The sequence below is a fragment of the Colwellia sp. SU-HH01217 genome (assembly GCF_057543495.1).
The window spans coordinates 576,715-692,057 of the sequence record NZ_BAAJLX010000001.1 but is presented as its reverse complement, the minus strand read 5'-3'; the positions used below and the strand labels follow the sequence as shown (position 1 = coordinate 692,057).

Sequence of the window (115,343 nt, the reverse complement as noted above, 5' to 3'; positions counted from 1 at the left end):
TATCACTAAACATTTCTTTGCCAATAAATATGATTACCGTGTGGAATGGTTAAAATCTATAGAGCAGTTAGAAAGTAGCAGTAGTGATTATTATAAAACGGCGGTTGATATTATTGCATCCTCTTTGAATGTCACTAAAAGTGCGCTAGTTAAAAAGGAACCATCGGGTGCATTTAGTTGTGTGTATAGTCAAGGTATGAAACTTGATAAAATACATTTAAATAAATTACTCCTTGCTGATGAATTTTGTCAAGAAAATCGCTGGATTATCGATATACGAGAATACGAGAGTATTGAAAATAGTTATCCTAGTTTGACCTTAGATATCTCCTATTGTCGTGAAGTAAATATCGATGTTTTAGTGCCTGTTTTTAGTGATAAAAATTTATATGGCTTCTTTTTACTTGCTCTACCAACAACTGGCAACGTATTGAATTGGGAAGACCGAGATTTACTGTTTGCACTATCAAAGCAACTTGGCAATTATTTGTCATTAAATGAAGCGAATGCTCAACTGGCTGAATCCAAGCAATTTGATGCATTTAATCGCATGTCGGCTTTCTTAGTACATGACTTAAAAAATATTCAAGCGCAGCTCACGTTAATTAATAGCAATGCCAAACGACATCGCAATAACCCTGATTTTATTGATGATGTTTTTGATACTATAGACTCAGCTACGACTCGATTAGAAAAAGTTTTATCTCAATTACGAAATAAGCAAGTGGTTGAAGCCGTTAAGAAACAAACTAATATTAAACCGTTAATCGAACAGGTTGTTGCACAAAGAAATGTAAATTTACCAAAAGTTACCGCGATAATCGAAGATGATATTTCTTTATCTATCGAAGAAGAGACTCTGGTATCTGTTTTAAATCATTTGGTACAAAATGCGCAAGAGGCCACCAAAAACGAAGGTTGGGTTAAGGTTAAAGCATCATTGCTCGACAATGCTTTGCACCTCGCGGTCCTAGACAATGGTAGCGGTATGAGTGAGGAATTTATTCAGAATCGATTATTTAAACCCTTTGATACGACTAAAGGTAATGCAGGTATGGGGATTGGTGTTTATGAAGCCAAACAATTTGTCGAAAGTTTAGGGGGCAGCTTGCAGGTCACCAGCTTTGAAAACGAAGGCAGTATTTTTCAGCTTGTTATACCCTTAACTTAGATTTTTAGGGTATGATTTGATCAACGAAAAATAATTTTCAATTATTTCAAAATTAAGGATTTAAACGTTAAATGGAAAAGTTACTCATAGTTGATGACGATCTTGGCATTCAGAAGCAACTTAAATGGAGCTTAGCTGATTATGAAGTGATTTTGGTTGACTCTCGAGAGAGTGCAATCGCTGCTGTTCGCAGGCATGAGCCTAAAGTAGTTACCTTAGATTTAGGTTTGCCTCCCGATGAAGCCAATGCTACTGAAGGGCTTGCCGCTTTAAAAGAAATTCTCGAAATTTCTCCTCATACTAAGGTTATTGTTATTACCGGTAATGATGATCGTACTAATGCCTTAACAGCCATTGAAATGGGCGCTTATGATTTTTATCAAAAGCCCGTCGACTCAGATGTTATTAATGTTATCGTATCACGAGCATTTAGCCTTGCTAACATAGAGCTGGATAACCGAAATATGAAATCGGTTGCTGGATCTGATACTGGCATTATCGGTAACAGTGGTAGTATTGAGCGAATGAAAATGATGCTTCAACGTATCGCGCCTACTGACATTACTGCGTTATTATTAGGCGAAAGTGGTACAGGTAAAGAAGTTACCGCTAAGGCTATTCACAAGGTCAGTAATCGTAAAGAAAGCCCTTTTATTGCCATCAATTGTGCATCTATTCCTGAAACGCTGTTAGAAAGTGAATTATTCGGTTTTGAAAAAGGTGCCTTCACCGGAGCCCATAAAACAACTATGGGTAAAATTGAGTGTGCGCAAGGGGGAACTTTATTCCTTGATGAAATTGGTGATATGCCATTTAATTTACAGGCAAAGTTATTACGTTTTTTACAAGAGAAGGTTATCGAACGACTCGGCGGTAGACAAGATATTCCTGTCGACGTGAGAGTAGTGTGCGCGACTAATCAAAACCTCGAAGAAATGGTTGCTAACAAAGAGTTTCGAGAAGATTTATTTTACCGAATTAGTGAAATCACGTTAAATATTCCACCATTGAGAGAGCGAGAAGAAGATGTATTAATCCTCGGACAATTTTTTCTTCAGCAATATGCTTCTGAATATAAAAGAAATGTTAAATCCTTTTCTGAAGATGGGTTACATGCGCTGAAAACACATAATTGGCCGGGTAATATTCGTGAACTTCAAAATAAAGTAAAATCGGCTGTGATCATGAGTATGACAATGCAAGTCACTGCTTTTGATTTAGGTTTTTTTGATTTAGAAAATTCGGAATTTCAATTATCTTTAAACCTGCGCACTGTTAGAGAGCAAGCAGAAACTGTGGCTATTCAAAAGGCCTATGCATTAACCGAAGGGAATATGTCAAAAACGTCTGAACTCTTAGGCATAACTCGCCCAACGCTTTATAGTTTGATTGAAAAATACGGTATTAATATTAATACCTAAAAAGTAGTAACCATGTAGGATAGAAATTATTCTACATGGTTCATTTCTAGGCTTAGCCCTTGATTTGAGATTGTGCAAATTTACGGTTTTTTTGTCTTAACAGTTTATCGACATATTTAGCCATTTTAATTTTTTGCTTAATAGAGGTTTCTAAAATATCTTCTACTTCGCGTAACACATCCTTAATATTTTCAACATTTTCCGTTGAATTAACGACCTGCTGAGTATTTTCGGTATTCGCTAAATGCTGCTTATGTAAAGAGCCTGTAAGCTCAACCTCCATTTCTTGGGCAACTTCTGAAATTGCCTCGAGGGTAATTTCTGTTAGCTCTTCTAAAAAGCCAAATAGCAGAATACGATCGACAAAAATATTAATCTTTCTGGGCACGCCTAGGGTTTTTTGATGAATTAAGTCAAAAGCCCCTTCAACAAATAAGTGTTCTTGCTGACAACCTGCTTGTTGCAAACGGTGAAGGATATAATGTTCTACTTCATCTACACAAAGAGGTTTAAGGTGGGCAGAAGCGATAATTCGCTGTCTAAATTGTTCCATATTGGGCGCTTGAATTATGTCTTTTAATTCTTCCTGCCCTAATAAAAAACTTTGAATTAATGGTTTGTTATCAAGTTGAAAATTTGACAACATCCTTAACTCTTCTACCGTTTCAATGGGTAAGTTTTGAGCTTCATCAACCAATAAAAGCGCACGTTTACCTTGCTGGTTAAGTCCAATTAAAAAGCTTTCAATACCTTGTAATAATTCAGCCTTGCTATTACCGGTAACGGTTATTTTAAATTCAGAGGCGACAAGCTCTAATAGCTCTTGAGGAGACAACTTGGTTGTTACAAGCTGTGCGGCAACTATATTATTATCGGCAAGGCTATTAAGTAAGTTGCGCGCAATTGTTGTTTTACCTGTTCCTATTGGACCCGTTATTACGATAAAACCTTCACCTTGGTCTAGGCCATATTGTAGGTAAGATAAAGCACGCTGGTGATGTTTAGTTGCGAAGAAAAATCGTGGATCAGGGCTTAATTGAAAGGGTCTTTCAGTAAAGCCGTAGTAACTTTCATACATATTAAAATTCTTTGGTTATATTTAAGGCTGCTCTTACTTCATCGTAAGTGTAACGGGCAACTGTTGAAGAGCGGTTAATATACCTAAGGGTAAAATTAGATAGCAACGAAGAAGCTAAACTAATTGAGTAAGTGCTCGATACAGTACGGTAATAATCTTCTTGTCGACTGCCACTAGGGTTGTTTTTATCAAAAATTGTATGACGAAAAGAGCCTGATAAAGCTAGATTACTTCGTGAACTCATCTTTCTTTCTATTGTCAAACTAGCATCGTAATAGTCATCAAGTATGCTTGTCTCTAAACTTTCTCTATTATTCGTGGCAATATTTAACGAAAAAGATGTTCTTGAGAGCTGTAAAATTGAACTCCAAGAAAGGCGTTTATTTAGCGTAAATTCATTATTTTCAACTAAAATTAGCCCTGAAACGGGAATGAGTTGATAATCGTCTTGGTTATTTGGAGGTTGATTGACAGGAAAGCAATCAGCGGCATTCCCATTAAAACCGCTATTAGGACACCAAAATTCACTTGACACTTCTTGGTAATTACTTCGATCAAATACCTCGAGTGATTCTTGATAGGTAATTTTATTGGTAAGGCGCTTGGTTCTGTGAGAAAAGTTTAAATTATAAGAGTTACCAAAAAAACGTTTATTATACCCTGCCTCCAATGAGGTACGCGCAGAAGGTTCCCAATTTATAGTAGCTGCAACATAATCATCACTTACCGTTTCATCGGCGACAAAATTATAAGAAAGATCGATAATAACATGGGGTGTGGCTAACCATCTTACACCAGGTCCCCATGATGATGTGGTCGTTAAGCTATTTCCTGCAGCAGTACCTGAAACATCCTCGTCATAAAAGCGCACAAACGGGTTAAATGCAAAAGAGGTGATGGCACCTACTTTTGCATCAACGATATAATGCTCGCCGTCATTATTTGTTGATGTAAAGAAAGTGTTCTGTTCTCGTTTACTATAACTACTGTTTAACTGCCAAAAAGCATTGCGAGCGGCATTACCGTTCTCGCCACCAAGTTGAAACGCATAACCGCTACTTTCACCTATATGATCTTCAGTGTTCACTTGGTTGTACATTAAAGAGCTTTGTAATGCATAAAGCGTATTGCCGATGCTATATTGTAAACCTACACCAAAGTTTTCTGATTCAACTGTATCACCTGAAATAATATCACTGTAACTATTGTCGGCATCACTTCTGCTTACGTTGGCAATACTTGCATTAGCAACGAGTACAGGCCCTTCCGACCAAAGTGAAAGGGAACCATTAGCATTTAATGTGCGGTAGTTATCATTTAGTTCGCTGTCATGGCTGTAATTTAGAAAACTCTTCGTTCCTGAAAGTGTACCATTAGCATGTTTAGACTTAAAATTAGCGTTAAGGCCTGCAATGATTTGGCTAACAAAACTGCTTTTTAGATTATTAGGATTAAGCTCCACGTTATCACTATAAGTTTCAGTGACCCCTAAATTAGGTTTAAATTCCCACTCACCGGCTTGAAGGTAAGTCGATAATAGTAACGGTAATAACAGGTACTTTTTATTAATTTTGTTTGCCATATCCATAGCCATAATAGCCATAGCCATCCCTTTTAGTATTTATGGTTTTATTCATAACAAAACCAATTGCCATATCTTCATTTAGCTGATTAGTTGCTCTTTTTACGTCGTCTAGTTTTGTTTTTGACTCTTCTACAACAATAATTGCTTGGCCGACTAAATTCGATAAAACGGGTGTTTCAGTAACACCTAAAATGGGCGGACAATCAAAGATAACAATACGATCAGGATAGCGTTCAGCGAGCTCTTTCGCTAATTTTTCCATTCTATTACTGGCAAGTAACTCGTTTGTTAAGTGATGCGGCTTCCCTGCAGGGATAATTTTTAAGTTATCTAGATTGGTGCTATAGATAATATCTGATAAATCGTCGACTTCTGATAATAAAAACTCTAAAAGACCTTCTGAACTCTCAAACTCTAACTCTCGGTGTAAACTAGGTCTTAATACATCGGAGTCAATCAGTAATACCGTTTTATCCTGCTCTAACGCAATGCTTAATGCCAAGTTTATCGACACGTATGTCTTACCTTCATTAGGGTTAGTACTGCTGACCATAATCAAGTTACTGTGATTTAAGGTTTTTGATGCTGCGCCAAAAGCATTATTTAGTAGCTTACGTTTAATATGGCGAAATTCTTCCTGGATATGGTGCGTACTGTTAACACCATAAATAAAGCCACGCTCAGTAAGTCGTTCGCCGTTTAGGGTGATTTTCTTATCTGAGGGTAAAGTGCGGGCGTCATTTTTAACAACATTTTCTGTTGACTTGGGTGTAGTCTGCTTTACTTGAGCTGATTCAAGTTCGGGCGCCCCAGAAATCGCAGATAAGTTGCTTGAATCAACATGATTGAGTTCATTTTGTTTTTTAAGTTTAGCTTCTTTTTGTTTGGCTAATGCTTTTTCAATAGTGCTCACGGTTTAGAAAATCCTTTTAAGTGGTGCTTGGATGGCATCAGGGAATAAGAAGTAGCTAATAAACATCATTAGTACGCATAATAAGAGTAAATTAGATAACATAAAAATAAGCGTTTTCTTTCTGTGCCAGCGCTGAAGCCCTAAGTTCTTATTTGCTGAAACCACACCAAAAATTGGGATTCCGGTAGCTCTTGATAATTGATTTGTGGAAGTCACAATAGGATTTACTTGGCTCATTAGTAATGAAAGACCTAAACCTACACCAATACCAACGACGGTAACCATACCAAAGAATACAAACCTAGCTGGTCCAGAAGGTTTAGTTGCTGCTCTCGGAGGGTCAATGACTTTAAACTGTATTCTATCTGTTGTCTCGTCAGCTTGTTGGGCTAACATTGCAGTCTCTTTGCGACCTAAAAGGTCTTCGTATTTACTCTTTGTTATCATATAACCACGATTCAAAGCGACAAGCTCAGCTTCTACTTCAGGCAAAGTATGTACTTTGTTTTCCAAATCGCTGACACGTTGTTGGTAGTTGTTAACTCGAACTTTTAGAGAGGCTGCTTCATTTTCAAGACTATTAACTTGAATTTTCATTTCTTGATAGACAGGGTTTTTATCAATTGATGATATTCCAGACTGAGCATTTGAGCCAGAGGCTTTCATTGATTCATAATATTGCTCAATTTCAGAAGTTCTTTGATCATTTAACTCTTCTAAACGTCTTGCTAAAGCTATTACATCTGGATGTTTATCGGTATATCGTAATTCAAGTGCATCGAGTTGTTCTTCTAGTTGAATAATTCGAGAGTCGTACGAGGTGGTTACCGAATTATTGCTTTGCACCTTATTTGAGAACAAACCAAAAACAGGTTCTTCACCAAGTAGTTGAGCTTGAGCGGATGCTAAACGAGTTTCCACTTCCTTTAATTGTAATTGCGCTTGCTCTAATTGACTTTTTTCTGACTTTAACGCGCTATAAAAGCCTCCAGATTCATTTAATAAAACATCACCATACTTTTGTTTGAAATTAGTTAAGCGGGTTTCATCTGCAGTTAATCTGCTTTCATACTCTTTTATTTGTGCATTTAAAAATTTTTGTGCATTGTCAGAGTCACTACGACTTTCACCTAAGGTATTCTCAGTAAATACTGTTAATGTTGCTTGGACAATATTCTTTGCCAATTCAGGATCTTTATCCTCAATTGATAAGGTGAATATATTCTCTCTACCGGCACTGATTATTTTAATTTTATCTTTAAGATTTTGAATAATAGCTTCGTATTCTTTGCTATTACTAGCTTGTACGTCTAAATCTGTCATGCGAGAAATACGTTCAAGATTGTCACGACCCAATAAAGTTCTTACCATTAAACGGATTTGTGTGTTCGGATTAGTTTCAACTATGGCTCCTCTTAATAGAGGACGTAAAAGCGATTGAGTATCTACGAATACTCGAGCTTCTGATTCATAAACATCTGGCATAGTTGACACCATGTACCAACCGATGGGGCAAATTAACCAAGTAGCGATAATTATATATCGTCGTTTTATCCAAATCCCCTTTAGATAACCGATTATTTCTTGAAGTACGTCTTGCATTCCTAGCCTCTAATTCAGCTTGTTTCTGTTCAATTAATTGTCAAAATAGAGTGAAGCAATATATCAATTGCTTCTGCCTTTTTTGATATTTGTTACATTTTCCGTTTAATTATTAGTTGTTTTTAGAACCAAGCTTCAGGAATAATAATTATGTCACCAGGTAACATATCAACATTAGCTCCAATGTTTCCTTCTTTTAATAATTCATCAATTTCTATGGTGTATTGTTTTTGTATGCCGTTTTCAATTCTAACCAACACAGCATCGTTGCCATCGGCGAACTCAGTTAAACCACCTACTTGAATCATTACGTCTAATAGTGTCATGTGTTGTGTGTAGCTAATAGCTTGTGGAGAAGCAGCTTCACCAATGACTCTTATTTGCTCGCTAAATGGACCGATAAACGAATTCACCGTTACAGTAACAACAGGATCCCGTAAATAAGTAGAAAGAATTTCTTCAACTGATCGAGCGAGTTCTGTAGGTGTTTTCCCTGAAACTGCAATATCTTCAACGAGCGATGTGGTAATCATACCATCAGGGCGAACAATAAATGTGCCTGACACTTCAGGGTTTCGCCAAACAAAGATATTTAAAACATCACCAGGGCCGATCAAATATTTATATGAATTTATATCTGCGGTATTTGAAGGATGAATAGTGGCTGTAGCTAAAGGAGGAACCGAGCTACAAGCAGAAAAAAAGTGAAGTAATACCAGCGTAGCTACTACTTTGAAAGAGTGTGTTAAACGATTTTCCATGGTGAGTACCTTTATATTAACTTTAGCATCTCGCTAAACTTTCATTTTAAAATTTTTTATAATAATTATTGTATTGTATTTTATCTAATGATGCCAATAATTAACGACTGTAAAATTTAGGTTAAATTAATGTTTATAAAACACAATGAAAATGAGGGTAAGTCTAATGTTCCTCTTTACTTTAGCCAGATTTTCTATTCTAATAGTTACGAATTTATAATGATAAATAACTAATTTAAGGAAGATGGGAATTCATGTCTAGCCCAAAGTTTCAAGATTTATCTGCGGGAAGTAAATCCTTGGTTATTGTTGAATTTATTATATTTTCAAGTGCCTTACTTTTAGCAATTAGCGCTAATAATTACCTTTATTTTGTACCAATGCCCGAGATTAAAAGTAACATTTTAGTTATTTTTATTTTAGTTTTTTCGGTGGTAGTTCAACTCTCCTCTTTGTCATTGGGTCTTTACAATTCCAAACTACGTGAGAGTTTTCGCGGTATTATTCGTCGATTATTGTTATCGATTACCATTGGGTTTTTTATAGTTTCTCTAGTGAACTCTTTATATAGTGAACAACCATTGCCCCTTGAAGTTCTTGTTGTTTCATCTGTTTTTAGTTTTACTTTCGCTGGTATCTTTCGCTATTTTACTTTTCAAATAGATTTTTTTGGCTTTAATAAAAGAAAAATATTGGTACTTGGTGCAGGAGCGAGAGCCTCAGTTATTGAACAACGAATGCGACGTGACGTTGATCGTCAAAATTTTTATGTTGATGGTTTTGTTGTTATGGCTGGGGATGCTGAACAAGGAATTATTAATGAAAACCGAATTTCTTTAAACTCATCATTAGTCAGTTATGCAATCGAGCACAAAATTGATGAAATTGTTGTCGCTAATGATGAAAGACGTAAGCATTTACCTGTAGATGAACTGTTTGCTTGTAAAATTCGCGGTATTGAAATCACCGAAATTTTAGATTTTGTTGAAAGAGAAACGGGTCAAATTGCTGTCGATTTAATTTATCCAAGCTGGGTCATTTACTCGAATGGCTTTGCCTCAGCGAATTATTTAAGAAACACACTCGATTGGCTGTTTAATGCAGCATTAACGTTGGTTTTATTTATATTAACTTGGCCGGTCATGCTCATAACCGCAATTTTGATTAAGCTTGATGAAGGTTTTAAGGCTCCTGTATTTTATAGTCAAGAGCGTGTTGGCTTAGATGGAGAACCATTTAAAATTCTTAAATTTCGTAGTATGCGTTTAGATGCTGAAAAAAATGGCGCACAAATGGCGAGTGAAAATGATGACCGCATTACTAAAATTGGTAATATATTACGTAAATATAGAATTGATGAACTGCCGCAAATGTACAATGTTATAAAAGGTGAGATGGGTTTTGTTGGCCCTAGACCTGAGCGGCCAGAGTTTGTACAGCAGTTAATTAAAACTATCCCTTATTTTAATGAGCGACATAATGTTAAACCGGGTTTAACAGGTTGGGCACAATTAAAGTACCCTTATGGTGCGACACAAACTGACTCCCTTGAAAAGCTTAAGTACGACTTGTATTACATTAAGCACAGAAGTTTTTTACTTGATCTACTTATTCTTATTAGAACAGTCGAAGTTGTACTGTTTGGTAAAGGCCGTTAATGAATAATCTTACTACTATTACAAATGTTATGACGGTGGATGTTGAAGATTACTTTCACGTCTCGGCATTTGAAAATGCGATTTCTCCTAAAGATTGGGATACATTATCGCTACGTGTTGAAGAAAACACATACCGTTTATTAGCCTTGTTTGCTAAGCACCAAGTAAAAAGTACATTTTTTACTTTGGGCTGGGTTGCACAGCGCTGTCCTGAGCTAATTAAAGCCATTGTTGAACAAGGACATGAATTAGCAAGTCATGGCTATTCCCATCAACGCGCAACGGGAATGACCATTGACGAATTTCGTGAGGATGTAGCAAAAAGTAAGCAAATTCTTGAAGACATATCAGGTCAAAAAATTAAAGGCTATCGAGCTCCAAGTTTTTCAATTAACGAGGGCAACACCTGGGTTTATCAAGTGTTAGTGGAATTAGGGTTTGAATATAGCTCAAGTACTTATCCTATTGAGCATGATTTGTACGGCGTACCATCATGGCCACGTTTTATGTATGAGCGTCCAGAAGGTATTATTGAAATTCCAGTACCAACAATTAGAAAAGATAATGTAAATACCGGGATTGGCGGCGGAGGTTACTTTCGTTTATATCCTTACTGGTTATCCAAAAAGCGCATCGATAATTACTTACAAACCGAACAAAAACCTTATAGCTTTTATTTTCATCCTTGGGAGATTGATCCTAAACAACCTAAGGTTGCTGGCGCATCGTTTAAATCAAAACTACGCCATTATTTAAATTTGTCTCGTATGGAAGGTAAGGTTGTCCGTTTATTAGAAGATTATCAATGGGACACCATGGAAAACGTATACTTAAAATCGCCAATGTAGTATCGCAGGCAACTTTAGGTTAACTCTCGTACCAATAACTTATATAGCAATAATAGAGAACGGACACTTGAATAATAATTGTTTAATAAAATCACTTCAAAAAGCTGACTTTAACCTTTGGGACGACTATGTAAAATCTCATGAGCAAGGCAGCTTCTTTCATTTAAGTGGCTGGCAAACGGTGATTAAAAATAGCTTTAATCATGCCTGTTATTATTTACTTGCAGAGCTAAACGGTAAAATTTGTGGTGTACTACCACTGGTTGAAGTTAAAAGCACATTATTTGGTCACGCATTAATTTCTACTCCTTTTTGTGTATACGGCGGCGCGATATCAGACTCAGAAGCGATAACTCGCCAATTAGAACAGCATGCTTGTCAATTAGCAGAGCAACTGAATGTTGATTATCTTGAACTACGTTATAAAACCCAACAAAACTCTTCTTTACTTTTAAAACAAGCAAGTAGCACTTTTGGTTGTGAACTCGGTGACGATGCAGAGAAAATTTTAGCCAATGTTAAGAAAAAGCAGCGTGCTGTTATTCGCCATTCGTTAAAGAATGAATTGTCTTACACTTCAACAGAACAAAATAACGATCGCACGTTTGAACAGTTTTACCAGTTGCTATCGACCAGTTATCGAAATTTAGGTACCCCAATATTTAGTAAAAAATATTTTCAACAGTTAGTCGAAGTCTTTGGCGGTAATATTGATATAGCTGTTATTGCAGATAACGCAGAGCAGCCTTCTAATGCGGTAATGAACTTTTATTTTAATGAACAAGTACTGCCTTATTATGGTGGTGGTAACAGTGGAGCAAGGTATTTAAAAAGCGCCGACTTTATGTATTATCAAGTGATGTGTTTAGCCAAAGAGAAAGGTTATTCATGGTTTGATTTTGGTCGTAGTAAAAATGATGGCGGCCCTTATAAATATAAGAAAAATTGGGGAATGGAGCCACAGCCACTTTATTATTATTATCATTTAGTTAAAGCTGAAAGTTTACCTAATTTAAGTCCAAACAACCCTAAGTACAAACTCTTTATTGGCTTATGGCAAAAACTGCCATTGAAAGTTAGCCAATGGTTGGGTCCATTTTTATCTAAGTATTTAGGGTAAATGACATGACTACCCGTAAAGAGCCATTATTATATCTTTGTCATCGTATTCCTTTTCCGCCAAATAAAGGTGATAAAATACGCTCCTTTAATATTTTAAAAAAACTTAGTGAGCGTTACGATATTCATCTTGGTTGCTTTATTGACGATCCGTTTGATAAACAATATGTTGATGGACTCAGTAAGTATTGCCGTTCAGTTTTTCATCTCGATCAAAATAAAACCCTTGCTAAAATAAAAGGTCTTAAAGCGTTTATTACTAATAAGCCTATTACCTTGCCTTACTATTTTGATAAGCGCATGCAACAATGGGTTAATCGCACTGTTGTTGAACATAGCATTGAGAAAATCTTTGTTTATTCCTCGTCAATGGCGCAATACTGTCAAAATGAATATAACAATTCGATAGATTTTTCCCTATTACAACGAGTGATTGATTTTGTTGATGTAGACTCTGATAAGTGGCGTCAATATGCCGATAAGAAAACAGGATTAGCCAAATGGATTTTTAATCGTGAATATCGTTTACTGGCGAGTATAGAAGATAATATCTGTCAGCAATTTACCCACAGTTTATTTGTATCTCCCGATGAAGCGCAGTTATTTCGACAGCGTCAAGCCAAAGAGCAACAGGAAAAAGTTCATGGCGTGCTCAATGGTGTCGATATTAAATTTTTTGATCCTAAGGCAACATTTTCAACGGAACCACTTGTACCTAATACTCCTTATCTTTGTTTTACTGGAGCGATGGATTATTGGGCGAATATAGATTCTGTCGTTTGGTTTGTTGAACAAGTGTGGCCTAAAGTGCTGAAAGCACAGCCAGAGGCAAAATTTGTCATCGTCGGTGGCAATCCTTCCGTTGAAGTTAAAGCGTTAGCTAAACAAACTGGCATTATTGTGACCGGTAGAGTGCATGATGTAAGGCCTTTTATTGCTAACGCTCAGTGTGTGGTGGCGCCATTAAGAATTGCTCGCGGCATTCAAAATAAAGTGCTTGAGGCGATGTCTTTAGATAAATCAGTTGTTGTCACGAGTATGGCAATGGAAGGAATTAATGCGCCAACATCAGCCAATGTACATATTATTGATGAGCCAAGTCTGTTTGCACAATGTTGTATTGATTATTTAGCTGAGCATAGCAAAGAAGAAAAAAATAATAGAGAATGGATTCTAACGCAATTTACTTGGCAACAAACTTTAGCGCCATTGACTCAGTATTTTAATTAAAAATAAGCTGCTTACAGGGATATTATGAAAATCACAAATAACCGTTTTATCGCATTGTTTGCCTTATTAGTTACTGGTTGGGTACTTGTTTATCAACAAGCGCTTTTAGGCATGGAAGATATTTGGAGTCGTTCAGATACCTTCGCCCATGGTTATTTTATTTTACCGATTAGCCTCTGGTTAATTTGGCGTGATAAAGCTCATTTACTTGCAAGCACTACCCAAACTACTTGGCTGCCATTACCGATACTATTGGGCTCGTTATTCGTTTGGTTATTTGCTTTCGCTGCTGATATTAATGTTTTAGGGCAGCTATCTGCAGTTGTTTCGTTAATTTCAATTATTTGGATGTTAATTGGCAATCAATTGGCTTGGCGATATAAATTCCCCCTTGTTTATCTATTGTTTGCTGTGCCCATGGGGGAAAACCTAATCCCGATGTTACAAGACATCACTGCTTGGTTTACCGTTAATTTGCTCAAGCTCAATGGTATTCCCGTGTTTATTGATGGCTTATATATTCAAACCCCGACAGGGTTATTTGAAGTTGCGGTAGCTTGTTCTGGCATTCGTTATTTAATTGCTTCTGTTGCGGTAGGCACTTTGTATGCTTACCTCACTTACACCAGCACAAAAAAACAGCTCATTTTTATTTTAATTTCGATTTTAATGCCCATAGTTGCAAACGGTGTAAGAGCTTATGGAATTGTTGCCATTGCCCATTATTCTGATATGAAATACGCAACAGGTGCTGATCACCTTGTTTATGGTTGGTTGTTTTTTGGCGTTGTGATTATGTTGATGTTTTGGGTGGGTGGCTTCTTTGCTGATGATATGAAATCAGTGATAGATAAAGATAAAGCGCGACAACAGGAACAAGCTCTAAATTATAAAATGGCTGTACCGATATCAGTGCTTTTAATGTTGAGTTTAACCGCTTATATTTATAGTAATGTTAATAGTATTAATGCGCCAGAGATACCTGAATCCGCATTACAATTGAGTGATAACTTACGAGAGACAAAAACTTCCAATTGGGGCATTTTTTATGAAGATTCATTACAAAGTTCACATTTGATTGATGCTAAAAATATTGAAATTTTTAGAGCGGTTTACGCAAATAGACAAAATAAAGGTGAATTAATTAGTTGGAAAAATAGAGCTTATAACACTAAGAAATGGACACTTATCAACGAGTCAATTGTTGAGTTGGGTGATGTAACTGCCAAATTGTTATTAGTGCGTAGTATAACTGGTAAAGAGCGTAGCATCATTTATTGGTATAAGATTGCAGGTACTTATTTTATTCATCCAACGAAAGCTAAATTGCAACAAGCGATTGAAGTTTATCTAACACCAAATTCAGAAAGTGAAATAATGGCCTTTTCAATAGAGAGTAGTGACCAATCGTTGTTCATTAATAACGTTAAAAAGTACTTGTCTAGCTTAAGTGAAATTAGACTCAAGAATTCAATAAATTAGCTATGTCTAAAGAAACTATGTCAAGCGTAACAATACCAAGTTTAACAACTACCCCATTGCATATCGTTCATTTTGTACATTCTTTTTCGACAGGTGGTTTAGAAAATGGTGTTGTTAATATCATTAATAACTTAGCTGAAGATGAATATAAACATACAATTGTCTGTATAACTGATCACGATGAATCGTTTTATAAAAGAATTAACACTAAAAATACATCTATCATTAATTTACATAAGCCAGCTGGAAAAGGACTTATGTGGCTTTTCAATAGCTGGAAGTTATTAAGGAAACTAAAACCTGATATTTGTCATACTAGAAATTTAAGTGCTATAGAAGCTCAATTACCAGCAATGCTCGCGAGAGTTCCTTACAGGATTCATGGTGAACACGGTTGGGATGTAACTGACCTAGGTGGCACAAATAAAAAGTATCAACTATTACGGAAATTATTTAAGCCATTAATTCATCAATATATCGCCCTGTCTAAAGAGGCTGAACATTATTTATCTGACGTTATTGGTGTTAAAAATACCCGAATAGCGCGAGTATGTAACGGCGTTGATATAACAAAATTTATCGTGAATAAAAATAGGGCGCTGCTCCCTGATAACTTTACGGATGAAAAAAGTGTAGTGTTCGGCACTGTAGGTCGGTTAGCCGAAGTTAAAAACCAAACCTTGCTTGTTTCCGCTTTTCTTAACTTATGGCAAAGTTCTGCGGAATTACAAAATGTTTTAAGATTAGTTATTGTTGGTGATGGCGTACTATTACCTCAACTTAAAAAGATGGTAGAGGATGCCAGCGCAGATAAAGCGGTTTGGTTTGCAGGGCAACGCGATAATGTTAAGGAATTAATGAATCAAATGGATGTATTTGTTTTACCTTCGCTTGCTGAGGGGATTTCGAATACATTATTAGAAGCTATGGCATGTGGTTTACCATTTATCGCAACCAATGTTGGTGGTAACGCAGATCTAGCTTTACCAGAGCACAAGCAGTCACACATTGTTGATGTTAATCATAGTGACTCCTTAGTGGCTGCTATGAAATTTTATATAAACGCACCTGAATTGCTATCAAAAGACAGTAAATTGGTGCGAAAATATTGTGAAGAAAATTTTAGTATTGAATTGATGGTTAACAAATATCATCAACTGTATCAAAAAAATAATTATGAAAGGGATAACTAAATGTGCGGCATAGCGGGTATATTTCACTTAACTTCAGAAGATCAAATAGATCCTGAAGTAATAGCTAAAATGAATGATCGACAAATACATCGTGGTCCAGATGCTGGCGACTATTTTTTTGATCCCGGAGTGGCATTAGCTCATCGCAGGTTATCCATTATCGATTTAGAAGGCAGTCCGCAACCAATGATGAGCGCTTGTCAGCGAGCGAATATCGTTTTCAATGGTGAAATATATAACTATAAAGAGCTACATCAAGAATTAACAGAAAAAGGTTATACCTTCAATACGCACGGTGATACAGAAACTATTTTAAATGCTTATTTAGAATGGGGTGTTGATTGCGTGCATCACTTACGGGGTATGTTTGCCTTCGCCATTTGGGATCGAAAAGAGCAATGTATGTTTATCGCTCGTGACAGACTAGGCATTAAGCCATTTTTTTACACGCTATTAAGTGATGGGCATTTTGCTTTTGGTTCAGAATTAAAAGTATTAACAGAGCATACGCTGTTTGATAAATCGTTAAGAGATAATTCCGTTGAAGATTATTTTACTTTTGGCTACATCCCAGAACCTCATACTATTTATCAGCATGCTTATAAATTAACACCAGGGCATCGTTTGTTATTGAAAAAAGGTGTCGAGAGTATTCCCGCCTCAGAAGAATATTGGGATATACCAACAGAAACTGATAACAGTTTAACGAAAGAAAAAGTCAACGATGAATTAACTGATCGCCTCACTGAAGCAGTTAACATTCGAATGGTAGCAGATGTTCCTCTAGGCGCTTTTTTGTCAGGAGGCGTAGATTCAAGTGCCATAGTGGCATTAATGTCTGGTTTACAAAAAGATCCTGTTAATGCCTGTTCAATAGGTTTTGACGTTAAAGAGTTTAATGAGACTGACTTCGCCATAGAAGTTGCTAAACGCTATAAAGCCAACCATAGAATAGATATTGTTGATCAAAATGATTTTGACTTAGTTGACCAACTAGCCGCGTTATACGACGAACCTTATGCTGACAGCTCTGCCATGCCAACCTTTCGAGTATGCGAACTGGCGCGAAAACATGTAACTGTAGCATTGTCAGGCGATGGCGCAGATGAGTTATTTGCAGGCTACGGCCGATATCGTTGGCATATGAACGAAGAAAAAATTCGTCAAATGCTGCCGTTAAACTTAAGAAAAGCTATTTTTAAACCGTTAGGAAAAATATACCCTAAATTAGATTGGGCACCTAAATTTTTAAGAGCTAAAACGACCTTTCAATCAATGGCCATGGACACTATTGAAGGCTATCACAACTCAATTTCTATATTGAGAGCAGACGAACGAAGTAAATTGTTTTCAACGTCTTATAAAGAATCATTAAAAGGCTACAGCTCACTGGCGGTTTTTAAGCAGTATAAAGATAAAGTTAAATCCCTAGATCCCATGAAAATTGCCCAATATCTTGATATGAAAACCTACCTTGTTGGCGATATATTAACAAAGGTTGACAGAGCTAGTATGGCGCACAGCCTAGAAGTTCGGGTGCCTTTTTTAGATCATAAGTTTGTTGAGTGGGGCTTTAGTGTGCCTTCTGAAATTAACTTAGAACAAGGCGTGGGTAAAAAATCATTAAAAAGAGCTATGGAGCCGCATTTGCCTCACGATGTGTTATACCGTAGAAAAATGGGATTTTCAGTGCCGTTAGCTGATTGGTTCAGAGGACCATTAAAAGAAAGATTATATAAAGGGCTTTTGTCCGATCAAATAGCAAATAGTGGCTACTTTAATCAAAAGCAACTACGTACATTAATCGACCAACACGTTAAAGGCGTAAGAGACAATAGCGCGCCATTGTGGACACTGTTAATGTTTGAATCGTTTTTACGCCAAAATAATATTGGGGTGTAAAGGTGAAAATTTTACACGTACTCGACCATTCTATTCCATTACACAGTGGTTATACGTTTCGCACACGTTCTATTTTAAAAGAACAGCACAAGTTAGGGATTGAAACTTGTCATGTTACTAGCCCTAAACACGGTAATAGCACGGCAGAAGTAGAAGAGGTGGATGGTTTAACTTTTTATCGTAGTGCGCCAACTTCTGGCTTACTCTCTAAATTACCCGTATTAAATCAAATGGCAAATATTGCCCCTATGGTTAAGCGGATATTAGAAGTGATTGAAATTGAAAAACCGGATGTTATTCATGCTCATTCTCCCGCACTAAATGGTTTAGCTGCTCTAAAAGCTGGACGAAAGTCTGGCTTGCCTGTTGTTTATGAAATTAGAGCTTTTTGGGAAGATGCCGCAGTCGACCATGGCACCTGCAAAGAAAATGATTTACGTTATACGTTAACCCGAAAAATGGAAACGCATGTCGTAAAGTATGCAGATGCTGTGACGACTATTTGTCAGGGCTTAAAAAAAGATCTGATAGCGCGAGGCTTTGATAAAGAAAAGTTTACCGTGATTGCGAACGCCGTTAATATTGAACAGTTTGATGTTATTAAAGAAAAAAATAGCCAGTTAGAAACTTCATTACAACTAGAAAATTGCCAAGTGTTAGGGTTTTTAGGTTCATTTTACGGTTACGAAGGCATTGATTTAACGATTGCTGCTATGCCCAAAGTGCTTGAAAAAAATCCGAATACTCGATTATTACTGGTTGGTGGCGGTCCTCAAGAAGCCAACCTTAAAATGCAAGTTAAACAACTTGGTTTGGAAGATAAGGTAATTTTCACCGGGCGCGTACCACACAGCGAAGTGAGTAAATATTATAGTTTAGTCGATTTATTAGTTTATCCGCGCAAAGCGATGAGACTTACCGAACTAGTAACACCGCTAAAACCACTCGAAGCAATGGCGCAAGGTAAAGCCGTTTTAGCCTCAGATGTTGGTGGGCATAAAGAGTTAATTTCTGATAATGAAAATGGTTTTTTGTTTGCTGCCGACAATGTTGAACAGCTTGCAAAACGCATTAATGAATTAATTCAAACTCCTGACTTAATAAGCAAAGTGTTGCTGAACGGTCGAGAATTTGTTGAGGATGTCCGTAACTGGACAAACAGTGTAAGTAATTACTTACCTGTATATAAAAGCTTGATAGATGGCAACAAAAATCAGTCGACGGTAGATCAATAATCATGAGCAGCTTAAAAAAAGTGGTGATTGTTGGCCCTTTACCGCCACCAGCAGGCGGCATGGCGAATCAAACGCGCCAGTTAGCTGCATTTTTAAAAAGTGAGCAACTTGAGGTAGACATAGTTCAGGTGAACGCTGCCTATCGACCGTCTTGGGTAGAAAAAATTCCCGTTCTGAGAGCTTTTTTCCGTTTGTTTTTTTATTTTATTGCATTGAAAAAGCAATGCCAATCAGCTGATGTTATTCACATTATGGCTAATTCAGGTTGGTCCTGGCATTTGTTTGCTGCACCTGCGGTATTTGTAGCGCGACAATTAAATAAGCCCATTATTATCAATTATCGAGGTGGTTATGCTCGTGATTTTTTTAATCAGTCTTGGTCACGAGTTGAAAAAACACTAAACAAAGCGCAAGCGGTCGTCGTTCCTTCTATCTTCTTACAGGAAGTCTTTAATGATTTTGGGCAAGAAGCTCAAGTTGTACCTAATGTACTAGATCAAAGCTTGTTTTTTGCTACCGATAAACCGTTCAACTCAGATGCCCCACATTTAATCGTTACTCGTAATTTAGAGGCGATTTATGACGTTGCTACTGCGGTTAAAGCTTTTTCATTGGTTAAGAAAAAGTATTCCAATGCGCAGTTATCTATTGCTGGCACAGGCCCTGAATTAGCCAACTTACAAATATTAGTAACGCAATTAAATATAGATAACAATGTTAATTTTACTGGTCGATTATCACCGAAGGAAATGGCAACACTTTATCAAAATGCCGATGTTATGCTAAACACTAGTACGGTAGACAATACGCCTAACTCCATTATTGAAGCATTAGCCTGCGGAACACCTGTGGTATCGACCAATGTTGGTGGCATTCCCAAATTAGTCACTCATGATCACGATGCACTATTAATTAATGCCGGCGATGATCAACAAATGGCGCTTTTGGTAAATGCATTATTAGAGAAAGAGTCATTAAGAATAAAACTAATTCAAAACGGTTTAACAACCATTGAAAAGTTTTACTGGTCAAATGTTTGGCAAAGTTTAAAAGCTTGTTATGATGAGGCGATTGTTAAAAACAATAAAAATATCACGCTAGCCAATAGTCGAGCACCAAAATGATAAAAGGAATTTATACTAAGCTTATCTCTGCGGTTTTATTTCCGTTGCATGAAAAGCTGAAAAAGCACGATACCGTAGCCATTAAACAAGGCTTAGAAAAAAGTCAGTGGCTAACAACTGCTGAGATCCTTGATCAGCAAGAAATAAGACTGGCTCAATTTATTGAACATTCAGTTAAGCACGTTCGATACTATCAACAATTATTTAACACCCTAAAGTTACAACCTACAGATATTAACAGCCGAGCATCGCTTCAAAAACTGCCATTTCTTGATAAAAACACTATTAGAGAGAACTTTACTCATTTTAAAGCCGATAATGCCGGTCCAACTAGCTCATTTACTACAGGTGGCTCAAGTGGTACACCATTAACCTTTTTGTTAGGCAATGAGCGTGTCAGCCATGACGTGGCTGAAAAGTGGCGAGCTACTCGGTGGTGGGGAGTGGATATTGGTGATAAAGAGATTGTTGCTTGGGGATCGCCTATCGAATTAGGAGCGCAAGATAAAGTACGAATTTTAAGGGATAAACTTTTTCGCTCAACACTTATACCTGCTTTTGATATGAACGAAACCAAATTGCTTAATTTTATTGAGCAAATACAGTCGATCAATCCTGAAATGTTATTTGGTTATCCTTCAGTATTCAGTTTAATTGCTAAAACAGCGAATAGTCATAACATCGATCTATCTTCATTGAATATTAAGGTTATTTTTGTCACCTCAGAGCGTTTATATCCTTATCAGCGAGAGCTTATAGAATCGACTTTTAAAGCACCAGTAGCTAATGGTTATGGTGGTCGAGATGCCGGCTTTATTGCCCATGAATGTCCACAAGGCAATATGCATATCTCAGCAGAAGATATTATCGTTGAAATTATTAATAGCAAAGGCGAAGTCGTACCTGATGGCGAGCAGGGCGAAATTGTTATTACCCATTTAGCGACATCAGACTTTCCTTTTATACGTTATCGTACAGGAGATATTGGTGCACTAGATACCATTAAGTGCAGTTGTGGTCGAGGCTTACCAATTCTTAAAGATATTGAAGGGCGCTCAACTGATTTTGTAGTCGCTGAAGATGGCACTATGATGCATGGTTTAGCGCTTATTTATATTTTACGAGAGCTTGACGGTATAGAAGAGTTTAAAGTGATTCAAGAGACTAAGTTACACACTAAAGTGCAACTGGTCTTATCAAAAATAGATAAACGTGCCGAATCTCCATCACCATCAAATGAAGAATCCTCACTATGCTCAAGTGTCGCGACTTCGTCATCCTCAAAGTCACTAGTTGAGGATCCACAGCTCAGCAATAAAATAATCAATGGCTTCAAAGCACGCTTAGGAGAAAACGTAATTATTGACATCGAAATAGTTGAAAAAATTGCAGCTGATCAATCGGGAAAGTTTCGTTATATCGTAAGCAAGGTAACGAGTTAACTATGATAGACAGTTTATTTTTATTAATAGATATTGCCGCTATGGTATACCTTATGTACTGGGCAGCAAGTGATAATAATGAAAAGGGGGGTGATGAATAATGCGTGATTTACTCCTAGTTATTTTTCTATTTATCACAATTTATTACAGCTTTAAAAAGCCTTATATTGGAGTCGCCGCATGGATATGGATTGCTTTAATGGCTCCTGCATCTTGGGCTTTTGGGTTTTCAAATAGTTTACGACTTAATCTAACGATAGTTATTGTTGTCGTAATGTCCTACATATTTTCAAAAGAAAAGAAAAAAATAGGTTTAACAAATATACACTTTTGGGTGTTTTTATTTTTATTTTGGATGTTTATATCTACCATATTTAATATTTTAATAGATGGTAATTACGCATGGTTAAAACTTATTGAGTTTACAAAAGTTATTGCCTTATTCTTTTTTATCACGTTAGCCGTAAGAACAGAAAAAGCGATTAATACTCTAGTATGGGCCATTATACTCTCTATATCTGCTTATTCAGCAATGGAGGCAACTAAATTTATATTATCAGGTGGAAGTTATCGCGTAGTTGGTAAAGCAGGGATTATTGCAGATCGAAATGATTTAGCTGTAGCTATCAATATGTGTTTACCACTTATTTTTTACTTGTGGTCGGTCACTAAGCATCAAAAATTGAAACTAGGGTTATTGATTTTAGGAGGCTTGAATATTGTAGCCATTGTCGGTACGTATTCTCGTGGGGGGTTTATAGGGTTATCAGTTTTAGCTTTTGCAATGTGGTTGAAATCTAACCGTAAATTTATTCTCTTTATAGCTGCCATTATATTGCTTCCTAGTATTTATGCGGGTGCACCAACAGAGTGGAAGGAACGACAAGCTACTGTAGAGACCGCTTCAACAACCGATGGTTCCTTTATTGGACGCTTGTGGGCATGGAAAATTTCTACACTAATTGCAATTGACAACCCAATGACTGGTGGGGGATTTAAAGCAACAACGGATCCCTTGTTATGGCAAATATATGCCCCTGAAACACCTAACTTTGGCTTAATTGAAACTCCGCCTATTCCTGAAACATTAAGACCTAAAGCTGCGCACAATATTTATTTTCAAGTATTAGCTAGTGCTGGCTTTGTCGGATTATTTCTCTTTGTATATGTATTGTTCGTGTCATATCGAACGTGTACTAAAAATATTAAACTTGCTAAGAAGCACAATCAAAAATGGCAAGAAAACTTATCGAGAAGCATTGCATTATCTCTTATTGCTTATGGTATTACAGGGCTGAATGTTAGTTTGGCGTATTTTGAGCTTGTTTACGCATTAATAGCGATTATTGTAGTGATTAAATTGAATTTAACTGAACAGACAAACACGTTACTTAAAAAGGGGGATTATTCTTGATAATAATTGAGCAAAGAATATTTTGTAATTTTGCTTTTTATTCTCAGTATAAGTACTAAGTAATAAAATAATTAAAGGGGTTAAAATACAATAGCTGATTACCATAAGAGGTATAGAATCTTTTATAGGAGCGACAGCATAAATAAAATACATTATTGGCATATGGTAGAGATATAAAGAAAAAGTATGGGCAGATAAATAGCGAATAATTTTACCAGCAGCATCATTAAATAGTTTTCGTTGAGAGAGTATTTTGGCACTTGCAAATATATGTATAGAAACAAAGAAAGCTAAAAAATAATCGCTTGTAAATTTTTCAGCTGGCTCAAGTAGGTAATTATATGCCTCCGCGGTAAAAATATACTGAAAATAACAATTGATTTCGTCTTGAATTTGAATAATGCCAATTATACATACGGTAGAAGATAAATAGAGATACCAGCATATATAATTAGACCAATTAATCCGTTTTACTGCAAGAAAGCTTACAACACCCAATAGCCAAATAGGTAAGTATAAGACAATACTTGGCCCCATTAGTAAAAGTATCAATAGTAGTAATAGATATTTATAAGTACTTTTACTATAAAATAAGATTCCAAAGAAAACATAATAAAGAACTTCATATCCTAGTGACCAATAAGGAGCGTTTGAGAACAACTTTATACTAATCCAGCTTTGATTTGTAAAAGTAAGCGCAGAAATAATAGTAATAAATGGACTAATTAATACACTCTCAATATCCTTGAAAGCATCAGGATTTATAAAATGACCTAAATAGTAGAGGCAGACAGTTAATATGATACTAGGTATTGCAACAGAGTAAATTCTTGCCATTCTATTAACAGTATAATTGAAAGCACTTTCTTGCTTATCAAAGCAAACATAAGCGATTACAAAGCCAGATAACACAAAAAAGAAAACAACGGCTTCATGACCTAAGCCTGCTAATTGCCACAAATACCCTCCTGTAAATCCTGGTATATGTGATATAAATACCATTACAGCGGCTAAAAATCTAAATAAATCTAAATATAAGGAAAAGGTTTTATTCATCGGGTAAATTCTATTACTTTGTTATATAAGATAGTACTTTTTGAATAATCAATGCTTCAGCACTTTGGGGCTTTTTAGCAATAAACCAGAGAAGGGGTACTAATGTTAAGTAAATGAGGGCGCCTATAAAAATAATACTGATAAAATTGAAAAAAGTAACCGTACCTTCATTCACTACAACGTGAATATTAAAATCAAAAAATATCCAGTACGTTATTAGAAACATAAATATACTGGATAATAACGGCCTCCATAATACTGATAAATATTCAGTTAAAGATAAATTGATCTCTCTATTCAGTAAAAAAATATACAATGGAAACATGATTAATGCGGTAATTAATAACGCGATAGGCATGCCAATAACGCCATATACACTAATCAAAAATATCATCAATGAAATTAATATTATCGCTCTAAAAAGGCTAATTAGCGCATTAACCTTAGGCTTGCCTTTTGCTAAAAAAATGTAACCTGCATTTGTATTAATGCATATAAATGCGTAGGCAATACCCAATATCTGAATTAAAGGAATAACGGCTAGCCATTGATCACCTAACACAATTGGAACTAAATAAGGGGCTGTTAACGAAATACCAACACTTGCGGGTATGCCTAAAATAGCGATAAATGACAAAGCGTTTAAAAAAAGCCCTTTTAATGCTTCATTATCGTGAGAAACTTTAGCGTAACCGGGATAGGTTGCTCTATTGATGGCTGCTACCATTTCGGTTGTAGGTAAACTGGCTATTTCATCAGCAACAGATAATAGTCCTGTATATTTTGCGCCTAATGACTTACCAACTAACAAATCTTTTAATCTTACGTTTGCATAATTGAGTAAACTGCCGAAAAGTAGCCAAGAACTAAAACTGAATAACTCTTTGAGTTCAGACAAGCATAGTTTTGGTCTAAAATTAGAAAATGCATAGCTTAGTATTGATTGAGATGCACTAGTAACAAACATACCAAAAATTAATGCCCAATAGCTTTGGGTAATAACAGCTGCGAAAATAGTGGTAATAACGGCTAAAACCTTAGGAATAGACATATAAATAAACTCGCGTTTAAAGTCGAGGTCTTTTCTAAAATTCACTATGCCTATATTAACAGTGCCGTTAATTACAAAGAGCCCTGAAATAATTTGCCCAAGCAGTGCTAATCTTGTGTCTGAAAAAGCGGTTGCCAGGTAAGGTGACGAGAAATACATGATGATGGCAGCAAAAATGCCAAACATAAGCTGTATGGTCCAAGTGGTATGATACATTGCTTCACTTGGGTTTTGCTTTTGAATTAATACCACGTCAAAGCCAAAGGCTTTTAACATTTCAATTAGCGCATATATCGACATTACGATAGCCACTAAACCAAAATCTTCTGGGGTTATTAAACGGGCTAGAACTAAAGTACTAATTAAACCTAGCGATTTAATAAAAAACCTAAGTAGGACCATGGTAATGGCACCACTAAATATTTTTTTATTTAGCTCGTTCATTGTGCTAATGAACGTTTTAATTCATTAATTTTATTCTTTAAGCCGGGTAAAGGATGATTTGCATTATAAGCAATGTTAGCGTGCTTCTCTGCTTTTTCTAAGTCGCTTAATTCTACATATAATAAGCCCAAATTATAATTAACTTCAGGATCTTTGGGTTTAAGTGCTAAAGCTAAATGGTACTGCTTCAATGCCGATGGATAATCGGGCAGTTTTTGTAAGTGTATTGCATATAGCATATGACTAATATGATCTTTAGGTTGAAAAAATATAGCGCGCTTAAAATAACAATCTGCACTGTAATATTGAGGAATATACCTAAAACCAGGCGCTAGATTTTTTATGTCTCGACTTTCTAATTTTGATACTGCAAATAACGCAGGATGATAATTGGGAATTGCACGTAATGTGTAATCAATATCGGCATGAGGGGTAGTGTTAGTTTGACCACTCGTTAAATTAGCGACATTTTTTGTGAAGTGGGCTCGAATAACAATAGGAAGCTTCTCTTGATGTTCAGCTTTCGTATAATCCCAAGGTCCATAGCTATTGGCCAATGTACTACCAGGGTATATTCCACAAGTATTGTTATCTCTATCCGCCGCAGAAGTGTTTAAAAAGGGAAGTAATAAACACATGATTAAACATCTTTTTAACATGTAAATCTCTATCGTTTTGCATTGTAAACGGATAGTATACGGTAAAGTAAAAAATTGTGAACTAATGAAGGACTATTGTTTGTGTCAGAGTCAAAATCTGTACTTTATATTGCTTATCACTTTCCCCCCATTCTTGGCAGTAGCGGCGTACATCGTACATTAGCTTTTACTCGGTTTTTACAGCAACAAGGTTGGCAAACCACTGTGCTCACTGCGTCAGTTAAAGCTTATGACCACTGGGAAGCAGAGCAACTAAAATTTATTCCCAAAGAACTTAACGTTATTCGTGCATTTGCGCGAAATACTGCCAAAGATTTAAGTTTTAAGGGAAAATACTTCTCATGGATGGCACTGCCTGACAATTGGCAGAGTTGGATTGTTGGCGGAGTATTTAGCGGTTTAAAAGCAATTAAATATCAACGGCCTAATATTATCGTGTCGACATACCCCATTGCCAGTGCACATGTTATTGCTTATCTTGTGCATAAAATTACCGGGATTCCATGGGTGGCAGATTTCAGAGATCCTATGGCACAAGACGACTACCCGACGAACAAAACCAAAAGAAAGCTTTTTAATTGGATTGAAAAAAAGGCAATTAAGCACTGTAAAGCTATTGTGTTAACTGCACCCGGTGCTGTTACCTTTTATCAAAATAAATATCCACAAGTAGCAAAAGGGTTATGGCAATTAGTTCCTAACGGTTTTGATCAAGAAATTTTTAATGGCATAACACCAGATAATATAATGCAAGGTAATCAAAACAATCAATTGGTTCTACTGCATAGTGGTGTTATTTATCCTTCAGAGCGCGATCCTAGCTCGTTATTTAAAGGCATTGCCGCTTTAAAGCAGACAGGGCTGTTAACAAAAGAAAATTTTCAGTTAAGACTAAGAGCTACAGGTCATGATCAATTATTTCAACCTAAATTACAGGCTTTAGGTATTGACGATATCGTACGCCTTGCCCCTGCAATTAGTTATAAAGCCGCACTAAAAGAAATATTAACAGTAGATGGTTTATTGCTTTTACAAGCTGATAACTGTAATTCTCAAATACCCGCTAAAGCTTATGAATACATTAAAGCTAAAAAGCCCATTTTAGCGTTAACTTCAGAACAGGGAGACACGGGAAAACTGTTAGCGGCTATCGATGCGTGTTGTCTTTGCCCTTTAAATGATGAAAATAAAATTAAGGAAACGTTGACTGAATATTTACAAAAAATTAAGCAGAATCAATTTAACTACCTAGACGATGACGGAATTTTTCGTTATTCAAGGCAGTACCATGCTCAAGCATTTGAAAAAATACTCAACCAGTCTTTAGCTCAGCAGGGTGATCATAAAACAATCTAGTTGCAAGTTATTGTCTATTTACTGACAATAGCCCATATAGCGATAGTTAAAAATAAAGGATAAGCAGTGCAACAACAAAATAATACGGAATTTAGCAGTGTAATTAACACAACAAGTAATCAACTGCATTGTAATATTGTTACAGCTAAACCCCATGAAATATTTCAAAACAAACAAGTGTCGGTTGTTATTTGTGGTGATGTTTTTTTAACTGAAAAAAATACCAAGGCTGAAAAAGTTGCCAATTTTTTTGTGCAAAATAACAACAAAATTGATGTTTTGTATCAACAGCTTTCTGGGCAATTTTGGTTAGTTCTTATTGATAACAGTAGCGGTAAAAGCTTTGTTTTTAACGATCACTTTGGTATACAACCTTGTTTTTATACGCTGCAAGCTAACACGTTATACGTGAGTGATTCTCTTAAAAAATTAAAAAATGTTGAAGGATTAACGCTTAGTATTTCTGATCAAGCTTTGTTTAATTACATGTACTTTCATAACATTCCTTCGCCTAATACCATATTTGAACAAACGTCAAAGTTAGAACCAGGTAAAGCAATAATCTTTGATCAACAAGGCGCGTCAAGTGAGCAGTTACTCTATCAGCCAGTGTTTAAGCAAAAAAGTGGTGAAAGCGCTAAAGTTGATAGAGCATCTCAGTATGAACAATGCTTGAGTGTAATTGACCATGCAGTAAACAAGCACAGTTCTGACAGTTGTGGTGCTTTTTTAAGTGGCGGTTTAGACAGCTCAACAGTAGCAGGTATGCTGGCGCGTCATCAAACGCCGGCCAAAACTTTTTCTATCGGTTTTAATATTGATGGTTATGACGAAACACCTTATGCCAAATTAACTGCTAAACATTTTGGTAATCAGCATGAAGTCCTCTATTTACAACCAGAACAAGCGGCTGCGGAGTTTGTTAAAGTCGCCCAATATTTTGACGAACCTTTTGGTAATTCATCGGCAATGGCGGCTTATTTTTGTGCGAAATTTGCCAAATCATTTGGCATAGAACGCTTATTAGCGGGTGATGGTGGTGATGAGTTATTTGCAGGAAATGAACGGTATGCGAAACAAAAGCAGTTTGAATTTTATCAACAAATTCCTCGCGCTATTCAAGGGGGAACTAAAGGCTTATTGTGTAATACACCAGTAGGAAAATTGCCTTTGTTCAGTAAAGGGGCGAGTTACATTAATCAAGCTGAAGTGCCTTTGCCTGATCGACTTGAAACTTATAACTTTTTAAATCGTTTTAAACTTAAATCTATGTTTAATGATGACTTTTTAACTGGTGTAGATACTCAGCAACCCATTGAACAACAAAGAAAAAGGTTTAATGAGTGTTCCAGTGAACATGTGGTTGACCAACTTTTATACCTTGATTGGAAGTATACGCTCGCCGATAACGATTTAGTTAAGGTGGGTAGAATGTGTGATTTAGCAGGAGTGGATGTACGCTTCCCGTTACTGGATAAGTCGTTAGTCGATTTTAGCTGTACAATTCCTGCAGATATTAAACTGCCTGGTGGTAAGCTTAGGCATTTTTATAAAGAAAGTTGTCGTGGTTTTCTTCATGATAAAACGCTCACTAAAAGCAAACATGGTTTTGGTTTACCTTTTGGGGCATGGATGAAAGAAAATGATGTACTTAAAGAAATTGTAATGGATAATTTATTGGCATTTAAAAACCGAGGTATGGTTAAAGATAGTTTAATAGACAATGTGTTAGATGCACACCAAAGTGTTCATGCCAGTTATTATGGTGAGCTAATTTGGATTATGGTGGTATTAGAACTTTGGTTGCAACAATAAGATATTGGCTATGATACATAAACTATTATCTTTAATGGGCGCTTTGCTCGGTAAAAATAAGCTCAATATATTAATTTACCATCAAGTTTTTCAGCATAAAGATGTAATGCGTCCATCGGAGCCCGATGCTGAAACATTTCGTTGGCAAATGTCGTTGATTAAAAAACATTTTAACCCCATTTCGATCACTGCTGCTTTAGCGCATCTTAAAGAAGGCACATTACCCAACAATTCGGTTTGTATTACCTTTGATGATGGTTATATTAATAACCTTGAAGTCGCCGCGCCTATACTAAAAGAGTTGAATATTCCTGCAACAGTCTATATTGCAACAGGTTTCTCGAAAGGAGAAAACATGTTCAATGATAGGGTGATCGACCTTGTCGCGGATAATAATATTACTACTTTGAATTTAAAGGCATTAGGTGAAAATAACATTCAGCTAGGTAAGGTAGAACAAAGAATAAAAGTAGCCCATCAAATAATTGCTCAATTGAAATACTTGCCAATCGATGAACGAAAATCACTAATTAATGATATCTATCGCGATAATGCTGGCGTAGAGAGTCAGGCAAAAATGATGACAATGGCGCAAATTAAACAGCTGTCAACGCTTGGCATTGAAATAGGCGCACATACAGTTGATCATCCAATTTTGAAAGTATTAACGGCTGAACAACAAAAAGCTCAAATAATGCAATGCAAAAATGATTTACAGCAATTGCTTGGTCAGCCTATTAAGGGCTTTGCTTATCCAAATGGTAAAATTGCTGTAGATTATGATGAAGTCACAAGGGACATTGTTAGTGAACAGGGTTTTGATTATGCGGTTTCAACTAATTGGGGATACTCTACCCAAGACACTGATAAATTTCAATTGAACCGTTTCACGCCTTGGGATACCACACCGGTGAAATTTCATATAAGACTTATACGTAATCTTTTAGGCGCTTAGTCGATGAAGTTTTTGCCTCCTTTAGCCGACGCTAGCAATTACCCACCGCAAAAAATTAGTGCGCTGCCAACAAATAAAACAATTCCTAATGTTGAAGATAAAGATTTAACTCGAAAACTACCCGAAAATGTGACTTGTATAGGGGTACTTGATCATGCAAGGACAGGGTTGTATGTTATTGCAAAAGCTATAACCTCTCAAAAAGTATGGCTGCCAAGTTATCATTGTCCCGCGTTAGTGGAGCCTTTTCTCTATGCGAATAAAACCGTTAGTTTTTATCCGATAAATGCCAACTTAACCCCTGATTTTTCTTTTTTGGCAGAAAAAATGCAAACAGGTGACACTTTGGTAGGCATTAGGTATTTTGGCTTTGATTGTAAAATAGAAACACTTGCCAAGCTTTGTAAGCAGCATGAAGTGTTGTTGATTGAAGATTTAGCGCATGCTGCATTTTTTAATCGCTTGTGGGCTGATGTTGCCGTTACGAGTTTAATTAAGTTTTATCCGGCGCAGACCGGCGGCGAATTGTTAGTTGCTAAGAACAGTAAATTATTACCGCAGTTATCTACAACGTTGAAAGAATTACCCAATTATAATCTGGTTCAGTTTAAAACGTTAATGGCTAAAATAGTGCGTAAGTTTATCCCCAAGCAAGAAGATATTTATCGGTATTTTCGCAAAAGTCAGTGCAGTGGAAATATTAAAATAGACGACTTAAGGCGTATTCATTTACAAAATCAAGATGAAATAATCTTAACAAGACAAAAAAATTATCGTTATTTAGCGACTAAGTTAACGACTAGCCCTTGGGGGCAAGTATTAATACCAGAGTTACCTGACAATGTTGTTCCTTATGTATTACCTTTTTTACTTACTGATAATAAAGGCTTTGATCATATTCGTAATAAAGGGATTCAAATTTATCGTTGGGAAGAAATGGTGAAAACGGAGTGTAAGATAAGCACTGATTATCGAGAAAATTTGGTTCAGTTACCTTGCCATCAAGACTTATCAAAGCAAGCGCTTGATTATATCGTTGCTGTTTTAATGGAAAACTTAAATGAAAGTACATAATTGGCAAGTAACACGGCTAAATGAAGATGATGAACATTTTTGGCTTGAATGGCAAAAATTATTTATTCAATGTCATGCACACAATCCGATGTTAGACACTCAGTTTGTTCGTGCTTTAGTAGAATACTTTCCTGCGAGTATTTATGTAGCAAAGGGAATCAATTCAGGCAATGTTGTTGCATTATTATTATTAGAAAAACAAGCGTTTGGTCAATGGAAAAATTACATGCCAAGCCAAAGCCAGTTAGCGTTAAATTTAATTACAGCTAAGACCGATTGTAATTTAAAAGAATTAATAAAAGCCATCAGTGGGTTTGTAATAAAGCTAGATCTTTATGGTTTAGATCCTCAAGAACACATGAGTTTAATTAATAGCGTTGAGCATTCACAAAAATATGCAGAGAATATTAAGTTACAGATTAAGGGTGATTTTAATGACTATTGGCAAGGGCGAGCAAAACGATTACGTAAGGATATTACTAAAAGCATTAATCGATTAGCAAAAGATAAAGTGATAGTCGAAAATAAGATCATTGTTAATGAAGTTGAAGCAGCTGTTGATCGTTATGGCATGCTTGAAAGTCAAGGTTGGAAAGGGAAAAATGGTACGGCTATTCATCCGTCAAATACTCAAGGCCAATTTTACTTAAGTTTAATGAAGGAATTTGTAAAAAATGCACAGGGCTTGGTTTTTGAAAGTTATATTGAAGATCAGCTAGTTGCTGCTCGACTTTGTATTTTTAATAAAGATACATTAATTATTTTGAAAACGACCTTTGATGAAAATTTTAGCCAGTATGGATTAGGTAACTTTAACCGATATAAATTAATTGAACATTTGTTTAATCATCGTATTAGTCAGTGTGTAGATTTTTATACCAATGCAAGTAAAGATCAGCTTTATTGGTCAACTGAACAGCGAACTATGTACAATGCATCAACTTATAGGCCCTCAATGTTAAGTGCAGGAATTTTAAGACTTAAACGTATGAAAAACTATTTATTGTCGTTTAACAGGACAAACAAATGAAGTTTAGTGTTTTAACAAGTAACGATAACTTAGTTAATGTTAGAGTAAACAATGCTCCTTTGTTTAATAGAGCTGCTTGGTTTTCACTATTCGAACAATTTATTTGTACTAATACCTCACTAGTAAAAACCTTTTCATTTACTAGCCCAGGAAATAACTTCTACCTCCCTTTGATTGCTCAAAAGCAACAATTAAAAAGCTTAACTAACTATTATAGCCCGTTTTATAAAATGTTCGGTAACGCAGAGATTTCACCTATTGAGCATAAAGAGGCTATTTTATCATGCCAAGCAGAATTAAAAGCTTATAGCGTAATTGATTTGGTGCCTTTGTATCAGTCAGACGCTAATGTTTGGCAAGAAGCTTTTGATAATATAGGGTTCAAAAGCTTTCGCTATCAACACTCTATAAATTGGTATCATGACAATATTACTGACGTTGATCAGTTTTGGTCGTTAAGGCCAAGTAAATTAAGAAACACAGTAAAGCGTAAAAAAGCTAAATTAGAAAAAACAGGTGAGTATTATACTGTTATGTGTGCTGTACAAAGCATCACTGAACTTAACCTATTTCTAGCGCATTATCATCATGTTTATTATGACAGTTGGAAACAAGTCGAACCTTATCCTGCTTTTATCGATGCTATTGTAAAGTACGCTTGGCAGCAGGGAGAGTTACGATTAGGCTTGGTGTACCACAAAGAACAGCCAGTCGCCGCGCAAATTTGGTTTGTTAATGGGGCTACGGCATATATTTTTAAATTAGCATATCGTCGACATTATACTAAAACTAGCGTAGGAACCGTGTTAACGGCATTTATGATGGAGCATGTTATTGAACAGGATAGCGTTAGTAGTATAGATTTTTTAACAGGTGATGATGATTATAAAAAGGATTGGATGCAATCCAAAAGAGATTTAGTGGGCATTCAGGCATGTAACTTACACACCTTTTCAGGTCAAAGTCATTATGTAAAAAATATGTTTTCAAAATTTAGAAAATCATTAACAAGATAACGTAAAAACCATACAATAGGGGTTAGTTACTCTTTAAAAAAAACAAATAGGGAAAATATGTCACTACAACAAGAAATTAAAACACTATTACAAGATGCATTACAACTTGATGATGTAGCAGAGTGGGATAATGATACGGAAATTTTAGGTGCTGTTGCCGAATTTGACTCTATGGCAATAGTTACTGTGTTAACTATGGTTGAAGAGAATTACGGTATTATGATCGAAGATGATGAAGTAAGTGCTGAAGTGTTTGAAACTTTGGGCTCATTAGTCGAGTTTATTAAAGAAAAGTTAGCTTAACTTATGCTTAAAGGTCACTTTATTTCGACTGAGCAAGGTCAGTTGTTTATTACTCAGTTTGGTGATCTAACCTCAGATACGGCTGTTTTATGCCTGCCTTCCATTACTGAAGAACTTAACCTCTCACGAGCAGTTGTTGCCAAACAAGCACAACAGTTTGCTACTCAAAACACCCCTTGTATTATACTTGATTATTTTGGTACAGGTGACAGTGAAGGGGAGTTTGAACAGGCTAATTGTGATATTTGGTTAGACAATATTCTAGCAACTGCAGATTGGTTGAAACAACAAGGTGTGCGTAAAATTATCTTGTGGGGAGTTCGATTTGGTGCATTATTTATACTATCTCACCAGAAAAAACTCCATGAGGCTATGCCAATTATTAAACAAATATTATGGAAGCCGGTTACTAACGGAAAACTTTTTGCTGGTCAATTTCTTCGTATTAAGCAAGCCAATTCGGTGATCAGTGGTAGCGAAAAGGTGAATTGGCGAAACCATATTTTGGCAGGCAATAATACCGAAGTGGCGGGTTATTTAGTGACTGAAAACATGTTGCAATCAATGGAGTTATTGCAAATATCGCCTGACTTTCAACCACTTTCAAAATTGCACTGGTTTGAATTAGCCGTTAAAGAAGTAACCCCATTAACCAAGAGGTTGTCCGCCAACTGGCCTGAAACAAGCGCCCAAATATACTGTGTTGAATGTCCTTCTTTTTGGCAAGTGCCAGAGGTTTTTTCATTACCTCAACTAATGCAAATTACTGGCGAATCTATCAATAGTGACCAAGTACGATGAAACAATCAATAAACGAGCAAGCAGTTACTTTTACAGTAGAGAGTAATCAATTACTTGGCATTAGCCACTTAGGCGATTCCAGTAATACTACTGGCGTATTAATTGTTGTAGGAGGTCCGCAATATAGAGTAGGTAGCCACCGCCAATTTGTACAGCTGTCTCGTTCACTCGCCAATAATGGGTTTAGCTCAATGCGATTCGATTGCACTGGTATGGGGGATAGTTCAGGCACTAAAAAAAACTTTGATAATCTCTGTACTGATATTGCAGGCGCTATAGATGCTTTTATTCAAATACAACCTCATCTTAAACATATCGTTATTTGGGGGCTGTGTGATGCTGCTTCAGCTGCGCTAATTTATGCTTATAAAGATACTAGAGTAACAGGTTTAGTTCTGCTTAATCCTTGGCTGAGAAGTGAACAAGCGATGGGGAAAACGATGATGAAGTATTATTATTTACAACGTTTATTGTCTAAAAGCTTTTGGACTAAGTTGCTAAGCGGAAAAGTTAATATTGCATCGAGCGCTCGTGACGCAAAGGGGTTTGTGAAAGATAGCGTTGTTTCAAGTAGCGAAGTAGAGGGCAGCTATCAATCACTTATGCTTTCAGGGTTACAGGCTTTTAAAGGCAGGGTATGCTTAATTTTAAGCAGTGAAGATTTAACTGCGCGAGAGTTTGAACAACAAACTAATCAAAATAAAGCATGGGAAAAGTTAAGAGTTCCTGAAAATGAAATTAATCGTATAGCTGGCGCTGATCATACGTTTTCTTCACTTGAATTTAAGAGGCAAGTGGAAGCTATTACGTTAAGTTTTGTTAAATCAGAGATTCCGACTTAACTCACAATCAGAATGACGTAGTATTGGCATTACCTTAATACCGAAAGGGATTAGTTACGCGATATCAATGCGCTGGTTGGGGTGTTATTAAAAGTGTCAATGCTTGCGCCGTGTTGTGCTTTTATTCTTCCATCGAGATAATTGTCATAAATTTTGGCGGAGCTTTCAGGATACCTCACATCTATACCTAAACTGTTGGCGATATAGTTTGATTGTATTCGGGTGTCTAATCCTTTGTTGATATAAATAGCAACATCATTTTTGCAGTTAAGAATGGTATTGTTCTGGATTAGCCCACCTTTGTGTTCATATTCACACGCTTGATCCATGCAGTATTTTTCTCCAGTACCGCCATTACCAAGCGATATGCCAATGCGGACATCGTTTGGTGAGGTATGAGGTATCCGCCACTCGCAAGCCACTAAATTGTTTTTAATAATACCGTTTGTACTGGCACCTTTTAAAAATAAACCGTAGGTAATACCTTCGCCTTTTCTGCCATATTTACCAAAGTCTGCAATAAAATTGTTTTTAATGACCCAGTTTTTTCCGCCAACCACGTCTATCGGTGAAGCTGGTGATGTGGTATTTCTTTTCCATTCGTTATAAAAATTATTATGTTGAATTGAAACATTGTCAGGAAAATGGCCGGAGCCTCCTTTAGTAAATATTCCGTTTGATTTTATGTGGGCATTAAAGTTAATAAACTCATTATGGCGAATATCAATATGATCAGCATTTTTAGCTAAATGTATGGCGTGTTCTTGGGAATCAATATTATTTTTTTTACCACGAAAAATAATATTTTCAATAATTACATAAGGAGATGAGATCAAAAAACCTTCATGAGTATTCATTTCAAAAATAACCTCGCCTACTTTATCTGCTTTTAAAATAACGGGGGCATATTTCGCTCCTTTTGCTTTGAACTCGATATAATTTCCTGAAAATTTATAAGTTCCCGGCAACACATGAATACTAGTATCAGCCTTGCTTGTACTTATTGCTTTAATGATCTCTTCAGATGATTGTACGAAAAGGTGAGTGCTGACTAAGGTATCATCATATTGATGATATTCACCTGTGCCGACTTCTCTTTTTTTTCTATTTAGCGGTGTGTGTTGATAGCTTGGGAGTATTAGTGTCGCTTTTTTCATGGCGATTAATATTAATTTATGAAGACCACTATTTTGACTAATATTACGTTGAGTATATTTGTTAATGTTGATGTTAAGCTCGTACAACAAAGGGGAGAAGTAGCTATAAGTTAATGCGGCTAAAGTGACGATTATTAGAGGGTACTTGAAATACTTCACGTTTATTTGCTTTTAAAGTAACTATGAGAGCAATAATTATATACTCAAATTGACTAATTAAAAATAAGGCGATGTAAACTTGTTAGTGTCTATCGCCATGTTATTTATCTTTTATTCGTTTACTAATACATTATTTAATAAAGGCATTGTGTTTAATAAATTTACGGTGCGCTATTAGTTTAGACCTTAATATTAGGCTAAGCAAAATAATGAAGAAAATAGAAATTGCACCACCTCTTGAGGAAGGGGAGTCTTCATTTCTTTCTTTATCTTTTTCATCCTCTTTAACTTCAATTACCGTTACATTAACAGTACCACTGACACTTAAACCGCCACTGTCAGTAGCAGTAATGATAAAGTTGTCATTACCAAAAAAGTTTTCAATTGGTTGGTAACTTAATAAAAGCCCATTAATTTTTACCGTACCGCTATTTGGCTCTTCTTCTATGGTAATAGTATGGCTGTCGTTTAAGTCGGAATCACTAACAATAACTGCTGTTTCAATGCTTTGCGTGTTCATTAATGTTTCGATATTGGCACTAACTGATAATGGAGCATCGTTAATTTGTTCTACTTCAACTGTAAAAGTAATGCTATCAGTGTCATTTAGGTTGTTATTGTCGGTTACGCTAACTAAAACAAAAATTTCGCCTTGATAGTTTTCAGGTGGAATTAAAGTGAAATTATTGTCGTCTATTTTTGTAATAGTTCCAGCGCCAGATAAAGCGGAAATAGTGTTGGCGGTTGTATTGTTATCAGTAACATCAACACTAAAGTTTAATGTTTCTTCGTCTATAAGTTTGGCATTATCAATGGGAGTTATAGATATGTTGCTACTTTTACCACTGGTTAAATAACCAATAGTGCGGCGAACTTCAGTTTTATTTCCTGATATATCTTTTACACTGAACAACAGTTCAATAGTTGGGTCGCTGAACGTTTCATTAAGTTCTATTGTAGTTACTCCTGACTTTTGAGCTTCACCGGCAAGGTTGCTACATTGGTCTGTGCTACCTAATACACAAACAATTAAACTATCTGGCTCAATTCCGCTACCAATATCAACGGTGCCAATTTTTAATGCGGCTAAGTTTTCATCGTTTATTAATGGAAATATATGTAGCGTCGGTTTTTGTGTATCAAGTAACTCTTTAGGGCCGCCTGGGGAGCCTAAGTCAATCCACCGAGATAACAAACCTAGTTCTTCAGCGGTAATTGTGGTCGGATGGTCTGCACCGAAATCTAAATCATCCGTATAGCTGTTGTCTGTATTTCTGTCTGTTCTTTGATTCGCTGCTTTCCAATAAAGTAAACTTCCTAAGGCATTAAACGCTCGAATATAGCGTGTTACTTGTGGTCTTCGGAATGAATAATTATCTCTACCTTCTTCGGTGTTAAACCGGTTGTTAGCTGAAATGCATTCTTGATTAACATCGCCTACTAAGCACCACCAACTAGAGGGAATTTGGTCTCGGTTATTATGATCTCCAGGACGGTCTAAAGCCAATTCTGCTGCAGGAGAGTCTCCTCCGTGACACGAATTACATCGCTCCTCAAAAATAGGCATGATATCTCTGCTAAAGTCGATATTAATAGAATAGCCGATCATATTTTTTACATTAACAGTATTGTCTACTCTACCTGTTAATAGTGGTACAATACCTTCGCCCAATCTAGGAATAGTGTAGTTTGATGTGGAAGCATAGCTTTGCCCAAAAGTAATACGACTAGGTTTTGAGTGGACATGACAACCGCCACAAACTTTTTTCTCACCAGGTTGAAGGTGTTGCCAGGTCATATCAGTATTTAATGTTCTACCTTGGCAATCAATGCCTTGCATTAAATAAGGCGCATTTGCTGGAAAACGTACTAAAAAGCTTGTGTCAGGATTTCCACTGGCATCAATAATACTTTCACCTACATTGTTTTGATTTTTTACTGAAAATTCTCCCAAGATTCCGACTCGTTCACCAAAGAGGTTTGAAATATCATAAACAGTATTTCTACTCCTATTGGGCATAACAGATAATATTCTGATGCCGCATAAATCCTCATCGTCATAATTAATCGTATCAGTGCCTTGTAAATTGAATTGACTTTCTCCCGCAAAACTAATTCCATGTTTTGGGTGGGTTTCTCGGTCGGTTATGGATGCTGCCCCTAATAAGCCAAAAGGTGTTCCTTTTTCAAGCATAGGGTGGCTCGTTTGCTTACTTGCGTTGGAAATATTGTTTGGCATTTCGACACCGTGAATTTTTTGATATGGCACAACGGCTTTTGCCATGATTTCATGCCAATTAGGGCTATCAACAACTAACTCTAAGTCACTTGGGTGTTGTGAAGGAATTTGAGTTGCTTGATATAATCCTGCATCACAACCGGGTGTATCTAAGTTTAAATGAGTCATCATGTTCATCGCAACACCAGTGCCTGAGCCACTAACATGTGTGGGTACTGCTAAGCCTAAGTCCCTAAAAATTTGGCTAGTAGCTAATGTACTACAAGGACCCTTACCCCAAGTTAATAATAAATTGTTGTCGGTTAACGCTGCGGGATGACCAATTTTTCCTGAAAATACTAGTTTATCGGAGTAACTTGGATGAGAGATAGCAGGGTTACTTAAGGTTGTAGATGCTCCGTCATGATTAGTTGCCCATGCTGCAAAATTTATTACGTCTTTGGGCACATAAATATCCGCTTTTTCTTTTGCGTCTGTAGGAGAAATACCTTCTTGGCCATCAGGTTCTGCCATTACGCCAATCAAAACTCCTAAGCCACTATTATTTCGACGGTAATAATCGGAAAACCACACTCTTTCGTCACTGGTTTGAGCAATAAAGTGCGCGGCATTATGATCTTCACCAAAGTAACTTGGTTTATGATCACCACTGTGTTGACCATATAAAGGAAAATTATTTGCACCGTCTGGGTTTTGCATATAAATATGAAACATGTTGCCTAAAGTACTAAATCCTCCGACGGACCCGTTAGTATGACTAAAAGGTTGAGAGCCTAATATTTGCCAGCTAGAATAAGCTAAACGCCCATTTTTTAGTAAGTAAGGATGTTGTTCTTGTGACAGTGAATGATGGCTAGCGAGTATTAAGTTTTTCCAAGTTGGGTCAATACTCCAAATACGAGTACCAACTTGTGAACTGGTTGTTCGCCAAACTACTGTTGTGGTGTTACTATCACGGTTTGAGGTGAAAGCTATCCTACCATTTGCTAAATATGTGGGGCCTGAGTCGTAGATACCTGGTTCAAAAGGCATAACAGAAAGCTTGCCGGTTGCTACGTCAATACTATGAAGGTGAGCGCCCGTCGTTTTAAGTTTTTTATTGGGCAAATTCACACGTTCGGTATAGTTTTGAGCTGCATTTTCAGAGATGATGCGATGATCTACTTTTAAGCTATGATGATAAAGGGAGCCTCTAAACACACTAAACGCAATGGTTCTGCCATCAAAAGATACTGCAGCATCAAGTGCGGCACATGAAGATTCATCGGTAGAGGTGGCCGAGCAGTTGTAGAGAACTCGCTCTTCTCCCAAAGCATCTCGATACATTAAATCACAAGGTGCTGAAAAGTCACCAAAAAAGTTTATAACATCTGGCAGTACATCGTAAATATCTAAACCTTTCATCAGACGTGTAGCTTGCTGAGATGTGTCGCCTATATTTACTTGTGCTGTTATTTCGAAATTGTCGGTGGTTCTAGCACATCTAGAGTAAACAATAGGATCTTGTGCAGAAGCGTATTGGATATCTGCGATAAAGAATAAAAGAACGGAGATTAAAAAAATGGATTTATTGCTTATCATTAAAGCTCCTAGTTTACTTGTTTTTAAACAGTGGTAATTGAATATACATTTACCTTGGTACGTCCATCGATTATCATTTAGTCATTATAAACTCATTTATGGAATAAACATGGGTAAGCTTGGATTTTTTTCAATTATTATGTGTGGAGGAAGCGGTACACGTTTATGGCCTCTTTCTCGTTCACAGTTTCCTAAACAATTTCTTCCTTTAGTTAATGATAGTTCAATGCTACAAGATACAATATCACGAGTGCCTGATATTAATGCATCATCTATTTTTATTTGCAATGAAGATCACCGATTTTTGGTGGCAGAACAAGTCAAACACTCACATTGTATACAACCAACTATTTTACTTGAGCCAGAAGGGCGAAATACTGCCCCAGCTGTTGCCCTTGCAGCATTAACTATCTTACAAAATCAGGATGATGGTTTGATGTTAGTGTTAGCGGCAGATCATGCTATTCAAAATGTAGATAAATTTCATAAAGCTATTGATGTCGCAACGGTTGCTGCAGAGCAGGGGAAATTAGTGACATTCGGGATCGTTCCTACTCACCCTGAAACAGGCTATGGTTATATTAAGCAAGGAGATACGAAAGGAAATGGTTATTATGCCGTCGATAAATTTGTTGAAAAACCTAGCTTAGATGTTGCGCAGTCTTATTTAGACTCTGGTAGCTATCTTTGGAACAGTGGCATGTTTTTATTTAAAGCCTCTCGTTATATTGAAGAGCTTCAAAAATATCGACCAGACATTCTTATAGCTTGCCAGAAAGCTATGGTAGCGGCTAAACAAGATTTGGACTTTTTACGTCCTAACAGTGGTGAATTTTTACAATGTCAAAGTGAGTCGATTGACTATGCGGTAATGGAAAAAACAGCAGACGCAGTGGTTGTTCCTTTAGATGCGGGTTGGAGTGATGTGGGTTCGTACTCCGCATTATGGGATGTATGTCAGCAAGATAATGAAAATAATGTGTTAAAAGGCGATGTTATTGCTCAGCAAACAACAAATAGCTACATCCATAGCGATAATAAATTGATTACCACTTTAGGTGTCGATAATTTAGTGGTTATTGATACACCTGATGCCGTTTTGGTGGCAGATAAAGGGCGTGTACAAGATGTTAAAAATATTGTTGAGCAACTGAAAAAAGAAAAACGCACTGAAGTTCAACTTCACCGAGAGGTATATCGCCCTTGGGGTAAGTATGACAGTGTTGATACGGGAGAGCGTTTCCAAGTTAAACGAATTACAGTAAATGCAGGAGCTAAATTATCGGTACAAATGCATCATCATCGTGCTGAGCATTGGATAATTGTCTCAGGTACCGCCAAGGTGACTTTGGATGATGACACGTTTTTATTGAGTGAGAATCAATCAACATATATTCCAATAGGTGTGGTACACGCATTAGAAAACCCAGGTAAATTACCTTTAGAAATGATTGAAGTGCAATCAGGCAGTTATTTAGGTGAAGATGATATTGTGCGTTTTGAAGATAAGTACGGCCGAGCTTAAGCTTATTTATAATTCAGATCATAGTATTCAATAATAAAGTGCTTAGTATTCAGTGATAAAGGATTAGATGTGAATAGTTCAAAATATGTGTTGTTATTTGGTATACCAAGATCAGGAACGACTTGGGTAGGAAAATTATTCGATAGTCACAAAGACATTAATTACTTACATGAGCCTGATAGTGTAGAGCCCAGTACGGACTTCCCATTATTAGTTGAGCAAAACTCACCGATGAGTGAACAACTTAAGGGTATGGTAAGCAAATGGCTACAGCCAACAGCTGAAAAAGTTATTGCTTCTAGGCCGTTTTTTAAAAAATCGTATATGAGTTTACCACAATGGTGGTTGTTTTTATTGACTGCATATGCGAGCAAAATATCAGCAAAACTTAAGCTTCCATTTTCTTTTAAACCAATACGTACCTTTTCAAATGCACCAGTAACTGTATGGAAGTCTATAGAGTCATTAGGGCGAGTGACAGTTGTCCAAGAGTTATTAGGTGCTCAAGTTGTGCAAATTATTAGACACCCATGTGGGCAAATAGCCTCAACATTTAGAGGTGAAAAAATGCATGTTTTTGAAGGAAGTATTGAAACAAGCGAAGATTGGGATTTTTTCGATAGATTAATCAAACACAGCGATGAACATCGTTTTTCTTTAGAAGATATTAAGAAAATGTATCCAGAAGAAAGGTTAGCATTTCGTTGGGGGGTGATTAATGACTACGCTTTAAAACGCTTAAATAAGACTAACTCAACGGTACTTATTTATGAAGACCTCTGCCGTCAGCCAAAAGCAAAAATAGCAGAATTGTTTACGACTTTAGGATTAATATTAAAAGAAGAGACGCTAGCCTATATCAATGAGTCTACCGGTGGTGATGATACTGCTTATTACGCAACCCAAAAAGTCCCGCTTGTTGCCGCTTATAAATGGAAAGATGAATTATCAACAGAGCAAATTAACCGCATAGCTAACATGGTCAGTCATTTTGAATCGGGTAAGTTCTACGTAGACGATTTTTGACTAATTCTCTGAGTTTATAAAAACTTGCTAAACTTTGGTTAACACCTCTGTATATTATCAGTTGTCAGTTTTATTACCATATGCTGTTCGGGTATTGTATCCACCATTTTATCCCCGAGTTCTTTACGATAATGAGCAGGTTCCCAATACCATTTCATTGCTACTTTAGGTGTGGCAATTGGTGTTTTTTCCAAGGTATAAATGTTGAAACCGTTAAATATTTAGCGGGGTTGTCTGAAGTTAGTAATAAGTATTCTCTTTTCAGTCGCTGATCTAACCAGTTAAGTTTCTGTTTAAAAAAGTAGAATTCTGCATCTGTTAAATACTGGCCAACCGTTCCTAATTTACTCAGTATTGCATTAGGGATTTCAATGCCATATAAGCTGATTAGTAATACCTTTGTGGGAGTCAACAAGGCAAGCAATTTGTTGAAAAGTAAAAAAAAGAAATCACCAATAGGAGAATAGTAGTAGAAAACGACCAACTTTCGCCGGAGAGCATTTATATTTTGTAAAATAAAGCCTGCACACTTAAAGTAGGCAATGGTTAATATGTTAGCCGCGATGCAAAAATAAGCAGTGGTTTATTGAGGATTTTCCCAAGCGACAGCCGACTTTATAACTGAACAGCATTGAGCAGATCAGCAACATTAAGCACTTATGATTTCACCATCCATAAAAGAATAGTGAATAAATCATTAATCCCGCAATAGCTATTTCATTACCCCAGTGCTTAACTAAAGTGAAAAATATCCGCAGATTCAATGGGATAAATAAAAATTCGGCTGAATTAAATAAAACTATTATCTTCCGTGAAGATTCTTTACAATTTTACAACATATTAGTGTTTTATTTTCAATTGTCCCGAGATTTAATTAATGAAATCAACAAAACTCACCTGTTTTAAAGCTTACGACATTCGCGGCAAGTTAGGCGAAGAGCTTAATACTGATATTGCTTACCGTATTGGTCGAGCATTTGCGCAACATACTCTAGCTAAAAAAGTGGTAGTAGGTGGCGATGTTCGCTTAACAAGTGAAGAGTTGAAGTTAGCACTTGCTAATGGTTTGATGGATGGCGGAACTAATGTTATCGATATAGGACTGTCTGGCACTGAGCATATTTACTTTGCGACGAGTCATTTAAATTGCGATGGCGGCATTGTGGTTACGGCAAGCCATAATCCAATAGATTATAACGGTATGAAGTTAGTGAGAGAAAATTCAAAACCAATTAGCGGCGATACGGGCTTACATGATATTCAGGCACTAGCAGAGCAAAATGAATTTATCGAAGTGCAAAATCGTGGTTCATTAACAACTCATAACATCAGCGAAGCTTATACCGAGCACATGCTAAGTTATGTTGATCCCCAAAGTTTTGAGTGTAGAAAAAGTAAGCCATTGAAGTTAGTGGTTAATGCAGGTAATGGCACTGCAGGCCCTGCATTAGATACTATTGAATTGGCATTCAAACAATTAAAAATGCCAGTTGAGTTTATTAAAGTTCACCACGAGGCTGATGGTAATTTCCCTAACGGTATTCCTAATCCGTTATTAGTTGAAAATCGTTCAGCGACTCGTGATGCGGTAATTGCTCACGGGGCTGATATGGGTATTGCTTGGGATGGCGATTTTGATCGTTGTTTTTTGTTTGATGAACAAGGCCAGTTTATTGAAGGGTATTACATCGTAGGTTTACTGGCTGAAAACTTTTTAAATAAATATGCAGGCGCTAAAATTATTCATGATCCTCGTTTAACATGGAACACGATTGATATCGTTGAACAAGCAGGTGGTCAAGCGATTCAAAGTAAAACAGGGCATGCTTTTATTAAAGAGCGTATGCGATTAGAGGATGCAGTGTATGGAGGTGAAATGAGCGCCCATCATTATTTTCGTGATTTCTTTTATTGTGATAGTGGCATGATCCCTTGGTTATTGATTGCTGAGTTAGTATGTTTGCGACAACAACCTTTATCAAATTTGGTTAAAGCGCGTATTGAGGCCTACCCATCGTCAGGAGAGATTAATAATAAAATAGCTAATCCTAAAGAAGCGATAACTCGAGTTTTTGAATATTATCAACCAATAGCATTAATTATTGATGAAACAGATGGCATCAGTATGGAATTTGAAAATTGGCGATTTAGTTTACGCAGTAGTAATACTGAGCCGGTTGTTAGATTAAATGTTGAGTCGAGAAATGATCAAACATTAATGACAGAAAAAACGAAAGAAATTTTAGAGCTACTCTGTAGAACTTGAGTAAAGAGGTTTATGAATTTCTAGGTTGACAGTTGAAATGCGAACGTAATTCCGGTGATTGTTTAGGCCGGAATCTTATGTTTATAAATAGAGATTTTCGACCGATAGACTTCTAAGATGACGGAATTGTATACCTCGAACACAATAAATTGGTGTCATTGGGGCTTAGCGTATTATTTTTTATAAAACTCTTATAAGAAAAGTCATAAAAAGACTGTTAAAAAAACACTGACACGTTAGAATATTTCTATAGAAATTTTGTATTAAACATCTTATAGGAAATAGCAATGAAAATAGGGATCGTCGTCGGCACTCGCCCTGAAATAATCAAAATGGCTCCAGTGATACGTGAGTGTCATGATCGTGGAATTCCTTATTTTATTATTCACTCTAACCAGCATTACTCTGAAGAGATGGACAGCATCTTTTTTAAAGAGTTAGATTTACCCACTCCTCATTATAATTTAGGTGTTGGTTCTGGCTTACATAGTAATCAAACAGGTAACATTTTAATTAAAATGGAGCCTATTCTTATTGACGAAAAGCCAGATGTAGTACTCGTTCAAGGTGATACAAATACCGTATTAGCTGGTGCGCTATCCGCTTCTAAGCTTGATATTAAAGTTGGTCATATTGAAGCTGGCTTACGTAGCTATGATCGCACTATGCCAGAAGAAACCAACCGTATTATGACGGATCACATCAGTGAGTACTTATTTGCTGTTGGCCCTAATCAAAAAGCAATTCTGACTAAAGAAGGTATTAGCGATAGTAAAATATTTACGGTAGGTAATACTGTATCGGACTCATTATTTCAGCACCTAAAATTATCAGAAGATAAAAGCACAATATTGCAAGACTTGGGTGTGGAAGCTGGAAAATATTTTTTGGTGACCGCACACCGTGCATCAAATGTTGATATCCCTTCAAATCTTATGGAATTGTTAGATTTATTTGATCAACTGCATGCTAAATATAGTCAAACTATCGTTTGGCCAATTCACCCACGTACTCAAGCAAAACTGAAAGAATTTAACATTAAAGTACCGGAATATTTAAAACTACTACCTCCTATTGGCTATTTAGATTTCATTCAACTTCAGAAAAAAGCTCAGTTAATTTTAACGGACTCTGGCGGTATTCAAGAAGAAGCTTGTTTATTAGGTGTTCCTTGCATTACTTTGCGTGAAAACACTGAGCGACCAGAATCTATTGAAGTAGGCGCTAATGTGTTAGTTGGTAGAGATGCTAAAAAAGCTTTAACCGCTGCTGATAAATGGTTATCGGCAAGTGCTAGTGGAGATGCTTTTAATTGGGATAATCCTTTTGGGGATGGGCATGTAGCTCAAACCATTATTGATATTATTATCGCAGATAACAGCGAACTTATTGACCAACCCATTGTTGCTAAAAATGAAACAATAGCCGTTGTGGGAATGGGCTACATGGGCTTACCTATTGCTAGTTTATTAGCTCAAGCAGGTTATTCTGTAACGGGTGTCGATTTAAATAAAGAAAAAGTTGAAGCGATAAACCGTGCAGAATGCCCTTTCGATGAAGTGGGGTTACCTGAGTTAATTACCAAAGTTGTTTCGCAAAAATATTTAACCGCTAACACAGAAATTCCATCATCTGATACCTATTTGGTCGCAGTACCTACACCACATAAAGATAACAGTTGTGATCGTAGTTTTGTTTTTAGTGCGGTTGACGCTATCGCAAAAGTAGCAAAAGATGGACAAACTATTATTGTAGAATCGACTATTTCACCGCAAACAAGTATTGCTGTTGCAGAGCGTTTAGCAAAAACTGGTTTGAAAATTGATGTTGTACATTGTCCGGAACGTGCTATACCGGGTGCTACTTTGCACGAGTTAGTGAACAATGACCGTATTATTGGTGCTGCTAGTGCTGTTGCCCAGCAAAAAGTAAAAGCAATTTATCAAAGCTTTGTCAAAGGAGAAGTCTTTTTAACAGACCTAACCACGGCTGAATGTATTAAATTAGTTGAGAATACCTCTCGTGATGTAGGTATTGCATTTGCTAACGAGCTGTCACAAGTGTGTGAAGAATTATCGGTCGACGTTTATGAAGTAATTCGCCTTGCCAATCGTCACCCAAGAGTGAATGTGTTAACACCGGGTCCTGGGGTGGGTGGTCATTGTATCCCTATTGACCCTTGGTTTTTAGTGGAAAATACTAAAGCCGGCGAGTTTGTTCGTTTAGCGAGGGCAATTAACGATGAGCGTCCACATATTGTTGCACAACAAGCTATCGACTTATTAAATACTGTGAAAGGTAAAAAAATCGGTATTTTAGGTGTCGCCTACAAAGCGAATGTTGATGATTGCAGAGAAACTCCTGCAGAAGCGATATTAACGTATTTTGAAAAAGCTGGCATTGAGGTTAGTTATCATGATCAATATGTTCCGCAGTGGGATTGTCCACGGATTGAGTCATTAGATGACATGCAAGAATGGGCTGATGTCTTGGTTCTAGTAACAGACCATGATTGTTATAAAAGTGTAGATTTTAAAACCACGTTGCTTAATACGCGCGGTTAACATAAAAAAGCTCACTTCTTTAGGTGAGCTTTTTTATTAAGAGCCATTGGCAATTGTTGGCTCTGTATATGGCAAGCAGTGAAATATACTGCTGACAATAAAAATAAGACGGTTGAAGGAAAGTACCATGAAATTAATTAAACTTGCTATCGCTACCAGTGTTGCATTGGCCTTATCTGCTTGTAGTGATAATGAAAATGCAGGCACATATCTAATTAAAGCAAAAACTCATTTGAGTGCTAATCAAGTTAACGAAGGCATGATTGAGTTAAAAAATGCATTAAAACTAGAACCGAAAAATGCAGAAGTTCGATTTTTACTTGGTCAACTTTATTTATCGCAAGGTCGCGGACTTGAAGCTGTTAAAGAGTTAGAGCGTGCGAAACAACTTAAATACTCTCCAGAAAAAGTAATCCCTTTACTTGCCCGAGCTTACATTATTACAGAGTCAGACGGCGATGTAATTGCCTTGAGTTCAGAGGCTGAAAAATTATCTGCGGATATTAAAAGTCATTACCTAGCTTATAAAACGCTTGCAGCGTTAAGAAGTGAAGATGTTGAACTGGCAGACGAGACCTTGATTTTAATTAACTCGTTAGCGTCAACAACGGCTTATAATGATTTAGCTCAAGGCTATGTGGCATTTTCTCAAAAAGACTTAGCGCAAGCACAATCACACGTCGATCTTGTTTTAGCGAGTATGCCTGCACAGTTAGATGCACTTATGCTTCAAGGGCAAATACAGGTTGCAGCTGAAAAATATAAAGAGGCCAGTGAAAGTTTTGAGCAATACTTAAAAGCCCAGCCTTATTCTGGATTAGTACAACTATTACTTGCAGATGCGCTATTAAAAGCAGGTGAACTAGAAAAGGCAGAAGCGCATGCTGATGCTATATTAGCTAAAGTAAATAATCAGCCTTTTGCCAATTATATTAAAGCTTCTGTTAGATTCGCCAGCAAAGATTATCAGCAAGCAAGTGAGTTTGCAGAAAAAGCACTACAGGCTAATTTTAAGCAGTTACAACTAAAACTCATTGCGGGTTCAAGTTCGTTCCAGTTAAAAAATTATGAGCAAGCTAATTATCATTTAAGTGCTGTGGCTCAATATTTACCCAAAGATCATGTTGCTAGGCGGATGTTGGCAGTTAGTCAACTCCAGCTTGGTTTAGTTGATGATATTTCAGAAACCTTAAGTGGTTTTGAATCATCGACCGATAAAGACTCTGAATTTATTTCATCATTAAGCTTAAAAATGTTCGAGTTAGGTGCAGTTAACCAAGCAAGAGACTTGGTCGATCAAGCTTCGTCAACTGATTCTCAAGATGCCAAACAAAGTGCTAGAGAAGGTATTTTGAAATTGATGATGAACGATCCATCAGGCATGGAAGATTTAAAAGATGCGATTGAATTAGATCCCGAATTAATTGAGGCTGAATTGGCGCTTGCATTTGCTGCTGTGCAAATGGCCGATATTGAGCAGGCAACGATCATCTCTAAAAAATGGCAGGAAAACTACCCCAAAAAATCGGGTGGTTTTAATTTGTTAGCGGCTATCAATATAAAGGAAAAAAGATTCGAAGAGGCGAAAGAAGCGTTGCAGAAAAGCCTTAAACTTGAGTCAAATAATTTCTATGCATTAACTGAAATGGTAAAAGTTGAAGCGCTATTAAATAACACTGATAAGGCGAAGAAGCTTTCCTCAACATTAATAAAAAATTACCCTAATAGTGTTAAAGTTTTAGGGCAATACTTTCAATTAAACCCTAATGAAACCGGTTTAATACCATTAAAATCTTCAGTAGAAGCTAACAATGCTCAAATTAGAGTGGGTATATTATATGCTGAAGCATTATTTAGTTTATCGCGTATTGAAGAGTCTATTGAAGTATTAAAATCTTATAAAACGGATATAAAAACACCGAAAAAATATTGGCAATTACTCTACCGAGTAACGCGTGAGTTAAATAAACCTGCACAGCTAAAAGCAGTGTTAGATGATTGGCGAAAAGTGAACCCTTATCATATTGAGCCTGTGGTTTTGTTGGCGGACTTTTATGGCAAGAAAAGGGAATATAGCCGTGCGATTAGTTTAATTAATTCAGCAATATCACAACATGACAATAATTTACTCTTAAGAATTGTTAAACTGAACTTATTACTTAATAGCCAGCAAACACAAGAAGCAAAGACACTATTTGCTACCTTTGATCGTAAAGAGCTCAGTGAGAGTTTTATTGCAGGCATTGAAGGAAGACTCTTCTTATTAGAAAAAAATTATGCTGAAGCGGTACCTAAACTAGCGCTTTTTTATCAAGCTAAACCCAACCATCAAAATGTGATCAATTTGGCGGTAGCTCTACAAGGAAATAACGAAGTTCCTCGTGCCACAACGTTATTAGAAGATCATCTTAATCAATTTAAGGGGAATGAAAGGGTAAGAACGCTACTCGCCTCGCTTTATCTTAACGGCCAACAACAAAAAGCATTAGCAAGCTATCAAGAAATTATAAAAACACAGCCTAATAATGTGCTAGTTAATAACAATTTAGCTTGGTTGTATATGGAAGGGGGTAGTATCGATAAAGCATTAGTTCATGCGGAAACGGCTTATAACCTCGCTCCAAAACATGCGAATGTTGTTGATACCTATAGCCAAGTTTTACTCAAGTCAGGTAATAAAAGGTTATCGTTAGAAAAAGCTGAGAAAGCTTATGAATTATCAGAAGGCAAAGATATTGATATTACTTTGAATTACATTGAAGTATTGATAGCTAATAGTAGGAAAAACGAAGCAAAAAGATTGCTGGAGAGCATTAAAACGAATAATGAAACACAACAAGCTAAAAAAAATCAAATAGAAAACCAGCTTTAACGAAAAAATACGACAGTTATCTATCTGTCGTTAATGAATAAGTTTTAATCGTGTTAGCGTTAAAGTTACTCATGTTAAGTGGCACATTAAATATGATATTTACTAAAAGGAATTGGAATGAATAAGTTAATTATGACCTCAATAGTATTTACGCTAACAATAGCAACTTTTGCCTGTAGCGAAAAAAATACGGTTCAGGATTATTTAAAGCGAGCTCAACAGTATAGTGTTAATAATAATATCAACAGTGCAATTGTGGAGCTAAAAAACGCTGTTAGGTTAGCCCCTAAAAATACAGAAGCAAGGCTTAGACTTGGACAAGCATATTTACAGCAGGGAAGTTATATTAATGCTGAAAAAGAACTACAAAGGGCTAAAGAGTTAGGCCACGATGTGCGGGTAGATTTAGTTAAGGTAAAAGTTAAGCTAGATAAATTTGATGAAATTTATGATATCGCAAGAAATAGCACGGATTTATCTGATAATCAGTATGTTATTGTTTTAACTTATGCAGGCATAGCAGCTTTAAATAATGGCAATATTGAAAAAGCGCAAGATTATTTAGGACAGGCGATTACAATTAGTGCGGATTCTTCATATTCAAAAATCGCCAGCGCCTATTTGTCAAGATCGCATGAAGAATATAAGCAGGGGCTTGTAACCCTTGATAATATATTAAAAACCTCACCGGATTTTTCAGAAGCTATATTGTTAAAAGGGCATTTGTTATTTGCTATAGAAGAATTCGAGCTAGCAAGCGAGAGCTTTTCTTATTATCGGCAATTACATCCTCAAGACTATACTGTTTTATATTTTGAGATTAATAGTTTAATCCGAGCTGAGTATTATGAAGAGGCAGAGAAAATTGTTGATGAATTACTTACACTTTTTAGTACGGCACCTTTAGCGAATCAATATAAAGCCCAGTTATTATATCTAGAAAAAAACTACAAACAAGCTAAGGAATTTGCAGAGATTGCCATTCAAAATGGCGGTGATAATTTTATTATAGCTAAGGCTATCGCCGGTGTTAGTGCATTCCAACTAGAGGACATGGAGCAAGCTTATAATTATTTAAATTCAATTGAAGCTAAATTGCCTTTGTCTCACCCCGTTCAAAAAATACTTGCTGTGGTAAAAATGAAACTTGGGTATTTAACTGATGCTGCTTTTACATTAAATCAGCTCGAAGGGTTGACTGCCGAAGACAGTAACTTATTACAATTTACTAGTATGGAATTGATGAAGGCAGGGGATTATGATGCGGCACAGGCTTTGATAGATAAAGCTGGTGATGTGCTTCCAAACAACGCTAATGTAATGGCTCAAAAAGGCGTGTTGCTATTATCCCAAAACGATTTATCAGGCATCAAAGCATTAGAGCAAGCATTAAAGTTAGATCCAAATATTGTTGGTGTTGAACTACCTTTAGCACTTCAATATATAGCTAATAAAGAATATCAAAAAGTAGAAGCCGTTATTGAAAGCTTACAATTAAAAGGTGACGAGATAACTGCTCATCTTATTAAAGGGGTACTGTTTATTGATAAAAAGGAAATTACCCAATCACAAGAAGCTTTTAATCAAGTTTTAATATTAGATCCAAACAACATTACCGCTTTATATAATCTTGGTATTTTGGCTGAAAATGAAGAAAATATTATTGAAGGAATAAATTTATATCAAAGAGTATTACACCTTCAGCCAGGGCATATAGGGGCTATTAAACATTTAAGTGAATCTCAAATTAGCCTTGGAAAAATTTCAGAGGTAATTGAATTTCTAACGGGGTTATATAGTAATAATAAAGAGGAGAAAAATTTAGCATTTGCTTTAGCTCAAAACTTGAGAATCAACAAGCAAGTAGATGATGCAATAATTATTTTAAAAGAAATTAAACCTAAAGATGAATTACCTATTAGCTATTGGATGAACTTAGGTGATAGTTACACGACAATAAAAAGCCTATCGAACGCTAAAAATACCTACTCGGAAGGCTTAAAATATTTCCCAGATAATTATTTATTACTACTACGACTTATTGGTTTGTTAGAGATTGAAAAGCAATACGCTCAAGCTCTACAAGCAGCTTTGAGTGCTTACAATAAATACCCTAACAATACACGTTTAGAAATGCTACTTGCTCATTTTGAATTGTTGAATAACGATTTGGAAGGCACACAGAGCTACCTTGTTAAGTTAAGAGCTAAAAAGCTGAACCATCCGTTTGTTCATACCGTTGAAGGTAAATTAGCGCTCAGTCTTAAAGAGTATGATAGCGCAGTTGAACATTTTTCAATGGCTTATCAACAAGACCTTAGTGAAGTTAATGTTATCAACTTGGCGCGAGCGCTTAAGTTTAGTGGTCAGCAGCAAGAGGCTGAAAATGCTTTAGAGAGTTACTTGTCTGATAATAGTAATAATATTCGAGTTAGAGTGCTTCTGGCTGGGCTATATGAGGATAAGGATCGATCAAAAATTATTCACCAATATAGAGAGATATTGAAAGGTACACCAGACAATTTTGTTATTTTGAATAATCTCGCGTGGAATTTATATTTGAATGGTGAAACAGATCAAGCATTAGTAGAAATTGAAAAAGCAAACTCTCTACAGCCATCAAACATAGCTATTTTAGAAAGTTATGGCGTTATTTTAATATCAAACGATAAATATGATGAGGGTGTTTTAGTGTTGACGAAAGCGATTGACAGCGGTTCAACAGACATCAAAGTGTTTACTAGTTTAGCGGAAGGCCTTATTGCACAGGAAAAGTACACCGAGGCAAAGAGTATTCTAATGAGTATTAATACTCAAACTGAAGAAGAATCAATAATCGTTAATAAATTACTCAAAGTATTAAATAAAGCTTAATTAGAGCAAAGACTTGCTTAATGATAGATAAATTATTAAGCGTTTAATATGAATGAAACCTTGTTAATGTCTATGAGTGACTTCACAAAAACGTTGAGACGTTATAGTTTCAACCTTAAATAAGTGCCTTGTTATTGATATTAATCGGGTGTTATAGAAGCTATACGGTTAATATTGAGTTTACTGAATATGACAAGTATTAAATGCTAATATCATAACTGATTATTAATTTCCCTGTTTAAAAATTGACTTCGATTAACTTCTTTGAAGAGAGCACACAGGCTTAATTATGATCATATGAAATTTAGCTTAAGACAATAAAAAGCCTAGCATTCGCTAGGCTTAGTCAGTATAAATCTTTCAATTATCGTTATTTATTTAACTTTTTACGACTTGCGAAGCCTAATAAAGCTAGACCGAATAAAGCGATAGTCGAAGGTTCAGGGATTGAATTACCCGCTAAATCTAAAGTACCAAATAATGGGTAACCTGGAACATTTAAATTAGCTGGTTGAAAAGAAGAGGTAAATGCCATATCCGAACCATTCATTCTTCCATTAGTATCAAAGTTATTTGCAGCCATACCGCCAACTACATCTAAAAATCCGCCACCAAAACCTTGAACAGATAATGGGTCAAATAAGTTATTTGCAAAACCAGTAAGTAAGCCGTTGTTCACTAAAGATAAGAAGTTATCACCGTCAGCAGCTGATGCAAGAGTAGGAGCAAGTAAACTAAACTCAGGGCTATCGTCTACCCATAGGTCAAACACAACATTGTCAAACTCAAATGCAAATGCTGAACCGACTGTTGCTGTAGCTGCGGTTAATTCTAATGAGAAAGTATAGGTTAACTCACAACTTGGACAGAACACAGACTGGTCAGTGCCATTGAAGTTAGTGATAATACCGAAACCTGTAACCACATCGCCTACAGCACCCGCGAAAGTTTCATAAGTTGTACCATTAGATTGAAAATCTAAGCCTGAGTCAGGATCCCATACAACACCGCCAACGTTAATATCACCTGCTTGCGCGGTCATAGATAATGATACAGCGGCAAAGCCTGCTAATAATCCTTTTTTAATATTCATTATATTCTCCAATAGTAATTGATCGATTTTGTTTAACTATTAATCAAAATGCATGTAATATGCCAACTATAGTAATTTTATTCATATCTTTGTTTATAAAGGGAAATATTTTAATTGTTGTTTTTTTAAATAATTTGATGAATGAAAAGTGTAAAAAAAATAGACATTATTTAGCGTTTAAATGATGTTGCTTTTCTGCGATGGGTTCTGACTTTAATTGGTTTGTTTTTGCCAATACGGAAAAACATCAAGCCACAGTGATTTGGAGACTTATTTATATTCATTAAATCTTGCATTTGTAGATTGACGTGAGCTAAATCTCCTTCAAATTCTTGCTCACAATTAATAAATCCAAGAGAGAAAATCCCCGGTGCAGCATAAGGTTGTACAGCCAAACCACATTGTGTCGCCTGTAACCAAACACGTTGTATAGCTCTTCCTGCTTTTATAACACTAAGGCGGCTATTATCATTCATCGTAATTAATAATAAGGCCGGTGAAAACATAATAGGTATTTTAACGGATCTAAGCCCAAGCATAGATGCCCCCCCCAGTTTATTGATTATTTTCATAAATGACCATTTTTTCATCAATTTAAAAAATGGCTGTGCAGGCTTCTCAATAGCTAAGACTGAAATATGCATTCCTTCAGAAGAATCTTCTTGATCAAACTTTACTGTAGAAAAAAGCTCTTGATGTAATATTTCACTTTTAAAGCGTATAGTTTCGGCTTGTTGAATCACAGGTAGCGCACGTTTAATGGATTTTTTATCTTCAAACCAAATAGTATTGCAGTCGTGACTTTGGGCCGCGGCAGTTAACTGTGCTTTATTATTTTGAGTTATTGGGCCTTTGAACGGAAATCGGCGATCTGTACATCGATTAAAAATTTCCTTTGCTAAATTATCTGGGTCTTCTTGATTTTCATTTAAAGTGGTAAATACTATCTTAGCCACGTAAAGTTCGTCACTTTCACCATTTGGAAAGTAATCTATATGGCTTTGTAACATTAGTGATTTTGCTTGGATAGCTATATTTTCTATTACTGCGCCAAGGGCAATATCAGATAAAACAAAACGATTGTCTGATGCCTTACCTGCTCGTGATTTATCAATCCAAAGGCTTAGCGTGGTATTGGCTAGCCAACTAAATTTAAAAGGTTGGCTATTGTCAGCAGAAGGGGCGGCTATGGCTGCATTGATAATGAGGTCTTGAGTTTCTTGATTTAGCATGGCTTGCCTATTTGAGAAAGTAGTGAATTGAAAAGGTTAAATGCCCATTCGTTTTTTAGCCACTTTATAAGCTAATTGTTGTATGAGATTGTTGTTACCACCTGGACGCCACGTTTTTTTAAATTTGTTAAGGTAGGCATCATAATGTTGACCCCAAGGTACATTGAGAACTTCACCGCGTTTAAGAAAAATTTTAGCTACTTGTGCTGCGGTTACACCTGTTGCTAACTGGCAGCCAATGATTGTCGATGGGCCTTTCTTGTTCGCTAAATCAAGTTTACTAGGATCAACTAAATAGGCTTGTTGAAGAGCGGCGGGCGTTAAACCAAGAAAAAATCTTAGGTATTGTTCATTTTCTGTATAGCCTTCTAAACGGAAATATTCTTCAAATGTCATTTTACCTGGTAGAAAGTTTAAATAAGCCGTACCCATACCTATTGGTGCGGCAGTTGTTGCGGGAATGGCTTTATCGGCACAAAGTTTAAAGACATTCATTCTTGCTTTTATTGCAAAAAAATCTAATGAATCTACATAGCAATCAACATCTTCGAGAAATGCTTCAGTGTTATTTTCATTAATCCCCTCAGGAAACAGCTTAATCTCTAGCTCTGGGTTAATCTCTTTAGCCATAGCGACCATAGTATCGAGCTTTTTCTTATCGTAGGTCGTTACGTTTGCACCTGCTTGTCGGTTTGTGTTTTCGCAAGCAAATTCGTCAAAATCAGATAAATGAAATTTTGTGATACCTAGTCTAACGAGTGTTAGTAAATGAAAGCCACCAACACCACCCATACCCGCTATAGCAACGCGCTTGGTTTTTAAAATGTGTTGTTCAGTATCAGTAAACCAGCCAATATTGCGAGAGAAGGCTAAATCATATTCAAATGTGGCGTTCATGGAGGATGATCCTTTATGTATTGAGCTTAACTTACCTGTCGGTTACATTTGTAAAGGGCAAAAGTGATATTTGGTTTTTAATGTCATTGTAAATGATATCGTATAACTCTTGTAATTCTGTCGTGAGCTGAGATCTAAAGCCGCTTCTTGGTAAATGAAACATCGCTCTTTGACCGTGATAATCCATTGGTTCACCGACTTGTTGAAAAGGTAAGCCAAAACGTATGAGTCGGCGATTAAGTCGTGGTTCCATCATGACAAAAGCCCCAGTATGATTACAAATATCAGATAAAGAAACTGCAGCTAAGTAAAGACCCATGGCAATATTAGGGAAGTTTCTTCTTTCATCTTCCGTATACACAGTTTCTGGGTTAACTTTATTAATAATAAACGGGGTGTTTTTCTCTTTTTCTCTACGACGAAAAGAGGCTAAAACAGCTAATCTTGAGATCTCTCCAAAACTCCCTCGAGGTAAAATACTTGAATCGATAATATCAGTGTTGGCGGTGTGTAAACAATTTTTTTCAAAGGGTAATTGCAAATCAGGTTGATTGGCAGGGGGAATTACTAAACGAACACATCCAGCAAAAACTCCGGTGCGCTTATGCTCTATTAAGCAATGATATGCATAGTCATCACACTCATCTGTTTCCATGACAAGTGAATTTTCAGGCTCCCAACCTAATTCTTGACTATAGACCCCATAACGTATTTTAAAGGCTTCTTGTCTTAAGGCTTTTGTATTAGCAAATTTTATTTGAAAATACTGGCTAAAGTGATTGGCAATTGTATAGTTACTCATTATTGAGACCATTACTCCAAAAAGTTTCTCTAATTACTATTATAGACATCATTAGAATATAACAGTAATTAAGTTTTTATTAAGATAAACTTTTTTATAATAATCTATTTTATAACAATATTTCAGTTAATGAGGGCTGACTTAAAAAGTCTTTTGGACTAGCTGAAGCACCATATGCGCCAGATTGATAGACTACTACATAATCGCCAATTTCTGCTTTAGGTAGTTTAACTTTGTCGGCTAAAATATCAAGTGGTGTACAAAGTGGGCCAACAATTGTCACTAATTCTTTTTTGTGAAAGCTAGTTTCCTCGTCCTCAGTGCTAAGTTTGTTGCCAATACTTACCGGGTAGTTCTTTCTAATTACTTGACCAAAATTTCCTGAGTTAGAAAGGTGATGGTGCAATCCTCCATCACAGACTAAGTAGGTGGTTCCTCGGGATGTTTTTTTATCGACTACTTTACTTACATAAACACCAGCTTCTCCAACAATATATCGGCCAAGTTCCATAACAATATTTATTGTAGGATGGCTCTCGTTAAATTGGAGAAATAAATCTGATAAGTTTTCTGATATTTCAGTTAATTCTAAACGCTGTTCGCCAGGGAAATAAGGGATCCCTAGGCCGCCGCCAATATTAATATAATCTATATCAATCGGCATTAAGCTCATCAATTCGTTTGCTAACTTAAAGGTTTTTTGATGCATTTCGATGATTGCTTCTACTTTTAAGTTCTGCGAGCCAGCAAAAATGTGAAAACCGCGGAAGTTTATCTCTTCAAAGGGTAAGTGTTTAATTATCTCAGGTAACAGCTCTTCATCAATACCAAAAGGCTTGGCACCACCAGACATCTTCATACCTGATGCTTTAAGCTCAAAAGCTGGATTTATTCTAATAGCAATGCAAGGTTTGATATTGAGTGATTTACCTAATGCTAACGCACGTTCAATTTCTTTTGTTGATTCTACATGCAAAGTTACTCCCGAAATAATTGCTGACTGAATGTCATCTATTGATTTTCCAGGGCCAGCAAAACTTATTTCATTTGTTGGCATACCCGTTTGCATTGCTAATAGCATTTCTTTTTTAGAAGCGACATCAAATCCGCTTACTAAGGGACGGATGAAATGTACTAAATGGGGTAATGGATTTGCTTTAATTGCATAATGCAGCTGTATTTTATTAGGTAATGCAGCTTTTAGTTGTTGAATTTTATTCGCGATTAATTGTTTATCATAGGCATAAAATGGCGTAGAGCCTATTAATTTATCGATATTGGAAAGTGGTATATCACCGATAACTAATTCATTATTACGCTTATTGAAATGAGACATATCAGCGTGTGCTGGTGTTGTTTTTTTATGTGTATTCACAGTGAGTATCTTATTTTTTGTTAATTTACTGTTCTGAAGAAAAATAATTTTTATAGTTTACATTTAACTGGTTGCGATCAATTTTACCATTGGCATTATGAGGTAAATTCGTCAGTACTATGATTTGTTTAGGAATCATATAATTCGCTAACTCTTTTTGACAGTGTTTTAAAATTGACTTCTCAATTGAGGGTAAATTATCGCTTTGTGACACACAAGCTATTGCTATAATCGCTTGACCAAGCTGCTCGTGTGGTACGCCAATTACAGCAACTTCTGTAATTGAATTATGTTGATAAAGTATCTCTTCAATCTCCATAGGGCTCACACGATAGCCAGAAGTTTTTATCATTTCATCTTGCCTTGCAACAAAATATAAAAAACCCTCATCGTCTTTTTTTACAGTATCACCAGAAAAAACAGCCATTTCCGTTAACACAATACCAGATAGTGTTTGTGGCGCAGGTTTAAATCTTTCGGCAGTCTTTTCAGGCGAATTCCAATAGCCTAAACTGACTAATGGACCTTTGTGAACAAGTTCCCCTGCTTCGTGAGGGACACATTCTGTGCCGTCAGGCCGAATCACTAGTATTTCAGCGTTAGGAATTGCTTTGCCCATGGAGCCAATGCGTTGATCAATATCTTTCGGAGAAAGATAAGTTGAGCGAAATGCTTCTGTTAAACCATACATAAGGTAAGGGGATGCGTTAGGCACTAATTGCCTTAATTGTGCTAAGTTTGTTGTTGATAATGCACCACCAGAGTTAGTGAAGTATCTAAGTGACTCGCCTGTTTTATCGGGCCAACTTATTTTACAAAGCTGAGACCATAAAGGTGGTACAGCGGCTAAACCGGTAATTTTGTATTTTTTAATGGCTTTGAGCACATCGTTTGGTAATAAATAGTCTAATAGAATACAGCTTGCACCCACCAGGAAACTCGTAGTTAATTGGCTTAAGCCATAATCAAAACTTAATGGTAATACCGCTAATATTCTATCTTCAGCAGTATTGTTTAGGTATGAGGAAACCGATTTTGCCCCTAATACAATATTGCTATGTGAAAGTACAACTCCTTTGGGTTTTCCAGTACTGCCTGATGTATAGAGAATTGCAGCCATGTCATTAGCAGTGTTTTTATTGGAAAAATTATAGTTAGGCTGCTGAATAAAAAGTGCCCATGACATTATTGATATACTGCTTGCTACTTCGAGAGTATTAGTTTTGTGATCGATGACTTCGGTGAAGTTATCATCGGCATCTATCAGCACAATATGGGTGACGCTAACAAGGCCTGGTAATACTTCAGCCATTGCCTTAAAGCGCGCTTTATTGGTAATTAGTAATTTAATTTGGCAGTCATTAACGATGTGTTGTACTTGAGGTGATTTTAAAACAGGATTAATTGGGACAAAAGCCGAATCTGTTATGCTGCTGGCGAAAATACAGCCGACATTCTCAAAAGATTTGTGTAAATAAATACCGATTCGGTCATGCCGACCAATAGTTAATTTATTAAACCCACTGGCAATACTATAAATAAATGTGTTAAGTGCCTCAAAGCTCAATAGTTTATCTTTTAGGAGTAAAGCATCTGCTTTAGGTGATTTGATTGCACGTTGGCTTATTAATTGGTGAACAAAGGTTGCCATTTATCATCCTGAATTTAATGTGTGTTTAATACACCTTTATTATATCGGTATTGCTTATAGAAAGGCTTTACGAAAGCGTGATGTATTATTGCAAGTATTAGCTAAAGTTGGCAAGAATTTGATGAGATTTGCTGCGTATTATTTATATGTTGTTTAGATTAATACAGATTTAAGCCTTGCCTTAATGGGGATAATTTCCATAGCGGTATTGTAACCAATATCGTACAGCATTTGTTTTTGACGGCTGTTCATTTTAAAGTCAACAGCAGAGCATTCTCCGGTATTGATAATGATAGTGTTGTGCCAAAATGCTTCGTTAATGTATTCCCTAGAAAGCGTGGTCATAAAAGTTCTGATTAATAAAGTAACGTAATTAAAAATGGGGAAGAGCCCTTTTACACTTAATTCATCATATTCATGTTCACCCCTTAAGCGAAAGCATAAAATAGGAGTGCCTTTACTGTCCCAGTCTTGGTATAAGGCTTCTTCTGAGAGAATACTTCCGTCTACCATTATGCGCTTACCAAAAGTTTTGAAGCTAAAAACTAATGGGATAGACATAGAAAAACGCACAGCCAGTGATACTTTCATCTTTGGCGTATTGATTTTATCAAATATAACGGGTTGCCCTTTAGTGACGTCAGTGGCAACAATATGCAAATTTTTATCAAGCTGTTCAAAAGTTTTACCATTAAGGTGTTTGTCTACCCATCGTTCAAATATATCTCCCGAGCTTAGCCCACCATGGCGGATAAGCTTTCTTATTGAAAACTCTCTAAACTGATTATAATTTGTTTCAAGTGCTATTTTTCTAATTGCGTGATGGGATAAACCCGCAGAATATAAGCTGGCAATAATACTGCCACCAGAGACACCAACCAGATCGTCAAAAGAAATGTCGAGTTGCTTTAAGGCTTTTAATACACCTAGATGTGCGGGGAGCCTAGTACCACCGCCTGCGAATATTGGGATTATCTTGGTTGACATAGGCGCTCACTATTGTAATAACCAACACTCTCTAAGTATGGACAATAAAAATAGAATTTGCGAAATAGATATTTTGATTATTTAAGGTACACTTAGCGATAATTGATGAATCGAAAATATAATGATTAAGTGGAATGATATGTTAAGTCTAATAAAAGGATTATTAATAACTTTTTTGCTCATTGGTGCAACAAGTGCAAAGGCAGAATTGGCAGATACAGTAGAAGCGATTAAGCCGTCGGTGGTTGGTATTGGTATACATACACCCACAAGTAGACCTCAAAATATATTAAGAGGTACAGGTTTTGTTATTGCTGATGGTTTACACATCGTGACGAATAACCACGTGCTACCAAAATATCTTGAGTCAGAATTACTTGAAAAAATGGCGGTGTTTATTGGTTCAGGTAAAACAGCAATTGTTCGACAAGCAACAATTGTCGATCGAGATGAATATCATGATCTCGCGATATTAAAAATATCTGGCGCTCCTTTACCTGTGTTTACTTTAGCTGATGGTGATTATCAAAGAGAAGGCAGTAATATTGCATTTACGGGGTTTCCTATTGGGGCAATCTTAGGATTATATCCCGTGACACATCGAGGCATTATTGCCAGCGTGACCCCTGTGATTATTCCTGTGGCAGACTCCAGTCAAATAACGGCGAAGATGCTAAAAAAAATGCGTAATCCTTATTTTGTGTATCAACTCGACGCCACAGCCTATCCCGGCAATAGCGGAAGCCCTATGTATGACAGGAAAACGGGTGAAGTTATCGGTATCATCAACAAGGTATTTGTGCAAGAAAGTAAAGAAGCGGTTATTAGCAAACCTAGCGGGATCACTTATGCTATTCCTGTTAAACATTTGCATGAATTAATGGATAAAAATAAGATAGTCAGCCCTTAAAAAGTTATAAATTAACAGAAAATTTATTTACTCTGTTTTTTGTAAGGCTACTTTTTCATTACCTTGGGTACTTGAACGATACAATGCGGATAATGGGACAAGGGTAATATTATTTTTTGATAAACGCGGAATTAACCGCGTTAAATTTTTAACAGTTTCAGGGTGGGGGTGAGCAATTGCAATAGCAAACTCATTACTTTTTGCGTGATTAATTAATTCATTAAATTGTTGCTCGATATAAGCATCATCTAAATTGTTATCTAAAAAAACATGGCGATTATTTATTGGTACGCCTAAATCTCTAGCCGCTTGCTCTGCTTGTGAATGCGCACTTGTTTTACTGTCTAAAAAAAGTAAATCACGTTTTTTCAAGAAGTTCATTGTCCACGACATTGGTTTATACAAAGAGGTTAAACGGCTGCCCATGTGGTTGTTAATGCCAATAGCAAAAGGAATCTCTGCAAAAGAAGCGGCTAAAGTATCATGGATGGTTTGCTCAGACATGTCAGAAGTTAAGGCGCCCGGCCCCAAACGTTGGCCTTTTTCAGACTCCATAGGAATATGTAGAAGTACATCTTTTTGATGGCTATTAGCTTTTACTGCTAACCTTTTTCCATAGGGGGTATGCGGTAGTATTGAAAAAGTGACATTACCTGGTAATTCAAGCGCTTTTGCATCACTGTAGCGGTAGCCAATATCATCAATAATAATGGCAACACGGCCTTGCTTAGCGCTTGAGGGTGCAGAAATAAACAGCAAAAAAACAACAGAGAATAAGCGAATAGAATTTAGCACAGGGTCACATTAATTATTATTATTGATTAACATTAACCCTATCAGGTCAACAAGATTAAATCGACGGAAAAAATGATAATAATGAAGATATTTTCAAGTAACTTTATTGTTACCTTCTGCACCATAATTTTGGATTAACGGCTTTACCGCGATAACGTATCTCAAAATAGAGGCTGGCATTATTTTGGCCACCACTTTGACCAACTAAGGCAATTGGCTCGCCAGTTTCTACTTGATCTCCCACGTTTTTTAATAAGGTTTGGTTATGACCATATAGACTCATGTAGCCATCTCCATGATCAATCACAGTGACTAAACCATAACCTTTTAGCCAATCTGAAAAGAGCACCGTTCCATTGTGAATTGATTGAACTTGTCGGCCTAAAGGAGCCGTCATTAAAACGCCTTTCCAAGTTAAATAACCTTGCTTTTGACTACCAAAACTGCGAGAAATTTTGCCTTTAACTGGCCAGCGTAATTTTCTTTTTAATTTACTTAAGCCTACTAAATTTAGCTGGGCTTGGACAAGAGATTCAAGTTTTTTCAATGCCGCGACTAAGTTGCTTTCTTGAGTTTCTAGTTGGGCAAGTTTTTGCTGTGAACTTAATAGCGCCTTGCTTAAAGACGCTAACGTAACCGCACGCTGATCTTTATTTTGTTGAAGGGTTTTTCTCTGTTGATTTTGTTTAGCTTGCAAAAGGCGTAAATTTTCAACTTTTTCTTGATGTTCAGTGGTTACTTCAAGTAAGTCACTAAGTGTCGCTTTAAATTGGTCAATCTCTTTGATTTTAGCGGCGTTAAGGTAATTATAATATGTTACTGTACGCTGAATTTTTGCTGGATTTTCTTGGTTTAATAATAACTTAATATAGTCGTGATGGCCTGTACTGTAAGCAGCCCTAAGTTGTTGAGCGAGTATATTTTCTTGTTGCTTTTTTTGTATAGTGAGTTCAATTTTAGTTTTTTCTAATTCAGATATTTTTTGCTGGGTAGACTCGAGTGAATGCTTGGTTTCATTAATTGCTTTAGCAGCATCACCTATGGCTATATCATCGGCTTTTAACTTTTTTTCTAGTGCATCGCGATCTTTATTGAATTGAACAATTGAAGATTTTTGCTTTTGGATTGCTTTTTTGACATCCGATAATTGTTTGTCGGTATTTTGTTTTTCAGTTGCTGCATTCACTAACGGACTGACAGCACAAATTACTATGCAGAATACACTACATAGTAATTGTAAAGTTCGCTGGCGAAAATAAGTAATCAATTAATCGGTTAACTGCATAAGTACAGAGCCCGTCATTTCTTGAGGCTGCTCTAGGTCCATCAACTTTAATAACGTCGGAGATATGTCACTTAATGCACCAGTAGCAATAGGAACAGCGTTTCTGCCAACATAAATTAAAGGAACAGGCTCACAAGTGTGGGCAGTATGTGCTTGACCAGACTCGTTGTTTACCATCTGTTCGGCATTACCATGATCGGCAGTAATTAAGCATTCGCCACCGGTCTTCTTTAATGCTTCAACAACACGTCCCATCGCAGTATCTACTGCTTCACAGGCTTTAACTGCGGCGTCAAATTTACCCGTATGACCCACCATATCTCCGTTAGGATAATTACAAACAATAAAGTCGTATTCGCCACTCTCTATCGCGCCAACTAGTTTATCGGTTAGTAATACTGAATTCATTTCTGGTTGCAGATCATAAGTGGCAACTTGAGGAGAAGGCACTAAAATACGCTCTTCGCCTTTGAAAGTATCTTCTTTACCGCCACTAAAGAAAAATGTGACGTGAGCATATTTTTCTGTTTCTGAAATGCGTAACTGCGTTTTGTTATGTTTTTCTAACCATTCGCCTAGAACATTATTTAATACTTCAGGGGCAAATGCACAACTGGCCTGTATGTCAGCAGCATATTCAGTCAACATGACAAAGTCACTTAATGCAGGAACTTTTTTACGAGTAAAGCCATTAAAATCTTTATCGGTAAAACAGCGACTGAACTGACGTGCACGATCTGCTCGAAAGTTCATAAAAATCATGGCATCACCATCGTTTACTTGTATAGTATTACCTGTAGCATCGACAATGGCACTAGCACTAACGAACTCATCATTTTCATCGCGTTGATACGCTTGGCTTAATGCCTCTGTGGCGCTTTCATACTGATATTTTCCTTCACCAGAAACCATTAAATTGTAGGCACTTTCTACTCTGTCCCAACGTTGATCTCTGTCCATCGCATAATAACGACCGATAACTGACGCTATTTGACCTTCGTCATTTTCATCGGTGAATAATGATTTAAAAGTAGCGTCTACTTTTTCTAAAGAAGCTTGGGCACTGCGTGGAGGCGTATCTCTACCATCTAAAAATGCATGTAAATACACTTTATTAGCACCTCGCGCTTTAGCAAGCTCAATCATAGCGATAAGGTGATCTTCATGGCTATGAACACCACCTGGAGATAATAAGCCAAAAATATGGACAGCTTTTTGGTCGCTCACTGCTTTGTCTACCGCTTGGCATAATGCAGGGTTTTGATTAAATTCACCGTCTTTTATTGATTTAGTAATGCGAGTAAAGTCTTGGTAAACAACACGCCCAGCGCCTAAATTGACATGACCAACTTCTGAATTACCCATTTGACCTTCTGGTAAGCCAACAGCCATACCTGAAGTACCAATTAACATATTGGGATAGTTTGCTTTTAAATTGTCGAGTACTGGAGTTTTTGCGTGAAAAATAGCGTTAGAGTCACTGTCTTCACGATATCCCCAACCATCTAATATAATAAGAACGATCGACTTTTTCTTCGGCATTACCCTTTCCTTTACTGCAGTGATTAATGTTAAGTGCAAACATTGTACACTGAGCTTTATAGCAATCACAATGGACTTTAACAGTAAAATCGCGTGTTTTTGTGATGTTATATTACCAAGCAGGTGTCAAAATAAGGACAAGATAGCTCACTATATTTATAGATAACATCTAGGTATACTGTGCCTGTTTAAAATTAACCTAATTAGAGAATAAACTTATCTTATGGAACTACTTATAACACTTGCAAATAACCATCCAATGTTAAGTGCGGCATGGGTTGCCATTGTTGTCATGATTATCGTGATTAGCATTAAAATAAAAATGTCACCAATTAAACAAGTTACGCCGCAAGAATTAACCTTCTTAGTGAATAAAAGTGAAGGCTTAGTTATTGATATTCGTGCGGAAAAAGAGTTTAACCAAAGTCATATTCTTGATGCGAAACGTTTTTCAGTTGAAAAAGCAAACAATAATGACTTCGCTACTCTTGAAAAATACAAAGACAAACCCATTATTGTAGTATGTGCCGCAGGTATGACTGCTGCTAAAGTTGCCAGTCAATTATTGAAAGCAGGTTTTAGCCAAGTCAATTTACTTAAAGGCGGTATGAACGCATGGCAGGGCGCAGGTTTACCCACCACTAAGAAATAAGGTATAAAAATGGCAGTAATCGAAATATACAGTAAAGGATATTGCCCTTACTGTACCAGAGCAAAAGCATTATTGGCTCAAAAGTCAGTGGCTTATCAAGAATTTGAAATTGATAAAAACCCTGAACTAAGACCAGAAATGATTGCACGAAGCAATGGCAGCACAACCGTACCTCAAATCTTTATTAATGATAAACATATTGGTGGTTGTGATGAGTTATATGCGCTTAACTACAATGAGCAGCTTGACCCATTATTAGCAGAATAAATAAACGTAAAAGTATTTAAAACAATTAGTTATGGATTGGTTATTGATAATAACTTATCGATAACTAATGATAAATTTCAGTAAAAATATTACAAAAATCAATAGGAATATTCAGATGTCTGACGAAAACAATGCAGCAGCAACAAACGAAGAACAAGCCGGTCCACAATTTGCCATTCAACGTGTTTACACAAAAGACGTATCTTTTGAAACACCTAATTCTCCAACTATTTTTCAAAAAGAATGGAAACCAGAAATTAAGCTAGATCTTGATACTCGTTCAAACAAGCTTGCTGATAACACGTATGAAGTTGTTTTAGCCGTAACGGTTACTGCTATTATCGAAGGTCAAACCGCTTTCTTAGCCGAAGTACAACAAGCCGGTATTTTTACGATTGGTAACTTACCAGAAGCTGGTATCGCACATACTATTGGTTCTTTTTGTCCTACAACATTATTCCCTTATGCTCGGGAAACTGTCGCTAGTTTAGTTAACCGTGGTTCATTCCCACAATTAAATTTGTCTCCGGTTAACTTTGAAGCTTTATTTGCTTCATATGTGAAACAACAAGCTGAAGCTGCTCCTGCAGGAACTGAAACTCACTAATAATGAGTGCCTCTAATAGCAGTGTAGATAAAGGTGTAGTAGTTTTAGGTGCTGGATCGTATGGCACTGCTTTGGCTATTTGCTTTGCAAGAAATGGCCATAAAACAGTATTGTGGGGACGAGATAGTGCCCACATTGCTGAAATGTCTGCCACTCGTGGGAATGAAAAATACTTACCCGGTAGTACCTTTCCTGATAGCTTAATTCTTGAAAATGACTTACAAAAAGCGCTTCAACATAGTAATAATGTTTTAGTGGTGGTGCCTAGTCATGTTTTCGGCGATATGCTGATTCAAATAAAACCATATTTATTACCAAATGCAAGAATAGCTTGGGCAACGAAAGGATTAGATCCTGAGTCTGGTGATTTATTGCAAAATGTCGCGCGAAGCGTGTTAGGTGATGATATTTCTCTAGCGGTATTGTCAGGTCCAACATTTGCCAAAGAAATGGCTGCTGGTTTACCTACAGCTATTTCACTTTCGTCGACAGATGATAATTTTGTGCAAGAATTATCTGAATTATTGCATTGCGAAAAAACATTTAGAGTTTATAGCAATAAAGACTTTATTGGTGTGCAATTAGGCGGAGCGGTTAAAAACGTTATTGCGATTGCTGCTGGTATGGCGGACGGAATAGGCTTTGGCGCTAATGCCCGTACAGCACTTATTACACGCGGCTTAGCTGAAATGACCCGCTTAGGCTTAACATTAAAAGCAGATCCCGCTACTTTTATGGGGATGGCTGGTTTAGGAGATTTAGTCTTAACGTGTACTGATAACCAGTCTCGTAATCGCCGTTTTGGCTTAGCATTAGGTCATGGTGATAGCGTTGAAACAGCAATGGCTGAAATTGGACAAGTTGTTGAAGGCTATCGTAATACGAAAGAAGTTTATATGCTTGCCCAACGAATGGGCGTTGAAATGCCCATTGTTGATCAGGTTTATCAAGTACTTTATTGCGATAAAGAAGCCAAGCTTGCTGCGGGAGATTTGTTGTCTCGCGAACGTAAATATGAATAAAATACAAAGGTTAAATGGGCGAGAGCCTGTTTAACCTTTTGCTAATAAAGCTTATCTTATACAGCGTTATTAAAGCCTAATTGTCGCCACGCTTCATATACAATCACAGACACCGCATTAGACAAATTCATACTTCTACTGTCTTTTAACATCGGGATCCGTATTTTGTCTTGATCTGGAATTTGCTGACGCACTTCTTCGGGTAATCCTTGGGTTTCTGAGCCAAATAGCAAATAATCTCCTTGGCTAAATGTTACATCTCCATAAAAGTTTGATGCTTTAGTTGTGATTGCTAATACTCGTTTGGGTTGCTGGCTTTCAATAAAAGCGGAAAAATTTTTATGCCGAATAACAGCGGCAAACTCATGGTAATCAAGTCCTGCGCGGCGAAGCTTTTTATCGTCAAGATCAAAACCAAGTGGTTCAATTAAATGTAACCTGAAACCAGAATTAGCACATAAACGAATAATATTGCCCGTATTGGGTGGAATTTGAGGTTGAAAAAGTACAACGTCTAGCATAGCAAGATCACATCATGAAAATTGTAAGAGTTATTATTATACCTGTTATTAACTCAACAAATAATACAAGTGGATTAAATTAATTTACATGTTTGATAATGCTTATTTGCATAACAAGGGGGGGTTGTAACAATGGGAGCACCCATACATCACATTTGAGTGCTCATGTTTATAGGTAGAATCTAGCCAATAAACCTTTCCATAACATGTATACCTTTTAAAAGGTTACATTGATTTTCGATAATGCTGCTACATCGGTGATGCGTACGTTACCTATACTTTTTTGTAATCTAGCGGCTGTTTTATCTGCGCCGTGATATTCAGCAAAAGTGATAACATCTTCGCCATTGCACATTAACTTTAAGGCAATTGTTTTATTTTTTAAACGATACTCTTTAGTTGTATTATTAAGCTTTATTACATTGTTGCTCAGCGCGGCTTTACACACATCAATTAATGCGCTCTCCATATATGGACTCATGGCTGCTTGGCTTGACATGCTAAGTGTTAATAATGGTAATGCTGCGGTAATTGCTAATAATGTAGATTTAATTTTAGTCATGATCTTCTCCAGTTCATTATAGTTGGTTGCTAATTGTTACTTTGTTATTACATTGCTAATAACAAAGCTTTCAATAGATGGTTGTTTAACTGCTTAATTCCCTATTGAGTAAAGCTGTAAATGCCTTACTAAATTAATAGTGGCTTATTTTTTCGATAAAGTTGTAACGATTGACTTAAAGGTTGTAAGGAAAAAAGATCAGCTTTTTAGCGCTAGAATTAACTAAGTGATTGATTAGTTGCTATTTGGGTGTTTATTGTACGATTGTTGGCTGTTAAATATGTAATAAACGTTTACATTTAGTGATATTCAGACATACGAAACTTGTAGTATGTATCTGTTTTTTTACAATCACCTGAATCTTTTTTGGCATATTATTGAGCGATGCAAGATCTCATGGTGAAAATAATAAGTAATGGTATGATGTTTGTTATCAAAATAAGATTTGAGTAAAAAGGACTTTTTGTGAACTCAGCCTCCAATCAAATAAGTCATCAAGCTGACGACTATACTACTTGGGTACGCTTAGGCGCTTTTGCTGCTATTGGTGTAGCACTACTTTTAGTGGTAATTAAGCTTTATGCATGGTTTGTTACCGACTCGAGCGCCATGCTTGCTTCAACTACCGACTCAATGTTGGACTTATTTGCGTCTTTAACAAACGTGATAATTTTAAAGTTTGCTTTAGCTCCTGCTGATAAAGAGCATAAGTTTGGTCATGGCAAAGCGGAAAGCTTAGCTGGATTAGTTCAAGCGGCATTTGTGCTAGGCTCTGCATCATTATTATTGTTTCATGGCGTCGAAAGGACAATTTCTCCACAACCTTTAGAACATTCACAAACAGGTATCTGGATAACCATTATTGCTATAGTACTTACGTTGGCTTTGGTCGCTTTTCAACGGGTTGTGATTAAGAAGACTGGTTCTGTTGCTATTAGTGCTGATGCTTTACACTACCAATCTGATTTACTCCTTAATTTAGGCGTTTTAGCGGCAATTTTGCTTAGTCAAGGCTATTGGTTACAAGCCGATGGTGTTTTTACTATTTTAGTCGGGCTATTTTTGATGTTTGGGGCTGGAAAAATTGTTTGGATAAGTGTTCAACATTTAATGGATCATGAGCTTGACGAACAAGAGCGCGAGCAAATAAAAACAATAATTTTACAACATGAGAAAGCTTTAGGCGTACATGAACTTAGAACGAGACAAGCTGGCCAAGACAAATTTATCCAGTTTCATTTAGAGCTTGAGGATCAATTGTCCTTGTTAGAAGCTCATCGTATTGGTGAAGCTATCGAAAATAAAATTAACCAAGCACTAGCCCCATGCGAGGTTTTCATTCATCACGATCCATCATCGGTTGTGAAAAAATAAGTGAGTTAAGTTTAGGTTAATTTAGTTAAAAGTATTAAACCAATCGAGAGTTCGGTGGATTGCTTCTTCGCGATAGTGATCCGACTCAAAAAATAATTCATGGCGAGCATGCTCAATAATAACTGGCTTGCCATTTGGACATGAACGCGGTTGAAGTTTATTGAGTTGATAACAAAACTCATTTTGTCTTTCATTGTCGACAACACTATCTGCACCTGCTTGCAGAACCAAAATTGGCACGGTTAACATAGGTAGATTATTGAAGACGGTCTGTTCTGCTTCTAAAGCTTGTGCGAGCCAATGAGCAGTCACACCTCCTAACTGTATTGCTGGGGTTGACCGATAAAGCTGAGTAAATTGTTGATAACGAAGTTGGGATTGCATTAATGGATTGTTAGCAAAGTTATCCATATGATACGCATTATTTTTAACATCACCTTGGCCAATAAAATACCAAGGGCTATCCGAAAACCACTGATTTAATTGTACTGTACTGTAAACTAAGGCTTTAGCTAACCATTGTGGAATAGCACCACTATTAATGGCGAACATAGGGGAAGATAGCACAGCAGATTTAACAGAGTCTGGATGTTTTTGTAGGAAACGTGCAGCAATTATTCCCCCCATTGAATGAGACAACAAGTGAGGTTTTTCACTGCAATGTTTTTTAACAATGGTCTCTGTGAACAAATGTACATCATCACTATAGTCTTCAAATGAATCCACATAACCTTTGTGTGGATTAGCCAATAAACGCTCTGATATACCCTGTCCACGGTGGTCAATAATAAAAATATCGTAACCGTATTGAAATAAATCAAATGCTAATTCTTGATACTTTAAATAGCCTTCAGATCTACCTGGAATGATGACTAAACAAGCTCTGTTTTGTTCTGTTTTAGGTGGCTCTACAAAAGCCGCGTAGTTAATTCGTGTGTTATGAGTTCCTGTGAAATGGCCAAAAATACCTTGTTGCCAAAAACTATTGATTTCATTGCTATAAAGTGAATTTAATTGTTTTTCTTTGGTAAAGTTTTTTGTGTAGTTTGGGCTATCAGCCATAACCATATTTCCTTTGGCGACTAGTATCATAAATGAAAGAAAGATAAGAGAGCCTGTTAATTTGACTATTTTCATTGTTGTTGCATTGTTAATGGCTAATTAAAAACTAATGATTAGCAAGAGGTAGCGTTATAGTAACAGTTAACCCTGTTTTTTCATTATTATTTGCACTAATTTCACCGTGATGTGCTAAAACTGCTTGTTTGGCAATGGCTAATCCTAAACCAGTACCACCGGTAAGGCGATCTCTGGCTTCAACCACACGATAGAAAGGTTCAAATAAGTGAGGTAAATCTTGACTGGGTACACCGACACCTTGATCTTCAATGATGATGACTAAGTGCTCTGAGGTTGTGATGATATTAACAATGATCTGTCCACCAACAGGGCTGTATTTTACCGCATTGAATAGAATATTATTAACCGCTCCAGACAGGAGTTGGTTATCGGCTAAAAAACAATGTGATTTATTCGATTGAAGCGCAATAGTAACGGATTTCTCATTGGCAATAAATTGGGCATCTTCAATCGATTGTTCGATTAATGAAACCAGGTTAATTTCATGTAAACTCAGCGGTTGCATAGAATTTTCAAGGCGTGATAGCGCTAAAGTATCACTGATCATACTATCTAAACGTGAAACTTCTAGCTCGCAACGTTGTAGGTATTTATTCATTTCGCTGCTTGAGATATTACTTTTTTGCGCTAAACCTAACGCCATTTGTAATCGTGTCATTGGTGAGCGTAACTCGTGAGAAATATCACCTAAAAGTCGCTGTTGTGCACCTAAGTTTTGTTCGAGTTTTTCAGCCATTAAATTAAAGCTAGATGCAAGTTGGCCTAACTCATCATTGCGCTTGGTAATATCTATGACTCGTGAAGATAAGTCACCATCGCCAAGTTGTGTGGCTGATTTTTTGATCACCATTAATGGTTTAATGAGTGAACGAGCTAATAACCAACTAATGATTAGGCTAATTATTAGTGGTGTTAATATGCGAGCCCAGGCTGGCATTTGCATTATAAAAAGACCAACTTGCTTATTTTTATCTCTGTTAATTAAGTAAAGTTGGTAAGGCTCGTTATTAATATTGAAATCAAGAGGACCGGTTATTCTGGTGTAAGGAAATTGAATACTTACCATTTCACTAAACGTGTTCTTGTCTAAGTAATTTGTTAAACGTTCATGCTTATTTTTACCTAAAGTATACGCTTGGCCAGTTTGAGTGTTCTTTAACCAAAATATTGGCGGTTTATATGGTCCTCGTTCCATTTTTTTATAGATTGTTTTTAATAACGCTTGTGGTTTATCAAGCGAGTGCTTTTTTATATATCGGTCAACAAAATCTAACCGTCGTAAGTCGCCTTTATGAGCAGGTAATATCACACTATCGTTATTAAATTGAATTGAAAGTAATCGGGTAAAAGCTATCGATAAAATAATGATTAGCCAAAAGCAAATAAATAACTTAAAGAGTATTGAACTAAACCAGCGTTTTAAAATGGCAATCATGAAGTGTGACCCGACAGGAATATATATCCTGCACCACGAACAGTTTTAATTTTTTCAGTCGAGCTAAAAGGCATTAATTTTCGACGAATATTACTCACATGCATATCAATGCTTCTATCATAAGGTGATAATTTACGCCCTAGTACTTGCTCAGAAATAGTGTCTTTACTAACAATACTACTGTGTTGCTCCATTAATAAAGTCAATATTTGGTATTCAGTACCTGTTAATTCTACCGGTTGTTGATGACAAGTGACCAAACGTGTTGAATGATCAATTATCACTTGGTTTATTTGGAGTTGTGATTGAGGGGCTTGGCTGGACTCAACAATACTAATTCTTCTAAGAATAGCTTTAATGCGAGCGAGTAATTCTTTGTGGTGAAAAGGCTTAGCAAGATAATCATCTGCACCTAAATCAAGCCCTAACACTCTGTCAGCATCATCGCCTTTTGCGGTTAACATTAAAATAGGGGTTTTATGTTTTCCACCGAGCGCTTTTAGTACTTCAAAACCAGTTAAACCGGGCATCATTACATCAAGCAGTATGATATCTATATTATCCAGGTAGCATTGTGATAGGCCAGAAACACCATCAAAACAACAGGTTACTTCGAAATTTTCTGAACTTAAGTAATCGGTCAAAAGTTCAGCTAACTCTTGATCATCATCAATGAGTAAAATGTGTTTATTTTTCATATTGCCCCTGATCCTAATGTGTCTAATGGCGGCTTATATCATACGGTAACAAGATGGTGAGGCGATATTTTTTACACAACATTTACAGTAGGGCATGGATAATATGCGATAAGGTAATAAAGCAATCTAGCTTGTTAAGCTAAAAGAGAATATTTTAGACATTTGGCTTTCAACCGGTTGCCCACCGACTTTTGCTGGACGAAATGACCACTTTCTCATTGCGGTTTTGATGGCATTTCTAAAATAACTGATTTTATTTTGCTGTTCAAACTCAATATCTTTAATTCGGCCAGCTTTATCAATAGTAAAGTGAACCTGAACCTCAAGTTCTAACCCTTTACGTTTGGCATTAGAGGGATATTTAGGATCAATACCGTAAATGAGCTTTGCTTTTTCTTTAAAAGGGGGCGTGATTTGAAGAGTCGCTTTATTCGTTTCTAAAGAAGCAAAACGGTGTTCGGGTACTTTATGGGCTAAATTACTCTCAAATTGAATCAAGTCAACTTTATTTAAGTTGGTATGAGTTAAGTTGGCATTAATGGCTTGGCTATTAATATTGTCAATCGCTGTTAATTCAGCTATTGCTTTCGATTGACGCTGATTATTTGCCGGCTCATTTAAACTAGCTATTTGGCTTGCATACGGATTCGCCATGTTAGTAGATGTTGACTGAAGGCTTGAATCTAACTCTTCGAATGAAATTTCCACTGGCGACTTATCATTTTTGACTAACGCTTGTTTAGGAGAGTTTTGTTCCATTACTAGTGAAGTAGCAGAAAGGGCGTTTATTTCTGGTTGATTATTGGTGTTAGTCTGTGCCAGATTCGTCTCTGTTATTGTCGCGCTTGATTGAGTTAATAGCGCTTTACTTGGTAATGTTAAATTGTCAGCTTCTACAGTGTTTACTGAAGATGTAGAAAGCGATAATTGATGAAGACTATCATTATTTTCGGTTTCATTGCTTTTATCGAAAGATGAAATATTGGGCGTAACTTCAGTTGTATTAGTCGTATTGGTTTTGGCTACAACAGCTGTGTTAGTTTCTGAAATTGGTTGCATGACTTCTTGAACAGGTAATGACTGCTCAGCAACCAGTATTTTGTCTGTGGTAACTTGCGTTTTTATTACTTTTTTATTTCTTATAACATCTTTATTAGCAGTTTGCTTAGGCGATACTAACGTGGGGTTTGGTTTATCAAACTCTGCTAAGTTGTTAGGGAAACTTGCTTCACTTGTTAATAGTTGGCGCGCAATAGTCGATTTAGTTAACGCACTTTCTTGATAATTTCTTTGATGAGTAAACTCATCGTTATACTCAGTTAATGCATGTTTATTGGTGCCTATTTCAAATAAGCCTGGCGTTAAATATTGTTGGGCACTGAAACCGAAAATAGCGACAACAATTGTGCTAGCTGCTAACCACTTTCCAACATCGTTACTTGGCGTGCAATGATGGTCTATTAAACGAACAACGCGTTGTTTTAAATCGCCTCCTGAAGCTGCCATGGCCATATTGGGAATTGTGTGATGGCGGTGTTTACTGCAAATAGTCGCGGTGTCAGCCAAGGTATGAGCATACGCCACCGCATTACCGCAATATTCAACGGCGATATCGTCACTACAGTATTCGCGCTCGTTTCGCATTTGTTTGGAAATCCACTGCACAGCAGGATGGAAAAATAATAAAATAGCGACCAATGTTTGTAAAAAATTAACAAGATAATCATGACGGCGTATGTGCGCTAACTCATGTAATATCAGCATTTCTAGTTGCTCAGTTGTTAAATTACTTAACATACTAGCAGGTAATAGAATCACCGGTTTTAACCAACCAATAGCCATAGGTACATCAGTTTTTAATGAAATTAATAACCGAGGTAATTTAGGCAGCTGCATTTTAGCAACTAATAAATTAAAGCGCTGTAAAAGCTCTGTATCAACAGGCACCACAGATTGCTTAGATAGTTGGTTAACAGTAAAAACTTCGATAAGTAGTTTAAACGTTAGCAACATGACGATGGTAAGCCAAGAAAGTGATAAATAAGGTAGGTAACCTACTATATTCGTGGTCCAAAAGGCACTTTGGCTAGGTAAATAACTGACGGATGTTTCAAGTAATGGAATTAATTTGTTTGATTGTGCAAGGGCAACTTCATCGGGTTGATAAATAATCGCAAAAGTAACAAAGGGCAGAAACAAGCAAAGCAACATGGCAAATGAGGCAAATGCATAACGTAATTGTGGATTTTTATGCGAGGTCAATATTAATGCTGATTTAAGCGCAAGCGCTACAATACAACCTTGCCATAAAAAATGGATCAAGGTGAGTGCTAAGCTATAAAAATAAGGATTACTTAAAAAGTACTCCTGCATAATATTGTCCAAAAGAAAAAAATCCTAACGCTTGAGAGTAAATAAAAACTTAAAAATGAATTATGTTTCTAGCTCATTAAGTAATTGGCGAATATCGGCAATTTCTTCTTGGCTGGTTGATTCATCAAGGGCACGCATAACTAATTTTGATGTTGAACCGCCAAATGCTTTACTGACCAAATCTTTTAATAAAGATGATTGCGTTTGGGTTTCACTATTGGCCGCAGCATAAACATGAGCACGATTGCTTTCATCACGAATAACTAACGATTTTTCATGCATAATTTGCAATATCTTTAACACAGTAGTGTAACCTGTTTTTTGTGACACACTGACAACATCGTGGATTTGTCTCACAGTTGCAGGCCCCATTTGCCAAAGTACATTAAGCAAGGTTAATTCTGCTTCTGTGGGTTTAATAGTATTTTTATCGCGAGCCATCTAGTTTTCCTTCTTGCGATTACTGCATTTTGTTTAATTAAAATAAACGCTAAAAAATGATTATACGAACTCAATCGTATCTCTTGTTGATTAAATGAGCAACTAAAAAATCTGCTTTATGACATTTATCTTAATTTGTAGTTATATTCCTTTTAGCTGGTTAATATAATGCAGGGTTCGATTTGGGTAATTGGTAAAAACAGCATCTACACCATAATCGTAGCATTTAGCGATATCTTCTTTTCTATCAACCGTATAAACCCATACTTTTAAGCCTCGTTGATGAGCGTCATCCACCAAATGTTGATTAACAATATTTATCGACGGATTAAAGCTCATTGCGTTAAGTTGCTCAGCGCAATGGGCAAAATCAATAGGGCAGGAGGCGACTAACGCTGCGGTAGGTGTTTGAGGAATTAACTTTTTAATTTTTGCGAGTAACAGGTGATTAAAAGAGGAGACAATTAATTGTGAGGAGATAAAGTTATGTTGGTTAATGGCTATTGTTAATATTGTCATGAGCTTTTTAGTCATTTCTTGTAAGCAAGACTCGTCATCTGTTGAAGATTTTATTTCAATATTAACGATACATCGACCATTAATTGTTGCTAAAGCTTGTTCGAGTGTAGGGATGAACTGTTTTTGTCCCGCATCAAGTTGTTGTAAATTTGCCAATGAATAATGGTTGATTGTGCCTTTACCATTAGTTTGTCTTTCTAAGTAATTATCATGAAAAACAACAAAGTGACCAGAATGATGGTATTGAACATCGAATTCAATACCATCTGCTTGCTGAGTTATTGCTTGATTAAACGCTAATAAAGTATTTTCAGGGAAGTCGCCGCTGGCACCTCTATGAGCAATAACTTGCATTAATTTATTCGCTTACCGACTCAGTTGCCGTGTTTTTAAAGCTACATAGATCGGCGTAATGCTCACCTAAACGAGTCACTGTGTTTGGACCTGCGGTCTGATTAAATTCGACCATTTCTGGGGCAAAAGTTGTTACCACAGTAGAACCTAGCTTAAAGCGACCCATTTCAGCTCCTTTGGCTAAATGTACCGCATCAATACCTGATGCAGGGTATTGCCAACGAAATATATCTTTACCTGCAGGTGGTGTAATTGTACCCGCCCAAACAGTTTCAATACTGGCTACAATTGTAGCGCCAACTAAAACCATCGCCATTGCGCCGTGCTCTGTATCAAATATCGCAACAACACGTTCATTTCGGGCAAATAGGTTAGGTACATTATTCGCGGTTAATGGGTTAACAGAAAATAAATCACCAGGTACATAAATCATTTCTCGTAAAGTGCCGGCCATTGGCATATGAATACGATGGTAATCTTTAGGGGCTAAATAAATACAAGAAAAATGGCCGTTTTGAAAGGGAGCCGCTGTTTTTTCATCACCACCAAGTAATGTTGTTAAACTATAATCAAAACCTTTTGCTTGGATAAGTTGGCCATCTACAATGCCACCTTGTTGGCTAATTTTACCATCTACTGGGTAGCAAAGTGTTGTTGGGTCTTCATCGATAGTTCTAGCGCCATCTGCTAATTCGCGGGTAAAAAACTCATTAAATGTTTCGAAGTCTTTGGCATTTTTGAATTTGGCTTCAGCCATGTTTATTTCATAAGACTTAATAAACATAGCGATTAACTTGGTGGTCAGCCATCCCATTTTAGCAGCAGCGAGTTTGCCAACTAAGCGAGAAATAGCATGTTTGGGCATTAAATACTGCAGGGTAATTTTAACTTTATCAAGAGACACTAATTTTTCCTTAACTTAATTTATATTATATTTAATTTTGAAATGTTAATCGTTAAATCGCGAGGTTAACGTGTTGTCGCCTAAACTGTTTAGAATTCGTTGAAAACTAGCTAAACGTTTTGGATGAATATTGTTTTCTTCGCCAGCGGCAATTAAAGCGCAACCCGGATCAGTTTGGTGTTTACAGTCTCTAAATTTGCAGTAGCCTAAGTAATCTGCAAATTCAATAAAACCTTGGCACACTTGTTCGGGGGTTAAATGCCATAAACCAAATTCACGAATACCTGGTGAGTCGATAAGATCACCGCCATCATTAAAATGATAAAGACGAGCTACCGTAGTGGTATGTTGACCTAATCCAGAGTTTTCTGAGACAACTTTTGTTAACACGCCTAGTTCTGGCATGAGTGTATTGGTTAATGTAGATTTTCCAACGCCAGATTGACCGACAAATATGCTGGTTTGCTGATTCAGTTGTTGTTTAATTGCTGCGATGCCCTCTCGAGTTTCGCTACTGGCATAAATAATTTGATAACCGATAGAGCGATATATATCTAATTGGGTTTCAATTTCGGCTGTATTGTTTTCATCGAGCAAATCAATTTTGTTAAGTACAATAATGGGGGTTATACCTGTTTGCTCAGCAGCGACTAAATACCTATCAATAATATCAGGATTAAAAGCAGGTAACACGGAAGATACAATCAGTATTTGGCTAATATTAGCTGCAATCGGTTTAACACCGTCATAAACATCAGGGCGACTCAAAATAGATGTGCGTTCTTCGACTACTTCGATAATGCCATTTATTTTATCTTGTTCTTCTTTACCTAAGCGCCATATAACTTTATCGCCGCACACTAATGATTTAACTGAACGCCTAATGTTACAACGATAAATTTTCTTATCGCTGCCTTCAACATCAGCATGCTGACCAAAACGACTGATGATAACACCACTTTGTGCATCGCCTAACTGATCATCTTGCCATTGAACCTTATCGCTGCTTTTTTTGCTTTTAAGGTTTTTAAGTTTATTGGCTTGATTATCTTTAATACGGCGTACCTGACCTTTCGTCAGTTTTTTAGCTTTAGCCATGATGCTTTATCATTTTATTTTGGCATTCCAGTGTATTTGCATTGGTTTGTGTTAGTTGCGTATTATACTGTGAAATTGATACTTGTAACAAATGTATATTTTTAAGGGAAATTATGACCTGTAATGAGAGTAACTTAATTTGGCTCGATTTAGAGATGACCGGACTAGAGCCAAGCGTAGATGTAATTTTAGAAATGGCGACCATCATTACTGATAGTCAATTGAATATTTTGGCAGAAGGGCCGGTTTTCGCTATTCATCAAAGTGACCATGTGCTCGATAATATGAGCCAATGGTGTATTGAACATCATGGAGATTCAGGGTTAACTCAACGTTGTCGTGATAGTCAAACTGATTTAACCACAGCGATGAAAGAGACGATTAAATTTGTTGAGCAATATGTCCCCAAAGGCAAGTCGCCTATGTGCGGAAATAGCATTGGCCAAGATCGCCGATTTATTAATAAATATATGCCAGAATATGAAGATTATTTCCATTATCGCAATCTTGATGTTAGTACAATAAAAGAATTGGCGAGACGTTGGAAGCCTGAGGTATTAGATAAGGTTGTTAAAACGGGCGCTCATTTAGCTTTAGATGATATTAGAGAATCTATAAGCGAATTAAAGGTTTATCAAGAACACTTTTTTAAATTATAACGAAGATTCCCGTTTTTAACATTGACTCTCTTTGGGGCAAAGCGCACTATGGATGCAATCAAAAAAGTAAGCTACTATTATGTTATTAAATTTATCAAACCTACAGCACTCAACACTCTGTTGTCATCGCCTTGTGACTGTCAATAATCGATGGCAGTACCTGTGTGGTTTGAAAGTTTAGTTTAAGATAAATCAATCTTTTCAATTGTTTCAAGCCGCAATCAATTCTGCGGCTTTTTTATTTCCCTTTATAAAATTTCCGCCTTGGTTATGGCTTTTAATGCGTGTTTCAATAATCGTTAATTGAACTTGAAAGAGTTTAATGGAGAATAAAATGCCTGTATCTGTTGCCTATTTAGCAGTTGTTTTAATTTGGTCGACTACCCCGCTTGGTATAGTGTGGAGTAGTGAATCTGTTAGTCCAACATTTGCGGTATTATCAAGAATGGTTATCGCCGTTATTTTAGGCTGGATGATTCTACGCATGCGAAATATTTATTTGCCTTGGGATAAGGCGGCTTTACGTCTTTATACCTTTTCAGCACTAGGGGTTTATGGGGGCATGATGTTTTCTTATCTAGCCGCTGCGACAATTTCGTCAGGGATGATATCGTTAATTTTTGGTTTAGCGCCGATATTTTCTGGTATTTTTGCTCAAAAGATACTCGCAGAGCCAAAACTGTCTGCCATGAAAAAATTGGCGATGACCACATCATTAATTGGCTTAGCGATTGTTTGCTCTGGCAGTTTATCATTTGATAGTAATCTTAACTTAGGCCTCGTGTATATTTTGATGGCGGTGATCTTTTTTAGTTTAAGCGGTGTTTTAGTTAAAAGTGTGAAAATTAGCATTAATCCAGTTGCAACAACCGTAGGTTCGCTAGCCACTTCAGTGCCTATGTTTGCAATAACTTGGTTTTTGTTTGATGGCACTTTACCTTATGAACAATGGCAAGCAAGATCTCTATGGGCCATTTTATACTTAGGAATTTTTGGTTCGTTATTAGGTTTCGTTGCCTATTTTTACATATTGCAAAAACTCAATGCGAGTACCGTTGCCTTGATTACTATGATGACTCCGGTATTGGCAATGAGCTTTGGAGTGATATTAAATGATGAAGTGGTTTCTATCTATTTAATTATTGGTGCTATTTTTGTGATGTCGGGTTTAGCCATTTATAACTGGGGCGATCAATTTTTTTCCAGAGCGCTTAATAAATCTAGCATGCCACCATAAAAAACTTGCAGGTCTGACCAGTATGTTTAACAATACCATTAAACCACTTGTTTATTTATAGGTAATTTATGACCAATACATTTAGCCGTCTTGTTAGTAAAATTTATCAAGCCCCTACGTTTATGCAGCCATTTCTTTTAACGTTACTTTTTTGTACTAAAGTTAAATATGCTAATACAACAGGGATTAAAATAAAGAAAGTGTCTCAAAAAGAAGTGGTTATCACGTTAGCTAATAAGAAAAAGGTTCAAAATCATATTGGTGGTGTTCATGCCGTAGCAGCAGCATTACTGGCCGAGTCTACATCAGGTATTGTTTTTGGTATGAATGTGCCTGATACCTGTGTGCCAGTGATTAAATCGTTAACATTGAAATATCAACGCCGAATGCAAGGCGCATTAACAGCTAAGGCTGTATTGACTGATGAGCAAATACACCAAATTCATTCGCAAGAAAAAGGCGATATGTTAGTCAATGTTGTGATTACAGATGAGTCGGGTGAATCGCCCATTGAATGTATCATGGATTGGGCTTGGATCAGTAAAAAACGTAAAGCTGCATAGAAATACCTTATCGCTATTATTAGGGTTATCAAATTTATTAGGTATCCCTATTTTTCTAAAAAGTAAAAAGTATTGCTTCTTACCGCTAATTCCCTAAACTAACCAACTAGCGTTGGGTGGTGATTGAATAATACAATCACTAACACAGGGAAATAACAACTTTGCTTGATTTGTTATGAAAGCAAAGTTACTAGTAAGTAGCTATTCATGAGTCATTCTTCTTTACAATCAGTTAGCCGCCAAATAAATACTCTCCTTGTTGGGTTAGTATGTATTTTTGTATTTTTTATTTTATTTATATTAAATGCTTATCAATTTCATCGCAGCCAAATCGAATCGCACAATGCAGTTGAGGCAGTACAGTTAAAACAGCAGATAAAATATCAAACGACACTTATTCAAACACGTGCACTGCTTAATAAAATAGTTAAAGATTCAAGCGCAGGTGATATAAAGCAAGACAATCAACAGTTGATCAAGCAGTGGCAATTACTTAATGGCATGCTGCAAAATAAATCACCACTATTTACTGCTTGGTTAATTGAGAATAAAAACAATCAAACATTAACAAATAGAACTGCTCAAAGCAGTCAGCACAATCATCAATTGTTGCGTTTAGGTTTAGCACAATGTAAAGCAATAATAGCGACATTAGAAGAAAACATTATAAATGTAAGTCGCCAGCGCCAACAGCTCTACCAATTAATTATGCAGGGGACGACGAATGACTCTGTCACGATAACCCGAGCAAAAACGCATACCAAATCTTCTTTAATGTTAGATAATTTGTTTGCTATAAAGCAGTCGTTTGAAAAACTTGCGTTAGACTTTAGCGCATTAACAACTAAAACTTCTCTTGATTACTTTGAAAAAATTAATATCCAAGCCGACCAAACATTTTCACTTTTTAATGCCTTAAGTGATAACAATAATGCACTTTTATTAAACCGAGAACTAAGTGAACAGGTAAAAAGCTTACACTTACTCTTGTTTACAGAACAAAGAGCAATAGCAAAGTGGCGTGGTCATTTACGCTTGATTAGTGATTACCGTAATGTTTTTATTCGCCAGTTAAATGCACTAAACGATCTGATAATTGATGAAGATTTGACTAAACTAAGCTTTGTAGTCGATCAGGTAACCGAATCAACAAATTACCTTAATTTACTCAACCAGCATATTTTTAAAGGAGAAAATCAACCAGGATTTTGGGGAGCTATTATTGGCTTTTTATTGTTGTTTTTCTGGTGTGTCACTCGAATAAGTAAAAAAATTAACGCGCAAGAACTCAACGCGCAAGAACACAATAATTTGGAGCTAAAAGCATTTGATGATTTACCTTTGATCAGTACAGATAGTAAGAGTTTAACCACTGAAATAGCAAATATTTCAGACAGTAAAACGGGTGACATTAATCCGTTAATTGAACAGGAATATCAGCAACAAATTTGTGCATTTTCCCAGTTAAATCGTATTGCCTATTGGCAACTACCTTTGCGAGGTTTATCACCAGCGCTGATACAAGTATTTGATTCGTTTGAAGTAGTAGATAAAAAATACAGCTGGCGAGCGTATTTTACTCAAGGTAGTTGTCGTGAATTATTAGCAGCAGCGCGCTTGGTCAAAAGTCAGGGACTCATGCAGCAATTAAACGTTGAGTTAGTAACAAAACAAACGGTCACTGTATATATTAACTATGAAGAAACACTTTGGTACGGGACTGTCGCTGATGCCAAACAACATAATAAACTTAAAAGAAATATTCAAGATCTTGAATTTGAATTAATTGAACAAAATAAAGCGAGTCAAAAAGCGGAATACGAGCGAAATAATTCATTAAACGACATGATTATTCAAACCATGTTGCAAAGTCAAAATACGTTAATCACCACGCAAGTTTCCCAATCATCGGTGCAAGTATATCGTCAACTAACACGTATGTTAGATTGGATAAGGCAGCAACAAGTGATCGCTCAATTACAACTTAGTGCCAAAACGCTGAGTTTAAATGATGTGTCATTGATTGATGAAATTCATGCGGCCATCATAAATGCAAAATGTGAAGCTCAATTTCAACAAAATCAAATATTGCTGCGTTGCGATCCACAATTAATTTCGAAAGCAAAACTCGATGCTCGACTTTTTCAACGACTTATTTTAGCTGCATGCCGTTTATCATTACACGGGCAACAAAATGGCAAACTACTGTTTTCAATGGACGTTATTGATAAAAATGCAGGGCAACAAGTCATTAAAGTGTCAATAGCGGTTAATACATCTAAACCTTTAGCGGCCTTGCCTGAATATCTTGCTTTAATAGTGACCGAAAGTGAAGATACTAAAGCGTTAATAAAAAATGTGGATATTATTGAGTATTTTAAAACGCTATTGCAGAGCCAACATGGCAGTAATTTAAATTGCCAATTAATCGAACAAGGTTACCTTGTGTCGTTTGAGTTACCTTTAGCGATTGTGGATAAAGCAATTTATACACAACCAGCGGTTGATTTTAAAAAAGCCAATATAGCGTTAATTACTCAAGAGCAAGATGTTAATGATGTACTTCAAGGTTATATTAACAGTGCAGATGGCATATTACAGACGTCGACTTCAGTTGCTACATTTATCGAACATTGCACACCAGAGAAGCTTAAGTCTGCGCCCTTAAAGCTTGTGATACTGGCTAGTGATTGTTTGGCTGATAATATTGAAAACTTAACGAATTTTATTGACTCACTTGCTTTGCCAATTAAGCCAAAGCTGATGGTTATGCAAAAAAGTTATCAGGTGCCCCTTGATGAGCAAGGTTTATACAGCCATGGCGACTACCCTTTATCTCAAGAAGATTTTTTAACTCGTGTTGCTAGCTTATTGGCAACTAATGACAATAGTAATTTATTATTAAATGCCGAGCAGTGCTTACCTTATCAATTTTCCTCAACACAGATTGAAGTATTACTCGCGGTAACGTCTCCACAAAACCATCAACTCTTATTGCGAGTTTTACATTGGTTAGGGTTACAAGTGCGTGTTGTCTCTCAAGTTCAAGCTATGAAAAAACATTGGCAAACTGGGCGTTATTTAGTGTTAATTAATGAATTTGACCAAGCACCAACGGCTATTGCATCAATTGAAAATGCCACCCCAAGAGGCTTTTTTAGCTTGTCAGAGCACATGCAACTAAGCTCGGGTCAACAACCTTCTCAAAGACTACCATCACCACTTAACTTAGCCGAGTTAACTAAAGTATTATCTCCTTGGTTGATTCCTTTAGTGAATAAAGATCTTACTATTGATAATCATATTCAATTGTCTTCTAAGCCACCAGTTGCTGCCAACGCAGATAAAAAAATCATTGATCCAAAGGTTAAAATTGAAGGCGCAGAAGAGCATGAAAAGCAGGTGACCGATGTAGGTAAGGTTAAGCAGACAACGCAAGCCAGCTTCGATATGGAACAATATATTAAGCACCAAGGAACATCTGAGTTAGCTATATTTATGTTAGACGAATACCTTGAAAGCAACGATGAAAGCTTCGATGGGCTATCTGCTGCAATAAAAGAAAAAGATAACGCTGCTGCTTTACATGCTTTAAAAGAGCTGACACAAAACGCTAATATTCTTGCTGCAAACAATTTACTAACGCTTTGTCATCAAATTAAACTTGAGATTGTTAATGAAGATATAGATAAAATCAAAGCGCTTTTAATGGGAATAAAAAGGGAGCTTTGTGCGATAGAAAAGTATGCCAATTCGCTTTAAGTGACTTGGTGTATGACGGTTCAACACGCCCTAAGGAGAGTATTTGTGAGCGATGAAGAAATAAAAAGCAACACACAAACTATTCCCTCGCCATGTGTGCGAAATTGTTGTTTAAACAAGGAAGATATTTGTGTTGGTTGTTTTCGACATATAGATGAAATTATTGGTTGGCAAGAACGCACCCTAACAGAAAAGCAATTAATACAAAAAAACTGCCAACAAAGACGCCAGAAAAATAGTGGTCGCTGCGATAATTAACCGGAAATCGATGTATTTTCATCCCTCTAGTTTGATAGCTATGCATCCCTTGGTAAGCCTTTCTCCACTGAACGAATAAGTCGCGCGGTTAAACGTTGATTAACTTCTGTGTGTGTTTGTTTTTCATCTTGTTTAATGGCTTGTTGCTCTAGTGCCCATTGAATATGCTCTGCCACCATAGGTTCAGCAGTTGAGAGTTTATCTGTTAAGGCCAGTGTAATTTGTTCATCAAAATTAGCATTGCCTAAAGCAACGGCCAGATTTCGTTGCCAAGACTGGTAACCAATACGTCTAATAGGAGAGCCGGCTGTTTTTGTTAAAAACTCATCCTCTTGCCAAGCAAATAACTCCAGTAAAGAAGCTTTATCTAAATTTTGTCTTGGTTGAAAATCTTCCTCTACGCTAAGTTTTGCGTATTTATTCCAAGGACAAATTAGTTGGCAGTCGTCACAACCATAAATGCGATTGCCCATTAATGGTCTGAATTCAACCGGAATAGCCTCTTTTAATTCTATGGTTAAATAAGAAATGCAACGACGAGCGTCGACAACATAAGGTTCTACAATAGCGTTAGTGGGACAAATTTTAATACAGGCGACACAAGTTCCGCAATCATTGCTTGGTTTTTCATCGCAAGGCAGTGGAATGTCAACGAGCAGTTCACCGAGAAAAAACCAAGATCCTGCTTCTTTATTAATAACTAAACTGTGCTTGCCAACCCAACCTAAACCGGCTTTCTCAGCAAGTGGACGTTCAAGAATAGGCGCGGAATCAACAAAGGGTCTGAAATTTAATGTAGCACAATGGGCTTTAATTTTATGACCAAGTTGTTGCAGCTTTTTACGCATCATTTTGTGGTAATCTCGCCCAAGCGCATAACGACTAACATAGGCTTGATCTTTATTTTTAAGCGTCTTAGCAAATGCAGCATCCGTAGGTAAATAATTCATACGTACACTGATGGCGCGAATAGTGCCACTTTCAAGCTCGGCGGGTCTAGCACGCATTAAGCCATGTCTTGCCATGTAATCCATATTGCCGTGATAATTATTTTCTAACCATTTAAGAAAAGCGGGTTCATGACTTGTTAAATCAACATCACAAATACCTACCTGATCAAAACCAAGCGCTTGCCCCCACACTTTAATGTTTTCGGCGAGTGCTTGGTAATCAATCTCTTGCTCGTTAATTTTGCTATTGTTAGGCGTCTGGTTAGGTAAATTGTCAGTCATAAATCATCTTCGAGTTATTCAGTCACGAATACTATTGGCGGTAAGAAAAGCGGTGCCGCTAAAAAACAATATAAGTTTATCATAGCTAAGCCGTGGAGCGACATAAGTTCCATAGAATAGTGAAGATGCAAGACCTTACATAGGTAGTGCTCTGTTTATCGGTATTTATTCATGGCGTAGCAACTGGTAGAATTAGTGAAAATAATGTGAAGGTCTAATTTTTAAGTGGCTTATTAAGCAATATTTTTGAAAAAATGAGCACACGATAATTTTAGATGGCATACCAATGTGAGTACCATGAAACAACTTGACTATTTTTTAGCTGATGAACAAGCCACAATTGAAATTGGTAGCCAATTAGCCAATGTTATACAAACCACTATTAAACAAGGGGTAATAGTTTATTTAAATGGTGATTTAGGCGCTGGAAAAACCACATTAACACGAGGTTTTGTTCGTGGTATGGGGCACGTTGGCAATGTAAAAAGCCCAACTTACACTTTAGTTGAACCTTATGAGCTTGGCGATTGGAATGTTTATCATTTTGATTTATATCGATTAAGTGATCCCGAAGAGCTGGAGTACATGGGTATTCGTGACTACTTTGCCGAAAATTGCTGTTGCTTTGTTGAGTGGCCGGAAAAAGGGGTTGGGGTTTTGGCGCAAGCCGACTTAGTGATTAATATTGCTTATACTGGCGAACAACGTAGTATAAGCTTGTTAGCTAGTTCTGAAAAAGGCACTCGTTTACTTACAGCATTAAAAGAAATACACACGGGATAATATTCAATGTACAGCGGCCTGATGATTAAACATATTTTTCGACAAACTTCAGCAGCATTGTTGTTGCTTGTCTGTATTTGTTCTTCCGCATTGGCTGCGAACCGTATTGATGGTATTCGTGTTTGGCCTGCACCTGAAAATACTCGTATTGTATTTGATCTGCAAAGTGAACCAGATTATAAATATTTTACTTTGTCGAATCCTGAGCGCTTAGTGATTGATTTTAAAAACAGTAACAATAGAGTTAAGTTAGCTGATTTAGCAAAAAATGACCCGCGAATAAAGCGGATCAGAACCAGTCACTCAAAAGTAAAAGGCACTACTCGTCTTGTTTTAGAATTGGCTGAAAGCTTTCAACTGTCAGTGTTTCCCCTCGCTCCTGCGGGGCGATATAGTAACAGGCTTGTTGTCGATTTATATGACAAGAATAAAAAATCGAAAGTCGCAAAAAGTACTCAACCGTCGCAGACTAAAAGAGATGTTGTTGTAGCGATTGTGGCAGGTCATGGTGGTGAAGATCCTGGCTCTATTGGTTCAAGAGGCACTTATGAAAAGCGTATAACGTTAAAAATAGCCAAAGAGCTTGAAAAACTAATTAACGCTAAAAAAGGTATGAAAGCAGTAATGATTCGTACAGGCGATTATTACGTGAACCACAATAGGAAAACTCAATTAGCCCGCGAAGGTAAAGCCGACTTACTGATTTCAATTCATGCTGATGCGTTTACTTCTTCTCAGCCAAGTGGCGCCTCTGTTTTAGTTCAATCACCAAGACGAGCTAATTCAGAATTCGCACGCTGGATCGCTAACAGAGAAAAAGAGTCTGAGTTGTTAGGTGGTGCTGGCGAAACCATTAAAAAAACGAAAGATAAAAATTTGGCGATAACACTCGCTGATATGAAAAAAGAATACACTATGGGCAGCAGTTATGATTTCGCAAGTCATGTACTTGGCCAGTTAAAAAAAGTAACGAAACTACATAAGAAAAAGCCAGAAGGTCTTAGTTTAGCTGTACTGAAATCGTCAGATATACCTTCTGTGTTAATTGAAACTGGCTTTATTTCTAATCCCCAAGAAGAAAGAAAATTAAATGATCCTCGGCATCAACGCCGCTTAGCAAAAGCGATTTATAATGCGACTGACGATTACTTTACTATTAACCCACCTAAAGGCACATTACTGGCGGCTATCGGTTATAAAAAGCATCGAGTGTCTAGTGGCGAGTCTTTGTCGGTATTAGCACAGCGTTATAAAGTCTCTGTGGCGACTATCAAGTCAGCCAATAATTTAAAATCAAACACTGTAAGAATTGGTCAAACGCTAAAAATTCCTCGCGAAGGCTAACTCTCCCCATAGAATACAACTTATGAGCATTGAAATACTCCCCGCACGTTTAGCTAACCAAATTGCCGCAGGCGAAGTGGTTGAAAGACCTGCCTCTGTTATTAAAGAGTTAGTAGAGAATTCTCTAGATGCAGGCGCAACCAAAATACACATCGAAGTTCAAAAAGGCGGCACAAAAAAACTGCGGATATCTGATAATGGCTCAGGAGTGGCCAAAGAAGAATTAAGTCTTGCTCTTAGCCGCCATGCTACTAGTAAAATTAAAGATTTACGTGACTTAGAAGCCATCAGTAGTTTAGGTTTTAGAGGAGAAGCACTTGCTTCAATAAGTTCAGTGTCACGATTAACGCTAACTTCAAAACCGGCTGAGCAAGAAACTGCATGGCAAGCTAATGCTGCAGGGCGTGATATGGAAGTGGTTATTCAACCTGCCGCTCATCCTAATGGCACTACTATTGAAGTGAAAGATTTATTTTTCAATACTCCTGCACGTCGAAAGTTTCTCAGAACAGATAAAACAGAGTTCACCCATATCGATGAAGTGGTAAGGCGAATTGCGCTAGCAAGATTCGATGTCACATTTACTTTAACGCATAACGGTAAAACCATTCGGCAATATCGTGCAGCTAAAGATAAATCACAGTATGCCAAACGCGTTGCTATGGTTTGCGGTAAAAATTTTATTGACCACGCTATAGAAGTGGATTGTCATCACGATAATTTACATTTATGGGGGTGGTTAGCTAAACCTAGCTTCTACCGTAGTCAAAACGATTTATGTTATAGCTATGTCAATGGGCGAATGATGCGAGATAAGCTTATTAATCATGCTATTCGTCAGTCGTATGCTGAACACCTAGTCGGTGATAATCATCCCGCTTTTGTTTTATTTTTAACGCTCGATTATCGCGAAGTCGATGTTAATGTCCATCCGGCAAAACACGAAGTTCGCTTTCACCAAGCGCGCTTTATTCATGATTTTATTTTTTCTGTATGTAATAACGCGCTGCAAGAATCACTAGAATTAGGTTTAGGTCATGAAAATATCGAATATGGTGAAGGTGGCGAGCAATTTACGGGAGAAGGGGCTGCGCCTAATGGAGCGTTAACAAAGCAATCTGCGGGGACGTCCAGTTTTGAAGTGTCGGATGCACATAAAGTTAGCCAACAATATGCTTATCAGCAACGCGATGATTATGTTACCCCTTTAAAGGCAGTTAAAGAAAGCGTACCACAAAGTTACAATAGTCCAATTCAGCCATCAAGGCAGGCGTCAAATGCTTATCAGCAGTTAATGACGACGATAGAGGGCAATACCGAAAAGCAAGATGTGGTGATGACATCTACTGACGTTGGCAATGCTTCATATCAATTACTGCAAATTGTTGACGATATATATGGCGTAATTTTATTAGCGAATGAATTACGTTTATTATCGATTGTTAATTTTGCACAGGAAGTAAATTTTATTGAGCTGCAACAACGATGGCAACAAGGGCTTGTTAGTCAGCCGTTATTATTACCTGTTAGTTTAACTTTAACTCAACCCCAATTGAGTTTTGTCGAAAAGCACCTAGCAGACTTTGAACATGCGGGTATTGTTATTGTGGTTAAATCGAGTAATAAAATTCAGATTCGTCAATTTCCTGCTCGCCTTAGAGATAAAAATATTTCGGCAAGTTTTGATAGTATTCTCAGCTTTTTATTGGCAATAGTTACACAAGAGAAGTTAACACAAACCCATTGGTGTCGGGCATTTTCCAGTATTATTGGTGCTGAAAAATATAACCTTGAAATGGCACAAGGGATGGTCGATAAAGGGAAAAAGCTAATTAATGAAAAAATAGACGGTCAGTTACGCTTGAATTCCGTGTTAATAGACCTCACATCTTCAATAAGTCAGTTAGGATCAGCCAATAAATAATTTTACTATGTCATTGTCATCAGCAAACAAGTTGAAGCAACCACCGGTTATTTGTTTAATGGGACCTACTGCGTCAGGAAAAACAGCACTTGCTATGGAACTTTGTGATGTTTTGCCTTGCGATATTATTAGTGTAGATTCAGCGTTGATTTATCGAGATATGGATATTGGCACCGCTAAACCAACGGCTGAAGAATTAGCACAATACCCGCATCGATTAATTAATATTAGAGATGCGAGTCAAAGCTACTCTGCTGCTGATTTTTGTCATGATGCACTTGCTGAAATTGAACAAATACGCAGTAACAATCGCATACCTTTGTTGGTTGGCGGCACCATGATGTATTTTAAAAGCTTGATTGAGGGCATATCACCTTTACCAGAAGCAAATCAAGCGATACGAGCCGACATTGAAAAAGAAGCCGAAGATAAAGGTTGGCAACATATGCATGAACTATTACAACAATGTGATAGCGAATCGGCATTAAGAATACACCCGAATGATCCACAACGATTAACGCGAGCGTTAGAAGTGTTTCGTTTAACGGGAAAGAGTTTAACACAGTTAACTCAAATCAAAGGTGCAAAGCTTGAAGGCGATGTATTACAATTTGCTATTACACCTAGTGATCGCAAAACGTTGCACGAACGTATAGAATTACGTTTTCAGCTAATGATAGAGCAAAACTTTAAGGACGAGGTGATTAAATTAAAAGAGCGTAATGATTTACACGAAAATTTACCATCAATACGTTGCGTTGGTTATCGTCAAATGTGGCAACACCTTAATGGTGAGATAGATTTTGATGAAATGATTTTTCGTGGAGTGTGTGCCACAAGACAGCTTGCGAAGAGACAATTAACCTGGCTAAGAAATTGGCCTGAGTTACAATGGTTAACAATGGAAGATGTAACAAATTGTCAACAAGTAATATCTCAAATAAGCAATATTGAAACATTGATGTATAATTAGTTTCAATTATTGAGTAAGTTGCTATATTTACTCAAGAATAGTTTTTAAACTTTAATGAACCGTTCTATACTCGTAAAGATATGAGTATTTATTTTACAGTTCTTTATTAACAATAATAAAAGGGGCCATACAATGGCAAAAGGACAATCTTTACAAGACCCATTTTTGAATGCTTTACGTCGTGATCGCATTCCTGTTGCAATTTATTTAGTTAACGGTATTAAACTCCAAGGACAAGTAGAATCTTTTGATCAGTTTGTGATTTTACTCAAGAATACGGTCAGTCAAATGGTTTATAAACACGCTATTTCTACTGTGGTACCTGCTCGAGCTGTAAACACAGCGGTACCTGCTACCCAAGGTGAAGATGAATCACCAGAATCTTAAATTCATCATAGTAAATTATAGGTTTGTATGAAAAGAATAAGTATGGTTTGGAGTTGTACATTTGTTTGATCGTTATCAGGCGGGTGAGCAAGCGGTACTTGTTCATGTAGATTTTCCCGACGAGAGTTCACGGGAAGATCTAGCTGAATTTAAAATGCTCGTATCGTCTGCGGGGGTTGAGTCTCTAGCTGTGGCTACGGCTAAACGCCAAACACCGCACCCCAAGTATTTTGTTGGCAGTGGTAAAGCGAGTGAAATCGCTGAAATGGTTAAGCTCTATGGAGCTAATGTCATTTTATTTAACCACAGTTTATCTCCCTCACAAGAAAAACATATTGAAGCTTTGTGCGAATGCCGAGTGGTAGATCGTACAACGCTAATTCTTGATATTTTTGCTCAACGCGCACGAACGCATGAAGGTAAAATGCAAGTCGAGTTAGCACAGCTTAAACATTTAAGTAGTCGTTTGATCCGTGGTTGGACGCATTTAGAAAGGCAAAAAGGTGGGATTGGTTTAAGAGGCCCAGGTGAAACCCAACTTGAAACCGATAGACGATTATTGCGAGAACGTATTACTAATATCCTCAAACGATTAGAAAAAGTTGAACGTCAAAGACAACAAGGTAGACGCTCTAGAACTCGCGCTGAAATTCCAACTGTTTCTCTTGTAGGCTATACCAATGCGGGTAAATCAACGTTATTTAACCGTATTACACAGGCCGATGTTTATGTGGCGGATCAGTTGTTTGCGACCTTAGATCCCACGTTACGTAAAATTGAAATAGAAGGGGTAGGCCGAGCAATACTCGCCGATACAGTGGGGTTTATCCGTCATTTGCCTCATGATTTGGTTGCAGCCTTTAAAGCAACATTAACGGAAACTCGCGAAGCAGAAATCTTATTACACGTGGTTGATATTTCTGATGAACGTCGCAGCGAAAACATAGAACAAGTGCAAGATGTTTTAAATGAGATTGAAGCTGGCGATGTACCACAATTATTAGTGTGTAATAAAATAGATAACTTACACGATCTTGCCCCTAGAATTGATCGCGATGAAACAGGCTTACCCATTAGAGTATGGTTGTCAGCCCAAGCAAATGTAGGTATAGAACTATTATTTGATGCTTTAGCCGAGCGCTTAGGGCGAGAGATTATTCAACACCAATTAAAAATTCCACCTAGTGCCGGTAAGTTACGTGGGGCGTTATACCAGTTAAATTGTATTAGCCAAGAGCAGTATGACGAACAAGGTAATTGTTTACTCAATGTAGAAATGCCAATGCGAGAGTGGAATCGGCTACTAAAACAAGATAAAGAGCAGTTAGAAGGCTTTATTGAAAGTTAACCGCCTGATATATTAGCCTACCTTTATGGCTTATATTCGCGTTTTTAACTATTTGAATAGAAAAATTAGTGAACTATAAAAATTTAGATTTTAATTTTATGACCTTATACAAGGTCTAGCAAAGCGGAGAGTATCATGGCTTGGAACGAACCGGGGAATAACGATAAAGACCCCTGGAAAAACAAAGGTGGTAAAAACCAAGGTCCACCTGACCTAGACGAATTATTAAAAGATTTAGGTCAAAAAGTAAGTGGTATTTTTGGTGGTAAATCATCAGGTGGTGGTGCTAATTCAGGCGGCAGTTTTTCAAACTTAGGTTTAGGTTTGATCTTGGTTGTAGCTTTAGTTGGCTATGCTTTCAGTGGTTTCTACACCATTAAAGAAGCTGAAAAAGGTATCGTACTTCGCTTTGGTGAATATGCTGGTACTGTTGATCCGGGCTTAAGTTGGAAGTGGACTTTTATTGATAAGATTATTCCTATTGATATGCAAAGTACTCGCGATTTACCGGCTTCAGGTTTTATGCTTACCCAAGATGAGAATGTCGTACGCGTTGAAATGCAAATTCAATATCGTGTTGTTAACGCGCGTGATTACAGGTTTAGTGTCACTGATGCAGACGACAGTTTAAGTCAATCGCTAGATAGTGCCCTGCGTTTTGTTGTCGGTCACTCTAAGATGGATGATATCTTAACAAGTGGTCGTGAAAACGTGCGTCAAGCCGTATGGACCGAGTTAGAAAAAATTATTGAGCCTTATAATTTAGGTTTATTAATTGTGGATGTTAACTTTAAAGACGCGCGCCCACCAAATGAAGTAAAAGATGCATTTGATGATGCGATTTCTGCACAAGAAGATGAAGTACGTTTTCGTCGTGAAGCAGAAGCTTACGCTCGTGGTATAGAGCCTCGTGCTCGTGGTCGTGCTAAACGTATGGAACAAGAAGCATTAGCCTATAAATCACAAACGGTTTTAGATGCTGAAGGTTCTGTCGCTAGATTCAATAAAATATTACCAGAATATATTGCGGCACCAGAAGTTACGCGCCAACGTATGTACATTTCTACTATGGAAAAAGTATACAGTACAACGTCTAAAGTGATGGTGGATGTTGATGGTGGTAATAACATGATGTATTTACCATTAGATAAAATTATTCAACAACAAAACAACACTTCTGCTAACGTGAGAACTGAATCAACAGCGCCTCAACCTACCAGAACCGTGAATAGTACAGTGTCATCTTCATCAAGTCGTAATGACAGATATGACCGTGGGAGAGACTAAACAATGAAAAATTTAATTGGTATTATTATAGCCGCACTATTTTTATTATCTGTTTCTGCGGTTTTCGTTATTAATGAAGGCGAACGAGGCATTGTATTTAAATTCTCAAAAATCAAACGTGACTCAGCAGGTGAAATGGTCATTTTTGAACCGGGCTTACATTTTAAGTTTCCATTTTTTGAGTCAGTTAAAAAAATTGATGCTCGAATTCAAACATTAGATGAAGAGCCTGATCGTTTTGTTACTTCTGAAAAGAAAGATTTGATCGTAGATTCATTTGTTAAGTGGAAGATTGTTGATTTCTCTCGTTATTATCTACGTACATCTGGCTCCATAGATGTTGCTAGAGCTTTATTAAAGCAAAAAGTTAATAATGGCTTGCGTACTGAGTTTGGTAACCGAACCATTAAAGAAATTGTTTCAGGCGATCGTACCGGTATTATGGTTGAAGCGTTAAAAAGCGCAGAAAGTAGCCGTGAAGACTTAGGTATTGATGTTATCGACGTGCGTATTAAAGCGATAAACTTACCAACAGAGGTAAGTAACTCAATTTATGATCGTATGCGTGCTGAGCGTACAGCTGTTGCGAAAGAACATAGATCACAAGGTCAAGAGCAAGCTGAAATTATCCGTGCGACAATTGATGCAAAAGTAACAGTAATGTTAGCGACAGCAAAGAAAAATTCACTTGAAGTGCGTGGTGAAGGTGATGCATTAGCAGCTAAAGTTTATGCCGATGCATATAAGCAAGATGCCGAATTTTATAGCTTTTACCGTAGTTTAGAAGCATATGAAAACAGCTTTAATAGTAAAAACGATATTATGGTTGTTAAACCTGATAGTGACTTCTTTCAGTTTTTAAAAGAAGGCGCTAACCCTAAAAAATAGATTAATTTAGTTGTTACTATTTATAAAGGTCATGGCATAACTGCTATGACCTTTTTATTTGTCAGGAGAAAAGTATGGAACATGTGTTAATCGCGTTAGGAATTTTTCTTATTATTGAAGGGATTGCTCCTGCGCTTTTCCCTAATAAATGGCGGGCTTATCTACATAAATTAACGGAACAACCCATTGTAACTATCCGAACCATGGGTACTGTAGCAGTGTTGGCAGGCGTTCTATTAGTATATGCATTTTATTAACTCATCTACAGCTAACTCGAGCCGAGCTAAATTCAAATGTAATTTGAGTTTAGCTAAAGTCGCTAAGTTATTGTTCATAAGAGGAATTAATTTATAGCTGCAAACTTGTACATTTATTACTTGGACTCGGTTTTTATTTTTGATAAGATCCCCGCCTAATTTTTTATCGAAATTGAAAACATGGGCAAAAACGTCGTAGTTCTAGGCACCCAATGGGGTGACGAAGGTAAGGGTAAGATTGTTGACTTACTCACAGATAAAGCTAAGTACGTAGTACGTTATCAAGGAGGCCACAATGCGGGTCATACTTTGGTAATTGACGGTGAAAAAACCGTACTTCATTTAATTCCATCAGGTGTATTGCGTGACAACGTAAAATGTTTAATAGGTAATGGCGTAGTTTTATGCCCGAAAGCCTTGATGACAGAAATTGCCATGCTTGAAGCTAAAGGTGTTCCAGTACGTGAACGCTTACTTATTAGCGATGCTTGTCCACTTATTCTTCCTTATCATAATGCGTTAGATGCTGCCCGTGAAATTGCGCGTGGTAACAAGGCAATTGGTACAACTGGCCGTGGTATTGGTCCTGCATATGAAGATAAAGTTGCTCGTCGTGGTTTACGCGTCGGTGATTTAGTTTGTGCTGATTCTTTTGCTGTAAAACTAAAAGAAATTGTTGAATACCACAACTTCTCTTTAGAGCATTACTACAAAGTTGAACCTGTTTGTTACGAAACAGTATTGGCCGATGCATTAGCCGTTCGTGAAGTGATATTAAATATGGTTGCGGATATCTCAGAGATACTTGATCAAGGTCGTAAAGATGGCGAATCAATTATGTTTGAAGGTGCACAAGGCACTTTACTCGATATCGACCATGGTACATACCCTTATGTAACTTCTTCTAATACTACCGCTGGTGGTGTTGCTACAGGTTGTGGTGTTGGCCCTCGTCACCTTGATTACATTTTAGGAATTACTAAGGCTTACACGACTCGTGTTGGTTCAGGTCCATTCCCAACTGAATTGGATGATGAAATTGGTAACCATTTAGGAACAGTAGGTCATGAGTTTGGCGCAACTACTGGTCGTGAACGCCGTTGTGGTTGGTTTGATGCGGTAGCTATGCATCGCGCTATTCAAGTCAACAGCATTACTGGTTTTTGTTTAACTAAACTTGATGTCCTAGATGGCTTAAGCACATTAAAAATTTGTACAGGCTATAAAACAGAAGCTGGCGATATTATTACTGTACCGCCAACAGCAGCTGAAGGTTATGAAAAAATAACACCTGTATACGAAGAAATGCCTGGATGGAGCGAATCAACAGTAGGTGCAACATCAGTTGATGCATTACCTGCTAATGCCATTGCTTATATTAAGCGTATTGAAGCGCTTACCGGTGTACCTGTTGATATTATCTCTACAGGTCCAGATCGCAATGAAACTATTGTATTGGTTAACCCTTTTAGCGAATAAGCGATAAGCTCATGCGCTACTAAAAAGCCAGCCAGTTTATAACTGTCTGGCTTTTTTTATGCTTAACTTTTGTTCTGTAAAACAAACCCCATTAAGTGCGCTCTCACGCAGAAAATTTCTGACATTGCTATAAAGTATCATTTTAAGTGATACATTTTTTCCAATAAAGATTGATAAGCACTTAAAGAAATCATTCCCATTTCTGCTCGGCGCTTATCAACATACTTTTCATCTTCGATATTATTGAAAATCACTTCTTTATTAACGATAGCAAGTTGAGTTCCGTATCGTTGTTTTTTTCCTTGTTTAATTAACACCTTGTCAGTAAATACAGCAAGTTGTTGTCCAGTTAAATTGCCTTGTTTGAACTGCTCCTTAAATGTTGGTAAAAGTTGCTTTTTAAGTGCTAAAGGCGCTTTTTCAGCAAGTAAGAAAGCAGCAGATGCAGCCTTAACTCCTACCTTTTGGGGGGTAGGCCAGCCAATTTGGTTAATAATGTCTTGTAGTTGTTCATTGTGAATATTGTCAGTTCTTTGAACTTGATCAATTAACTGCTGAGGAATTTTATGACCTTGATAAGGTAGTAATTTTTGGCGATATTGTTGTGCGGTTTCATTCATCTTAAGCAGTTGCTGACTAATAGACTCGTTATGGAAAGAGTTTGTTTGGATTGAACTCTCTGTGCTTTTAGTACTAACGTTTGCGGGATTATATGCGAAAGCATGCGGCGCTATAAAAAATAAACTCATTAAGGCGACAGGCGCAGTAATTAACTTGCAGGCTCTTTTTGATTTAAGAAAAAACATAAACCCTCTAAAAAAACTAACGATTGAGATTAACTTACTATGTTAATAAGCTTATTGATTAAAGACAATAAGCAACACAAGCTAATGCATATTTATTAATACAGCTGTTTATAAAAGGCAAGCTAAGTTTGTCCGACCAACACATTACCACACGATTATAGCAAGATAATTAAATTACCCGCTTGGGAGAATCTCTTTCACTAACACTAAAAAGGTTAAGAAATTAGATGAAATGATTTAACTAAGTAGCGATTGGTTAGTAAAAGTAGTTAACGCCTTATTGTGAATAAATTGAGCTATTGATGATTTGTTCAATTTACGAGTGATTTTTCTATATTTATCTCAGTAGTAATAGTGAATATTTAGCTAAATTATATGATTATCTTTAAGTTTAAGGTTAGATTTAATATAGCTTGTAGCGATTCATTATATGAAAATAGACTTGAATTGCTTGAGCGCTATGAAATAGTATATAAATAGCAAACTCAGAAAATAAAAATCAAGGTGGCAAATAACGATCACCAAGTGGGTTGCATAACAAATTTATTAAACATTACGCACTAGGAAACCATCATGACAGATTTTCGCCAACAGGCACTCGATTACCACGCTTCTCCCACTCCAGGAAAAATAAGTGTTGCGCTGACAACCGCTGCAGAAACCAGTGAAGATTTATCACTAGCTTATAGTCCTGGTGTTGCTGAGCCTGTACGAGAAATTGCTGCTAACCCTGACGATGTTTATAAATATACCGCTAAGGGTAATACCGTGGCTGTTATTACCAACGGTACCGCTATTTTAGGTTTAGGCAATCTTGGTCCAATGGCATCTAAGCCTGTAATGGAAGGTAAGTCATTATTATTTAAACGTTTTGCTAATATAGACTCATTTGATATTGAAGTAAAACATAAAACAGTAGAAGAGTTTGTAAATACTGTAGCGAATATTGCAGACAGTTTTGGTGGCATTAACTTAGAAGATATTAAAGCGCCAGAATGTTTTGCCATAGAAAAAGCGTTGATTGAGCGTTGTAAAATCCCAGTATTTCATGATGATCAACACGGTACTGCGATTGTTACCGCAGCAGGCATGATGAATGCGCTAGATATTCAGGGCAAAGACATCAGCCAAGCTAATATTGTTTGTTTAGGTGCTGGAGCAGCAGCTATCGCTTGTATGGAGTTATTAATTAAGTGTGGCGCACAGCGTGAAAAAATCTATATGCTAGATACAAAAGGCATTGTTCATACCCGTCGTTCAGACTTAAACGAATACAAAACACTATTTGCAAACAATACCGATAAACGCACGTTAGAAGACGCTATCAGTGGTGCAGATGTGTTTGTTGGAGTATCAGGTCCTAACTTATTAACAGAAGAACATGTAAATATGATGGCAGAACGTCCTATTATATTTGCTTGTTCAAATCCAGATCCTGAAATTAAGCCTGAGTTGGCTCAAGCGGCTCGTGACGATGTGATTATTGCTACAGGTCGCAGTGATTATCCTAACCAAGTTAATAATGTTTTATGTTTCCCATTTATATTTAGAGGGGCGCTAGATGTACGAGCGCGTACTATAAACGATGAAATGAAAGTTGCGGCCGTACACGCAATACGTGAATTAGCAAAAGAAAGTGTCCCTGAAAGTGTATTAATCGCTAGTGGTGATAAATCGTTAAGCTTTGGTAAAGATTATATTATTCCAAAACCGATGGATCCTCGTTTGTGCGCTAAAGTGGCGAGAGCAGTAGCACAAGCTGCTATTGACTCGGGTGTTGCTGCACTACCCATGCCGAAAAATTATATGCAATAAACGAAAACGTGGCATATAAAAAGGGCTGAGAGTATTAACTTTCAGCCCTTTTTTATTCAATCAACGTTATAGCGAATATGGAATTAGCTGCTAGCTTTATCCGTCATCTTCGTCATCAGATTCATAAGCGCTAAAGTCTGTAATACCTTTAGCTTCTAATATTTTACGAACACTAGCTGGTAGTTTTTGGTCGTTATCTTTCGCTAAGTCTTCGTCATCCGGTAAAGGTTGCCCAGTAAAAGCATGTAAAAATGCCTCACACAACAATTCACTGTTAGTTGCATGACGTAAGTTATTAACTTGCCTTCTTGTTCGTTCATCGGTTAACACTTTTAATACGCGCAAAGGAATTGAAACAGTAATTTTTTTTACTTGTTCACTTTTTTTTCCATGTTCGGCATATGGATTTAAGTACTCATCATTCCACTCGGCCATAAATTTACCTCTACACTTATAATTGTTATCGCACTTATTGCGTTCTAATCCGATTTTACTAGTTGCTGCGCGCGAGTCAATAAGGAATGTGTAGAAGTTTAGAAGTCTAAAAGTTCTTGACCCTTCAAGTTAAAACGTTTAGAGTTTTAGACGTCCAAACATCTAAATGTATATGTATTTAATGTTAACCTTTAATGGAGAATAAAATGACCACTAAAAAAATTGCTACAACCGCCGTTAGAGCTGGCATTAACAGCGATGAACATCATGGTGCTGTGGTTGCACCTATCCACTTATCTAGCACATATTCATTAAAAGGTTTTAATGAAAAACGTCAATTTGACTATTCTCGAACAGGTAACCCAACCCGGTCAACTTTTGCAAAAGCCGTGGCTGAATTAGAGCAAGGTGCGCTTGGTATCGTAACAAGTACAGGCATGGCAGCTGTTCATCTTATTTGTCAGTTATTGAATGCTGATGATTTAATCGTCATTCCACATGATTGCTACGGCGGTAGCTTTCGACTGTTCACCCACTTAGCAAAGCGCGGCCAATTTAAATTAATCGTAGTTGATCAAAACGACGAAGCAGCATTAGTGAAAGCATTAGCTGAAAAACCTAAACTAGTTTTAGTAGAAACGCCAAGTAATCCATTAATTCGTTTAGTCGATATTGAAAAAGTAGCGAAACTAAGCCATGAAGTTGGGGCGTTAGTTGCTGTTGATAACACCTTTTTATCACCTGCACTGCAACAACCTTTATTATTAGGGGCTGATATTGTTTTTCATTCAACCACAAAATACATTAACGGGCACAGTGATGTGGTTGGCGGTGTGTTAGTTACCAAAGAACAAGAGCTGGGTGAAAAACTGGCATGGTGGGCGAACTGTATCGGTATTACTGGTTCAGCTTTTGATAGCTTTTTGGCGCTTCGTGGCTTAAAAACATTGCCTATTCGTATGAAACAACATCAAATAAATGCTAACGCGGTAGCCGAATTTTTAAATCAACATCCAGCCATTGAAAATGTTTATTACCCTGGCTTAAAAGATCACCCTGGACATGAATTGGCAAAACGCCAACAAAGTGACTTCGGCGCTATGATGAGTTTTGAGATCAAAGGTGGCGTTGAAGCGGTTAAAGCTCTCTTTGAACACTTAGAATTATTTACTTTAGCGCAATCTCTAGGTGGTGTTGAAAGTTTAATTAGCCACCCATCTACCATGACACATGCAGGTATGGAAATAGCGGATCAATTAGAAGCTGGTATCACCCAATCACTTATCCGCATATCAGTAGGGATTGAAGATATTGAAGATATACTTGCCGATCTTGATCATGGTTTACTTGCAAGCCAAAAAAATCAGTAAGTTAACGAGATAACTTTTACCAACGTAAAGTACGCTAGCAGTTATAAGCTAGCCTACATGAACAGAGAATAATATGAGCCAAACAAACAATGCAACGCAGCTTAGTGGTATTGAAAATCAACTGACTAAACATGCCATTCATGTTCACAAATTTGGTGGTAGTAGTTTAGCTAGCCATCAATGCATAGAACGAGTAGTTGATATCATTCGCACGCATTGTCAGCTAAATGATCTTATTGTTGTCTCTGCCAATGGTAAAACAACAGATAATTTATTTGCAGCTTTATCATTAGCTAAAGAAGAAGAGTGTCTTCAAGGTGACCGTCAGGCCTTATTAAAAGCCTTATCAGAACTACAAACGGAGCAACAAAATATTATTGAGCAATTGCTAACCTCAAAAGGTGCAGCATTATTAAAGCAATTGCTCCATGACGATATTATACAGCTAACGACTTGGTTAACTGACAGTCTTGATGATAATTATAATAATATTTTATCTTTTGGTGAGTTATGGTCAGCTAGATTGTTATCTGCGGTATTATCTGAGCGTGTTTGTCCGAGTATCGCAATAGATTCTCGCCAGTTTTTAGTGATTGATAATGAGCAAAACTGTAACGTTGAAAGTGACTTAAGTGCTAAACAACTTAAACAGAAATTAACTAATGGCAAGCTTGCTGTGATCACCGGTTATATCAGTAAAGATGTTAACGGTAAAACTTGCACTTTAGGACGCAACGGTAGTGATTATTCAGCTACGATTATGGCTTCTTTAGTTGGTGCACATAACGTAACTCTCTGGACTGATGTTGATGGTATTTACAGTGCCGACCCTCGTGTTGTTCCTTCTGCGAGAAAGTTACACCGCTTACCTAACGCGGTCGCAAAAGAGCTTGGGCGATTAGGTAATCCAGTACTACATGCTAAAACACTTAAACCTTTAGTTAATGTTGAAAGTAAATTTCATACGCACTTACATGTGGCAAGTAGTTTTGATGCTGATATTAGTGGCACTGAAATTGGTAAATTTGGTCAAATTGCCAAGCAAGGGCTTTCAGTTACTCATTTAAATGATTTATTGCTAGCTCACTCTGATAGTTTTAAAGGAGATCGTGGCACACAGGCCAGTGAGCAATTTAGTGCGATTTGCGCAGATAACAATCAAGGCTTTATTGTTATTCATCAAGATCAACAAAAGCAAGTGAGTCAATGGTTGGCATGTCACGACACTGAAGTTTCGTTTAAGCCTGTTTCTATTATTGCCACAGTCGGCCATAAAGTTTGCCAGCAAGGCGATATTAAAGCGCGCTTTAAACGAGCGTTAAAAAGCGCACAACCCTTGGAACTTGTTCACTCAGATAATGATCATAGCTTAATCGCAGTATTACCTGCTGTGTGTACAGGAGAGCTACTGAACAATGTGCATCATGATATGACAAAAGATGCACGACATATTGGTTTAGTCGTTGCTGGTTTAGGTAATATTGGTCAACGATTCTTAGAACTATTACCAGATCAGTTAACACGTATTCCTTCACTCGAAAATTTGCATTTAGTGGGCTTAGTTGGCTCGACAAAAGCTCTTATTAATACCGACGGTTTAGATGCTGCTAATGCACTTGCCATCTATAACGATAATGCGCAAACGTATACTCAAGAGCAGTTATTGTCGTGGTTAGCTAGCCACCCCTATGATGAGTTAATTGTTGTTGATATTACCCCTAGTGAAGATTTTAGTTTGCTCTATGGTGAGTTTTTCAAACAAGGTATTCATGTTATTGGCGCAAATAAATGGGCCGCTTCTGCACCCACTAAAGATTACCAAGCACTTCTTCAAGCAGCAGAAAAAAACAATAGCTTATGGTTAGGTAATACAACCGTCGGGGCAGGTTTACCTATTAATTACGCTATCGATGACTTATTGCAAAGTGGCGATAGCATTATCGAGATATCAGGTATATTCTCAGGCACATTATCATGGTTGTTTGAAACATATGATGGGCAACAACCGTTTTCTGCATTAATGCTTGATGCACTATCGCAAGGAATTACCGAACCCGACCCTCGTGAAGATTTATCAGGGCGTGACGTACAACGTAAATTACTCATCCTCGCTCGTATGGCTGGTTTTACTTTATCTTTAGACGATATTCGTTGTAATAACTTAGTGCCTGAAGGGCTACAAAACTTGTCTACGGCGGATTTTCTAAAACGCAGTAATGAACTTGATGAATTTTTTGCTGAACAATATGCCAAAGCACAAAGTAACCATTGTTGTATTCGTTACATTGCCCGTTTTATTGCTTCAACGGATGGTGACAACACCTTCAGCGCTGAAGTTGGTTTAGAGGTACTACCTAAAGACGATGCTTTTGCGAGTCTTTCACCATGTGATAATATTTTTCAAATTAAGAGCCAATGGTATCAAGATAATCCATTAATTATTCGTGGCCCTGGTGCGGGTAGAGATGTCACTGCCGGTGGGTTACACTCTGATTTAGTTAAAATTTGCCAACAAGTCTCTTCAAAGCACAATCAAGTTAAAATAAAAGGAATAAATTAAAGACTTACCTTTAAGCGACGTGATAGTTGAAGACGTACAATAAAAGATAGCTTGATTGATTAGACATATTATTAACGCTTGTTAATTGAGGCTTTTTTAATTAGCATGAAAGCTATCTTTGGGTGCAATAGGTTTTCATAAAATCATAAATGTCGAGCAAAGTAACTCACCAAACACATTTTACTCGCCAAGTTAGTTCGTTATTAGATCGAACGTTTGGTCGAAGTACCGTAAAGGATTCTGTACTTGATCAAGCTATTGAGTTTTTTCAAGAATGCCCTACCGTTGATGCGGAACTTGAACGATTAGCCAACGAAAAAGACTCGGGCAAGCAACGTAAATTGTTTGAACAACAGCTACGTACAGAAAAAAACGAACGCCATAGTTATTTACATGCCATATGTTTAGAAGTTATTGAACTGGCTGAATCAGATAATATTAATGAATGTCATCGAAAATCCGCCCAGTTACTGGGGACTATTGCCTTATTAAGCCCAACTGAAGGTAATAAGGTTGCGCTGACGAATGAAATAAACAAACCCTTGTATAAAGCGGTATTGTGTTTACGTTTATTAGACCGGTTATGTATGGATAATAAAATTGTAGACCCTTACATTAGCCCATTTTTAGCCAGTGTTACCTCCCAAAGATACAGTGAGTTTGCTCATGTTGATCCTGAGGGCTACCAAAGTTTCTTGCACCAAGTTAAAGTGCCTTTAGTGATGGCGGCTATTATTCAAGATATAGGTAATTTTCATCCTAGCGCTCAATTAATATTAACAGGGGAGTCTGGCTCGTTAGATCCCTTTCGTACTTTAGACATTGAAGATCGTAAAGAACTACTGCAAATAAATTATCGAGAGACCATCAAATATTTAGTCGATGGCATTGGCGCTAGTGCCTATGCTGGTAACTCCAAAGATGAACGTGATAAATTTAATAAAAGTGAACATGCAAAATTAGTTTTTATTAAACGATTGTTAAAAAGCAGTATTAACCCTAAAACTGGTAGTGGGAATTTACTAAAAGTACCACAAATCTACACGTCTATTATTCTTTCAACGAAAGCGAATTACAATTACAAGTTGTTACCGAAAGTATTTCAAGTGCTTAATCAAAATGCAGAGCGGGGAGGGTGCAGCCAAACGGTTGTTGATGCGCTTTATCAAATTATGGGTATGTTCCCTCAAGGCTTTGGTGTGACTTATATTCCATTAGACAGCGAAGGTGAGCAGCTTGAGTCGTATGAATACGCAATTGTTAATCAGCTTTATCCTGATAATCCTGAACATCCTGCTTGTCGTATTGCGACTAGACAATTAGGTTTTATTAGTTTTGGTCAAAATTATGTCGTAAAAAAAGAAGATAATCTTTATTTTACTGAAACGGCAAAAAAATTAGCGTCACTTTCAAAAGCACGATTAAATGAAATTCTTGAATTGTTAGCTTCTAATTATGAAGAGCGACAAAAACTTGATTTATTGCCACGCTGTTGGCATTCGCATGAATATTTCTCAGCGAAAGATAATCAAAAACTATGGAATAAAACGAGTTAGCAATTTTTTAAATTAAGGAATAATAATGGGTAAATCTACTCGAATAGCATCGCTTGATTGGATGAGAGGCTTTGCTATGCTTATTATGGTGCTTGATCATGTCTCTATGGTTTATAACGCAAATCATATAGCAGCTGATTCTGCAGCAACCTATAAAGTTGGTAGCGCCTTACCTGCGTTAGAATTTATTACTCGTTGGATCAGCCATATTTGTGCACCTGTTTTTGTTTTTCTTGCCGGAACTGCATTGGCTATTAGTGTTGAGCGCAAACTCTCAAGAGGTGTTGAAAGTAAAGGCGTTGATAAAGATATTCTGCTTCGCGGAGCTTTTATCGCTTTACTTGATCCAACCATCACTTCATTTTTCTCTGGCAGATTAACTTTTCAAGTACTTTACGCTATTGGGGTTGCCATGATGTGTATGGCCTTTTTTAGACGCTTGTCGAGCAGTCAGTTATTGATTATCGCTTTTGCTTGGATACTGGGTGGCGAGTTAGTTACCGCCCAATTTTGGTTTGCCCATGGACAAGAGCAGTCGATGTGGGTAGCGCTTTTTGTTGGTAAGTATTTCACTCATAATTTAAGTATTTCTTACCCGTTTATTCCTTGGTTAGCTATTATGATTGTCGGTTGGGTTTTTGGACGCTACATTCTCGATTATGGTGATGGAAAAGTAAAAGTTTCACCGGCCAATTTACTGTTTACCTTAGGTACAACAGCACTGTTAGCATATGTGGCTATTCGTTATTTTAATGGCTACGGCAATATGTTTTTATACCGTGATGATTTTAGCTGGCAGCAATGGCTTCATGTCAGTAAATATCCACCTGCAGCGAGTTATGTACTTTTGGAGTTGGGTTTAATGTCGATAATTTTAGCGACCATGATGAAGGCTGAAAAAGTCATAGGTGTTCGCAATAATGGCGTATTATTAGTGTTTGGGCAAACCTCGATGATGTTCTATTTAGTGCATCGCATATTATTAACAGGCTCGGATACATATGGTGGTTTAAGCGATTTTGCAGATTTGAAAACCACGTATATTATCACGGGTGTATTATTGGTTTTACTGTATCCATTTTGTTTGTGGTATCGCGGTGTTAAAGCAAGGCACCCAAATTCGGTTTGGATTAAATATTTATAAGTCTAAGAGGACTCACTTAAAGTTCACTTATGAGTCTAATCAAAAAATGCGCTACAAATATTTTTGTCGCGCATTTTTAATCGAAGTTAATTGCTTGCTAAGCTTAATTTCTGCTTTTACGATGTTGATGGATACCGCCTAGTACCATAATTAACAACATGATTAATAACGATTGCCAAATAAAATCATTAGGCTCTGAGGGGGGTTGTTGATTTTGCTTTTCAAGTTTTTGCCCTTCAACTTGTTCATTCTGATTTTTTTGCTGTGCTTGAATGGTTTCTGCGGCTTGTTTATTTTGATTGCTTTGCTGAGCAACTTGTTTAGCCATATCTTTCATCGTCGGTTGCTCAAGTACTGCAGATAAACCAAAGCCACTTGCTAATTGGTTAACATTCTCACGAAGTGCATCGTTTAATACGATTAAGTCATATTGGTTAACCATTTGGATATATTGTTCAACAAGTTGCTGTAAGCGTTCAGGGTTTGCCTCCCAATAATCTTTACGTTCAGCTTCAAGCATACGCTCCATCATTCTTGCAAGTGAAGCAGGATTTGTTTTCTCAAACCATTTGTCTAGTTCAATGTTGAGCTTGTCATTCACGTAAATGTCGAAATACTCATCCCACTGATCATTTCTGACTAAATTAGGATCAACCACTTGCCAACCAAAAAAGTTATCCATTTTAGATGCTAATGACACAGCACCCGAGTAACCTTCTTTTTGCATTTCTTTGATCCAACGTGGGTGGAACATACGTGTTCTAAGTTCTTTTGCCATAAATAAAGCGGCATCTTCCACTTTAGGTGCTGTCGCATTGCGTAAGTTTGAAATCACCATATCAGGACTTTTACCATCAATATTACGAACGGCTAAACTAATACCGCCAAAATATTCAAAGGGATCATCAGAGCTAAGCATGCCAAATAAGTTTGATGAACGAGAGAATAAAGCAATATCAGTTCCCGATAGCTGTTTCGCATAGAGTTGGATATCTTTCCCTTGTGCATTTTTAGCTTTCTCACCCCAACGACTACTGTCACTGCCAAAGAAATATCCCATTTGTCCTAAGTAATTATCAGAAATTTTCTTGTCATTCTCCCAAGTATCACTTGCCCAAGCAGCGCCATCAACACCGGAGCCATAATCACCAGAAGCATTTGAAAACATACGAATGGTTGATAAATATTGCGCTTCTTCTGCTTCAACGCCTTGTTCAGTTAGATCTGCTTGTATGCGCTCGCTATTAAGGGCAACATGATTTTCCCAAACTGATTGATTATCTTCTTTTAACTCAGCAACTTGCTTTACTGCTTTGGCGAGCATTTGCATTACGCTAGGAAAAGCATCTCGATATAACCCCGTTGCAGATAATACAACGTCTATTCGAGGGCGTTTTAATTCACTGTAAGGAATAACCTCGGTGCCGACAACGCGACCGCCTTTATTCCACTTTGGCTTAACTCCCATCGCATAGAGAACTTGTGATTCTAAAACTCCATAGTGACGCATAGTTTCTATAGACCACAAAGAAAAGGCCATTTTGTCGGGGAACTTGCCATTTTTCTTTTGATAATTATTAATCATCTGATCAACGAGTTCTTTGCCTTGCTTAAATGCTGCTTTGGTTGGCACTCTTGACGGATCAAAACCATAAAGATTGTAGCCTGTTGCCAGAGATTCTGGGTGACGAATAGGATCGCCACCTGTTTTTACTGGAATATACTTGTTTGATAAGAAGTCAGTCATGGCTTCGAGCTCATGAATACCTCTTATTGCTTGATATAAAGTATTACCACGATCGACAAATGTTTTTAATTCATCACTTAACTCGTTTATTGCTACAGGCAATTTACTTGTCTTTTTCTCGGCTTGGGCTACAGTTTTGTTCGGATTAACAATATAGTTTTTGACGAAAGTAAATCCGGCAAGTTGATCAAGCTCACCAATGAGTTGCTCATTATTTTTCTTAGTATCCGAAATGTCTGTATCGTGAATATCGGCTTTATTACTATTATGATAACTGTGGCTGTGATCATCATTGTCTATTGCATGTGCTTCTTTATCAGAAGGGTAATAGTCATGTTCAAATTCGCTAGCAAGTTGCGTAAAGTCGTTACCTAACATTTGAATAAGGGTAGAAATTATTAAAGACTGCTCAGCAAGTTGCCCAAAAGTGTGTAAACCTAAAGGTTGGTTTGCGGTTGCAAGAGATTCCATGTGGACATGAAGGTCGTCAAAAAATGCTTGATAATTTTTATCGATATCCCCCTGTTGCCAAGCAATATCTTTACAAATATTACTGCTAAAACATAATTCAACAATTTGTTTAGCTGTTTTTTGTTTCACTCCGCCTTGATCTAGTGATTGATATTGGTGCATTAACTCGTGCAAATGGCTCAAATCACCATGCAAGCCTGCGGCGGCAAATGGTGGTGTCATATGAGAAATAACCGTAGCCCTTCCTCGTCGTTTGGTTTGCATTGCTTCACCAACATCATCAACAATAAATGGGTAAACAACCGGTGTATCCCAGACAGCTAAATTACCTTGATCATAAATAGATAGTCCTCGTTCTTTACCGCCTAAGTATTCTTGAGAGCCATGAGTGCCTAAATGTACAATAGCGTCACTTTTCCAATATTCACGAGCATAAAAGTACGCGGCTAGATAAAAATGGTTCATCGGCACTATGCCTTGATGGTATACAGCATCTTCATCATTCTTTTTATCCGTACGAGGGGGTTGGCGCATAATGAGTACATTTCCATCACGCATACGCGGTAAAATAAAGTAATGAACTCCATTTTTTTCGACGGCCATAAAGTGATCTTTCGGATCGCCCCAATATTGATTGATAGGCTCGGTAACATTGAGAGGTAGTTCATTAAACCACGCTAAATAATCTGTCATTGGCATGAGTTCAGCTAAATCATCATCTAATAATTGCTTTAACTGATAGTCTCGATAAAATGGATCGAGAATACGTTTTACATTTTTGGTTAAATATTCTTGGGTACGGTAACCTGTTTGGTATTCATTATTGGCTAAATGTTGGCTAATGGCAGTTAAACTAGCTGGAATATTCATAAAAGAGGCACCAACATCTTGGCTGCCCCAAATAAAGATTGAGAGTTTTTTATCTTGATTGGCTTTGTATTTAAGGTTTACTAGATTTACTGCTTTATTAACAAGGTGTTCAAGTTGGTAATCAATAACTTTTGTAGTATGGGTTTTCATATCCATTGCAGCGACTATCATAGGATCTGTTACACCAGCACTTTCAGGGAGTACTAAAGTAAAAGCCATCATGCCTGCAGAAACGCCTTGTTTATCTTCTTCCCAGGCTTTTTGATCGCCAGAGTAATAAGTCATAGCCTGGATTACCGGAATACCAAACTTTTCAAATTCTACTTTACGTTGGCTCGCCCAATGAATATTTCTAAAGTTAATAATTAAGTCTATTTGACTAGTTTGAGCATTTTTATCCGTGAGTTCGTTATCTAATAAAAGTAAATGTCGGTAATCTTTATTCACTCTACTTAACTCAAAGAAAAAAGGGACCACATAAATACCTTTATCTTCGAGTTGACTGATGGTTGCATCAATCAGTTGAGTTTGCTCTGTTTCAATTAATGCGCGCTGTAATAATAAGGCAATTCGTGGTTGATCTTTTTTTGGGGCCGTCCATGATTGGTAAGCCGTTAGGCTTTCACTGATTAGTAACGGTTGTTTAGGGTGATAAATACCTTGTTTAGGGAAGATAATAGGGGCTGATACTAAAGCTTTACTGTCTTTTTTAAGTACATTAATCGATAAATAACTGAGTAAATTTGTTAAGTTTGTTCGTCCTGCATTTTTCCAATAATCTGTCGTTGCTTGTAGTTGACTAGATGTGAAACCGAAATGAGTCTCTGGGACGTTAAGTCTATTTAAACTAATAAATTTAGGTGTATTTTCATTTTTATTGCGGAATAAAGGAAGATATTTAGCAAACGTTTTTTCTGACTCGTTGGCGGAAACAGCATCAAAAATTATAATATCTTGTTGATTAAATAATACTTGTGCTTGTTGTAAGTCTTTTAGACCGCTAGCGGATTGATGAGTGATCTTCCATGAGGCAATCGAATTTTTACTGGCTACTTTTTTAAGTAATTCTACTTTAGCTTTATTGGCATGTGCAGAGCCGACAAAAAGTAAGTGAATATTTTTTTGCGTGGAAGTGTTATTAGCAATGGCAAAACCACTAGTGATTAAGCTTATTAATGGTATCAATAAACTGAGTATGAGGTATTTATATTTCATTGTTGTGCTCTAAGTTTGTCTTTTATTCGGTGACGTAAATTATTGAACCGTCTTTCATTTCGTATGCTGTCCCTGCTTTTTTACCTGTACCTGCGCCTGTCTTTCCTTGGCTTTTAAATGATTCTATTTTGTTGCCTTTTTTGACAATAATTTCCATATTGTCTTTGCCTTCATTTTTTATCACAGTGACATCTTCAGCCAAAAAAGGGTTTAATGGGTTTTGGGCAATTGCAATTAACAAGGCTGCAATTAATACCAAAAACACATCGACTAGGTTAACCACTGATAGCGCAGGGTTAATCCCTTCGTCTTCATCAAGCAGCTTCATTTATATTGTCCTTTGCTTGTGCAGCAGTATTAATAGGAGCAACACTGGCATGTTGCAGTAAAGGCGTTAATGCAACGAGTTCTTCGGCTAACCAACGTTTTTTAACTGAAGCGATCCAAAAAGTGACAGAAGCAATGACCAAACCAAAAATGACCGATGAGAAAGCAACAATTAGGTTTTCGCTAATCCCTTGAATATTGCCATCGGCTAAGCTTTTTAATGCAGGTCCCATAGGCACCATTGTTGCTATAAGTCCTAGCATGGGAGCTAAACGGCTGACATTTCTTACCCCTTCAAGATCGCCAAGAGCGGCAACATCGAGTTGATCTTTAGTGATAGTTGGTTGACTGTTGGCTAATTGAGATAGGGGATAACCTGCTAACGACAAAGTTTTATCTTCCCCCAATTTACTTAATAATAACTGTTGGAACTGCAGTTTATTTGCTCTGCGTTGTAGTATTTGAGCTAAATATTGTCCACTGGCAAATAGCGCATAAATAAATAATGCACTGATAAGAAGCAGCACAGGTGCCATAAAAAAATCTGACAATTGGTACATCGTTTGTTCAATGTAGCGGATCATAAATATTACCTAACGAATTTATAAAGCATAAGGAGTTACTGCTTGAGTAACTCCTTATGCTAGGGTTGATGAATAACTATTTTATAAAGCTTCAACACGGAATGAATAATTACCAGAATTACCTTCTGTATCGTAATAGCTAGTGATTTGTAGTTTAAAAACACCATTCGTATTTTTAATTAAATACACACCATATTGTGACCACATTTTGTGATTGCCTTCTAGGCTGTATTGATACCAAGGGTTTGTTTTAAATGCCAATTCAGAGTATTGATCTGATTTGAAACCATAATAAGGAATATCAGACTCTGGAACACCAGCATAACTGTTTGTGAAATCTTGGATTGCCGTAGCATCTTCTGCCAAGGTTAAGGTAAATTCTGCCGCAGTAGTGTCCATACAAGGAATTTTTATATCCCAAGCATCTGTTACTGTGACTAATGAATTTACATCAAAATCAATATACATTGCGTCACTATTACTACACTCTAGGGTAGCGTCTAACATGAGTTCTGTTTCTATTGTGTCGAATTCAGTTGCCCCTGTTAACTGATTTGCAAAGTGAATGGTAAGGTGAGACATACCATAACCAGCTTGAGTTAATTCAGAGACGCGAAACTTAGTTACGCTAGTGTCTGAGTAAGCAATAAAGTAGTGACTATCATCAGCGAATACTTGATGAGTAGCAGGATCATAACTATAGAAGTCTTCTAAAATCCCTTTTGTCACATCAGTGGTAAATTCTTCATCATCAGGCACTTCCGTGCTAGTAACAGCAATAAAATCATCCAGTTCGCTGTCAGCTGTAGCGTTAATAAATTTATCAACAACTGCTGCGTTATCTTCAAAGAAGTCGCTATTGTTATTGGTAAAATAAAGGCTGACAGGGTTATCACTATCATTAGTATTTAAAAATACACCAGTGCCTTTAAAGGCTATATCCCAGCTAGTATCTGTCGCGGCTTGCTCTTCAGTTAATTCAACGAGAGACTGAGTATCAAGATCAAAATAAGCGAACGTTCGAGCCTGTACAGTACCTGTTGAATATGGACCATAAATAACACCTACTTCAGATTCAGGTTCAGTTACTGGTGGCTCTGTGATAATTGGTTCAGAAGTTTTTGAATCGCTACCACAAGCAGTTAGTCCTAATACTGCTAATAAGCAGACAGCTAGGGGGAATTTGTTTTTCATTTTGTTCTCCAGGGGCTATTGTTTTTAAATGTAAATAAGTTAAATTACGAAGGTTAAAATTGGTATTTCATGCCAAGAGTTATATTACGACTTGATATTGGGCGTGAATCAAAAGCATTGAGTGCATTGGCATTTTGATCTTTGTGTTCATTGAAAATGTTATTAATGCCGAAATTCCATGACAAATTCTCGTTGATATTTTGGTTAATATCGATAGTTGCATTAAGCCATTGGTTATTGATTACTTGGCTATAAGTCGTGTCGTATGCTTCATCTGATTGATAAACGAGATAAAATAATACATCGAGTTCATATTCATAAACATGATAAGCAATATTGGTTTTAACTTGATGATAAGGACGCCCCGTGAGTCGTTGGTCGTCTTCATTTCGAGCATCTAAGTAGCTGTAATTTATTTGTCCCGACCATTGGTTGAAACTTAATTCAACAGTTAAGTCAATTCCTTGGATGGTCGCTTGAGCAACATTT

92 protein-coding genes (2 of these 92 only partly in view) are annotated in these 115,343 nt (G+C 36.9%); 54 read left to right on the top strand and 38 right to left on the bottom strand.

What is annotated here, in order from left to right:
* Both prsK and prsR read left to right on the top strand, forming a co-directional pair.
* On the top strand, nucleotides 1-1,171 hold the 3' portion of the coding sequence (gene prsK / locus AC27G3_RS02935) for an XrtA/PEP-CTERM system histidine kinase PrsK (RefSeq protein WP_487118614.1). The gene continues 851 nt to the left of window position 1, outside the view; 1,171 of the gene's 2,022 nt are visible here — the last part of the coding sequence; its start codon lies off the left edge, out of view; the stop codon is at nucleotides 1,169-1,171.
* A gap of 71 nt (nucleotides 1,172-1,242) precedes the next feature.
* Nucleotides 1,243-2,592: a PEP-CTERM-box response regulator transcription factor gene (prsR, locus tag AC27G3_RS02930; RefSeq protein ID WP_487118612.1), complete on the top strand. Its 1,350-nt coding sequence runs from the start codon at nucleotides 1,243-1,245 to the stop codon at nucleotides 2,590-2,592.
* 52 nt (nucleotides 2,593-2,644) lie between these two features.
* Here the strand turns inward: prsR and AC27G3_RS02925 are convergent, their stop codons facing one another.
* From AC27G3_RS02925 to AC27G3_RS02905, 5 genes are all read right to left on the bottom strand, one after another.
* Complete coding sequence (locus tag AC27G3_RS02925) at nucleotides 2,645-3,670, bottom strand: XrtA/PEP-CTERM system-associated ATPase (protein WP_487118610.1); 1,026 nt, start codon at nucleotides 3,668-3,670, stop codon at nucleotides 2,645-2,647.
* 1 nt (nucleotide 3,671) lies between these two features.
* Complete coding sequence (locus tag AC27G3_RS02920) at nucleotides 3,672-5,273, bottom strand: TIGR03016 family PEP-CTERM system-associated outer membrane protein (RefSeq protein ID WP_487118608.1); 1,602 nt, start codon at nucleotides 5,271-5,273, stop codon at nucleotides 3,672-3,674.
* Nucleotides 5,236-6,168 (bottom strand): XrtA-associated tyrosine autokinase, encoded by a 933-nt coding sequence (locus AC27G3_RS02915; RefSeq protein ID WP_487118606.1) that lies wholly within the window; start codon nucleotides 6,166-6,168, stop codon nucleotides 5,236-5,238. The genes AC27G3_RS02920 and AC27G3_RS02915 overlap by 38 nt, the downstream gene beginning before the upstream one ends.
* A 3-nt stretch (nucleotides 6,169-6,171) precedes the next feature.
* On the bottom strand, nucleotides 6,172-7,770 hold the full coding sequence (locus AC27G3_RS02910; protein WP_487118604.1) for an XrtA system polysaccharide chain length determinant: 1,599 nt from the start codon (nucleotides 7,768-7,770) through the stop codon (nucleotides 6,172-6,174).
* Nucleotides 7,771-7,892: 122 nt separating this feature from the next.
* A complete protein-coding gene (locus AC27G3_RS02905; RefSeq protein WP_487118602.1) occupies nucleotides 7,893-8,531 on the bottom strand; it encodes an XrtA/PEP-CTERM system exopolysaccharide export protein in 639 nt (212 codons plus the stop codon).
* Between the two features lie 254 nt (nucleotides 8,532-8,785).
* Between AC27G3_RS02905 and AC27G3_RS02900 the strand changes: the two genes are divergently transcribed.
* The 11 genes from AC27G3_RS02900 (at nucleotide 8,786) to AC27G3_RS02850 (ending at nucleotide 23,178) form a co-directional block, all read left to right on the top strand.
* The gene (locus AC27G3_RS02900) at nucleotides 8,786-10,189 is read left to right on the top strand and encodes a TIGR03013 family XrtA/PEP-CTERM system glycosyltransferase (protein ID WP_487118601.1); all 1,404 of its coding nucleotides are present in this window, start codon (nucleotides 8,786-8,788) and stop codon (nucleotides 10,187-10,189) included.
* On the top strand, nucleotides 10,189-11,037 hold the full coding sequence (locus AC27G3_RS02895) for an XrtA system polysaccharide deacetylase (protein ID WP_487118599.1): 849 nt from the start codon (nucleotides 10,189-10,191) through the stop codon (nucleotides 11,035-11,037). The genes AC27G3_RS02900 and AC27G3_RS02895 overlap by 1 nt, the downstream gene beginning before the upstream one ends.
* Before the next feature lie 67 nt (nucleotides 11,038-11,104).
* Nucleotides 11,105-12,157: a FemAB family XrtA/PEP-CTERM system-associated protein gene (locus AC27G3_RS02890; RefSeq protein WP_487118597.1), complete on the top strand. Its 1,053-nt coding sequence runs from the start codon at nucleotides 11,105-11,107 to the stop codon at nucleotides 12,155-12,157.
* Between the two features lie 5 nt (nucleotides 12,158-12,162).
* On the top strand, nucleotides 12,163-13,386 hold the full coding sequence (locus AC27G3_RS02885) for a TIGR03087 family PEP-CTERM/XrtA system glycosyltransferase (protein WP_487118596.1): 1,224 nt from the start codon (nucleotides 12,163-12,165) through the stop codon (nucleotides 13,384-13,386).
* 24 nt (nucleotides 13,387-13,410) lie between these two features.
* Complete coding sequence (gene xrtA / locus AC27G3_RS02880) at nucleotides 13,411-14,868, top strand: exosortase A (RefSeq protein WP_487118594.1); 1,458 nt, start codon at nucleotides 13,411-13,413, stop codon at nucleotides 14,866-14,868.
* Nucleotides 14,869-14,870: 2 nt separating this feature from the next.
* Entirely contained in the window at nucleotides 14,871-16,061 is a 1,191-nt protein-coding gene (locus tag AC27G3_RS02875) for a TIGR03088 family PEP-CTERM/XrtA system glycosyltransferase (RefSeq protein WP_487118593.1), read from the top strand.
* The gene (locus AC27G3_RS02870) at nucleotides 16,062-17,963 is read left to right on the top strand and encodes an XrtA/PEP-CTERM system amidotransferase (RefSeq protein WP_487118591.1); all 1,902 of its coding nucleotides are present in this window, start codon (nucleotides 16,062-16,064) and stop codon (nucleotides 17,961-17,963) included. It begins immediately after the preceding gene.
* Between the two features lie 2 nt (nucleotides 17,964-17,965).
* Complete coding sequence (locus AC27G3_RS02865; RefSeq protein WP_487118590.1) at nucleotides 17,966-19,198, top strand: TIGR04063 family PEP-CTERM/XrtA system glycosyltransferase; 1,233 nt, start codon at nucleotides 17,966-17,968, stop codon at nucleotides 19,196-19,198.
* A gap of 2 nt (nucleotides 19,199-19,200) precedes the next feature.
* Entirely contained in the window at nucleotides 19,201-20,322 is a 1,122-nt protein-coding gene (locus tag AC27G3_RS02860) for a glycosyltransferase family 4 protein (RefSeq protein WP_487118589.1), read from the top strand.
* Nucleotides 20,319-21,764 (top strand): phenylacetate--CoA ligase family protein, encoded by a 1,446-nt coding sequence (locus tag AC27G3_RS02855; RefSeq protein ID WP_487118587.1) that lies wholly within the window; start codon nucleotides 20,319-20,321, stop codon nucleotides 21,762-21,764. The genes AC27G3_RS02860 and AC27G3_RS02855 overlap by 4 nt, the downstream gene beginning before the upstream one ends.
* 100 nt (nucleotides 21,765-21,864) lie before the next feature.
* The gene (locus AC27G3_RS02850; protein ID WP_487118586.1) at nucleotides 21,865-23,178 is read left to right on the top strand and encodes a putative O-glycosylation ligase, exosortase A system-associated; all 1,314 of its coding nucleotides are present in this window, start codon (nucleotides 21,865-21,867) and stop codon (nucleotides 23,176-23,178) included.
* On the opposite strand, the gene AC27G3_RS02845 is transcribed toward AC27G3_RS02850, so the two are convergent.
* From AC27G3_RS02845 to AC27G3_RS02835, 3 genes are read right to left on the bottom strand one after another with little or no spacing between them, the layout of a single operon-like run.
* Nucleotides 23,152-24,234, bottom strand: coding sequence for an acyltransferase family protein (locus tag AC27G3_RS02845; RefSeq protein WP_487118585.1), 1,083 nt, complete (start codon nucleotides 24,232-24,234; stop codon nucleotides 23,152-23,154). The two genes, AC27G3_RS02850 and AC27G3_RS02845, sit on opposite strands and share 27 nt — an antisense overlap.
* A gap of 13 nt (nucleotides 24,235-24,247) precedes the next feature.
* Nucleotides 24,248-25,729, bottom strand: coding sequence for a lipopolysaccharide biosynthesis protein (locus AC27G3_RS02840; protein WP_487118584.1), 1,482 nt, complete (start codon nucleotides 25,727-25,729; stop codon nucleotides 24,248-24,250).
* Entirely contained in the window at nucleotides 25,726-26,388 is a 663-nt protein-coding gene (locus AC27G3_RS02835) for a tetratricopeptide repeat protein (RefSeq protein ID WP_487118582.1), read from the bottom strand. The genes AC27G3_RS02840 and AC27G3_RS02835 overlap by 4 nt, the downstream gene beginning before the upstream one ends.
* 81 nt (nucleotides 26,389-26,469) lie before the next feature.
* Between AC27G3_RS02835 and AC27G3_RS02830 the strand changes: the two genes are divergently transcribed.
* The 9 genes from AC27G3_RS02830 to AC27G3_RS02790 all read left to right on the top strand — a co-directional run bounded on the left by AC27G3_RS02830 (nucleotide 26,470) and on the right by AC27G3_RS02790 (nucleotide 35,580).
* On the top strand, nucleotides 26,470-27,744 hold the full coding sequence (locus tag AC27G3_RS02830; protein ID WP_487118580.1) for a glycosyltransferase family protein: 1,275 nt from the start codon (nucleotides 26,470-26,472) through the stop codon (nucleotides 27,742-27,744).
* A gap of 66 nt (nucleotides 27,745-27,810) precedes the next feature.
* Nucleotides 27,811-29,559 carry an asparagine synthetase B family protein gene (locus tag AC27G3_RS02825; RefSeq protein WP_487118578.1) on the top strand — a complete coding sequence of 583 codons (1,749 nt, stop codon included), beginning with the start codon at nucleotides 27,811-27,813 and terminating at the stop codon, nucleotides 29,557-29,559.
* Between the two features lie 10 nt (nucleotides 29,560-29,569).
* On the top strand, nucleotides 29,570-30,514 hold the full coding sequence (locus AC27G3_RS02820) for a polysaccharide deacetylase family protein (protein WP_487118576.1): 945 nt from the start codon (nucleotides 29,570-29,572) through the stop codon (nucleotides 30,512-30,514).
* Between the two features lie 3 nt (nucleotides 30,515-30,517).
* On the top strand, nucleotides 30,518-31,588 hold the full coding sequence (locus AC27G3_RS02815) for a PLP-dependent aminotransferase family protein (protein WP_487118574.1): 1,071 nt from the start codon (nucleotides 30,518-30,520) through the stop codon (nucleotides 31,586-31,588).
* The gene (locus AC27G3_RS02810) at nucleotides 31,575-32,618 is read left to right on the top strand and encodes a GNAT family N-acetyltransferase (RefSeq protein ID WP_487118572.1); all 1,044 of its coding nucleotides are present in this window, start codon (nucleotides 31,575-31,577) and stop codon (nucleotides 32,616-32,618) included. Before AC27G3_RS02815 ends, AC27G3_RS02810 begins: the two co-directional genes overlap by 14 nt.
* The gene (locus AC27G3_RS02805; protein ID WP_487118570.1) at nucleotides 32,615-33,634 is read left to right on the top strand and encodes a GNAT family N-acetyltransferase; all 1,020 of its coding nucleotides are present in this window, start codon (nucleotides 32,615-32,617) and stop codon (nucleotides 33,632-33,634) included. The genes AC27G3_RS02810 and AC27G3_RS02805 overlap by 4 nt, the downstream gene beginning before the upstream one ends.
* A gap of 57 nt (nucleotides 33,635-33,691) precedes the next feature.
* Entirely contained in the window at nucleotides 33,692-33,937 is a 246-nt protein-coding gene (locus AC27G3_RS02800) for an acyl carrier protein (protein ID WP_487118568.1), read from the top strand.
* A gap of 3 nt (nucleotides 33,938-33,940) precedes the next feature.
* Nucleotides 33,941-34,738, top strand: coding sequence for an alpha/beta hydrolase family protein (locus AC27G3_RS02795; RefSeq protein WP_487118566.1), 798 nt, complete (start codon nucleotides 33,941-33,943; stop codon nucleotides 34,736-34,738).
* Nucleotides 34,735-35,580, top strand: coding sequence for a hydrolase 1, exosortase A system-associated (locus AC27G3_RS02790; protein ID WP_487118564.1), 846 nt, complete (start codon nucleotides 34,735-34,737; stop codon nucleotides 35,578-35,580). The genes AC27G3_RS02795 and AC27G3_RS02790 overlap by 4 nt, the downstream gene beginning before the upstream one ends.
* 50 nt (nucleotides 35,581-35,630) lie before the next feature.
* Here AC27G3_RS02790 and AC27G3_RS02785 read toward each other — a convergent pair whose 3' ends face one another.
* The gene (locus tag AC27G3_RS02785; RefSeq protein ID WP_487118563.1) at nucleotides 35,631-36,896 is read right to left on the bottom strand and encodes a right-handed parallel beta-helix repeat-containing protein; all 1,266 of its coding nucleotides are present in this window, start codon (nucleotides 36,894-36,896) and stop codon (nucleotides 35,631-35,633) included.
* 130 nt (nucleotides 36,897-37,026) lie between these two features.
* Nucleotides 37,027-40,716, bottom strand: coding sequence for an Ig-like domain-containing protein (locus tag AC27G3_RS02780; protein ID WP_487118561.1), 3,690 nt, complete (start codon nucleotides 40,714-40,716; stop codon nucleotides 37,027-37,029).
* A 109-nt stretch (nucleotides 40,717-40,825) separates the two neighbouring features.
* On the opposite strand from AC27G3_RS02780, the gene AC27G3_RS02775 reads away from it, so the two are divergent.
* The 6 genes from AC27G3_RS02775 to prsT (AC27G3_RS02750) all read left to right on the top strand — a co-directional run bounded on the left by AC27G3_RS02775 (nucleotide 40,826) and on the right by prsT (AC27G3_RS02750) (nucleotide 53,843).
* The gene (locus tag AC27G3_RS02775; RefSeq protein WP_487118559.1) at nucleotides 40,826-42,241 is read left to right on the top strand and encodes a mannose-1-phosphate guanylyltransferase/mannose-6-phosphate isomerase; all 1,416 of its coding nucleotides are present in this window, start codon (nucleotides 40,826-40,828) and stop codon (nucleotides 42,239-42,241) included.
* 69 nt (nucleotides 42,242-42,310) lie between these two features.
* Nucleotides 42,311-43,267 carry a sulfotransferase gene (locus tag AC27G3_RS02770; protein ID WP_487118557.1) on the top strand — a complete coding sequence of 319 codons (957 nt, stop codon included), beginning with the start codon at nucleotides 42,311-42,313 and terminating at the stop codon, nucleotides 43,265-43,267.
* Nucleotides 43,268-44,144: 877 nt separating this feature from the next.
* Nucleotides 44,145-45,533, top strand: coding sequence for a phosphohexomutase domain-containing protein (locus tag AC27G3_RS02765; RefSeq protein ID WP_487118555.1), 1,389 nt, complete (start codon nucleotides 44,145-44,147; stop codon nucleotides 45,531-45,533).
* A gap of 287 nt (nucleotides 45,534-45,820) precedes the next feature.
* On the top strand, nucleotides 45,821-48,097 hold the full coding sequence (wecB, locus tag AC27G3_RS02760) for a non-hydrolyzing UDP-N-acetylglucosamine 2-epimerase (RefSeq protein ID WP_487118554.1): 2,277 nt from the start codon (nucleotides 45,821-45,823) through the stop codon (nucleotides 48,095-48,097).
* A 127-nt stretch (nucleotides 48,098-48,224) separates the two neighbouring features.
* Nucleotides 48,225-50,969 (top strand): XrtA/PEP-CTERM system TPR-repeat protein PrsT, encoded by a 2,745-nt coding sequence (gene prsT, locus AC27G3_RS02755; RefSeq protein ID WP_487118552.1) that lies wholly within the window; start codon nucleotides 48,225-48,227, stop codon nucleotides 50,967-50,969.
* Nucleotides 50,970-51,086: 117 nt separating this feature from the next.
* Nucleotides 51,087-53,843: an XrtA/PEP-CTERM system TPR-repeat protein PrsT gene (gene prsT, locus AC27G3_RS02750; RefSeq protein ID WP_487118550.1), complete on the top strand. Its 2,757-nt coding sequence runs from the start codon at nucleotides 51,087-51,089 to the stop codon at nucleotides 53,841-53,843.
* A gap of 370 nt (nucleotides 53,844-54,213) precedes the next feature.
* Here prsT (AC27G3_RS02750) and AC27G3_RS02745 read toward each other — a convergent pair whose 3' ends face one another.
* The 7 genes from AC27G3_RS02745 to AC27G3_RS02715 all read right to left on the bottom strand — a co-directional run bounded on the left by AC27G3_RS02745 (nucleotide 54,214) and on the right by AC27G3_RS02715 (nucleotide 61,880).
* Entirely contained in the window at nucleotides 54,214-54,936 is a 723-nt protein-coding gene (locus AC27G3_RS02745) for a PEP-CTERM sorting domain-containing protein (protein ID WP_487118549.1), read from the bottom strand.
* Between the two features lie 170 nt (nucleotides 54,937-55,106).
* Nucleotides 55,107-56,168 (bottom strand): hypothetical protein, encoded by a 1,062-nt coding sequence (locus tag AC27G3_RS02740; protein WP_487118547.1) that lies wholly within the window; start codon nucleotides 56,166-56,168, stop codon nucleotides 55,107-55,109.
* A gap of 36 nt (nucleotides 56,169-56,204) precedes the next feature.
* Nucleotides 56,205-57,065, bottom strand: coding sequence for a ThiF family adenylyltransferase (locus AC27G3_RS02735; RefSeq protein WP_487118545.1), 861 nt, complete (start codon nucleotides 57,063-57,065; stop codon nucleotides 56,205-56,207).
* Nucleotides 57,066-57,096: 31 nt separating this feature from the next.
* A complete protein-coding gene (locus tag AC27G3_RS02730; RefSeq protein ID WP_487118543.1) occupies nucleotides 57,097-57,867 on the bottom strand; it encodes a PEP-CTERM/exosortase system-associated acyltransferase in 771 nt (256 codons plus the stop codon).
* 109 nt (nucleotides 57,868-57,976) lie between these two features.
* Nucleotides 57,977-59,242, bottom strand: a complete 1,266-nt coding sequence (locus tag AC27G3_RS02725; RefSeq protein WP_487118541.1) for a pyridoxal-dependent decarboxylase, exosortase A system-associated — start codon at nucleotides 59,240-59,242, stop codon at nucleotides 57,977-57,979.
* 25 nt (nucleotides 59,243-59,267) lie between these two features.
* Complete coding sequence (locus AC27G3_RS02720) at nucleotides 59,268-60,893, bottom strand: acyl-CoA ligase (AMP-forming), exosortase A system-associated (protein ID WP_487118539.1); 1,626 nt, start codon at nucleotides 60,891-60,893, stop codon at nucleotides 59,268-59,270.
* A gap of 153 nt (nucleotides 60,894-61,046) precedes the next feature.
* A complete protein-coding gene (locus tag AC27G3_RS02715; protein WP_487118538.1) occupies nucleotides 61,047-61,880 on the bottom strand; it encodes a patatin-like phospholipase family protein in 834 nt (277 codons plus the stop codon).
* Between the two features lie 121 nt (nucleotides 61,881-62,001).
* Here AC27G3_RS02715 and AC27G3_RS02710 point away from each other — a divergent pair, with 121 nt between their 5' ends.
* A complete protein-coding gene (locus tag AC27G3_RS02710; protein WP_487118536.1) occupies nucleotides 62,002-62,790 on the top strand; it encodes a S1 family peptidase in 789 nt (262 codons plus the stop codon).
* A 27-nt stretch (nucleotides 62,791-62,817) separates the two neighbouring features.
* On the opposite strand, the gene AC27G3_RS02705 is transcribed toward AC27G3_RS02710, so the two are convergent.
* The 3 genes from AC27G3_RS02705 to gpmI all read right to left on the bottom strand — a co-directional run bounded on the left by AC27G3_RS02705 (nucleotide 62,818) and on the right by gpmI (nucleotide 66,412).
* Nucleotides 62,818-63,585, bottom strand: a complete 768-nt coding sequence (locus tag AC27G3_RS02705; RefSeq protein ID WP_487118534.1) for a divergent polysaccharide deacetylase family protein — start codon at nucleotides 63,583-63,585, stop codon at nucleotides 62,818-62,820.
* Between the two features lie 109 nt (nucleotides 63,586-63,694).
* On the bottom strand, nucleotides 63,695-64,771 hold the full coding sequence (locus AC27G3_RS02700; protein ID WP_487118532.1) for a murein hydrolase activator EnvC family protein: 1,077 nt from the start codon (nucleotides 64,769-64,771) through the stop codon (nucleotides 63,695-63,697).
* Nucleotides 64,772-64,852: 81 nt separating this feature from the next.
* Nucleotides 64,853-66,412, bottom strand: a complete 1,560-nt coding sequence (gene gpmI / locus AC27G3_RS02695; RefSeq protein WP_487118530.1) for a 2,3-bisphosphoglycerate-independent phosphoglycerate mutase — start codon at nucleotides 66,410-66,412, stop codon at nucleotides 64,853-64,855.
* 223 nt (nucleotides 66,413-66,635) lie between these two features.
* Between gpmI and AC27G3_RS02690 the strand changes: the two genes are divergently transcribed.
* The 4 genes from AC27G3_RS02690 (at nucleotide 66,636) to gpsA (ending at nucleotide 68,960) form a co-directional block, all read left to right on the top strand.
* A complete protein-coding gene (locus AC27G3_RS02690) occupies nucleotides 66,636-67,064 on the top strand; it encodes a rhodanese-like domain-containing protein (RefSeq protein ID WP_487118528.1) in 429 nt (142 codons plus the stop codon).
* 9 nt (nucleotides 67,065-67,073) lie between these two features.
* Nucleotides 67,074-67,331: a glutaredoxin 3 gene (gene grxC / locus AC27G3_RS02685; RefSeq protein ID WP_487118526.1), complete on the top strand. Its 258-nt coding sequence runs from the start codon at nucleotides 67,074-67,076 to the stop codon at nucleotides 67,329-67,331.
* Between the two features lie 115 nt (nucleotides 67,332-67,446).
* Nucleotides 67,447-67,938 (top strand): protein-export chaperone SecB, encoded by a 492-nt coding sequence (gene secB, locus AC27G3_RS02680; protein ID WP_487118524.1) that lies wholly within the window; start codon nucleotides 67,447-67,449, stop codon nucleotides 67,936-67,938.
* A gap of 2 nt (nucleotides 67,939-67,940) precedes the next feature.
* Complete coding sequence (gpsA, locus tag AC27G3_RS02675; RefSeq protein ID WP_487118522.1) at nucleotides 67,941-68,960, top strand: NAD(P)H-dependent glycerol-3-phosphate dehydrogenase; 1,020 nt, start codon at nucleotides 67,941-67,943, stop codon at nucleotides 68,958-68,960.
* A 56-nt stretch (nucleotides 68,961-69,016) separates the two neighbouring features.
* Here the strand turns inward: gpsA and trmL are convergent, their stop codons facing one another.
* A complete protein-coding gene (gene trmL / locus AC27G3_RS02670; RefSeq protein WP_487118520.1) occupies nucleotides 69,017-69,481 on the bottom strand; it encodes a tRNA (uridine(34)/cytosine(34)/5-carboxymethylaminomethyluridine(34)-2'-O)-methyltransferase TrmL in 465 nt (154 codons plus the stop codon).
* 217 nt (nucleotides 69,482-69,698) lie between these two features.
* Nucleotides 69,699-70,043 carry a DUF3718 domain-containing protein gene (locus AC27G3_RS02665; RefSeq protein ID WP_487118519.1) on the bottom strand — a complete coding sequence of 115 codons (345 nt, stop codon included), beginning with the start codon at nucleotides 70,041-70,043 and terminating at the stop codon, nucleotides 69,699-69,701.
* A gap of 465 nt (nucleotides 70,044-70,508) precedes the next feature.
* Between AC27G3_RS02665 and AC27G3_RS02660 the strand changes: the two genes are divergently transcribed.
* Nucleotides 70,509-71,417, top strand: a complete 909-nt coding sequence (locus tag AC27G3_RS02660) for a cation diffusion facilitator family transporter (protein ID WP_487118518.1) — start codon at nucleotides 70,509-70,511, stop codon at nucleotides 71,415-71,417.
* Nucleotides 71,418-71,438: 21 nt separating this feature from the next.
* Here AC27G3_RS02660 and AC27G3_RS02655 read toward each other — a convergent pair whose 3' ends face one another.
* The 8 genes from AC27G3_RS02655 to rsgA form a co-directional block, all read right to left on the bottom strand.
* Nucleotides 71,439-72,479: an alpha/beta fold hydrolase gene (locus tag AC27G3_RS02655; RefSeq protein WP_487118516.1), complete on the bottom strand. Its 1,041-nt coding sequence runs from the start codon at nucleotides 72,477-72,479 to the stop codon at nucleotides 71,439-71,441.
* A 106-nt stretch (nucleotides 72,480-72,585) separates the two neighbouring features.
* Entirely contained in the window at nucleotides 72,586-73,992 is a 1,407-nt protein-coding gene (locus AC27G3_RS02650; protein ID WP_487118514.1) for an ATP-binding protein, read from the bottom strand.
* Nucleotides 73,989-74,690 carry a response regulator transcription factor gene (locus tag AC27G3_RS02645; protein WP_487118512.1) on the bottom strand — a complete coding sequence of 234 codons (702 nt, stop codon included), beginning with the start codon at nucleotides 74,688-74,690 and terminating at the stop codon, nucleotides 73,989-73,991. Before AC27G3_RS02645 ends, AC27G3_RS02650 begins: the two co-directional genes overlap by 4 nt.
* Before the next feature lie 126 nt (nucleotides 74,691-74,816).
* The gene (locus AC27G3_RS02640) at nucleotides 74,817-77,063 is read right to left on the bottom strand and encodes a TonB family protein (RefSeq protein ID WP_487118510.1); all 2,247 of its coding nucleotides are present in this window, start codon (nucleotides 77,061-77,063) and stop codon (nucleotides 74,817-74,819) included.
* A gap of 60 nt (nucleotides 77,064-77,123) precedes the next feature.
* Nucleotides 77,124-77,504, bottom strand: a complete 381-nt coding sequence (locus AC27G3_RS02635) for a BlaI/MecI/CopY family transcriptional regulator (protein ID WP_487118508.1) — start codon at nucleotides 77,502-77,504, stop codon at nucleotides 77,124-77,126.
* A gap of 141 nt (nucleotides 77,505-77,645) precedes the next feature.
* Nucleotides 77,646-78,377, bottom strand: coding sequence for a glycerophosphodiester phosphodiesterase (locus AC27G3_RS02630; protein WP_487118506.1), 732 nt, complete (start codon nucleotides 78,375-78,377; stop codon nucleotides 77,646-77,648).
* A gap of 4 nt (nucleotides 78,378-78,381) precedes the next feature.
* A complete protein-coding gene (asd, locus tag AC27G3_RS02625; RefSeq protein ID WP_487118690.1) occupies nucleotides 78,382-79,242 on the bottom strand; it encodes an archaetidylserine decarboxylase in 861 nt (286 codons plus the stop codon).
* A gap of 84 nt (nucleotides 79,243-79,326) precedes the next feature.
* Entirely contained in the window at nucleotides 79,327-80,379 is a 1,053-nt protein-coding gene (gene rsgA, locus AC27G3_RS02620) for a small ribosomal subunit biogenesis GTPase RsgA (protein WP_487118504.1), read from the bottom strand.
* Between the two features lie 113 nt (nucleotides 80,380-80,492).
* Here rsgA and orn point away from each other — a divergent pair, with 113 nt between their 5' ends.
* The 5 genes from orn to AC27G3_RS02595 all read left to right on the top strand — a co-directional run bounded on the left by orn (nucleotide 80,493) and on the right by AC27G3_RS02595 (nucleotide 86,858).
* A complete protein-coding gene (orn, locus tag AC27G3_RS02615) occupies nucleotides 80,493-81,038 on the top strand; it encodes an oligoribonuclease (RefSeq protein WP_487118502.1) in 546 nt (181 codons plus the stop codon).
* A 334-nt stretch (nucleotides 81,039-81,372) separates the two neighbouring features.
* A complete protein-coding gene (locus AC27G3_RS02610) occupies nucleotides 81,373-82,275 on the top strand; it encodes a DMT family transporter (RefSeq protein WP_487118500.1) in 903 nt (300 codons plus the stop codon).
* 68 nt (nucleotides 82,276-82,343) lie between these two features.
* On the top strand, nucleotides 82,344-82,838 hold the full coding sequence (locus AC27G3_RS02605; protein ID WP_487118499.1) for a DUF4442 domain-containing protein: 495 nt from the start codon (nucleotides 82,344-82,346) through the stop codon (nucleotides 82,836-82,838).
* 207 nt (nucleotides 82,839-83,045) lie between these two features.
* Nucleotides 83,046-86,600: a hypothetical protein gene (locus AC27G3_RS02600; RefSeq protein WP_487118497.1), complete on the top strand. Its 3,555-nt coding sequence runs from the start codon at nucleotides 83,046-83,048 to the stop codon at nucleotides 86,598-86,600.
* Between the two features lie 45 nt (nucleotides 86,601-86,645).
* Entirely contained in the window at nucleotides 86,646-86,858 is a 213-nt protein-coding gene (locus AC27G3_RS02595; RefSeq protein WP_487118495.1) for a DUF1289 domain-containing protein, read from the top strand.
* 38 nt (nucleotides 86,859-86,896) lie between these two features.
* Here the strand turns inward: AC27G3_RS02595 and queG are convergent, their stop codons facing one another.
* Nucleotides 86,897-88,048: a tRNA epoxyqueuosine(34) reductase QueG gene (gene queG, locus AC27G3_RS02590; RefSeq protein WP_487118688.1), complete on the bottom strand. Its 1,152-nt coding sequence runs from the start codon at nucleotides 88,046-88,048 to the stop codon at nucleotides 86,897-86,899.
* Between the two features lie 339 nt (nucleotides 88,049-88,387).
* Here queG and tsaE point away from each other — a divergent pair, with 339 nt between their 5' ends.
* The 10 genes from tsaE to AC27G3_RS02540 all read left to right on the top strand — a co-directional run bounded on the left by tsaE (nucleotide 88,388) and on the right by AC27G3_RS02540 (nucleotide 98,760).
* Entirely contained in the window at nucleotides 88,388-88,873 is a 486-nt protein-coding gene (tsaE, locus tag AC27G3_RS02585) for a tRNA (adenosine(37)-N6)-threonylcarbamoyltransferase complex ATPase subunit type 1 TsaE (protein ID WP_487118493.1), read from the top strand.
* 21 nt (nucleotides 88,874-88,894) lie between these two features.
* Nucleotides 88,895-90,217, top strand: a complete 1,323-nt coding sequence (locus tag AC27G3_RS02580) for an N-acetylmuramoyl-L-alanine amidase (protein WP_487118492.1) — start codon at nucleotides 88,895-88,897, stop codon at nucleotides 90,215-90,217.
* 22 nt (nucleotides 90,218-90,239) lie between these two features.
* Entirely contained in the window at nucleotides 90,240-92,141 is a 1,902-nt protein-coding gene (gene mutL, locus AC27G3_RS02575; RefSeq protein ID WP_487118490.1) for a DNA mismatch repair endonuclease MutL, read from the top strand.
* A gap of 7 nt (nucleotides 92,142-92,148) precedes the next feature.
* On the top strand, nucleotides 92,149-93,114 hold the full coding sequence (gene miaA / locus AC27G3_RS02570; protein WP_487118488.1) for a tRNA (adenosine(37)-N6)-dimethylallyltransferase MiaA: 966 nt from the start codon (nucleotides 92,149-92,151) through the stop codon (nucleotides 93,112-93,114).
* Between the two features lie 132 nt (nucleotides 93,115-93,246).
* Nucleotides 93,247-93,501 (top strand): RNA chaperone Hfq, encoded by a 255-nt coding sequence (gene hfq, locus AC27G3_RS02565; RefSeq protein WP_487118486.1) that lies wholly within the window; start codon nucleotides 93,247-93,249, stop codon nucleotides 93,499-93,501.
* A 61-nt stretch (nucleotides 93,502-93,562) separates the two neighbouring features.
* On the top strand, nucleotides 93,563-94,849 hold the full coding sequence (gene hflX, locus AC27G3_RS02560; protein WP_487118485.1) for a ribosome rescue GTPase HflX: 1,287 nt from the start codon (nucleotides 93,563-93,565) through the stop codon (nucleotides 94,847-94,849).
* Nucleotides 94,850-94,984: 135 nt separating this feature from the next.
* Nucleotides 94,985-96,136, top strand: a complete 1,152-nt coding sequence (hflK, locus tag AC27G3_RS02555) for an FtsH protease activity modulator HflK (RefSeq protein WP_487118483.1) — start codon at nucleotides 94,985-94,987, stop codon at nucleotides 96,134-96,136.
* Between the two features lie 3 nt (nucleotides 96,137-96,139).
* Nucleotides 96,140-97,024 (top strand): protease modulator HflC, encoded by an 885-nt coding sequence (gene hflC, locus AC27G3_RS02550; RefSeq protein ID WP_487118482.1) that lies wholly within the window; start codon nucleotides 96,140-96,142, stop codon nucleotides 97,022-97,024.
* Nucleotides 97,025-97,098: 74 nt separating this feature from the next.
* Nucleotides 97,099-97,281 (top strand): DUF2065 domain-containing protein, encoded by a 183-nt coding sequence (locus AC27G3_RS02545; RefSeq protein WP_487118481.1) that lies wholly within the window; start codon nucleotides 97,099-97,101, stop codon nucleotides 97,279-97,281.
* 180 nt (nucleotides 97,282-97,461) lie between these two features.
* Nucleotides 97,462-98,760, top strand: a complete 1,299-nt coding sequence (locus tag AC27G3_RS02540) for an adenylosuccinate synthase (RefSeq protein WP_487118479.1) — start codon at nucleotides 97,462-97,464, stop codon at nucleotides 98,758-98,760.
* A 137-nt stretch (nucleotides 98,761-98,897) separates the two neighbouring features.
* On the opposite strand, the gene AC27G3_RS02535 is transcribed toward AC27G3_RS02540, so the two are convergent.
* Nucleotides 98,898-99,566 carry a DUF6624 domain-containing protein gene (locus AC27G3_RS02535; protein WP_487118477.1) on the bottom strand — a complete coding sequence of 223 codons (669 nt, stop codon included), beginning with the start codon at nucleotides 99,564-99,566 and terminating at the stop codon, nucleotides 98,898-98,900.
* Nucleotides 99,567-100,139: 573 nt separating this feature from the next.
* Here AC27G3_RS02535 and AC27G3_RS02530 point away from each other — a divergent pair.
* Entirely contained in the window at nucleotides 100,140-101,381 is a 1,242-nt protein-coding gene (locus AC27G3_RS02530; RefSeq protein WP_487118476.1) for a malic enzyme-like NAD(P)-binding protein, read from the top strand.
* Between the two features lie 96 nt (nucleotides 101,382-101,477).
* On the opposite strand, the gene metJ is transcribed toward AC27G3_RS02530, so the two are convergent.
* Nucleotides 101,478-101,816, bottom strand: a complete 339-nt coding sequence (metJ, locus tag AC27G3_RS02525; RefSeq protein WP_487118475.1) for a met regulon transcriptional regulator MetJ — start codon at nucleotides 101,814-101,816, stop codon at nucleotides 101,478-101,480.
* A gap of 206 nt (nucleotides 101,817-102,022) precedes the next feature.
* On the opposite strand from metJ, the gene metB reads away from it, so the two are divergent.
* The 4 genes from metB (at nucleotide 102,023) to AC27G3_RS02505 (ending at nucleotide 108,446) form a co-directional block, all read left to right on the top strand.
* Nucleotides 102,023-103,186, top strand: a complete 1,164-nt coding sequence (gene metB, locus AC27G3_RS02520; protein ID WP_487118474.1) for a cystathionine gamma-synthase — start codon at nucleotides 102,023-102,025, stop codon at nucleotides 103,184-103,186.
* Between the two features lie 73 nt (nucleotides 103,187-103,259).
* Complete coding sequence (metL, locus tag AC27G3_RS02515; protein WP_487118472.1) at nucleotides 103,260-105,746, top strand: bifunctional aspartate kinase/homoserine dehydrogenase II; 2,487 nt, start codon at nucleotides 103,260-103,262, stop codon at nucleotides 105,744-105,746.
* Between the two features lie 149 nt (nucleotides 105,747-105,895).
* Nucleotides 105,896-107,302, top strand: a complete 1,407-nt coding sequence (locus AC27G3_RS02510) for a hypothetical protein (protein WP_487118470.1) — start codon at nucleotides 105,896-105,898, stop codon at nucleotides 107,300-107,302.
* A 25-nt stretch (nucleotides 107,303-107,327) separates the two neighbouring features.
* Nucleotides 107,328-108,446, top strand: coding sequence for an acetyltransferase domain-containing protein (locus tag AC27G3_RS02505; RefSeq protein WP_487118468.1), 1,119 nt, complete (start codon nucleotides 107,328-107,330; stop codon nucleotides 108,444-108,446).
* A 103-nt stretch (nucleotides 108,447-108,549) separates the two neighbouring features.
* Here AC27G3_RS02505 and AC27G3_RS02500 read toward each other — a convergent pair whose 3' ends face one another.
* From AC27G3_RS02500 to AC27G3_RS02480, 5 genes are all read right to left on the bottom strand, one after another.
* Nucleotides 108,550-112,749, bottom strand: coding sequence for a cobaltochelatase subunit CobN (locus AC27G3_RS02500; protein WP_487118466.1), 4,200 nt, complete (start codon nucleotides 112,747-112,749; stop codon nucleotides 108,550-108,552).
* A 22-nt stretch (nucleotides 112,750-112,771) separates the two neighbouring features.
* The gene (locus tag AC27G3_RS02495) at nucleotides 112,772-113,077 is read right to left on the bottom strand and encodes a DUF2149 domain-containing protein (protein WP_487118465.1); all 306 of its coding nucleotides are present in this window, start codon (nucleotides 113,075-113,077) and stop codon (nucleotides 112,772-112,774) included.
* Nucleotides 113,064-113,660, bottom strand: coding sequence for a MotA/TolQ/ExbB proton channel family protein (locus AC27G3_RS02490; RefSeq protein ID WP_487118463.1), 597 nt, complete (start codon nucleotides 113,658-113,660; stop codon nucleotides 113,064-113,066). The genes AC27G3_RS02495 and AC27G3_RS02490 overlap by 14 nt, the downstream gene beginning before the upstream one ends.
* Nucleotides 113,661-113,741: 81 nt before the next feature.
* Nucleotides 113,742-114,854 carry an HmuY family protein gene (locus AC27G3_RS02485; RefSeq protein WP_487118461.1) on the bottom strand — a complete coding sequence of 371 codons (1,113 nt, stop codon included), beginning with the start codon at nucleotides 114,852-114,854 and terminating at the stop codon, nucleotides 113,742-113,744.
* A 53-nt stretch (nucleotides 114,855-114,907) separates the two neighbouring features.
* Nucleotides 114,908-115,343, bottom strand: the final stretch of a protein-coding gene (locus AC27G3_RS02480) for a TonB-dependent receptor plug domain-containing protein (RefSeq protein ID WP_487118459.1). The gene runs 1,598 nt beyond the window's last position; only the last 436 of its 2,034 coding nucleotides appear in the window; its start codon lies beyond the right edge, outside the window; its stop codon occupies nucleotides 114,908-114,910.

Excerpts from the sequence above, each read along its gene's own strand:
- prsR (WP_487118612.1), top strand. The coding sequence starts at position 1,243 with ATGGAAAAGTTACTCATAGTTGATGACGATCTTGGCATTCAGAAGCAA.
- AC27G3_RS02925 (WP_487118610.1), bottom strand. The coding sequence starts at position 3,670 with ATGTATGAAAGTTACTACGGCTTTACTGAAAGACCCTTTCAATTAAGC.
- AC27G3_RS02920 (WP_487118608.1), bottom strand. The coding sequence starts at position 5,273 with ATGGCTATTATGGCTATGGATATGGCAAACAAAATTAATAAAAAGTAC.
- AC27G3_RS02910 (WP_487118604.1), bottom strand. The coding sequence starts at position 7,770 with ATGCAAGACGTACTTCAAGAAATAATCGGTTATCTAAAGGGGATTTGG.
- AC27G3_RS02905 (WP_487118602.1), bottom strand. The coding sequence starts at position 8,531 with ATGGAAAATCGTTTAACACACTCTTTCAAAGTAGTAGCTACGCTGGTA.
- AC27G3_RS02900 (WP_487118601.1), top strand. The coding sequence starts at position 8,786 with ATGTCTAGCCCAAAGTTTCAAGATTTATCTGCGGGAAGTAAATCCTTG.
- AC27G3_RS02895 (WP_487118599.1), top strand. The coding sequence starts at position 10,189 with ATGAATAATCTTACTACTATTACAAATGTTATGACGGTGGATGTTGAA.
- AC27G3_RS02885 (WP_487118596.1), top strand. The coding sequence starts at position 12,163 with ATGACTACCCGTAAAGAGCCATTATTATATCTTTGTCATCGTATTCCT.
- xrtA (WP_487118594.1), top strand. The coding sequence starts at position 13,411 with ATGAAAATCACAAATAACCGTTTTATCGCATTGTTTGCCTTATTAGTT.
- AC27G3_RS02875 (WP_487118593.1), top strand. The coding sequence starts at position 14,871 with ATGTCTAAAGAAACTATGTCAAGCGTAACAATACCAAGTTTAACAACT.
- AC27G3_RS02870 (WP_487118591.1), top strand. The coding sequence starts at position 16,062 with ATGTGCGGCATAGCGGGTATATTTCACTTAACTTCAGAAGATCAAATA.
- AC27G3_RS02860 (WP_487118589.1), top strand. The coding sequence starts at position 19,201 with ATGAGCAGCTTAAAAAAAGTGGTGATTGTTGGCCCTTTACCGCCACCA.
- AC27G3_RS02855 (WP_487118587.1), top strand. The coding sequence starts at position 20,319 with ATGATAAAAGGAATTTATACTAAGCTTATCTCTGCGGTTTTATTTCCG.
- AC27G3_RS02850 (WP_487118586.1), top strand. The coding sequence starts at position 21,865 with ATGCGTGATTTACTCCTAGTTATTTTTCTATTTATCACAATTTATTAC.
- AC27G3_RS02845 (WP_487118585.1), bottom strand. The coding sequence starts at position 24,234 with ATGAATAAAACCTTTTCCTTATATTTAGATTTATTTAGATTTTTAGCC.
- AC27G3_RS02840 (WP_487118584.1), bottom strand. The coding sequence starts at position 25,729 with ATGAACGAGCTAAATAAAAAAATATTTAGTGGTGCCATTACCATGGTC.
- AC27G3_RS02835 (WP_487118582.1), bottom strand. The coding sequence starts at position 26,388 with ATGTTAAAAAGATGTTTAATCATGTGTTTATTACTTCCCTTTTTAAAC.
- AC27G3_RS02820 (WP_487118576.1), top strand. The coding sequence starts at position 29,570 with ATGATACATAAACTATTATCTTTAATGGGCGCTTTGCTCGGTAAAAAT.
- AC27G3_RS02815 (WP_487118574.1), top strand. The coding sequence starts at position 30,518 with ATGAAGTTTTTGCCTCCTTTAGCCGACGCTAGCAATTACCCACCGCAA.
- AC27G3_RS02810 (WP_487118572.1), top strand. The coding sequence starts at position 31,575 with ATGAAAGTACATAATTGGCAAGTAACACGGCTAAATGAAGATGATGAA.
- AC27G3_RS02805 (WP_487118570.1), top strand. The coding sequence starts at position 32,615 with ATGAAGTTTAGTGTTTTAACAAGTAACGATAACTTAGTTAATGTTAGA.
- AC27G3_RS02800 (WP_487118568.1), top strand. The coding sequence starts at position 33,692 with ATGTCACTACAACAAGAAATTAAAACACTATTACAAGATGCATTACAA.
- AC27G3_RS02795 (WP_487118566.1), top strand. The coding sequence starts at position 33,941 with ATGCTTAAAGGTCACTTTATTTCGACTGAGCAAGGTCAGTTGTTTATT.
- AC27G3_RS02790 (WP_487118564.1), top strand. The coding sequence starts at position 34,735 with ATGAAACAATCAATAAACGAGCAAGCAGTTACTTTTACAGTAGAGAGT.
- AC27G3_RS02780 (WP_487118561.1), bottom strand. The coding sequence starts at position 40,716 with ATGATAAGCAATAAATCCATTTTTTTAATCTCCGTTCTTTTATTCTTT.
- AC27G3_RS02775 (WP_487118559.1), top strand. The coding sequence starts at position 40,826 with ATGGGTAAGCTTGGATTTTTTTCAATTATTATGTGTGGAGGAAGCGGT.
- AC27G3_RS02765 (WP_487118555.1), top strand. The coding sequence starts at position 44,145 with ATGAAATCAACAAAACTCACCTGTTTTAAAGCTTACGACATTCGCGGC.
- wecB (WP_487118554.1), top strand. The coding sequence starts at position 45,821 with ATGAAAATAGGGATCGTCGTCGGCACTCGCCCTGAAATAATCAAAATG.
- prsT (WP_487118552.1), top strand. The coding sequence starts at position 48,225 with ATGAAATTAATTAAACTTGCTATCGCTACCAGTGTTGCATTGGCCTTA.
- prsT (WP_487118550.1), top strand. The coding sequence starts at position 51,087 with ATGAATAAGTTAATTATGACCTCAATAGTATTTACGCTAACAATAGCA.
- AC27G3_RS02745 (WP_487118549.1), bottom strand. The coding sequence starts at position 54,936 with ATGAATATTAAAAAAGGATTATTAGCAGGCTTTGCCGCTGTATCATTA.
- AC27G3_RS02740 (WP_487118547.1), bottom strand. The coding sequence starts at position 56,168 with ATGCTAAATCAAGAAACTCAAGACCTCATTATCAATGCAGCCATAGCC.
- AC27G3_RS02735 (WP_487118545.1), bottom strand. The coding sequence starts at position 57,065 with ATGAACGCCACATTTGAATATGATTTAGCCTTCTCTCGCAATATTGGC.
- AC27G3_RS02730 (WP_487118543.1), bottom strand. The coding sequence starts at position 57,867 with ATGAGTAACTATACAATTGCCAATCACTTTAGCCAGTATTTTCAAATA.
- AC27G3_RS02720 (WP_487118539.1), bottom strand. The coding sequence starts at position 60,893 with ATGGCAACCTTTGTTCACCAATTAATAAGCCAACGTGCAATCAAATCA.
- AC27G3_RS02715 (WP_487118538.1), bottom strand. The coding sequence starts at position 61,880 with ATGTCAACCAAGATAATCCCAATATTCGCAGGCGGTGGTACTAGGCTC.
- AC27G3_RS02710 (WP_487118536.1), top strand. The coding sequence starts at position 62,002 with ATGATTAAGTGGAATGATATGTTAAGTCTAATAAAAGGATTATTAATA.
- gpmI (WP_487118530.1), bottom strand. The coding sequence starts at position 66,412 with ATGCCGAAGAAAAAGTCGATCGTTCTTATTATATTAGATGGTTGGGGA.
- AC27G3_RS02690 (WP_487118528.1), top strand. The coding sequence starts at position 66,636 with ATGGAACTACTTATAACACTTGCAAATAACCATCCAATGTTAAGTGCG.
- grxC (WP_487118526.1), top strand. The coding sequence starts at position 67,074 with ATGGCAGTAATCGAAATATACAGTAAAGGATATTGCCCTTACTGTACC.
- secB (WP_487118524.1), top strand. The coding sequence starts at position 67,447 with ATGTCTGACGAAAACAATGCAGCAGCAACAAACGAAGAACAAGCCGGT.
- gpsA (WP_487118522.1), top strand. The coding sequence starts at position 67,941 with ATGAGTGCCTCTAATAGCAGTGTAGATAAAGGTGTAGTAGTTTTAGGT.
- trmL (WP_487118520.1), bottom strand. The coding sequence starts at position 69,481 with ATGCTAGACGTTGTACTTTTTCAACCTCAAATTCCACCCAATACGGGC.
- AC27G3_RS02665 (WP_487118519.1), bottom strand. The coding sequence starts at position 70,043 with ATGACTAAAATTAAATCTACATTATTAGCAATTACCGCAGCATTACCA.
- AC27G3_RS02655 (WP_487118516.1), bottom strand. The coding sequence starts at position 72,479 with ATGGCTGATAGCCCAAACTACACAAAAAACTTTACCAAAGAAAAACAA.
- AC27G3_RS02650 (WP_487118514.1), bottom strand. The coding sequence starts at position 73,992 with ATGATTGCCATTTTAAAACGCTGGTTTAGTTCAATACTCTTTAAGTTA.
- AC27G3_RS02645 (WP_487118512.1), bottom strand. The coding sequence starts at position 74,690 with ATGAAAAATAAACACATTTTACTCATTGATGATGATCAAGAGTTAGCT.
- AC27G3_RS02640 (WP_487118510.1), bottom strand. The coding sequence starts at position 77,063 with ATGCAGGAGTACTTTTTAAGTAATCCTTATTTTTATAGCTTAGCACTC.
- AC27G3_RS02635 (WP_487118508.1), bottom strand. The coding sequence starts at position 77,504 with ATGGCTCGCGATAAAAATACTATTAAACCCACAGAAGCAGAATTAACC.
- AC27G3_RS02630 (WP_487118506.1), bottom strand. The coding sequence starts at position 78,377 with ATGCAAGTTATTGCTCATAGAGGTGCCAGCGGCGACTTCCCTGAAAAT.
- asd (WP_487118690.1), bottom strand. The coding sequence starts at position 79,242 with ATGCCCAAACATGCTATTTCTCGCTTAGTTGGCAAACTCGCTGCTGCT.
- rsgA (WP_487118504.1), bottom strand. The coding sequence starts at position 80,379 with ATGGCTAAAGCTAAAAAACTGACGAAAGGTCAGGTACGCCGTATTAAA.
- orn (WP_487118502.1), top strand. The coding sequence starts at position 80,493 with ATGACCTGTAATGAGAGTAACTTAATTTGGCTCGATTTAGAGATGACC.
- AC27G3_RS02610 (WP_487118500.1), top strand. The coding sequence starts at position 81,373 with ATGCCTGTATCTGTTGCCTATTTAGCAGTTGTTTTAATTTGGTCGACT.
- AC27G3_RS02605 (WP_487118499.1), top strand. The coding sequence starts at position 82,344 with ATGACCAATACATTTAGCCGTCTTGTTAGTAAAATTTATCAAGCCCCT.
- AC27G3_RS02600 (WP_487118497.1), top strand. The coding sequence starts at position 83,046 with ATGAGTCATTCTTCTTTACAATCAGTTAGCCGCCAAATAAATACTCTC.
- tsaE (WP_487118493.1), top strand. The coding sequence starts at position 88,388 with ATGAAACAACTTGACTATTTTTTAGCTGATGAACAAGCCACAATTGAA.
- AC27G3_RS02580 (WP_487118492.1), top strand. The coding sequence starts at position 88,895 with ATGATTAAACATATTTTTCGACAAACTTCAGCAGCATTGTTGTTGCTT.
- mutL (WP_487118490.1), top strand. The coding sequence starts at position 90,240 with ATGAGCATTGAAATACTCCCCGCACGTTTAGCTAACCAAATTGCCGCA.
- miaA (WP_487118488.1), top strand. The coding sequence starts at position 92,149 with ATGTCATTGTCATCAGCAAACAAGTTGAAGCAACCACCGGTTATTTGT.
- hfq (WP_487118486.1), top strand. The coding sequence starts at position 93,247 with ATGGCAAAAGGACAATCTTTACAAGACCCATTTTTGAATGCTTTACGT.
- hflK (WP_487118483.1), top strand. The coding sequence starts at position 94,985 with ATGGCTTGGAACGAACCGGGGAATAACGATAAAGACCCCTGGAAAAAC.
- hflC (WP_487118482.1), top strand. The coding sequence starts at position 96,140 with ATGAAAAATTTAATTGGTATTATTATAGCCGCACTATTTTTATTATCT.
- AC27G3_RS02545 (WP_487118481.1), top strand. The coding sequence starts at position 97,099 with ATGGAACATGTGTTAATCGCGTTAGGAATTTTTCTTATTATTGAAGGG.
- AC27G3_RS02540 (WP_487118479.1), top strand. The coding sequence starts at position 97,462 with ATGGGCAAAAACGTCGTAGTTCTAGGCACCCAATGGGGTGACGAAGGT.
- AC27G3_RS02535 (WP_487118477.1), bottom strand. The coding sequence starts at position 99,566 with ATGTTTTTTCTTAAATCAAAAAGAGCCTGCAAGTTAATTACTGCGCCT.
- AC27G3_RS02530 (WP_487118476.1), top strand. The coding sequence starts at position 100,140 with ATGACAGATTTTCGCCAACAGGCACTCGATTACCACGCTTCTCCCACT.
- metJ (WP_487118475.1), bottom strand. The coding sequence starts at position 101,816 with ATGGCCGAGTGGAATGATGAGTACTTAAATCCATATGCCGAACATGGA.
- metB (WP_487118474.1), top strand. The coding sequence starts at position 102,023 with ATGACCACTAAAAAAATTGCTACAACCGCCGTTAGAGCTGGCATTAAC.
- metL (WP_487118472.1), top strand. The coding sequence starts at position 103,260 with ATGAGCCAAACAAACAATGCAACGCAGCTTAGTGGTATTGAAAATCAA.
- AC27G3_RS02510 (WP_487118470.1), top strand. The coding sequence starts at position 105,896 with ATGTCGAGCAAAGTAACTCACCAAACACATTTTACTCGCCAAGTTAGT.
- AC27G3_RS02505 (WP_487118468.1), top strand. The coding sequence starts at position 107,328 with ATGGGTAAATCTACTCGAATAGCATCGCTTGATTGGATGAGAGGCTTT.
- AC27G3_RS02500 (WP_487118466.1), bottom strand. The coding sequence starts at position 112,749 with ATGAAATATAAATACCTCATACTCAGTTTATTGATACCATTAATAAGC.
- AC27G3_RS02495 (WP_487118465.1), bottom strand. The coding sequence starts at position 113,077 with ATGAAGCTGCTTGATGAAGACGAAGGGATTAACCCTGCGCTATCAGTG.
- AC27G3_RS02490 (WP_487118463.1), bottom strand. The coding sequence starts at position 113,660 with ATGATCCGCTACATTGAACAAACGATGTACCAATTGTCAGATTTTTTT.
- AC27G3_RS02485 (WP_487118461.1), bottom strand. The coding sequence starts at position 114,854 with ATGAAAAACAAATTCCCCCTAGCTGTCTGCTTATTAGCAGTATTAGGA.